General features: G+C 71.3%; 102 protein-coding genes, 1 tRNA gene and 1 riboswitch (1 of these 104 only partly in view). Of the genes, 67 read left to right on the top strand and 36 right to left on the bottom strand.

Features of this window, described 5'->3' with window-relative positions; translation table 11 throughout:
• Both MA875_RS13475 and MA875_RS13470 read right to left on the bottom strand, forming a co-directional pair.
• A protein-coding gene (locus tag MA875_RS13475; protein WP_248242770.1) for an HNH endonuclease signature motif containing protein crosses the window boundary here: on the bottom strand, nucleotides 1-949 show its 5' portion. It extends 440 nt beyond the left edge of the window; the window shows 949 of its 1389 coding nt (coding positions 1-949); the start codon lies at nucleotides 947-949; its stop codon lies off the left edge, out of view.
• Nucleotides 950-1051: 102 nt separating this feature from the next.
• Complete coding sequence (locus tag MA875_RS13470) at nucleotides 1052-1492, bottom strand: hypothetical protein (RefSeq protein ID WP_248242769.1); 441 nt, start codon at nucleotides 1490-1492, stop codon at nucleotides 1052-1054.
• Nucleotides 1493-1613: 121 nt separating this feature from the next.
• Here MA875_RS13470 and MA875_RS13465 point away from each other — a divergent pair, with 121 nt between their 5' ends.
• The 4 genes from MA875_RS13465 to MA875_RS13450 all read left to right on the top strand — a co-directional run bounded on the left by MA875_RS13465 (nucleotide 1614) and on the right by MA875_RS13450 (nucleotide 7313).
• Nucleotides 1614-2684 (top strand): spore photoproduct lyase family protein, encoded by a 1071-nt coding sequence (locus MA875_RS13465; RefSeq protein WP_248242768.1) that lies wholly within the window; start codon nucleotides 1614-1616, stop codon nucleotides 2682-2684.
• Nucleotides 2685-3216: 532 nt separating this feature from the next.
• The gene (locus MA875_RS13460; RefSeq protein WP_248242767.1) at nucleotides 3217-4098 is read left to right on the top strand and encodes an ABC transporter ATP-binding protein; all 882 of its coding nucleotides are present in this window, start codon (nucleotides 3217-3219) and stop codon (nucleotides 4096-4098) included.
• A 102-nt stretch (nucleotides 4099-4200) separates the two neighbouring features.
• Nucleotides 4201-5238 (top strand): iron-siderophore ABC transporter substrate-binding protein, encoded by a 1038-nt coding sequence (locus tag MA875_RS13455; RefSeq protein ID WP_248242766.1) that lies wholly within the window; start codon nucleotides 4201-4203, stop codon nucleotides 5236-5238.
• Nucleotides 5239-5240: 2 nt separating this feature from the next.
• Nucleotides 5241-7313: an iron ABC transporter permease gene (locus tag MA875_RS13450; RefSeq protein WP_248242765.1), complete on the top strand. Its 2073-nt coding sequence runs from the start codon at nucleotides 5241-5243 to the stop codon at nucleotides 7311-7313.
• Between the two features lie 212 nt (nucleotides 7314-7525).
• Here the strand turns inward: MA875_RS13450 and yczR are convergent, their stop codons facing one another.
• Complete coding sequence (yczR, locus tag MA875_RS13445) at nucleotides 7526-8986, bottom strand: MocR-like transcription factor YczR (protein WP_248242764.1); 1461 nt, start codon at nucleotides 8984-8986, stop codon at nucleotides 7526-7528.
• Between the two features lie 94 nt (nucleotides 8987-9080).
• On the opposite strand from yczR, the gene MA875_RS17610 reads away from it, so the two are divergent.
• From MA875_RS17610 to MA875_RS13415, 7 genes are all read left to right on the top strand, one after another.
• Complete coding sequence (locus tag MA875_RS17610) at nucleotides 9081-9215, top strand: hypothetical protein (RefSeq protein ID WP_282449055.1); 135 nt, start codon at nucleotides 9081-9083, stop codon at nucleotides 9213-9215.
• A complete protein-coding gene (locus MA875_RS13440) occupies nucleotides 9212-10078 on the top strand; it encodes an NAD(P)-dependent oxidoreductase (protein ID WP_248242763.1) in 867 nt (288 codons plus the stop codon). The genes MA875_RS17610 and MA875_RS13440 overlap by 4 nt, the downstream gene beginning before the upstream one ends.
• Nucleotides 10075-10599, top strand: coding sequence for a PaaI family thioesterase (locus MA875_RS13435; protein ID WP_248242762.1), 525 nt, complete (start codon nucleotides 10075-10077; stop codon nucleotides 10597-10599). Before MA875_RS13440 ends, MA875_RS13435 begins: the two co-directional genes overlap by 4 nt.
• On the top strand, nucleotides 10574-10900 hold the full coding sequence (locus MA875_RS13430) for a cupin domain-containing protein (RefSeq protein ID WP_248242761.1): 327 nt from the start codon (nucleotides 10574-10576) through the stop codon (nucleotides 10898-10900). The genes MA875_RS13435 and MA875_RS13430 overlap by 26 nt, the downstream gene beginning before the upstream one ends.
• A complete protein-coding gene (locus MA875_RS13425) occupies nucleotides 10897-11646 on the top strand; it encodes an SDR family NAD(P)-dependent oxidoreductase (protein WP_248242760.1) in 750 nt (249 codons plus the stop codon). The genes MA875_RS13430 and MA875_RS13425 overlap by 4 nt, the downstream gene beginning before the upstream one ends.
• The gene (locus MA875_RS13420; protein ID WP_248242759.1) at nucleotides 11643-12278 is read left to right on the top strand and encodes a hypothetical protein; all 636 of its coding nucleotides are present in this window, start codon (nucleotides 11643-11645) and stop codon (nucleotides 12276-12278) included. The genes MA875_RS13425 and MA875_RS13420 overlap by 4 nt, the downstream gene beginning before the upstream one ends.
• A gap of 136 nt (nucleotides 12279-12414) precedes the next feature.
• Nucleotides 12415-13224: a thermonuclease family protein gene (locus tag MA875_RS13415; RefSeq protein ID WP_248242758.1), complete on the top strand. Its 810-nt coding sequence runs from the start codon at nucleotides 12415-12417 to the stop codon at nucleotides 13222-13224.
• A gap of 40 nt (nucleotides 13225-13264) precedes the next feature.
• Here MA875_RS13415 and MA875_RS13410 read toward each other — a convergent pair whose 3' ends face one another.
• From MA875_RS13410 to MA875_RS13390, 5 genes are all read right to left on the bottom strand, one after another.
• Entirely contained in the window at nucleotides 13265-13819 is a 555-nt protein-coding gene (locus tag MA875_RS13410; RefSeq protein ID WP_248242757.1) for a DUF2510 domain-containing protein, read from the bottom strand.
• A 122-nt stretch (nucleotides 13820-13941) separates the two neighbouring features.
• Nucleotides 13942-14514, bottom strand: coding sequence for a YdeI/OmpD-associated family protein (locus tag MA875_RS13405; protein WP_248242756.1), 573 nt, complete (start codon nucleotides 14512-14514; stop codon nucleotides 13942-13944).
• Nucleotides 14515-14643: 129 nt separating this feature from the next.
• Nucleotides 14644-14880 (bottom strand): hypothetical protein, encoded by a 237-nt coding sequence (locus MA875_RS13400; RefSeq protein ID WP_248242755.1) that lies wholly within the window; start codon nucleotides 14878-14880, stop codon nucleotides 14644-14646.
• 42 nt (nucleotides 14881-14922) lie between these two features.
• Nucleotides 14923-14998, bottom strand: a tRNA-Met gene (locus tag MA875_RS13395).
• Nucleotides 14999-15054: 56 nt separating this feature from the next.
• Nucleotides 15055-16071 (bottom strand): helix-turn-helix transcriptional regulator, encoded by a 1017-nt coding sequence (locus tag MA875_RS13390; protein ID WP_248242754.1) that lies wholly within the window; start codon nucleotides 16069-16071, stop codon nucleotides 15055-15057.
• A 61-nt stretch (nucleotides 16072-16132) separates the two neighbouring features.
• Here MA875_RS13390 and MA875_RS13385 point away from each other — a divergent pair, with 61 nt between their 5' ends.
• Nucleotides 16133-17200, top strand: a complete 1068-nt coding sequence (locus MA875_RS13385) for an ATP-binding cassette domain-containing protein (protein WP_248242753.1) — start codon at nucleotides 16133-16135, stop codon at nucleotides 17198-17200.
• Nucleotides 17197-18006 carry an ABC transporter permease gene (locus MA875_RS13380; protein WP_248242752.1) on the top strand — a complete coding sequence of 270 codons (810 nt, stop codon included), beginning with the start codon at nucleotides 17197-17199 and terminating at the stop codon, nucleotides 18004-18006. The genes MA875_RS13385 and MA875_RS13380 overlap by 4 nt, the downstream gene beginning before the upstream one ends.
• 328 nt (nucleotides 18007-18334) lie before the next feature.
• Here the strand turns inward: MA875_RS13380 and MA875_RS13375 are convergent, their stop codons facing one another.
• On the bottom strand, nucleotides 18335-18829 hold the full coding sequence (locus tag MA875_RS13375; RefSeq protein ID WP_248242751.1) for a DUF6326 family protein: 495 nt from the start codon (nucleotides 18827-18829) through the stop codon (nucleotides 18335-18337).
• Nucleotides 18830-18905: 76 nt separating this feature from the next.
• Between MA875_RS13375 and MA875_RS13370 the strand changes: the two genes are divergently transcribed.
• Entirely contained in the window at nucleotides 18906-19604 is a 699-nt protein-coding gene (locus MA875_RS13370; RefSeq protein WP_372492583.1) for a TetR/AcrR family transcriptional regulator, read from the top strand.
• Nucleotides 19605-19700: 96 nt separating this feature from the next.
• Here the strand turns inward: MA875_RS13370 and MA875_RS13365 are convergent, their stop codons facing one another.
• On the bottom strand, nucleotides 19701-20264 hold the full coding sequence (locus MA875_RS13365; RefSeq protein ID WP_248242749.1) for a dihydrofolate reductase family protein: 564 nt from the start codon (nucleotides 20262-20264) through the stop codon (nucleotides 19701-19703).
• Nucleotides 20265-20370: 106 nt separating this feature from the next.
• On the opposite strand from MA875_RS13365, the gene MA875_RS13360 reads away from it, so the two are divergent.
• Nucleotides 20371-20544 carry a hypothetical protein gene (locus MA875_RS13360; protein ID WP_248242748.1) on the top strand — a complete coding sequence of 58 codons (174 nt, stop codon included), beginning with the start codon at nucleotides 20371-20373 and terminating at the stop codon, nucleotides 20542-20544.
• 13 nt (nucleotides 20545-20557) lie between these two features.
• Here MA875_RS13360 and MA875_RS13355 read toward each other — a convergent pair whose 3' ends face one another.
• Together MA875_RS13355 and MA875_RS13350 are read right to left on the bottom strand one after the other, a co-directional pair.
• Nucleotides 20558-21193: an alpha/beta hydrolase gene (locus MA875_RS13355; protein WP_248242747.1), complete on the bottom strand. Its 636-nt coding sequence runs from the start codon at nucleotides 21191-21193 to the stop codon at nucleotides 20558-20560.
• Complete coding sequence (locus tag MA875_RS13350; protein WP_248242746.1) at nucleotides 21190-22158, bottom strand: ring-cleaving dioxygenase; 969 nt, start codon at nucleotides 22156-22158, stop codon at nucleotides 21190-21192. Before MA875_RS13350 ends, MA875_RS13355 begins: the two co-directional genes overlap by 4 nt.
• 132 nt (nucleotides 22159-22290) lie before the next feature.
• Between MA875_RS13350 and MA875_RS13345 the strand changes: the two genes are divergently transcribed.
• The 3 genes from MA875_RS13345 to MA875_RS13335 all read left to right on the top strand — a co-directional run bounded on the left by MA875_RS13345 (nucleotide 22291) and on the right by MA875_RS13335 (nucleotide 25579).
• Nucleotides 22291-23304 carry a hypothetical protein gene (locus MA875_RS13345; protein WP_248242745.1) on the top strand — a complete coding sequence of 338 codons (1014 nt, stop codon included), beginning with the start codon at nucleotides 22291-22293 and terminating at the stop codon, nucleotides 23302-23304.
• 158 nt (nucleotides 23305-23462) lie between these two features.
• Entirely contained in the window at nucleotides 23463-24437 is a 975-nt protein-coding gene (locus MA875_RS13340; RefSeq protein ID WP_443677187.1) for an ABC transporter ATP-binding protein, read from the top strand.
• Nucleotides 24434-25579, top strand: a complete 1146-nt coding sequence (locus tag MA875_RS13335) for an ABC transporter permease (RefSeq protein ID WP_248242744.1) — start codon at nucleotides 24434-24436, stop codon at nucleotides 25577-25579. Before MA875_RS13340 ends, MA875_RS13335 begins: the two co-directional genes overlap by 4 nt.
• 24 nt (nucleotides 25580-25603) lie before the next feature.
• Here MA875_RS13335 and MA875_RS13330 read toward each other — a convergent pair whose 3' ends face one another.
• Nucleotides 25604-26590, bottom strand: coding sequence for an aldo/keto reductase (locus MA875_RS13330; protein ID WP_248242743.1), 987 nt, complete (start codon nucleotides 26588-26590; stop codon nucleotides 25604-25606).
• 415 nt (nucleotides 26591-27005) lie between these two features.
• The gene (locus MA875_RS13325) at nucleotides 27006-28046 is read right to left on the bottom strand and encodes a lactonase family protein (RefSeq protein ID WP_248242742.1); all 1041 of its coding nucleotides are present in this window, start codon (nucleotides 28044-28046) and stop codon (nucleotides 27006-27008) included.
• Between the two features lie 84 nt (nucleotides 28047-28130).
• Here MA875_RS13325 and MA875_RS13320 point away from each other — a divergent pair, with 84 nt between their 5' ends.
• From MA875_RS13320 to MA875_RS13285, 8 genes are all read left to right on the top strand, one after another.
• Nucleotides 28131-30593 (top strand): ATP-dependent helicase, encoded by a 2463-nt coding sequence (locus MA875_RS13320; RefSeq protein ID WP_248242741.1) that lies wholly within the window; start codon nucleotides 28131-28133, stop codon nucleotides 30591-30593.
• A gap of 234 nt (nucleotides 30594-30827) precedes the next feature.
• A complete protein-coding gene (locus MA875_RS13315) occupies nucleotides 30828-31928 on the top strand; it encodes an SseB family protein (protein ID WP_248242740.1) in 1101 nt (366 codons plus the stop codon).
• Between the two features lie 33 nt (nucleotides 31929-31961).
• Entirely contained in the window at nucleotides 31962-32996 is a 1035-nt protein-coding gene (gene ligD, locus MA875_RS13310) for a non-homologous end-joining DNA ligase (RefSeq protein ID WP_248242739.1), read from the top strand.
• Nucleotides 32997-33488: 492 nt separating this feature from the next.
• On the top strand, nucleotides 33489-34112 hold the full coding sequence (locus tag MA875_RS13305; protein WP_248242737.1) for a hypothetical protein: 624 nt from the start codon (nucleotides 33489-33491) through the stop codon (nucleotides 34110-34112).
• Nucleotides 34113-34276: 164 nt separating this feature from the next.
• Nucleotides 34277-35863: a S1C family serine protease gene (locus MA875_RS13300; RefSeq protein ID WP_248242736.1), complete on the top strand. Its 1587-nt coding sequence runs from the start codon at nucleotides 34277-34279 to the stop codon at nucleotides 35861-35863.
• A gap of 139 nt (nucleotides 35864-36002) precedes the next feature.
• Nucleotides 36003-38813 carry an ATP-binding protein gene (locus tag MA875_RS13295; protein ID WP_248242735.1) on the top strand — a complete coding sequence of 937 codons (2811 nt, stop codon included), beginning with the start codon at nucleotides 36003-36005 and terminating at the stop codon, nucleotides 38811-38813.
• The gene (locus MA875_RS13290; RefSeq protein ID WP_248242734.1) at nucleotides 38810-41644 is read left to right on the top strand and encodes an AfsR/SARP family transcriptional regulator; all 2835 of its coding nucleotides are present in this window, start codon (nucleotides 38810-38812) and stop codon (nucleotides 41642-41644) included. Before MA875_RS13295 ends, MA875_RS13290 begins: the two co-directional genes overlap by 4 nt.
• A 563-nt stretch (nucleotides 41645-42207) precedes the next feature.
• Nucleotides 42208-43269: an ATP-dependent DNA ligase gene (locus MA875_RS13285; protein ID WP_248242733.1), complete on the top strand. Its 1062-nt coding sequence runs from the start codon at nucleotides 42208-42210 to the stop codon at nucleotides 43267-43269.
• Between the two features lie 72 nt (nucleotides 43270-43341).
• On the opposite strand, the gene MA875_RS13280 is transcribed toward MA875_RS13285, so the two are convergent.
• Nucleotides 43342-44529 carry an AI-2E family transporter gene (locus MA875_RS13280; RefSeq protein WP_248242732.1) on the bottom strand — a complete coding sequence of 396 codons (1188 nt, stop codon included), beginning with the start codon at nucleotides 44527-44529 and terminating at the stop codon, nucleotides 43342-43344.
• Nucleotides 44530-44706: 177 nt separating this feature from the next.
• Between MA875_RS13280 and MA875_RS13275 the strand changes: the two genes are divergently transcribed.
• Nucleotides 44707-45993 (top strand): acyl-CoA dehydrogenase family protein, encoded by a 1287-nt coding sequence (locus MA875_RS13275; RefSeq protein ID WP_248242731.1) that lies wholly within the window; start codon nucleotides 44707-44709, stop codon nucleotides 45991-45993.
• Between the two features lie 12 nt (nucleotides 45994-46005).
• Here MA875_RS13275 and MA875_RS13270 read toward each other — a convergent pair whose 3' ends face one another.
• On the bottom strand, nucleotides 46006-46680 hold the full coding sequence (locus MA875_RS13270; RefSeq protein WP_248242730.1) for a TetR/AcrR family transcriptional regulator: 675 nt from the start codon (nucleotides 46678-46680) through the stop codon (nucleotides 46006-46008).
• A gap of 118 nt (nucleotides 46681-46798) precedes the next feature.
• Between MA875_RS13270 and MA875_RS13265 the strand changes: the two genes are divergently transcribed.
• Entirely contained in the window at nucleotides 46799-47569 is a 771-nt protein-coding gene (locus tag MA875_RS13265) for an FAD-dependent oxidoreductase (protein WP_248242729.1), read from the top strand.
• Between the two features lie 72 nt (nucleotides 47570-47641).
• On the opposite strand, the gene MA875_RS13260 is transcribed toward MA875_RS13265, so the two are convergent.
• Nucleotides 47642-48088, bottom strand: a complete 447-nt coding sequence (locus tag MA875_RS13260; RefSeq protein ID WP_248242813.1) for a small multidrug efflux protein — start codon at nucleotides 48086-48088, stop codon at nucleotides 47642-47644.
• Between the two features lie 188 nt (nucleotides 48089-48276).
• Between MA875_RS13260 and MA875_RS13255 the strand changes: the two genes are divergently transcribed.
• The 7 genes from MA875_RS13255 to MA875_RS17845 all read left to right on the top strand — a co-directional run bounded on the left by MA875_RS13255 (nucleotide 48277) and on the right by MA875_RS17845 (nucleotide 55085).
• Nucleotides 48277-49503, top strand: a complete 1227-nt coding sequence (locus MA875_RS13255; RefSeq protein ID WP_248242728.1) for a sensor histidine kinase — start codon at nucleotides 48277-48279, stop codon at nucleotides 49501-49503.
• Nucleotides 49500-50102, top strand: a complete 603-nt coding sequence (locus MA875_RS13250) for a response regulator transcription factor (RefSeq protein WP_248242727.1) — start codon at nucleotides 49500-49502, stop codon at nucleotides 50100-50102. Before MA875_RS13255 ends, MA875_RS13250 begins: the two co-directional genes overlap by 4 nt.
• Before the next feature lie 249 nt (nucleotides 50103-50351).
• Nucleotides 50352-51515, top strand: a complete 1164-nt coding sequence (gene sucC, locus MA875_RS13245; RefSeq protein ID WP_248242726.1) for an ADP-forming succinate--CoA ligase subunit beta — start codon at nucleotides 50352-50354, stop codon at nucleotides 51513-51515.
• A 28-nt stretch (nucleotides 51516-51543) separates the two neighbouring features.
• Nucleotides 51544-52446, top strand: a complete 903-nt coding sequence (sucD, locus tag MA875_RS13240) for a succinate--CoA ligase subunit alpha (RefSeq protein ID WP_248242725.1) — start codon at nucleotides 51544-51546, stop codon at nucleotides 52444-52446.
• A gap of 5 nt (nucleotides 52447-52451) precedes the next feature.
• Nucleotides 52452-52901, top strand: a complete 450-nt coding sequence (locus tag MA875_RS13235; protein WP_248242724.1) for a nitroreductase family deazaflavin-dependent oxidoreductase — start codon at nucleotides 52452-52454, stop codon at nucleotides 52899-52901.
• A gap of 70 nt (nucleotides 52902-52971) precedes the next feature.
• Nucleotides 52972-53508 carry a hypothetical protein gene (locus tag MA875_RS13230; RefSeq protein WP_248242723.1) on the top strand — a complete coding sequence of 179 codons (537 nt, stop codon included), beginning with the start codon at nucleotides 52972-52974 and terminating at the stop codon, nucleotides 53506-53508.
• A complete protein-coding gene (locus MA875_RS17845; RefSeq protein WP_248242722.1) occupies nucleotides 53505-55085 on the top strand; it encodes a polysaccharide deacetylase family protein in 1581 nt (526 codons plus the stop codon). Before MA875_RS13230 ends, MA875_RS17845 begins: the two co-directional genes overlap by 4 nt.
• 34 nt (nucleotides 55086-55119) lie before the next feature.
• On the opposite strand, the gene MA875_RS13220 is transcribed toward MA875_RS17845, so the two are convergent.
• Nucleotides 55120-56580, bottom strand: coding sequence for an NCS2 family permease (locus tag MA875_RS13220; protein WP_248242812.1), 1461 nt, complete (start codon nucleotides 56578-56580; stop codon nucleotides 55120-55122).
• A gap of 79 nt (nucleotides 56581-56659) precedes the next feature.
• Between MA875_RS13220 and MA875_RS13215 the strand changes: the two genes are divergently transcribed.
• Genes MA875_RS13215 through purH form a run of 3 tightly spaced genes read left to right on the top strand, consistent with a single transcriptional unit; the run spans nucleotide 56660 to nucleotide 60384 of the window.
• Nucleotides 56660-58099 carry a cell division protein PerM gene (locus tag MA875_RS13215; RefSeq protein WP_248242721.1) on the top strand — a complete coding sequence of 480 codons (1440 nt, stop codon included), beginning with the start codon at nucleotides 56660-56662 and terminating at the stop codon, nucleotides 58097-58099.
• A gap of 4 nt (nucleotides 58100-58103) precedes the next feature.
• The gene (gene purN, locus MA875_RS13210; RefSeq protein ID WP_248242720.1) at nucleotides 58104-58730 is read left to right on the top strand and encodes a phosphoribosylglycinamide formyltransferase; all 627 of its coding nucleotides are present in this window, start codon (nucleotides 58104-58106) and stop codon (nucleotides 58728-58730) included.
• Nucleotides 58731-58779: 49 nt separating this feature from the next.
• Complete coding sequence (purH, locus tag MA875_RS13205; protein ID WP_248242719.1) at nucleotides 58780-60384, top strand: bifunctional phosphoribosylaminoimidazolecarboxamide formyltransferase/IMP cyclohydrolase; 1605 nt, start codon at nucleotides 58780-58782, stop codon at nucleotides 60382-60384.
• Between the two features lie 87 nt (nucleotides 60385-60471).
• On the opposite strand, the gene MA875_RS13200 is transcribed toward purH, so the two are convergent.
• Nucleotides 60472-61905, bottom strand: coding sequence for a dihydrolipoyl dehydrogenase family protein (locus MA875_RS13200; protein WP_248242718.1), 1434 nt, complete (start codon nucleotides 61903-61905; stop codon nucleotides 60472-60474).
• Nucleotides 61906-62267: 362 nt separating this feature from the next.
• Here MA875_RS13200 and MA875_RS13195 point away from each other — a divergent pair, with 362 nt between their 5' ends.
• The 10 genes from MA875_RS13195 (at nucleotide 62268) to MA875_RS13150 (ending at nucleotide 75957) form a co-directional block, all read left to right on the top strand.
• Nucleotides 62268-63290 carry a LacI family DNA-binding transcriptional regulator gene (locus tag MA875_RS13195; protein ID WP_248242717.1) on the top strand — a complete coding sequence of 341 codons (1023 nt, stop codon included), beginning with the start codon at nucleotides 62268-62270 and terminating at the stop codon, nucleotides 63288-63290.
• Between the two features lie 41 nt (nucleotides 63291-63331).
• Nucleotides 63332-64618 (top strand): extracellular solute-binding protein, encoded by a 1287-nt coding sequence (locus MA875_RS13190; protein ID WP_248242716.1) that lies wholly within the window; start codon nucleotides 63332-63334, stop codon nucleotides 64616-64618.
• Nucleotides 64619-64721: 103 nt separating this feature from the next.
• Complete coding sequence (locus MA875_RS13185) at nucleotides 64722-65606, top strand: carbohydrate ABC transporter permease (RefSeq protein ID WP_248242811.1); 885 nt, start codon at nucleotides 64722-64724, stop codon at nucleotides 65604-65606.
• Nucleotides 65603-66442, top strand: a complete 840-nt coding sequence (locus tag MA875_RS13180) for a carbohydrate ABC transporter permease (protein WP_248242715.1) — start codon at nucleotides 65603-65605, stop codon at nucleotides 66440-66442. The genes MA875_RS13185 and MA875_RS13180 overlap by 4 nt, the downstream gene beginning before the upstream one ends.
• 2 nt (nucleotides 66443-66444) lie before the next feature.
• Nucleotides 66445-67527 carry a glycoside hydrolase family 130 protein gene (locus MA875_RS13175; RefSeq protein WP_372492582.1) on the top strand — a complete coding sequence of 361 codons (1083 nt, stop codon included), beginning with the start codon at nucleotides 66445-66447 and terminating at the stop codon, nucleotides 67525-67527.
• Between the two features lie 28 nt (nucleotides 67528-67555).
• A complete protein-coding gene (locus tag MA875_RS13170; RefSeq protein ID WP_248242713.1) occupies nucleotides 67556-69595 on the top strand; it encodes a hypothetical protein in 2040 nt (679 codons plus the stop codon).
• A 202-nt stretch (nucleotides 69596-69797) separates the two neighbouring features.
• Complete coding sequence (locus MA875_RS13165; protein WP_248242712.1) at nucleotides 69798-71480, top strand: Ada metal-binding domain-containing protein; 1683 nt, start codon at nucleotides 69798-69800, stop codon at nucleotides 71478-71480.
• A complete protein-coding gene (locus tag MA875_RS13160; RefSeq protein WP_248242711.1) occupies nucleotides 71477-71992 on the top strand; it encodes a methylated-DNA--[protein]-cysteine S-methyltransferase in 516 nt (171 codons plus the stop codon). Before MA875_RS13165 ends, MA875_RS13160 begins: the two co-directional genes overlap by 4 nt.
• A gap of 258 nt (nucleotides 71993-72250) precedes the next feature.
• Nucleotides 72251-74143 carry an ABC transporter ATP-binding protein gene (locus tag MA875_RS13155; RefSeq protein WP_248242710.1) on the top strand — a complete coding sequence of 631 codons (1893 nt, stop codon included), beginning with the start codon at nucleotides 72251-72253 and terminating at the stop codon, nucleotides 74141-74143.
• Nucleotides 74140-75957, top strand: coding sequence for an ABC transporter ATP-binding protein (locus MA875_RS13150; RefSeq protein WP_248242709.1), 1818 nt, complete (start codon nucleotides 74140-74142; stop codon nucleotides 75955-75957). Before MA875_RS13155 ends, MA875_RS13150 begins: the two co-directional genes overlap by 4 nt.
• Nucleotides 75958-76172: 215 nt before the next feature.
• On the opposite strand, the gene MA875_RS13145 is transcribed toward MA875_RS13150, so the two are convergent.
• Complete coding sequence (locus MA875_RS13145; RefSeq protein WP_248242708.1) at nucleotides 76173-76625, bottom strand: GNAT family N-acetyltransferase; 453 nt, start codon at nucleotides 76623-76625, stop codon at nucleotides 76173-76175.
• A 154-nt stretch (nucleotides 76626-76779) separates the two neighbouring features.
• Between MA875_RS13145 and MA875_RS13140 the strand changes: the two genes are divergently transcribed.
• Nucleotides 76780-78999 (top strand): NADP-dependent isocitrate dehydrogenase, encoded by a 2220-nt coding sequence (locus MA875_RS13140; RefSeq protein ID WP_248242707.1) that lies wholly within the window; start codon nucleotides 76780-76782, stop codon nucleotides 78997-78999.
• 36 nt (nucleotides 79000-79035) lie between these two features.
• Here MA875_RS13140 and MA875_RS13135 read toward each other — a convergent pair whose 3' ends face one another.
• From MA875_RS13135 to MA875_RS13125, 3 genes are all read right to left on the bottom strand, one after another.
• Nucleotides 79036-80004: an acetylxylan esterase gene (locus MA875_RS13135; protein WP_248242706.1), complete on the bottom strand. Its 969-nt coding sequence runs from the start codon at nucleotides 80002-80004 to the stop codon at nucleotides 79036-79038.
• Between the two features lie 39 nt (nucleotides 80005-80043).
• Nucleotides 80044-81564, bottom strand: a complete 1521-nt coding sequence (locus MA875_RS17840; RefSeq protein WP_248242705.1) for a L,D-transpeptidase family protein — start codon at nucleotides 81562-81564, stop codon at nucleotides 80044-80046.
• A gap of 97 nt (nucleotides 81565-81661) precedes the next feature.
• Complete coding sequence (locus MA875_RS13125) at nucleotides 81662-82141, bottom strand: hypothetical protein (RefSeq protein ID WP_248242704.1); 480 nt, start codon at nucleotides 82139-82141, stop codon at nucleotides 81662-81664.
• A gap of 120 nt (nucleotides 82142-82261) precedes the next feature.
• Between MA875_RS13125 and MA875_RS13120 the strand changes: the two genes are divergently transcribed.
• The 6 genes from MA875_RS13120 to MA875_RS13095 all read left to right on the top strand — a co-directional run bounded on the left by MA875_RS13120 (nucleotide 82262) and on the right by MA875_RS13095 (nucleotide 88446).
• Nucleotides 82262-83443: an ROK family transcriptional regulator gene (locus tag MA875_RS13120; RefSeq protein WP_248242703.1), complete on the top strand. Its 1182-nt coding sequence runs from the start codon at nucleotides 82262-82264 to the stop codon at nucleotides 83441-83443.
• Nucleotides 83444-83519: 76 nt separating this feature from the next.
• Nucleotides 83520-84758, top strand: a complete 1239-nt coding sequence (locus MA875_RS13115; protein WP_248242702.1) for an extracellular solute-binding protein — start codon at nucleotides 83520-83522, stop codon at nucleotides 84756-84758.
• Nucleotides 84759-84841: 83 nt separating this feature from the next.
• Entirely contained in the window at nucleotides 84842-85837 is a 996-nt protein-coding gene (locus tag MA875_RS13110; protein ID WP_248242701.1) for a carbohydrate ABC transporter permease, read from the top strand.
• 5 nt (nucleotides 85838-85842) lie between these two features.
• Nucleotides 85843-86715, top strand: coding sequence for a carbohydrate ABC transporter permease (locus MA875_RS13105; RefSeq protein ID WP_248242810.1), 873 nt, complete (start codon nucleotides 85843-85845; stop codon nucleotides 86713-86715).
• On the top strand, nucleotides 86715-87674 hold the full coding sequence (locus MA875_RS13100; protein ID WP_248242700.1) for an ROK family protein: 960 nt from the start codon (nucleotides 86715-86717) through the stop codon (nucleotides 87672-87674). Before MA875_RS13105 ends, MA875_RS13100 begins: the two co-directional genes overlap by 1 nt.
• The gene (locus tag MA875_RS13095; protein ID WP_248242699.1) at nucleotides 87667-88446 is read left to right on the top strand and encodes a glucosamine-6-phosphate deaminase; all 780 of its coding nucleotides are present in this window, start codon (nucleotides 87667-87669) and stop codon (nucleotides 88444-88446) included. The genes MA875_RS13100 and MA875_RS13095 overlap by 8 nt, the downstream gene beginning before the upstream one ends.
• Here the strand turns inward: MA875_RS13095 and MA875_RS13090 are convergent.
• From MA875_RS13090 to MA875_RS13075, 4 genes are all read right to left on the bottom strand, one after another.
• Nucleotides 88434-88847, bottom strand: coding sequence for an NUDIX hydrolase (locus tag MA875_RS13090; protein ID WP_248242698.1), 414 nt, complete (start codon nucleotides 88845-88847; stop codon nucleotides 88434-88436). The genes MA875_RS13095 and MA875_RS13090 overlap by 13 nt on opposite strands.
• Nucleotides 88844-90217, bottom strand: a complete 1374-nt coding sequence (locus MA875_RS13085; protein WP_248242697.1) for an FAD-binding oxidoreductase — start codon at nucleotides 90215-90217, stop codon at nucleotides 88844-88846. Before MA875_RS13085 ends, MA875_RS13090 begins: the two co-directional genes overlap by 4 nt.
• A complete protein-coding gene (locus MA875_RS13080; RefSeq protein WP_248242696.1) occupies nucleotides 90214-90681 on the bottom strand; it encodes a YrdB family protein in 468 nt (155 codons plus the stop codon). Before MA875_RS13080 ends, MA875_RS13085 begins: the two co-directional genes overlap by 4 nt.
• A gap of 68 nt (nucleotides 90682-90749) precedes the next feature.
• Nucleotides 90750-92279: a family 20 glycosylhydrolase gene (locus tag MA875_RS13075; RefSeq protein ID WP_248242695.1), complete on the bottom strand. Its 1530-nt coding sequence runs from the start codon at nucleotides 92277-92279 to the stop codon at nucleotides 90750-90752.
• A 58-nt stretch (nucleotides 92280-92337) separates the two neighbouring features.
• A riboswitch (ZMP/ZTP riboswitch) is annotated at nucleotides 92338-92440 on the top strand.
• A 28-nt stretch (nucleotides 92441-92468) separates the two neighbouring features.
• Between MA875_RS13075 and glyA the strand changes: the two genes are divergently transcribed.
• The 4 genes from glyA to MA875_RS17595 all read left to right on the top strand — a co-directional run bounded on the left by glyA (nucleotide 92469) and on the right by MA875_RS17595 (nucleotide 95691).
• Nucleotides 92469-93743 (top strand): serine hydroxymethyltransferase, encoded by a 1275-nt coding sequence (gene glyA, locus MA875_RS13070; protein WP_308221530.1) that lies wholly within the window; start codon nucleotides 92469-92471, stop codon nucleotides 93741-93743.
• A gap of 330 nt (nucleotides 93744-94073) precedes the next feature.
• On the top strand, nucleotides 94074-94958 hold the full coding sequence (locus MA875_RS13065) for a bifunctional methylenetetrahydrofolate dehydrogenase/methenyltetrahydrofolate cyclohydrolase (protein WP_248242693.1): 885 nt from the start codon (nucleotides 94074-94076) through the stop codon (nucleotides 94956-94958).
• Nucleotides 94959-95260: 302 nt separating this feature from the next.
• Entirely contained in the window at nucleotides 95261-95563 is a 303-nt protein-coding gene (locus MA875_RS13060; protein ID WP_248242692.1) for a hypothetical protein, read from the top strand.
• Nucleotides 95560-95691, top strand: coding sequence for a hypothetical protein (locus MA875_RS17595; RefSeq protein ID WP_282449047.1), 132 nt, complete (start codon nucleotides 95560-95562; stop codon nucleotides 95689-95691). The genes MA875_RS13060 and MA875_RS17595 overlap by 4 nt, the downstream gene beginning before the upstream one ends.
• A 15-nt stretch (nucleotides 95692-95706) precedes the next feature.
• On the opposite strand, the gene MA875_RS13055 is transcribed toward MA875_RS17595, so the two are convergent.
• From MA875_RS13055 to MA875_RS13035, 5 genes are all read right to left on the bottom strand, one after another.
• Entirely contained in the window at nucleotides 95707-96441 is a 735-nt protein-coding gene (locus MA875_RS13055; protein ID WP_248242691.1) for an amino acid ABC transporter ATP-binding protein, read from the bottom strand.
• Nucleotides 96438-97289 carry an amino acid ABC transporter permease gene (locus tag MA875_RS13050; protein ID WP_248242690.1) on the bottom strand — a complete coding sequence of 284 codons (852 nt, stop codon included), beginning with the start codon at nucleotides 97287-97289 and terminating at the stop codon, nucleotides 96438-96440. Before MA875_RS13050 ends, MA875_RS13055 begins: the two co-directional genes overlap by 4 nt.
• A 35-nt stretch (nucleotides 97290-97324) precedes the next feature.
• Nucleotides 97325-98197 carry an ABC transporter substrate-binding protein gene (locus MA875_RS13045; RefSeq protein ID WP_248242689.1) on the bottom strand — a complete coding sequence of 291 codons (873 nt, stop codon included), beginning with the start codon at nucleotides 98195-98197 and terminating at the stop codon, nucleotides 97325-97327.
• Between the two features lie 190 nt (nucleotides 98198-98387).
• Complete coding sequence (locus tag MA875_RS13040; protein ID WP_248242688.1) at nucleotides 98388-98939, bottom strand: hypothetical protein; 552 nt, start codon at nucleotides 98937-98939, stop codon at nucleotides 98388-98390.
• A gap of 53 nt (nucleotides 98940-98992) precedes the next feature.
• Complete coding sequence (locus MA875_RS13035) at nucleotides 98993-99790, bottom strand: transglutaminase-like domain-containing protein (RefSeq protein WP_248242687.1); 798 nt, start codon at nucleotides 99788-99790, stop codon at nucleotides 98993-98995.
• A 65-nt stretch (nucleotides 99791-99855) separates the two neighbouring features.
• Between MA875_RS13035 and MA875_RS13030 the strand changes: the two genes are divergently transcribed.
• Nucleotides 99856-100617 (top strand): enoyl-CoA hydratase/isomerase family protein, encoded by a 762-nt coding sequence (locus MA875_RS13030; protein ID WP_248242686.1) that lies wholly within the window; start codon nucleotides 99856-99858, stop codon nucleotides 100615-100617.
• Nucleotides 100618-100645: 28 nt separating this feature from the next.
• Here MA875_RS13030 and MA875_RS13025 read toward each other — a convergent pair whose 3' ends face one another.
• Nucleotides 100646-101356, bottom strand: a complete 711-nt coding sequence (locus MA875_RS13025; protein WP_248242685.1) for an IclR family transcriptional regulator — start codon at nucleotides 101354-101356, stop codon at nucleotides 100646-100648.
• A 157-nt stretch (nucleotides 101357-101513) separates the two neighbouring features.
• On the opposite strand from MA875_RS13025, the gene MA875_RS13020 reads away from it, so the two are divergent.
• From MA875_RS13020 to MA875_RS13010, 3 genes are all read left to right on the top strand, one after another.
• On the top strand, nucleotides 101514-103445 hold the full coding sequence (locus tag MA875_RS13020; protein ID WP_248242684.1) for an FAD-dependent monooxygenase: 1932 nt from the start codon (nucleotides 101514-101516) through the stop codon (nucleotides 103443-103445).
• Nucleotides 103446-103578: 133 nt separating this feature from the next.
• Nucleotides 103579-105051, top strand: coding sequence for an NAD-dependent succinate-semialdehyde dehydrogenase (locus MA875_RS13015; protein ID WP_248242683.1), 1473 nt, complete (start codon nucleotides 103579-103581; stop codon nucleotides 105049-105051).
• A 35-nt stretch (nucleotides 105052-105086) separates the two neighbouring features.
• Nucleotides 105087-105242 carry a hypothetical protein gene (locus tag MA875_RS13010; RefSeq protein ID WP_248242682.1) on the top strand — a complete coding sequence of 52 codons (156 nt, stop codon included), beginning with the start codon at nucleotides 105087-105089 and terminating at the stop codon, nucleotides 105240-105242.
• A 13-nt stretch (nucleotides 105243-105255) separates the two neighbouring features.
• Here the strand turns inward: MA875_RS13010 and MA875_RS13005 are convergent, their stop codons facing one another.
• Complete coding sequence (locus tag MA875_RS13005; RefSeq protein WP_248242681.1) at nucleotides 105256-106719, bottom strand: XRE family transcriptional regulator; 1464 nt, start codon at nucleotides 106717-106719, stop codon at nucleotides 105256-105258.
• Between the two features lie 117 nt (nucleotides 106720-106836).
• Here MA875_RS13005 and MA875_RS13000 point away from each other — a divergent pair, with 117 nt between their 5' ends.
• On the top strand, nucleotides 106837-108714 hold the full coding sequence (locus tag MA875_RS13000; protein WP_248242680.1) for a phosphoenolpyruvate carboxykinase (GTP): 1878 nt from the start codon (nucleotides 106837-106839) through the stop codon (nucleotides 108712-108714).
• Between the two features lie 7 nt (nucleotides 108715-108721).
• Here the strand turns inward: MA875_RS13000 and MA875_RS12995 are convergent, their stop codons facing one another.
• Both MA875_RS12995 and MA875_RS12990 read right to left on the bottom strand, forming a co-directional pair.
• The gene (locus tag MA875_RS12995) at nucleotides 108722-110671 is read right to left on the bottom strand and encodes an ABC transporter ATP-binding protein (RefSeq protein WP_248242679.1); all 1950 of its coding nucleotides are present in this window, start codon (nucleotides 110669-110671) and stop codon (nucleotides 108722-108724) included.
• Nucleotides 110672-110693: 22 nt separating this feature from the next.
• Nucleotides 110694-110909, bottom strand: a complete 216-nt coding sequence (locus MA875_RS12990) for an AsnC family protein (protein WP_372492580.1) — start codon at nucleotides 110907-110909, stop codon at nucleotides 110694-110696.
• Between the two features lie 850 nt (nucleotides 110910-111759).
• Between MA875_RS12990 and MA875_RS12985 the strand changes: the two genes are divergently transcribed.
• From MA875_RS12985 to MA875_RS12975, 3 genes are read left to right on the top strand one after another with little or no spacing between them, the layout of a single operon-like run.
• On the top strand, nucleotides 111760-112701 hold the full coding sequence (locus tag MA875_RS12985) for an ABC transporter ATP-binding protein (RefSeq protein ID WP_248242678.1): 942 nt from the start codon (nucleotides 111760-111762) through the stop codon (nucleotides 112699-112701).
• Nucleotides 112702-112727: 26 nt separating this feature from the next.
• Nucleotides 112728-113621, top strand: coding sequence for an ABC transporter permease (locus MA875_RS12980; protein WP_372492584.1), 894 nt, complete (start codon nucleotides 112728-112730; stop codon nucleotides 113619-113621).
• On the top strand, nucleotides 113618-114445 hold the full coding sequence (locus tag MA875_RS12975; RefSeq protein ID WP_248242677.1) for an ABC transporter permease: 828 nt from the start codon (nucleotides 113618-113620) through the stop codon (nucleotides 114443-114445). The genes MA875_RS12980 and MA875_RS12975 overlap by 4 nt, the downstream gene beginning before the upstream one ends.
• Nucleotides 114446-114564 lie beyond the last annotated feature (119 nt).

Raw genomic sequence — 114564 nt, 5'->3', positions numbered from 1 at the left:
CGAGGAGCCGCTCCCACGTGTCGTAACTGTTCCCCGCCAGCAGCCTCGCGGTTCCCGCATCGATCGGTCCCACCCCGGCAAGATCGCACGGGACATCGCTCTTACCCATGAGGGCCATGACGGGGATCACGACCTGCACCTTCGCTTTGATCGCGCCGAGCCCGCCCGGCCGTCCACCGGGACCGACGGGGTCACCGGTGGGGTCGTTTGTGGGGATGGCGGTGAGGAGCATATCGGCGAACAGGTCCGCACGCACCTCGTCCAGGGACCGGGTGTCACCCGAGCCCGGTTCCCGGGCGGCGATGACGGCGTTGGCCTGGTCGGTGACGCGTTGGAAGATCCCCTCGATCAACACCGAGGAATGCGCAGACCGCAGCTCCGACATCCCCTCCCCGATCGTGTACCGGACGATCTTCCGCCCCCGAAACGCCTCCTCGTGCCGCTCCGTCAACGTCCGCGGGTGCATCCGCTCCGCGAGGATCTCCAACTCCGCCCGGGCACGACCCGGCGTCTCATCGAGGCAGATCTCCGCGGCGAGCTGATCGAACTCACCCTTCAGCCCGGTGGGGATACGTCGGCCGATGTCCTCCACCACCGCCACATGCGCCCTAGTGAGCAACCCCTTCTCCAGACAGTGCACCGTCGCGGGGAAGTCGTTCACGAGCGTGTAGGCGGAGTCGATCTGGCGTTGCACCGCACGGTCGGACACCCGCACCGCCGCCGCGATCTCCGCCGCCACACCCCGGAGCGCCATGTCCCGGTCCCGCACCACCGCAGACGACCCCTCCGCAAGCCGCGCCGCGAACGCCCCCGCCTCAGCCAGCGCCCGCGCCTGCTCAGCTTCGGCAGCCGCGAGCGCCACCTGCGCGGCCTCCACCCGGGTGAGCACCCCGCTCAGCTCACCACGGTCCTCGTCGCTGAGGAGGGTGAGCCGCGGGTTCGAACGCATGTATGAAGCATCCCACCACCCTCCGACATCCACACCCGAAACCCTCAACCACAGGATGAACCCCGTTGGGTGAGCGGTAGCGGGCTTCCAGGGTGGAGGCTCTCAGGGGTGAATGCCTGGCAGGACACCTGATCTGTCGCCGTCAAGACGCTCGGTGTTGCCCTCCGTCATGACCGGGGACTGTTCGCGGGGCCACACCAGTCGGCCGTCGCGACGCTCTGGGTCGTAGACCTCTACGTGCACGGGCAGCGGTGTTCCTGGCTCGCCGAACGCGGCGCGGTGATCGTTCGGACAGCCCTCGGTCCCCATGCAGCGGAAGCCCTCCGGATAAACGATCCAGGGGGTGGACTCGAGAGCCCAATCCGGCAGTTCGGTCAGCGGCTCGGGTGCAGCGGATCCGGTGGGCGATGCGGCCTCTGCGGCACGCGTGGCAGGCGGAGCCGGGTCGGCCGCCGGAGAAGAAAGAATCGGAGCAATCGTGAGGGCGATGGCGCCCGCCACGGCGAGAACGCCGGCACCGGCCACGACCTTGGAAAGCTTCATGACGAGAAGCTTCGCATCCGTGGGGAAGCATTATCCAGTCGACTGCTCGCGGGGCCCGCGGATTCGTAGGCTAACCGTCCCATCCGAGCCCGGTGTCCGACCCCCCGAGTAGACAGGCAAGATGCCCAAGACCGCCGCGCCCCTGCTGCAGATCAGCCGCATCTACGCCGAGGATGCCGCGCTCGAACTGCCCCGTGGCCAGGAGATCGTCGCCCGCTGGCCCGACGCCGATATCGTGCCGGTCGCCTCTCATTGGCAGATCCCCGAGGTGCACGGCGATGAGACCAACGTCGCTCGCTGGGTACGGATCAAGACCGAAGCGCTCGTCCTCGGCGTGAAGAAGAGCGTCGTCACCCGTACGAACGGACGGTCGGCCGACTTCATCGCTCCGTCGACGGCCAATGGGTGCGCCATGGCCTGCGCGTACTGCTACGTCCCGCGCCGAAAGGGCTACAGCAACCCGGTCACCGTCTTCGCGAACATCGACCAGATCACCCGTCACCTCGCGCGACACATCGCCGCGCGGGGCGAGAAGACCACACCCAACCAGTGCGACCCCGACGCGTGGGTGTACGACATCGGCGAGAACAGCGACTGCTCGGTCGACGCGATGCTGAGCGAGAACGTCCGTGACCTCTGCGAGCTGTTCCGGATGACGCCGACGGCGAAAGCATCCTTCGCCACGAAGTTCGTCAACCGAGAACTGCTCGACTGGGATCCCGCAGGGCGGGTCCGCGTGCGTTTCTCGTTGATGCCGCACGCCGTGGCGAAGGTCACCGACATCCGCACCTCGCCGATGAGCGAGCGCATCGCCGCCATCAACGACTTCGTCGACGCCGGCTTCGAGGTGCACGTGAACTTCTCACCGGTCATCCTCACCCCCGGCTGGATCGAGGAATGGACGGCCCTCTTCGACGAGCTCGACGCCACGCTGCATCCTCGGGCGAAGGCGCAGCTCGCGTGCGAGGTCATCTTCCTCACCCACAACGAGCAGCTCCATGACGTGAACCTCGGATGGCACCCGAAGGCCGAAGAGCTGCTGTGGACGCCTCAGAACCAGGAGCCGAAGCTCTCGCAGAACGGCGCGGTGAACGTGCGCTACCGCTACGGCGTGAAGAGCGCCGCCGTCGCGCAGCTGGAGGCGCTCATCGGCGCGAAGCTCCCGTACTGCCGCGTGCGGTATGCGTTCTGAGTAGCACCTACGGCTAGCTGCGCCGCTCGCTCGTCCGGGGGTAGCAGGCGCGCGCGAATGACCCGACGGTCCGGATGCGACACCTCGCCGATCTGCGCACGCTGACCGCTCCCCGCGCGGGCCCGACGAACGAAGCCAGCGGCGCCGCGAGCCGGCTCGGCGCCGGGGCCCGGCGCCGGCGCGCGTGCAGCCGGTGTCACCGCGCTCGGCCCGAGTCACCCCACCCCCGAGCGTTCGTTCGTCGCAGACGTACGCCCTCGGGCCCCGACCGCGTACATCTGCGACGAACGAACCCTGAGGGATGGGCGTGCCGGGTCGGGGCCGCCGGGGGCGCCGTGCCGCTCGCCCTTCGTTCGTCGCAGATGTACGCCGTGACCCGGCCCGCGCGTACATCTGTGACGAACGAAAGGTGAAACGCGCGGCGCCGCCGGGCGCCCACGCCGCGCGCCACACCGCCCCATCTCTCGCGATCGAGAGACCCCGCCGCACCCCCGTTTGAACCCGCAGCGACCCTAGGTTAGGCTCACCTAACGTGAGGACCGACACCGAGACGACCACACCGACGAGCGCGCTGCGCGGCGATTCCCTCGCCCTCAGCTACGGTCGCACCCGCGTGGTGCACGACGTGTCGCTCCACCTCCGCCCCGGCGTGGTCACGGCTCTCATCGGCCCGAACGGCAGCGGCAAGTCCACCGCGCTCCGCGCGCTCGCGCGCCTCCACCGCATCGACGCCGGCGACGTCCACGTCGACACCCCCGCCGGTCCCCGCGACGCCGGCACCCTTTCAGCCAAGGAGTTCGCCAAGGCCGTCGCCATGCTGTCGCAGTCGCGCCCCCACCCCTCGGGCCTTGAGGTGCGCGACATCGTCGCCCACGGCCGCCACCCGCACCGCAGCCGCTTCGCCGGTCTCAGCGACGCCGATCGCGCGGCCATCGACCACGCCCTCCGCCTCACCGGGCTTCTCGCCATGGAGCACCGCCCCGTCGACGAGCTCTCCGGCGGCGAGCTCCAGCGCGTGTGGCTGGCCACCGCGCTCGCGCAGGGCACCGGCATCCTGCTCCTGGACGAGCCCACCAATCACCTCGACCTGCGCTACCAGGTCGAGACGCTCGACCTCATCTGCGACCTTGCCGACCACGGGACCGCCGTCGGCGTCGTGCTCCACGACCTCGACCACGCGGCCCTCATCGCCGACGAGGTCGTGCTGATGAGCCGCGGGCGCGTTCACGCCGCCGGCACCCCCGACGACGTGCTCACCGCGGCGAACCTCACCGAGGTCTACGAGTTCGCCATCGATACAGAAGTGGATGCCGCAACGGGGCGCGTCCGCGTGATTCCGCGTGGCCGCCACGACGCCCGGAACAGGGCCCGCGCCCAAGCCGTCACGCGCCACCTGCACGCCGTCTCCGCCTGACGCCGACGCCGACGCCTCACAGGCCCACCGCCCGCACGGCGCCGCGCCCCGGCATCCGCTCTTCTCTTCACCGCACCCCCCCACCCATCGATGGAGTCCGTCATGACCAAGAAGCCCCTCGCCGCCCTCGCCGGCGCCGCAGCCCTCGCCCTCGCGGTCACCGGCTGCGGTACCACGCAGAGCACCCCGGCCGCCGACGCCAGCGGCGCAGCCGCGACCTCCACGAGCGAGGGCTGCGCCGACGACACCACGACGACCTCCACCGGCCCGGTCGAGCTGACCGACGCCTTCGGCCGCACGGTCACCCTCGACCAGCCCGCTGAGCGGGTCGCGGTGCTCGAGTGGCAGCAGATCGAAGACGTGCTCACCCTCTGCCTCACCCCGGTCGCGGTGGCCGACGCCGACGGGTACCGCACGTGGAACTCCGCCGAAGAGCTTCCCGAGAGCGTCGAGAGCGTCGGCACCCGCCAGGAGCCGAACCTCGACGCCCTCTTCGCCACCGAGCCCGACCTGGTGATCGTCGAGGCGTATACCCGCGACGATGCGATCATCGACCAGCTCGAGGAGTACGGCATCCCCGTTCTCGCCACCATCGGCGCGAACGCCGAAGACCCGATCGCGCAGATGCTCGACACCTTCGACCTGATCGCGCAGGCGACCGGCCGCGAGGAGCGCGCCGAGGTCGTCACCGAGAAGTTCGAGCAGCACCTCGCCGACGCCAAGGCCGAGGTCGAGGGTGCCACGCCCGAGGTCTCCGACTTCGTCTACATCGACGGCTACGTCGACGGCGGCAACGTCTCGATCCGCCCCTTCGGGCAGGGCTCGCTCGTCGGCGAGCTGGGCGAGGAGCTCGGCCTCACCAACGCCTGGACCGGCGAGGTCGACCCCGCCTACGGCCTCGGCCAGACCGACATCGAGGGCATGACGACGGTCGGCGACGCCAACTTCTTCTACACCGGCACCGAAGACCCCGACTACGAGAGCTTCATCGACGCCGCCGAGTCGAACCCGGCGTGGGCATCGATCCCGGCCGTCGCCGAGGGCCGCGTCACCGCGTTCCCCGCCGGCATCTGGACCTTCGGCGGCCCCCGCTCGGCCGAGCAGATCATCGACGCGTACGTCGCCGCCATCACCCGGTGAACATGCGGTCGGTGAGCGAGGGGGCTCCAGGCTCCCGGGCCCAGGGTGCAGACCGGACGGATGCTGCGCCCCACGCCCCTCGCTCATCGACCGCCCTCGGGCTCGGCGTGCTCGCCGCGCTCTTCGTGGTGCTCGTCCTCTCCGCGGGCTGGCATCTGACGCAGGGGACGAGCGGCGCGGTCTTCGCCGACGCCGACGTGCTCTGGGGGTCGCGCATCCCGCGCCTGGCAGCCGGGGTCGCGGTCGGCGTCGCGGTCGGCGTCGCGGGCCTGCTCATGCAGTCGCTGTCGCGGAACGCCCTCGCCTCGCCCGACACCCTCGGGGTCACCGCCGGGTCGTACCTGGCGATCACCGCCGTGGCGGCGTTCGGCATCGCGGTGCCGTTCTGGGCGTCGGGGGTCGTCGCCTTCGTCGGCGGGCTCGCCGCCGCGGCGCTCGTGCTGGGCCTTGCCGGGGGAGCCGGCACCTCGACCACCCGGCTCGTCCTTGCCGGATCGGCCTTGGCGCTCGCGTTCCAGGCCGGCACCTCGGCGCTCCTGGTCCTGTTCTCCGAAGAGACCAAGGGCCTGCTGGCGTGGGGGAGCGGCAGCCTCTCGCAGCTCGGCCTCGAGGCGTTCCTGCGCGCGGCGCCGGTCGTCGTCCTCGCGCTCGTCCTCGCCCTCGTGCTCTCGCGCCGCCTCGACGTCCTCGCCCTCGGCGATGACACTGCCTCGTCGCTGGGGGTGCCGATCCGCGCGACGCGGGTCGCCGGCATCCTCATCTCGGTGCTGCTCACCGCCACCGCCGTCACCCTCGCCGGCCCCATCGGATTCGTCGGCCTCTGCGCCCCCGTGCTCGCGCGGCTGCTCGTGCGGGTGGTGCCGGCGCTCGGGCGGCACCTGCTGCTGATCCCGCTGTCGGGTGTGATCGGCGCGATCGTCGTCATCCTCGCCGACGCGCTGCTGCGCGCCCTCATCGGCGCCGAGGGCGCCATCGCGGTGCCGACCGGGGTCGCGACCACCGTGTTCGGGGCGATCGTGCTCGTCGTGATGGCGCGGCGCCTGCGCGACTCGGGCCCCACCCGCCGGCCCCCGTCGATGCGCATCGGCGTGCGCACCCCGCGCCGGTTCGTCATCGTCGTCGCCGCGTCGGCGCTCGTCCTCGGCGGGGTGGTGCTCGCCGGGATGCTGCTCGGCAGCACCCGCCTGCTCACCGGCGATATCGTGCTGTGGCTCACCGACTCCGCGCCCCCGCTCGTTGCGTTCGCGCTGGACGAGCGCGCTCCGCGCGTCGTCGCCGCCGTCGTCGCGGGCGCCGCGCTCGGGCTGTCGGGCAGCATCACGCAGGCGGTCAGCCGCAATCCGCTCGCAGAGCCCGGCCTTCTCGGCATCACGGGCGGTGCCGGCCTGGGTGCGGTGCTGGTCGTGACGAGTGCCACGGCGAGCAATCTCGGGATGCTGGTGGCCGCCGTCGGCGGAGGGCTCCTGGCGTTCGCACTGGTCTATGCCCTGGCGTGGCGGGGTGGTCTGAGCGCCGACCGGTTCATCCTCATCGGCATCGGCGTCTCGTACGGTGCGGTGGCGCTCACGACCTTCGTGCTGCTGCGCGCGAACCCGTGGGACACGCCGCGCATCTACACGTGGCTGTCGGGCACCACGTACGGGCGCGTCTGGGAGCAGGTGATTCCGCTCGCGATCGTGCTCGCCATCGCGCTGCCGTTCGCGCTCGTGCGCCGCCGCGACCTCGACATTCTCGCGATGGATGAGGACACCCCGAAGCTCGTCGGCATCCGCCTCGAGCGCACGCGCCTCGCGCTGCTCGTGACGGCGGCGGTGCTCGCTGCGCTCGGCGTCGTCGCGGTCGGCGTGATCGGGTTCGTGGGACTGGTGGCGCCGCACGCGGCCCGGGCGCTCGTCGGTGCGAAGCACGGCCGGTCGATCCCGGTCGCGGTGCTGCTCGGCGCGGTGCTCGTGGGCGTCGCCGACACCCTCGGGCGGACGATCATCGCTCCGGCGCAGCTGCCCGCGGGGCTGGTCGTCGCGCTGATCGGCGCGCCGTACTTCGTGTGGCTGCTCTGGCGGTCGCGCGACGCGTGAGCGGCGGACCGACGGCGCCCATACGCCGACGGCATGCGGAACCGCTTGGAGAGCTCACCTCTCCGCCTGCACCCGCATCCGTTCGTCACAGATGTACGCCCTCACCGCTTCTTGGCGTACATCTGCGACGAACGAACCCGTGGCCGCGGGGCTGGCGCGGGCGGGCGCGGCGCAGGATCAGTAGCCGGCCCGAGGGGTCAGGCGGACCGCCCTCATAGCGCCGACGCCGGCTGTCGCACTCCGGCCGCCGCCCCAGAACCCGCCGCCTTACCACCGCTCAGCGACTCCCACGCCTCCGCCAGCATCGCGATGCCGGCATCCAGGTCCTCCACCCGGGACGTGAACGGGATCCGCAGGAACCGCTCGAGCGACCCGTCGATGGAGAACTTGGGGCCTGCGATCAGCGACATCCCGCGCGCCTGGCAGATCGAGGTCAGCGCCGACGAACCCGGGCGATCCAGCTGCACCCACATCGACAGACCGCCGTCCGGCCAGGGCATCGTCCACTGCGGCAGCCGTCGCCGGAGCGCCTCGTGCAGCGCGAACCGGTGCTCCCGCAGCATCCGCTGGCGATCCAGAACCAGCTCGTCCAACTCGCGCACCACGCGTTCGGCGATTAATTGCTCGATCGGCGGTGTGCCCAGGTCGCCGGCCGGTCGGGCCTGCACCAGCCGGCGGATCACCGCTTCATCAGCCCGGATCCACCCGACCCGCAGCCCACTCCAGATCGACTTCGACAGCGAGCCCAGAGTGATGATCCCCGACCCGCCCGTGCCTGGGTGACCTGTCGCATGGCGGGCGAACGGTCCGTCATCCCACGCCCGGTCGATCGACAGGTCGACTGTCGCCTCGTCGATCACCAGAGTCGTCCCCGCCGCACGCGCGGCGGCTGCGACGCGTGCCCGATCGTCCGGACCCATCGATGCGCCCGTGGGGTTGTGGAAGTCAGGAATGAGATAGGCGACGACCGGCCGCGAGCGTTGGATGGTCGCGATGAGGTGAGGGATGTCCCACCCCGCCGTCGTCACGGGGGAGGCGACCATCCGCGCACCCGCCCGCTGGTACGCCTCGTAGGCGTGGGGATAGGTCGGCGACTCGACGAGCGCGACATCTGACCGGGCCACGAGCGTCTGCGCGGTGAGCGCGATGGCGTGCTGGCCGCCCGTGGTGACGATGATCTGATTGCGCACCGTCGGCAGACCCCGCGCCGTGTACCGGTCGGCGATCGCCTGGCGCAGCCCGTCGTTGCCGAGCAAGTCGAAACCCGGGAATGTCGTGATGTCGGGCAGCTCCGCCGTCGTCTCGGCGATGAGCTCGCGCAACCCCGCTACGGGTGGCGGGATCGAGCCGGCGAAGTTCACGGCGTGGTTTGGCCGTCGCGAGACATCTCGCAGGTGGGGGAGGATTGCGCGACTGCCCGACCCCTGCCGGCTGACGAGGTGCCCGCTGTCGCGGAGCGCCTGATAGGTCGCCGCGATCGTGGTGCGGCTGCGGCCCGACAGGACAGCGAGCTCACGCTCAGACGGCAGCTGGGTGTCGACCGGGATGCGCCCGTCGGCGATGAGAAGCCGAATGCGACCGGCGAGCTCGGTGTAGGCGACCCTCTCGGCTCCGAGGCCGCCGGTCATGGACAGCAACTGGCGTGCGGAGAGGCGGGTTGTGGGCGCGGACATGAATCCAGCATCGCCAACTGGACCGCGCGCGCCACCCCGTGAATGGAGTTGGCTCGGACATCGGCAGGAACTGGATGCGGGAAGGCGGTCCTGAATGCTCTGGGTGACTCTGTTCGCCATCGCGGCGTCGATCGCCGCGCTCATCGCGTGGACGATCCTCGTCGTCCAGCGTGACGGCCCGGGGCCACGGCCGACACGAGCCATCTACGAGACACGGAGACCCGAATGACCGACTCCCTGGGATTCATCGGCCTCGGCCTCATGGGGTCGGCGATCGCGTCTCGGCTGCAGTCGCGGCATCCGCTCGTCGTCTGGAACCGTACCCGCGCAGCCACCGCATCCCTCGCCCAGGCGGGCGCTGAGGTCGCCGACTCCGCCGCCGAGGTCTTCGACCGGTGCTCGACGGTGTTCGTCATGATCACCGACGAGTCGGCCGTCGATGAGGTCCTCGCGCCGGGCGACCTGCGGCAGAAGACGCTCGTGCAGATGAGCACGGTGCCGCCTGCGTACTCCGTTGCGCTCGCCGCACGCGTCACCGCGGCGGGTGGGCGCTACGTCGAAGCTCCGGTGTCGGGCTCACGGCAGCCGGCGCTGAACGGTGCGTTGATCGGGATGCTGGCGGGCCGCCCCGATGCGATCGATGACGTCGCGCCCCTGCTCGACCCGGTCTGCGCACTGATCGCGCTGTGCGGCGAGCCGCCGCGGGCGATGCAGATGAAGCTCGCCGTCAACACCTTTCTCATCACGCTGGTCACCGGGCTCGCCGAGTCGTTCCATTTCGCCGAGACGCACGAGCTCGACGTACAACTGCTCGAGCAGATCCTCGGCGCCGGCCCGATGGCCTCATTCGTGTCGCGTGCGAAGGCGGCCGCGATCGTGGCGGGAGACTTCGCGCCGCAGGCGGCTATTCCGGATGTCGCGAAGAACGCCCGCCTCGTCGTCGAGGCCGCCCGCGAAAACGGCAACACGGCGACGCTGATGGAGGCGTGCCTTTCGCTGTACGCCGAAGCGGAGGGTCTCGGCCACGGCGCCGACGACATGGCCGCCGTCATCACGGCCTTTCGCGCGCGCACCGGGCGGCGGCGATCGTGACCGGTCTCCCCGTCCTCACCTATCTGCAGCGTCATGTCTCCGGCGAGCTTCTGCCCGCCGACGCGACGGTGCTGCAGTACCCGACGCCCATCTCCCAGCTGCTCGGGATCGAGATCGTGGCCGTCGATGAACGTGCGGCAACGGTCCGCATGGCGGTCTCCACGCGGGTGCACGGCAATCAGCAGGGAACGCTCCACGGCGGCACGATCGCCGAGGTCGCCGACGCCGCCATCGGAACGGCGCATTCCACCGTCATCCGAGAAGGGGAGTCGTTCGCGACGATCGAGCTGAGCCTTCGTTTCCTGCGCCCGGTGTGGCACACGACGCTCGCGGCGGGGGCCTGGTGCGAGCACGCCGGACGCACCGTCTCGCACTACCGCTGCGAGATCCGCGACGACGAGAATCGCCTCGTCGCCATCGCCGACAGTGCGGTCATGACGGTACGGGGAGCGGACGCGGACCGCTCCGCGCCGCGACACGGAAAGGAGGCCACGAATGCGGGAGATCACATTCGAGGATGACGCTGCCGAAACCATCCGCTATGACGAGGTGCTGCGGGTTCCCGCCCTCAGTGTCGGCCGGTACGTCCTTCCCGCCGGATCGGTCGACCCGCAGCAACCTCACACCGAGGACGAGATCTACCTCGTGCGGTCGGGGCGTGGCATCCTCCGAACCCCCACCGGTGAGGCTGCCGCCGTGCCCGGCGCGGTGCTGTTCGTCCCCGCGGGCGAGGAGCACCGTTTCGTCGACATCGAGGAGCCGCTCGACGTGATCGTCGTGTTCGGTCCGGCCGAGTACACCAAGAAGGAGAAGCACGGATGACCCGGAGCGTCGCCCTCGTCACGGGGGGCAGCCGCGGGATCGGGCGCGCGATCGTCGCGCGGCTCGCACGTCGCGGGCATGCGGTCGTTTTCACTTACACGTCCGACGAGGTCGGCGCGGGCGAAAGCGCGGCAGAGACCTCGGTGCTGGGAGTCGAGGTGCGGGCGGTGCGGTGCGACCTCCGAGACACCGATGCGCCGGAGCGGATGATCGCCGCCACCAAGGAGCTCGGCGACCTCGTCATCGTTGTCAACAACGCCGGCGTCACGGGCCCGATCGGGCCCCTCTCCGCAGTGACGGATGAGACCGTCGCTCAGGTGGTCGACGTCAACCTCGTCGCGACGCTGCGCGTGTGTCGCGAGGTCGTCCGTCGCTGGGAGGCGCAAGCGGCTCAGGGTGACCGCAGCATCGTCAACGTCACCTCGATCGCCGCTCGCACGGGGGCACCGGGGGAGTACGTGTGGTACGCCGCCTCGAAGGCGGGCGTCGAAGCACTGACCGTCGGACTTGCGAAGGAGGTCGCCGGTGCCGGCATCCGCGTCAATGCCGTCAGCCCCGGGACGACGGACACGACGATCCATGCGCGCGCCGGACGCCCCGACCGGGCCCGAGAGGTCGGCGCTCGTACTCCGCTCGGCCGACCCGCAACGCCCGATGAGATCGCGGCGGCTGTGGAGTGGTTGACGACGACCGACGCCGGCTACGTCACGGGCACGGTGCTCGATGTGGCGGGAGGGGTGCGATGAAATCCGGCAGCGAGGTGGACTGGGCCGCTCCCGATGCGAGGGGCGATGCACTCTTGGGGGCGGGCGCGACGCGCGCCGAGAAGATGCTGACGTACGGGGTCGGCGTCGCGGGGGCGGCGATCATCGTGTTCGCCGCGTGGATCCACCGCGCCGACTGGAATGTCGTGCAGTACATTCTGGCGGCGATCATCGCGATGGATGTCGTCGGCGGCGTCGTCGCGAACGGGCTCAACGCCGCGAAACGCGATCACTTCGGTCCGCCGTCGGCGACCGAGCGATCGATCGGCGGGAGACTCGTGCGGCGGCCGGTGCTCTTCACGGCCCTGCACATTCATCCGGTCATCGTCGGCGTGGTCTACCCTCCGCACCTGTGGTGGTGGGGCGTCTTGTGGTACATCGCGATCCTCGCAGGCACCGCGCTCGTGCGTGCCGTACCTCTCTACCTCGAGCGGCCGGCCGGGCTCGGCTTCTGCGCGCTCGCCACGATGGTCGCGGTCTCCACGCCGTCGCCGGAGATGTGGGGCTGGCTGCCGGTCATGCTGTCCCTCAAGCTCGTGCTCGCACATGCCGTGCAGGAGGAACCGTATCGGCCGGTGCGTGGGGGCGAAGGCGGCAGCCGACGTTCGCGCTGATTGCGCGACGGCTGAACCTCCTTCCTGCGCGACACGAATACGGGCACGACCTCCATGTACGGCTTTGCTCTCGTGGGGAAGGTAGTCTCACCCCGGCATTCTGCTCTCGCCGGTCTTCGCCATCATCTTCCTCGTCGTGCTGACCACCGGAATCGTGGGCCTCGCCAGAAACCGGCCGACCTGGCTGCGATTCCGCAACCGGAAGGTTGCGACGTGGGTGACCGTTGCGTCCGCGGTCGGCTTCTTCGTCACGGGTGGCATGGCGAATGCCGTGATCTCCGGGGCCGGCGATCGAAACTCGGTGGCGGTGGCCGAGGAAGCGCCCTCGTCGACCCCCGCGCCGTTTGCGGCTCCGATTGAGTCGGAATCAAAGACATCGACGCCTACGCCCACGCATACGGATCAGGCCGCAGACCTCCTGGCGATCGTCGACGGGGACACCATTTCCACGAGTGTCGGCGACGTCAGGCTCATCGGAATCGACGCGCCTGAAGAAGGGACCTGGGGTTACGCCGAGGCGGGATCCGAGCTCGACTCGTTCCTTAGGGCCGGGTCACTGACGCTCGTTGCGGTCGAAGGCCGCGACGACGCCGATCAGTATGGCCGACTCTTGCGGTACGTGATCGTGAACGGGCGGGACGCCCGGACGCACATGATCAACACCGGGTGGGCGATCGCGAAGTACGACGGTCGCGACGGGTATGGCTTTCATCCGCGCGAGAAGGACTACGTCGCCGCTGACGCCGCTCATCAGATGCCGGCGGAACCCGCGCCTGAGCCGCCTCCCGCCCCAGAGCCTCCCCCCGCCGCGCCGGTGACCGACGCGCGCTTCGGCACGTGCGGCGAGGCGAACGACAACGGCTACGGGGACTATCAGCAGGGCGTCGATCCCGAATACCACTGGTACCAGGATCGTGACGGCGACGGGTGGGTCTGCGAGCGCTGAGTAGCGAGGGTGCGGAGCACTCGAGTCGAAACGCAGCGGCCTACTGCCCCATCGCCCGGATCGCATTCGCCCGGCGGACCATGCTCGGGAGAAGGAAGAGGTCCACGACCCACCAGATCGCCGCCGCGAGGATCATTGGGATCCCGATCAGCAGGATCGACAGCAGCCACCCTCCCCACCACAGGACGTTGAAGAGGATCGCCGAGGGGATGAGTCCGAGGTAGAAGCGGTGGGCCGCCACTCCGCCGAGAAGAAGGAGGAAGAGGTAGGCCATCCCGACCTCTTTCGCGGGTGTCCCGACAAGGGGAGCGGGTGGGGCGAACGGTCCCCACTGCACCCCGTCCCACCACCGCAGCGCTCCCGTGGGACCCGGATACCACCCGGCGGGCGCAGCCTCCACGAGGGGAGTCATCGGCACGGTTGCGACAGTGGCCGTCGCGCGCGGCGGCGGCAGGTAGGGATCGAGCGCCTCGTACTCGGCGGTCGCGCTCGGCGCGCCGACGACATCGGCCGACCAGCTCGTCCCGTCCCAGAATCGCTTGCCTCCCGCGGGAACGTCGTACCAGCCGGCGGGTGGCGTGGGGGGAGGGTTCATCGTCGGGATCCTTCGCTCGGCGTCGCCGGTGGCGCGCCCGCCCAGGGTAACTCTCGAAGCTCTCCGTGTCCGGGGGTGCAGAGCATCTTCCGGGCTGACGCGGGGGCTCTTGCGACTCGGGCCTAGTGGATCGTCTCGCCGCGCTCGAGCATGGCGACATACTGTGCGACGCGCGCAGCGCGCGACTCCGGCCGCTTGAGGTTGCTGATCCGGAACGACATCGCGAAGCGGTTCTGCGCTGACTGGGCGGCGAACGCGGCGGCGATGGCGGGGTCGGCGTCCAGAGCTGCCTGGAGTTCGGCCGGGACGTCGCCGTCGCTCTGGCGATACGCGGCGTCCCAGCGCCCGTCGGCTTTCGCGCGGTCGATCTCGCGCTGCCCGGCGGGGCGCATCCGTCCCTCGGCGATCAGACGCTCGGCATGCGCGATGTTGACCTTCGACCAGACTCCGCGCGGCCGACGCGGCGTGAACACCTGAAGGAAGTAGTCCGCGTCGAGCGACAGCTTCTGACCGTCGATCCATCCGAAGCACAGCGCGGCGTCGAGCGCCTCGGCATAGGAGATGCCGGGCTTCTTCGAGGCCGTCTTCCGCACGCGAAGCCGCACGCCCTCGGGGCCGGGATCGGACTCGAGCCAGCGCTCCCACTCCTCGACGGTGTCGACGTGGAGCTCGGGCTTGTCGGAGGTCGCGACCATGGTTGCAGGGTAGACGCGGGGTCGGACGTTGCGGGCGTTTCGACTCGCTGCGCTCGCTCAACGACCGGGGGTGGGCTGTGGTCGCTCGACGACCGGGGCGCTGCGCTCGCTCAACAGCCGGCGTGGGGGCTACTGCGCGTCGCGCTTGGCCTGACGGCGCGCGCCCTGCGCGATGCGGGAGGCGTCGCGCTTCTGCCCGCCGGTGGTCTTCTGATGTTCGCGGCCGCCGCCGGCGTCGGTGACCGACCCGACGGACGACGTCACGGACTCGGGCCCGGTCCAGCGTCCCTCGCGCGCCATCGCCAGCCGTTCCTGCTTGAGCTGCTCCGCCTGCTCGTGAGCCACCACGGCGAGGCGCTCCGACACCCGCGACAGCGCCTCTTCGAACGAATGGGAGCGGGGCGGGCGTGGACGCGACGGCGGGAGTCGAACCCGCAACGCTGCCGGATATGAGCCGGAGCCCGGGACCGCCCGGATCGCCGCGATGTCCTCGACGCTACGTGAGCCCCGCGACATCCGCCAGGAATGTGAAGGAGAGTGTCAGGGTGTGACGGTGTGTTGCGCGGTCATCGACCGGGCGGGCGGCGGAGGGGGAGCGTCGAGGGCGCGCAGCATCCGATCCAGAACCTCCCGCAGCTCGGAACGCGACGGCTCGGCGAGGTCGGTGGTGTAGTCGACGCCGGCGGGGATCCACGACAGGCCGTACATGGTCTCGCGGAAATCGGCGCCACCGACGGGCCAGCGCGTGTGCGTGGCATCCTCTTCTGTCGCCCCCTGCCCCCAGATGCCGAAATGCTCCTTCATGACGTCGAACGGCAGGTCGATGACGGCGTCGGCTTCGACCGGCTGGCGGGTCCATGAGCGAGCGACGAGGATGAAGCCCTCGATCTCCTCCGGCGTCAACGGCCGCGGCTCGAAGAGCACCCGGGTGTGCTCGACCCGCGCGAGCCGGTCGACGCGGAAGGTGCGCCAGTCGTCGCGCTCCAGATCCCAGCACAGCAGATACCAGTGCCGGTCGGCGGGGGCGAGGGCGTGCGGCTCGACGCGGCGTCGGGTCTCCGCCCCGGTCATCGAGGTGTAGTCGAATCGCACGCGCTCGTGATCGCGGATCGCCAGCGCCAGTTCGCCGAGCACCTCGCTCGACACCGCCGCTCCCGACTGGATGCCTGCCGGCTGCACCGCGTCGGCGAGGGCGTTCACGCGGCGTCGAAGGGGCGCCGGCAGCACCTGCTCCAGTTTGGCCAGTGCGGTGAGGGTCGTCTCGGGTCCGCTGACCAGACGCTGGGATGCCGCGACGCGCAGCCCGATCGCCATGGCGACGGCCTCCTCGTCGGTGAGGAGGAGAGGGGGCACGGCGCTCCCCGCTTCGAGGCGGTAGCCGCCCGCGATGCCGGGTGTGGACTCGATGCGGTAGCCGAGGTCGCGGAGGCGCTCGACGTCGCGTCGCACCGTGCGCTCGGTCACGCCCAGCCGGGCCGCGAGTTCGGTGCCCGGCCAGTGGCGATGCGTCTGCAGCAGATTCAACAAAGCGAGCGCGCGGGTCGTCGTGTCGGACATGCGTCGATTCTGCCGGCTCTCGCGGACAGGATCTGTCCGGGTTCCCTCCTACCGTCTTCCCATGGCGAACGAACCGATCATCGAAGCGCGGGGGCTCACCAAGCGCTTCACCGTGAAAAAGAAGACCGTGGCGGCGGTCACCGACCTCTCGTTCGAGGTGCAGCGCGGCGAACTCGTCGCATTCCTCGGGCCCAACGGCGCCGGCAAATCGACCAGCCTGCGCATGCTCACCACCCTCATCCCGCCGACGTCGGGCACCGCGCGCGTCGTCGGCCACGACATCCTCCGCGACCCCGCGGGCGTCCGCGCCCGTATCGGATACGTCGGTCAGCTCACCAGCGGCAGTTACTCCCAGCGCGCGCGCGACGAGCTGCTGAGCCAGGGTGCCTTCTACGGGATGGGCCGGGCCGCGGCATCCGCTCGGGCAGACGAACTGATCGAATCGCTTGATCTGTCGGGGTTCGCGGCCCGCTCCGTGCAGCAGCTCAGCGGCGGGCAGAAGCGGCGCCTCGACATCGCGCTCGGACTCATGCACGCGCCGCCGCTGATCTTCCTCGACGAACCGTCGACGGGCCTCGATCCGCAGAGTCGCGCGAACCTCTGGCAGCACATCCTCGACCTGCGCGAACGCTTCGGCACGACGATCTTCCTCACCACCCACTACCTCGAGGAGGCAGACCGCTACGCCGAGCGCGTCATGGTCATGGACAAGGGTCGCGTCATCGCCGACGACACCGCCGCACGCCTGAAGGCCGAGCTCGCGGGCGATGTGCTGACCTTCGGTTTCCGGACAGCGGATGCCGCGGAGCGCGCGCTTCCGGTCCTTGCGGCGCTCAGCGCGCGGGACGTGCGGCGCGTCGAGGGGAGCGATGCCGCGGATCTCGCCGTCACGGTGCCGGAGGGTGACCTGCTGCTACCGCGCGCGGTGCGCGAGCTCGACGCCGCGGGCATCGAGGTGGTGCGGGCGACCGGGGTACCCCCGACGCTCGACGACGTGTTCCTCAGTCTCACGGGGCGCACGCTCCGCGACGCCGACCAGCCGGCGGACCACGCTGAAGAGGAGGCGCCCGAGGGCGCCGCCGGTGACGACCAGGCCGCTCGGGCCGCAACCGAAGGAGTGGTGCGATGAGCACGCAGATCAGTCAGTCCCTGGCATCCGATCGTCCTGACACCGTGGTGCGACCGAACGTCGCCCGGGACACGTGGAATGTGCTGACGCGGGAGCTCCGGCCGACGCTCCGCGACCCGTTCACGGTGATCTTCAGCCTCGTGCAGCCGCTGGTGTTCCTGGGGCTCTTCGCGCCGCTGCTCGTGGGGCAGTCGGGCGAGCCGGTGAGCGAGACGCTTAGGTGGTTCGTGCCGGGCGTGCTGGTGATGATCGTGCTGTTCGGCACCGGGGCGACCGGGTCGAACCTCCAGTACGAGATGATGACCGGCTCGCACGAGCGGACGCTGGTGGCGCCGATCTCGCGGGCATCGCTGCTGGTCGGGCGGGCACTGAAGGAGACGGTGCCGATCGTGGTGCAGGCGATCATCATCGTGCTGATCGCGCTGCCGTTCGGGTTCCCGGTGAACGTCGCCGGGATGGTCGTGGGGATCCTGCTGCTCGCGGTCTTCGGCGTGGGGCTCGGGTCGCTGTCGTACACGCTCGCGATCAAGACGAAAGACCGCGAGTGGCTCTTCTGGGGCGTGCAGCAGACGCTGATCTTCCCGCTGCTGATCCTCTCGGGCGTGCTGCTGCCGCTCGACGACGGGCCGGCGTGGATGCGGGCGGTCGCGACGGTGAACCCGATCAACTGGGTCGTGCAGGCCGAGCGGGCGCTGTTCGCCGGTGACCTCGGGGCGCCGGTGGTGCTGTGGGGCTGGGTCGCGGCGGTGCTGCTGGCCGCGGTGGGTCTCGCGGTCGGTGTGCGCGCGATGCGCAGGAGCGACTGACGGGGTCGGGCTGGACCTAACTCCTGCAAAACCGGCCGGTGTCGGGCTGGGCGGGGCCGTTCGGGCCTCGCGGCGTCGATTCTGCAGGAGTTGGGGTCGGGGCGCGGGGGTGTGCGACAGGCAAGACGTCCGCCCGCACGCCCGCGCCCGTTCCCCCGTCACCTTCCGCCCCGGTGGTGGGCGTTTTGGGGGCGGAAGGTGACGGGGGAGCGGTGGGGCGGTGTCTTCCCCGTCGAGTCCTGCCCCTCGCCGGGGCGTTTTGGGGCGGAACGTGACGGGGGAGCGGTGGGGCGTCCGCCCGCGCGTGCGGTGAAGGGGCGCCCGGCGGTTAGCGGCGGGCGGAGTCGACCATCGAGGTTGCCGCACCGGGCGTCGTGACCGAGGCGGCCGCGCTGCGCGGCCAGGTCCACGCGGTGCGCAGGATGAACGCCAAGAGGAGCAGCTCGATGCCGATCGAGATGGCGTAGAACGCCGCCCACTCCCACGTCGAGCCGGCCGCGTTGAAGATCGAGTAGGGGATCAGGAGCGCGGCGACCACGAGGTTGACGGCGCGGTTGAGGCGGGCCGGCAGGGTCATGGAGAGGACGACCATCACCGCGGGGATCGAAACCGACACGAGGAAGATCGTCACAAGAGTCGAGCTGATGTCGAAGCGCCAGATGAATCCGTCGGTGATGCCGTCGATCACCCCCGGCTTGTAGAAGTTCAAGATGTCGACGTAGACGTACAGGAACACGAAGCTCGTCCAGGCGGCGGTGAGCTTCGCGCGGACGGACATCGGGACGCTGTCGAGCATCGGGCGGCGCGTGGCGGTGGCGGTCATCAGGTCATCCTTTGTGTGGTCGGAAACGATCGTACGCTGTACGTCGTACACCGTACTATGACTCGTACGCTGTACGGTGTCAAGCGAGGAGAGGAGATCCGTGCCCGAGAGCGACGACGCCGCGGCCGTGGCATCCGCAGGTCTGAACAAGCGACGGGTGGTGCTCGAGGCGATCCGGCTCGCCGATGCCGAAGGCGTGCACGGGCTGAGCATGCGGCGGCTCGCCACCGCCCTGGGTGCGGGCGCGATGTCGCTCTACCACTACGTCGCGAACAAGGACGAGCTGCTCGACGCCATGGTCGACGTCGTCTTCGAGGAGATCGAGCTGCCGCGCGAGGACGCCCCCTGGCAGGAGGCGATCCGGGAGCGGGCGCTCTCGGCCCGCGCGGCGCTCGCGCGCCACCGGTGGGCGATCGGTCTGCTCGACACGCGGACGGCACCAGGCCCCGCGAACCTCCGCCACCACGAAGCGGTCACCGCGTGCCTGCGGACGGCCGGGTTCTCGGTCGCAATGGCGACGCACGCCAACTGGGTGCTCGACAGCTACGTCTACGGCTACGCCCTGCAGGAGGGCGGGCTGTCTCTGAACACCCCGGATGACTTCGCCGAAGCGATCGACGGAACCTATCTGCCGCAGCTGCCCGCCGACGAGTTCCCCTACCTCAACGAGTCAGCCGCGACGCTGGCCGCCTCGGGCTACGACCCCGCCGAGGAGTTCCTCTTCGGCCTCGATCTCATCCTCACCGGGCTCGAGGCGCGGCGCGGGGAGGCGTAGCGCGGGCTTCCCCCGACAGCTTCGGCCGTCTCGCGCGGCGAATCGCGGCTGAAGGTGACGGGGGAGGCGAGGGGTTCGCCACGTGTGCGGGCGCGATCACGCGGCCCGCGGCCGATACCGCAGCAGCACCACACCGTTGCCGAAACACCGCTGGTCGAGCAGCTCGAGATCCAGTCGGATGCCGGTGGGCAGACCCGGCTTCCCGCCGCCGACCGAGACCGGCGCGGCGTAGAGCTGCACCTCGTCCACGACCCCGGCGCGCAGCGCATGACCCGCGAGATCGGCGCCGCCGATCAGGAGGTCGCGGTCGGCGGCATCCTTCATCCTCAGCACCGCATCCGCGTCGAAGGTGCGCTCGATGCGGGTGCGGGCCGTCGACGCCTGGGCCAGGGTGGTCGAGTGGACGACCTTGTCGGTGTCGGTGAACGCGGCCGCGAAGGCGGCGAGGGCGGGAGACCGCGCGGCAAAGGAGGGGTCGACCTCCCAGACCGACATCTTCTCGTAGAGACGCCGCCCGTAGACGAGGGTGCCGATGGACTCCATCAGTTCGGTGTGCGCGGCGAAGACGTCATCGCCCGGTGGGAGGAAGTCGAAGGCGCCATCCGGGTCTTCGATGAAGCCGTCCAGCGACACGTTCGTCGTGTAGATCAATCTCGCCATGAGCCACCTCCTCGCGCCGGCGCTCAGGCTACTCCTCGGCACCCTTACGGGCCGCGACCTCGGCGGCCTAAAGTGAGTCGCACCGACGCGAGGAGGCGCAAACGCGATGACCGATCGGAACGGGGACGTGACGAGAGAAGTCGACAGCGCGATCGAGCGCGCCCTTGACGGGGTCGGCCTCCGCGCGGGTGAGGGAGGCACGACCACAGGTCTGACGCACCTTCAGGAGGTGACGGCGGTCGAAGCCGGTGATGCGGGAGGCGGCGCGGACGGGGAGTGACCCGCGACGCGCGTCAGCGCCCCGCGAGCCACTCCCGCGCCGCGTCGACGTCGCTCTGCGCGAGGCCGTGACCGCCGGGGCGGACGTGCCGCTCGACCGTTGCCTCGTGCGCCTCGGCCACCTCGACCAATCGATCGACGCTCGTCGACGGCGCCATCGGGTCGGCGGCGCCGTTCAGCAGCACCAGTTCGACGGCCGACACGTCGCCGACAGGGTCGCGGTCGGCGAACGGATACATCCCGCTGAACGCCACGACCCGGTCGAGGGTCTCGGGATGCAGCAGCGAGGTCGCCAGGCCGATGTTCGCCCCGTTCGAGAACCCGGCCGCGATGATCCGCCGGTCGCCGAGCTCATAGCGCTCACGCGCCGCGTCGACGAATGCGACGAGCTCGCCCGCGCGCACGATCACGTCGTCCACGTCGAACACGCCCTCGCCCATGCGACGGAACCACCGTGTCATCCCCTGCTCGCTCACCCGTCCGCGCGGCGAGAGCACGCCGGCACCCGGCCACAGGTGCGGCACGAGCGCGGTGATCTCGCGCTCGCTGCCGCCGGTGCCGTGGAGGGTCAGCAGCACCGGGGCGTCGGGATCGCCCGGCTCGAAGACGTGCGGCCAGGCGTCGAGGTCGACCCCGTCGACCCCGCTCATGCGGCCACCTCGGGGTTGTTCTCGGTCGGCAGCGTCACCGGCTGCACGCGCGCCTCGATGGCCTCGCGCGAGGGCTCGAGCCACGGCGGCAGCTTCAGCGAGCGGCCGAGCTCGAGCAGCGGCTCGTCGATGTCGAACCCGGGGGTGTCGGTGGCGATCTCGAAGAGCACCCCGCCGGGCTCGCGGAAGTAGATGCTCGTGAAGTACTGCCGGTCGAGGATCTCGGTCACCTGGTGTCCGCGCGAGACGAGGTCGTTGCGCCACGCGAGCTGGGTCTCCTGGTCGGGCACCCGGAACGCGATGTGGTGCACGGTGCCGCCGGCGGTGAGGCCCTCGGGCGCGAGGCCCGACGCGTGCACGTCGACGAGGGCACCGGGCCCGCCGGGACCGGCGGCCAGGCGCGTGCGCCCGCCCTCCTGCTCGACGATGCGCATGCCGAGGTCGTTCACCATGAGCCCCACGGTGCCCTCCGCGTCGCGGACGGTCAGCACGCTGGAGTGCTGCCCGCGGATCGCGTACTCCGCCGGCACGCTCTGGGAGTCCCACGGGGCGCGCGGGTCGCTCTCGTTCGTGGCGACGAGCTCGATCTGCAGCCCGTCGGGGTCGCGGACGAGCAGACGCTCCTCGCTCGAGCTCGTCGAGGTGATCTTCGCCTCCGACCCGATCGACGCGAAGTGGTCGACCCACCAGCCGAGCGATCCGGCCGGCACGGAGAATGCCGTCGAGGTCGACTGCCCGGCGCCGATGCGCCCGGGCGCGATCCCGCGCCAGGGGAAGAACGTCATGAGGCTGCCGGGCCGGCCGGCCTCGTCGCCGTAGTAGAGGTGGTAGGTGCCGGGGGCGTCGAAGTTGACGGTCTTCTTGACCAGTCGAAGCCCGAGCCCGGTGATGTAGAAGTCGATGTTCTTCTGCGGGTCGCCCGCGAGTGCGGTGACGTGATGCAGACCCTGCGTGGCGGCGGTCATGATCTCTCCTGAAGTCCGATGCCGGATGATATCCATGCAAACGCATGAATCATCGATTTCATTCCAGGATGCCGCAGAGCGGCCGATCGCGACAGGTCCAGCGCGGTCCGCGGCATCCGTTAGCGTTATCGGATGGCGACGGTGACACGGCGGGGCATCCTCGCCGGTGTCGCGGCCGCCGTGGCCGGGGTGCTGGCGGTGGGCCTCGTCACCGCCGTGGTCCTCACGACCCTGCAGCTCCTTCCGGCCGGCCAGACCCCGGTGGTCGACGACACCACGATCGCGGTGCAGCTGACCGGGGCGGACGAAGCCGACGCCGGACGCGACACCCTCATGGCGTGGCTTGCCCGCGGCATCCTTGTTCTGGCGCTCGTCTGGGGCGTGATCGGCATGTTCGCCGCGCGCACCCGACTCGTGCGCAGGCCCGGGGCGGCCGCCGCTCGTGCCAGCTGGCTGGGCTCGACCCGGCCCTGGCGGGCCCGCGAGTCGACCCTCGGCCTGCTGCAGCTGGACAAATGGCTGCTGATCCTCGTGCCCGGGGCGCTGCTCGTCGGCACGCGGGCGGTGCAGACGTCGTTCCTGTCGTGGGTGCACCTCGTGATCGTGATGAGCGGATGGTGCGTGGCCGTCCTCGTGCTCCGGGCGCTCGTGGGCGCGCGGTCGCCGTGGCCGGTGCTGGCCGCCGCAGGTGGCGCGGTGGTGCTGCGCTGCGTGTGGGCGCTGATCCCGGTCGCGATCGGCGGACCCGCCGCGGCCTGGTCGGCCCTGTGGACCGAGCCGGTGCTGCGCTGGATCTACGCCCTGGTGGCGGCCCTGCTGCTGGTGTGGGTGTTCGTCGCGGCGGCCTGGGCGCTCGTGATGCAGGTGGGTGCGAAGGCCGCAACCGGATTCGTGCTGGCGGCGATCGGGGCGGGGCTCGCCCTGCCCGCCCTCGTCATCGCGCTCATCGGAGACGGGGCGGTCGCCGACGCGTGGGCGACATCGCTCGCGCCGCTCGGCGGTCTCGCGCCGGCGCCGTTCGTGTGGCTGGAGGTTCCGGTCGCAGGCGCGTGGTGGGCGGCGACGGCCGGCGGGCTGCTGTGCGTCGTCGGAGCCGTGCTGGCATTTCCGGGGCGTTCCTCCGACACGGGATCGCGTCGCGCCTGAGACTCTCGGAAAACGTACATCCGACGGTCCGCGGGATTGTCGGGGCTCCGGCCTAGGCTGAGCGCGTGACTTCGCCAGACGCCGCCGGACCCGAGCCCTCTGTTGCGCCGACGGGTGCTGATGCGCCGGCGGGGGCTTCGGTGCCGGCCGGTGCTCCGGTGCCGACGGGAGCGGACGACGGCATCGTCGCCACTCATGTGCGCCGGTCGTTCGGCGAGGTGCATGCCGTGCGCGATGTGAGCCTGCACGCCCGGCCGGGCAAGGTCACCGGCCTCGTCGGCCCGAACGGGTCGGGGAAGACCACGCTGCTGCTCATGCTGTCGTCGCTGCTCGCGCCCGATGCGGGCGAGATCCGCGTCGCGGGGATCGACCCGGTCGCCGAGCCGCAGCGCGCGCGGGCGGTCATCGGGTGGATGCCTGACGCGCTCGGCGCCTGGGGCTCGCTCACGGTGCGCGAGACGCTCGTGACCACGGGGAGGCTCTACGACCTGCCGCGCGACGAGGCGGCGGACCGGGCCGAGGCGCTCATCGACCTGCTCGACCTCCGCGCGCTCGCCGCGTCGCCGGCGCGGGTGCTCTCGCGGGGGCAGAAGCAGCGTCTCGGCCTGGCCCGCGCCCTCGTCCACAATCCGCGGGTGCTGCTGCTCGACGAGCCCGCGTCGGGCCTCGACCCCGAATCGCGGGTGCACCTGCGGGTGCTCCTGCGGCGCCTCGCCGATGACGGTCGCACCGTTCTGATCTCGAGCCACATCCTGTCCGAACTCGAGGAGCTCGTCGACGACGCGGCGTTCCTTATCGCCGGCGAGTCGGTCTCGGCCGACCGGGTCGCCGCCTCGGCGCAGCGTCAGCGGTACTGGCGTGTGCGGGTCGCCGGGGGTGATCCGGCGGCCGCGCAGGCCGCGATCGCGACGGCGCTCCAGCGGACGGATGTCACGGGCGACCGTGCCGGCGCGCTCGTCGGCTTCGCAAACGACACCGACGCCGCCGCGGGACTCGCGGCGATCGTCGCGGCGGGCGTCGCGGTGGTGGAGTTCGCCCCGTCGACGGGCCGGCTCGAGCAGACGCTCCTCGAGCTGAGAGAGGCGCCGGCGGCGCCGGGCGTCACATCGACCACGGGGGAGGGCGACCGATGAACGCTCAGCGCATCGCCACCATCATCCGTCTGGAATTGACCCAGCGCGTCCGCAGTGTCGCCTGGTATGTGCTGCTCGGCATCTTCGGTGTGCTGCTGCTGGGCGTCACGGCGCTGACCTTCATCTCGGTGCCGCGCGACGCGTTCCAGCAGGCGGGCAGCACCGCGTACTCGATCATCGTGTTCTTCGTGCTGCTGCTGGTGGTGCTCGTCTCGCCGACTCTGAGTGGAAATGCGATCAACGGCGACCGCGACGCGGCGACGCTCGCGCCCGTGCAGGTGACGCTCGCGACGACCACCGACATCATCGTCGGCAAGTTCCTGGCCGCGTGGGTCACCGGCCTGGCGTTCCTCGTCGTCTCGGCGCCGTTCCTCATCTTCGCCGCGGTGTTCGGCGAGGTGCGCGCCGATGTGCTGCTGGTCTCGCTGGTGATCCTCATCGTCGAGGTCGCGGTCGTCGCGGGATTGGGGGTCGCGCTCAGCGGCATCCTCGCTCGTCCCCTGTTCTCGGTGGCGGTCACCTACCTGACCGTCGCGGCGCTCGTGGTGGGAACGCCCATCGCCTTCGGCCTGGTGGGCACCGCCTTCCCGACCGAGATCGAGTCGCGTCAGCGTTATCTGCAGCCGGTGTGGAACGAGCCGATGCAGGTGCCCGAGGAATGCATGACGGCCGAGCCCGGCGCGACCACCCCGTCCCCGGAGTGCGTCGACCTCGGTTTCGGGCCCGGGGTGGAGGAGCCGGAGTACGAGTGCGGGCCGTGGATGACCTCGACCTACACATCGCCTCGCTTCGATCGGGTGTGGTGGCTGCTGGCGGCGAATCCATTCGTGATCCTCGCCGACGCGACGCCCACGGTGTGGCGCGACGGGTACCCGATCGATGCGTTCGGCGCGCTCAAGGTCGGGGTGCGGACGGCGCAGATCGCGCCCGACCCCGTGCAGGAATACGACGAGTGCGACAACGCGACGGGTGTACCCGGGGGCGATTACCCGACGTCGGAGGAGCAGGTCGCGGGCACCGTGCCCAGTTGGTTCGTGGGACTCGGCGTGCAGCTGGCGCTGCTGGCGCTGCTGATGTGGCGCGCCGCGGTGCGGACGCACACGCCGTCGCGGCGCCTGCCGCCCGGCACGCGCATCGCGTAGCGCCGCTCGCCGCGGGGGCGCCGATCAGCGGTCGACGAAACGGAAGTGCTGCGCGTTGTAACGATCGCCGTGCACGCCGATGCGCTGCGCGAGCCGATTGAGGTCGTCGCGCTCGTCCGCCGACAGCGCGACGGTCGTCGCGGCGTTGTTCTCGGCGATCCGCTCGACGCGGCGCGTGCCGGGGATTGGCACGATCCACGGCTGCTGCGCCAGCAGCCACGCCAGCGCGATCTGGCCCGGCGTCGCATCCTTGGCCGCAGCGAGCCGCGCGACCTCATCGATGAGCGCGCGGTTGGCGGTCAGGTTCTCCTTCTCGAACCGTGGGAGCGCGCGGCGCATGTCATCGTCGGCGAGCGTCGTCGACGCATCCATCGTCCCGGTGAGATACCCACGGCCGAGCGGGCTGAACGGCACGAATCCCATGCCGAGCTCGCCGACGACGGGCAGCACGTCGGTCTCGGGGTCGCGGGTCCACAGCGAGTACTCGCTCTGCAGCGCCGTCACGGGGAACACCGCGTGGGCACGGCGAATGGTCGACGCGGATGCCTCGGAGAGACCGAAGTGCCGCACTTTCCCCTCGGCGACGAGCTCGGCGACGGTTCCGGCGACGTCCTCGATGGGGACGTCGGGGTCGACGCGATGCTGGTAGAAGAGGTCGATGACGTCGGTGCGAAGCCGCCGCAGCGACTCCTCCGCGACGCGGCGGATGTGGTCGGGCCGACTGTTCACGCCGACGCTTCTGCCGTCCTGAATGTCCCACCCGAACTTCGTCGCGAGCACGACGCCGTCGCGCACCGGCGCGAGCGCCTCACCGACGAGTTCCTCGTTGACGTACGGGCCGTACACCTCGGCGGTGTCGAAGAACGTCACGCCGAGGTCGACGGCTGCACGCAGCACTCCGATCATGTCGTCACGGGTGCCGGGGTTCGGGCCGTAGCTCTGCGACATCCCCATGCATCCGAGTCCGATCGCCGAGACCTCCAGGCCCTGGCCGAGGGTGCGTGTGTGCATGGTGCTGCTCCTTCTGCGCATCCGGGCGCGCGTCCGGATTTCCTCGGACGACGCTACGCCGCAAGGCGCCGGCAGGGAAACGCGTCGACACATCGCGACGCGCGAAGAGCGTCGCGGCGCGGCATCCGCCCGTGCACCCACGCGGGTGTCGGTGACCGGTGGCAGGCTCGGCGCATGACGAGATTCGCGATCGACGCGCCGACGGCGCTGCGGCTCCTGGCCGACGAGAGGGATGTCGCGGGCGCGCACTCCCTCGTCGCGCCGGCGATCATGCGCTCCGACGCCCTGCGATTGGTCTACGGCGAGGTGCGGGCAGGACGCCTCGATGACCGCGCGGCGAAACGCACGCTCGAGGCGCTGGCATCGCAGAAGGTGCGGGTGAGCGCGGGGAGTGCACCCTCGCGGGCGGGAGGGCTCAGACGAAGCGGACCCAGTTCGCCCCGCGGCCCGTCTCGACCCGCTCGAGGAGGTCGAGGGCGTCGCCGTCGACGGCGTACAGCGACACGGTCGTCGAGCGCTCGCCCGCGGCGACGAGGAAGCGTCCGTCGGCGCTCAGCGCAAAGCCGCGCGGCTGCGGCTCGGTCTCGAAGAACCGGGTCGGCGCGGTGACCCCGCCATCGGCACCCACCGCGACCGCGGCGAGGGTGCTCTCGGTGCGCTCGGTCGCCCAGAGGTACCGCTCGTCGGCGCCGAAGTGCAGGTCGGCGCCCCAGGTGAGGTGCCCCGCCATCGGGTCGGCGCCGAAGGTGCTGTGCGTCAGATCCTTCGACGGATCGAACGCCGGCGCTGCGCCGGCGAGACGCAGTGTGCCGTCGGAGGTGTCACGGGCGTAGTGCAGCACCTCGCCCGAGAACTCCGTCAGCACGTACACCGCGTCCTGCGCGGCGTTCAGCACGAGGTGGCGCGGGCCGCTCCCCTCGGGGGCGGCGACCGTCTCGGGGGTGAGCGGAACGAGCGAGAGGTCGTCGTCGAGCGCGTACTGCGCGACGAGGTCGTCGCCGAGCGACACGAAGTACGCGAACCGCCCGTCGGTGCTCGGCAGCACCGCGTGGAGGTTCCGGAACTCCACGCGGCTCACCGGCTCGCCCACCACGCCGTCGTCGACGCGGCAGCTGATGCCGTAGCCGCCGCTGTAGGCGGCACCGAGCAGGCCCGTTCCGTCGCGGGTCAGCGCGAGGTAGTTCATGCCGCCGTCCGGGAGGTCGAGGCGCGAGCGCCGCTCCAGCCGACCGGTGTGCCTGTCGAGTGCGAGGGTGAGGATGCCGGCGGGCTCACCCTCGGTCGCCCCCTTCACTCCCGCGTAGACCAGGTCGCGTTCCGCATCGACGGCGAACGTCGAGCAGCCGGTGAGCCCCTCCGTGACGGCGAGCCGCGTCATCCGCTCGTCTTCGAACCGGAAGACGCTGATCGAGCCGTCACCGGCGTTTGCAACGAGGACGAGCGCAGAGTCGGTCATCCTCCGATCGTAGGCGCAGGGTCGCGGCGGCTCGAGGGGTGGTCCCTGCTGCATGTCCGAGCCCCGACCTAGACTTGACGGGCAATGACTGACGTCTCTCCGGCCGCGCGTCCCGCGGCATCCGTCCCCCTCATCGTCGACGGCGATCGCGGGCCCCGACCGGGCTCCGGCGCCCGTGTCGACGAAGACCTGCTCGCCGGCCTCAACCCCGAGCAGCGCGAGGCGGTGACCTACCGCGGTCAGGCGCTCCTCATCGTCGCCGGTGCCGGATCGGGCAAGACCAGCGTGCTGACGCGGCGCATCGCGTCGCTGCTGCGCAACAAGGAGGCGTGGCCGAGCCAGATCCTCGCGATCACCTTCACCAACAAGGCCGCCGGCGAGATGCGCGAGCGTGTGCATCAGCTGGTCGGCGACCGGTCGCAGGGCATGTGGATCTCGACGTTCCACTCGGCGTGCGTGCGGATCCTGCGGCGCGAGGCCGAGCAGTTCGGGTTCACCAGGTCGTTCACGATCTACGATTCCGGCGACTCGCGCGCGCTCGTCAAACGGCTGGTGAAGGAGCACGAAGCGGATGCGTACGGGCTGACCCCCTCGGCGGTGCAGAGCAAGATCTCCAAGCTCAAGAACGAGCTCGCCGACGCGGAGTCGTACGCCCGCTCGGCGAACATGAACGACCCGGCCGAGCGGGTCTTCTGCGCCGTGTTCGCCTCGTATCAGCGCGAGCTGCAGCAGGCGAATGCCTTCGACTTCGACGACCTCATCGCCCAGACGGTGTACCTGTTCCGGGCGTTCCCGCAGGTCGCGGATGTGTATCGCCGGCGGTTCCGGCACATCCTCGTCGACGAGTATCAGGACACCAACCACTCGCAGTACGCGCTGATCCACGAGCTGACCCGGGCGCCGGGGTCGGATGGCGGCCCCATCGCCGAGTCGGGCGGCATGATGATCTTCGACGCGCCGGCGACCGAAGAGGCGGCGTCGCTGACGGTCGTCGGTGACTCCGACCAGTCGATCTACGCGTTCCGCGGCGCGGACATCCGCAACATCAGCGAGTTCGAGCGCGACTTCCCGGGCGCGAAGGTGGTGCTGCTCGAGCAGAACTACCGGTCGACGCAGAACATCCTGTCGGCCGCGAATGCGGTGATCAGCCACAACTTCGACCGCAAAGACAAACGCCTGTGGACCGACGTCGGTGCCGGCGAGAAGATCGTCGGCTTCACCGGGTACTCGCAGCACGACGAGGCGCAGTTCGTCGCCGACGAGATCGAGGTGCTGCACAAGGGCGGGGTGCCGTACGACCAGATGGCGGTGTTCTACCGCACCAACTCGCAGTCGCGTGCGCTGGAGGAGATCTTCATCCGCGCGGCCGTGCCGTACAAGATCATGGGCGGTACGAAGTTCTACGAGCGCGCCGAGATCAAAGACGCCCTGGCGTACCTCGTCGCCGTGGCGAACCCCGCCGACGAGATGGCGATGCGGCGCATCATCAACCGTCCGCGCCGCGGCATCGGGGATGTCACGATCGAGACGATCAGCCGGTACGCCGCCGACGAGCAGATCACCTTCCGCGACGCGCTGGGCAATGCGTCGGCGCTCGGAGTGGGGCCGAAGATCCAGGCGGCGATCGCGCACCTGGATGCGGTTCTCGCCGAGGCATCCGATCTCATGCTGCCCGCATCGGGCGAGCTGCCCCCGCCGACGGCCGTTGCCGACGGCCTGCAGCTGCTGCTGACCAAGAGCGGGTACTACGACGCGCTGCGCGCGAGCCGCGACCCGCAGGACGAGGCGCGGGTGGAAAACCTCGACGAGCTCGTCGCGGTCGCCCGCGAGTTCGCGCGCAACAACCCCGAGGGGACGATCGTCGACTTCCTCACCGAGGTGGCGCTGGTCTCGGACGCCGATGATCTCGAGGATGCCTCGGGGTCGGTGTCGCTCATGACGATGCACACCGCGAAGGGCCTCGAGTACGACGCGGTCTTCGTCACCGGTGTGGAAGAGGACCTGATCCCGCACCGGATCTCGGCCGGCGAGCCGGGCGGTCCGCAGGAGGAACGGCGGCTGTTCTACGTCGGCGTCACCCGAGCGCGCAAACGGCTGTACCTGACGCTGGCGATGACGCGTGCGCAGTTCGGCGAGGTGTCGGTGGCGATGCCGAGCCGGTTCCTGCAGGAGATCCCGTCGGATCTGCTCGACTGGCGGCAGTCGCCGGGCGACGTCAACTCGCGCGGCGGCACCCAGTCGCGGGCGCTCAACGCGCGGCGCGGCGGGTCGGGGTCGGGATTCGGCGGGTCGGGCCGGCGGTACGGAGACGACCTGGTGCCGAAGTCGACGTCTCTGGAGAAGTTCGCCAATCGCATTCCGGCGAAGGTCCGCGACAACGGCGATATGGAGCTGGCGCCGGGCGATCGCATCCGTCACGACGATTTCGGCGAGGGCCGCATCGACGCGATCACCGGTGAGGGCGCGAAGCGCGTGGCGCACGTGCGCTTCGAGAAGGTCGGCATGAAGAAGCTGTTGGTGAAGATCGCGCCGATCGCGAAGCTGTAGGCGCGTGCCGCCCCCCCGCGGCGTCGTGAGCCGGACGCGCGCCCGCGCTTATGGCGCGACCCGTCAGATTCTGCGGCGCGGGCCGTTTGCGGGCCGCGTTTTCTGACGGGTCGCGTGGACGGGTCCGCGACCCGTCAGAATCTGCTGCTCGTCGCGGTCCTGGGCGACGTTTTGTGACGGGTCGCGGGGGAGAAGTCGGGCGCGGCCCGCAGGGCCGCCGCGTAGGCTGGCACGATGGCACTCTTCGGGCGACGTAAGAAGACCGACGACCACAGCGACGACGCGGACGCGCAGACGGGAACGCCCGACCCCAAGGCTCCCGAGACCGACGTCGACGTCGCGGAGGCACCCGGGCTGGCCCCGCGCGACGGCGAGGACGACGCGGCGGGCGGCGACGCGGCATCCGCTGCCTCACCCGGCGAGGAACCCGTTCCGCACGTGAACATCTCGGTCTCGACCTACGGTGCGCCCCGCGCCGCTGCCAGCCCGCCGACGGCGCAACCCGCCCCAGGTACCCCGGCCCCGGCCCCCCGCGCCCCCGGCCCGGCCGAGGCGCCCGCGCCGACGCAGACCGTCCCGGGGCTCCCCGACAACGGTCTGGTCATCCAGGCGCTGCGGGGTCTTCCCGAGAAGCCCGAATCGCTCGACCTGATCCACGTCGCCCGGCAGCTCCTGCAGGGCCAGCTGTTCCTGCGGATCAAGGGCGACGCCCGCCAGCTGCTGTCGGAGGGGGCGCAGCTTCCCCTCGCCATCGCGACCGTCGGCGACAAGCAGTACGTGCTGGCCTTCAGCGGCGGTGCTGCGCTGCAGGCAAGCGTCGCATCGGACGGTGACCAGGGCACGTCCGCGGTCGCGCAGCCTGCGGCGACCGTGCTCCGGCACGTGCTCTCCGGTTCCTACGCCGGCATCATCATCGACCCGTCGTCGGCGCCCGCGCGCGCGGTCATTCCGCGGGAACTCATTGAGCGGATGCTCGACCAGGCCGACCCCAACGCCCTGGTGAAGCACCTCCTCGCGGGACCGCGCACGGCGGCGACCGGCGCCGACGTCGTCGCGGCGCTGCCCGGCGCGCGGCTCTGGGTGGCGGTGAACGAGACGCCGGACGGCAAGGTGGGTGTCGCCGAGGCTCGGGCGAACGGTGAGCGGCTGCTGCAGGTGTTCACGCACCCGCTCGAGGTGGCGGCGATCGGCCGCGGTGACAAAGCCGCCCCGATCACGGTCGACCGGCTCGGCGCCGCGCTCGCCGCGGACGCCGCGCTCGCCGGCATCCTCGTCGATGCCGCCGGTCCCTGGATCCGGCTCGACCGCGAGGAGCTCGCGCTGATCCTCCCCTGACGCGCAGGGGGGTCACGCGCTAGCGTCGCATGCATGGCGAGCCCCTTCACGATGCTGACCGTTCCGGGGCCCGCGGGCGACCGCGAGGTGCGCCTGTCGAACCCCGACCGTGTGCTGTGGCCCGCGCTCGGGATCACCAAGCGCGAGCTCGCCGAGTACCTGATGACGGTGTCGGGTCCGTTCCTCGCCGCGAACGGCAACCGGCCGGTCTCGCTCGAGCGTTTCCCCGAGTCGGTCGAGGGGGAGCGGTTCTACTCCAAGAACCCGCCGAAGGGCACGCCCGATTACGTCGAGGCGGTGACCGTCCGGTACAACAGCGGGCGGCGCCATCCGCAGATCGTGCTCACCGAGCCGGCCGCGGTGGTGTGGGCGGCGCAGATGAACACGATCGTGTTCCACCCCTGGGCGTCGCTGACGACGAACACCGACAACCCCGTCGAGCTGCGGATCGACCTCGACCCGCAGCCGGGCACCGACTTCGCCGACGCCGCCGCGGTGGCGCCTGCCCTCCGCGAGGTGCTCGCCGAGGCGGGACTCACGGCCTACCTGAAGACCAGCGGCAATCGCGGCATCCATGTCTTCTGCCCCATCGAGCCGGAATGGGAGTTCCTCGATGTCCGCCATGCCGTGATCGCCGCCGGGCGGGAGCTCGAGCGCCGGATGCCCGACCGCGTGACCACGAACTGGTGGAAGGAGGAGCGCGGCGAGCGCATCTTCATCGACTTCAACCAGGCCAACCGCGACCGCACCATGGCGGGGGCGTACAGCCCGCGGGCGCTCGCCGGGGCAACCGTGTCGACGCCGATCACCTGGGACGAGCTGGCGGATGTCGACCCGGGCGCGTTCACGGTGCGTTCGGTGCCGGAGCGGCTGGCGAGAATGGGCGACCCGTGGGAGGGGATGCTCGAGGCACCGGGGCGCATCGACGTGCTGCTGGAGTGGTGGCAGCGCGACCTCGACGAGGGGCTCGGCGAGCTGCCCTTCCCGCCCGACTTCCCGAAGATGCCGGGCGAGCCGCCGCGGGTGCAGCCGAGCCGGAAGAACGAGGCGAACTGGCCGAAGGAGTAGCGGGCGCCGCTGCCGGGGCGCCTCCGCTTCGCCTGACGCGAAGTGTGGCGCGGGTTCGCGCTTCGCGACAGGCGGAGGCGTGGATGCGGGCGTGCTCACGCTTCGCTTGTCACGAATCGTCGGGCAGGGGCGCGCTTTGTGACGGGTGAAGCTCGGGTGGTCGGCGTACGGGAGCAGTGCGGGATGCCGCGGCCCGGCGTCGCGCAGCAGTCGCCCACACGCGCGTGCCTGGCTTCGCCCGTCACGTTCGGCCCCCGGAGCGAGCGAAATGGGGCGGATGTCGTCGGGAGAGCGGGAAGGGTCTCGCTTCGCCCGTCACATTCGGCCCTCGGAGCGGCGGAAAACGGGCGGATGTCGCCGGGGGAGCGGATGCCGGGGCGGAAGGTTGCACGAAGATTGCGCGGCGTGGAGCGACCCGGTGGGCGCGCAACGGTCCTCGTAGCGTCGGCGCGTGCCGGATGACCCGGCACCCCGAACCGCAAAGGACCACCCATGCACACTGCACCCGCACCCGCTCACACCGACGGCCACGCCGACGGCACTGAGGCGTCGACGCCGCTTCAGCGCCGCCTCGCCGCGGCCGCCGCAGCGGCGCTGCTCGCCGCCGTCACGCTCACCGGCTGCACCTTCTCGCTCGGCGCCTCGGGCGCCGAGCCGGCGCCCGCCACGACGACAGACCCCGCGCCGGCGCAGACGACCGACACCGGCACCGACACCGGAACCGGCACCGGCACCGCCGACCCCGGGGGAACCCGCCCGGCCGGCGGAGACGTAGGGTTCATCGAGACGGAGGCCGGCGCGATCGCGCTGTTCCAGGACCGCTGGTACGACAACTTCTGCGGCAGCGTGAACATCGCGATGGGCGACGAGAACTGCGTCGGCATCGCCATCGAGGCCCTCGAGATGATCGACGGCGCGGCCGATCGAGCAGCCGCCGCCGGGGCCGACGACGAGCTCCTCGCCGCGGCGACCGCCGCAGAAGACGCCGCCGCCGCCTTCCGCGCCGCGGCGTGCGACGTGTCGACCTCCGACACCTGCGTCGGTCCGACCGACGACTTCACCGACGCCGTCCGCGCCTACGGCGACGAACTCACTGAACGGCTGGCCGCACAATGAACGCCCGCCCCGCACCCACCGCCCGAACCGCACGCAACGCCCGTCCCGAACACACCGCACCAACCGCACACCCCGCACCCCCTCGTGCAACCTCGGATTGCACGAACATTGCACGGCCGGATCGGCTCGCTCCGGCATCCGATTCCGTCCGTAACTTCGGCGACATGAACACCACCGCACCTTCTCGTCGCACTCGCTCACGGCTTCTGCCGGCCGGTGCGGCCATGCTCACGACGACCGCTCTGGCCCTCACCGGGTGCATGAGCTTCGTCACTCCCGAAGCCGCCGAGCCCGCGGGCGTCGGCTTCGACGACATCCAGACGGCGACCATCCAGATCGAGGCCGTCGGCACCTTCGTCTCCCCCGAGATGGGCGGCTACGAAGCGGCCGGTCGCGGCTCGGGCTTCCTCATCAGCGAGGACGGCCTGGCCGTCACCAACAACCACGTCGTGGTCGGCGCCGGCACGCTGAAGGTCTGGCGCGGCGGCGACACGAGCGAGACGCTCAACGCCAAGGTGCTCGGCTCGTCGGAGTGTCTCGACCTCGCGGTCATCCAGCTGCAGGACGACGACTACCCGCACTTCACCTGGCGGGAGGGTGAGATCACCACCGCGACCGACGTGTACGCGGCGGGCTTCCCGCTCGGTGACCCGGAGTTCACCATGACCCGCGGCATCGTGTCGAAGGCCGACACGGCGGTCGACACCCCGTGGGCCTCGCTCGACCACGTGATCGAGCACGACGCGCGCATCCGCGGCGGCAACTCCGGGGGTCCGCTGATCGACGCCGAGGGGCGACTGGTCGGGGTGAACTACGCCGGCAACGACCAGTACGACCAGAACCTCGCCATCCACCGCGACGAGGTGCAGAAGGTCATCGAGCAGCTGAGCGAGGGTGAGAGCGTGCTGAGCCTCGGCATCAACGGCACCGCCCTCATGACCGAGGAGGGCGAGGGGCTCGGCATCTGGGTCAACTCCGTCGCCTCCGGGTCGGCGGCCGACACCGCCGGCGTCGCGCCCGGCGACCTCCTCACCAAGATGGAGGGCGTCTCGGTGGGCGTCGACGGCACCATGGCCGACTACTGCGACGTGCTGCGCACGCACGGCCATGACGCCACGCTGTCGGTGGAGCTGTACCGCCCCGCCGAGGGCGTCTACTACACCGGGCAGTTCAACGGCGAGCCCGTCGAAGCGGTCTCGGTGGCCACGCAGGCCGGCGCGAGCTCGGGCGGCGGGGGAACCGGCGGGTCGGGCGGTTCGGGAGCCGTTTCGGCCGAGGAGTACGTCTCGATCGTGGATGACACGGGGAGCGTCACGGTCGATGTGCCGGCCGCCTGGGGCGACCTCGACACCTCGGTCTACACCGATCCGCGCGGCGGTCAGTGGGCACGGATCGATGCCAGCACGGATGTCGCGGCGTTCGCGTCGGGCTGGTCGGTGCCGGGGGTTTCGGTGGTCGCCGCTCCGGCGGCGACGGCGACGATCCAGCCCGAGGAGTGGCTGGGCATGACCGCCGACTACCTCGAGCAGTCGGGCTGCACGCAGGGTGCCATCGACGAGTACACCGACGATCTGCACTCCGGCGTCTTCCAGTACTGGACCGGATGCGGCGAATCCGCGGCCGATTATCTGATGCTCGCCGCCTACTCCAACGACGGGCAGTACGTCATCGTGCTCGCGGTCACCGCTCTCACCGAGAGCGACCTCTACGCGATCGACCACGCCCTGGGCAGCTTCGCCGCCGCCTTCTGACACCGTGGGGCCCCGACCGGCAGGTCGGGGCCCCACCTCACGACGGGATTGCACCACAATGTCAACGGAAACATCACTGACAGTCCCCGCCCCGGTCACCGGCGCGGGGTCGACGCGCATCGCCGAGGGGGGAGTGAGCGTGACGGTGGACGTGCGCCTGCTGGGCCTGGTCGAGGTGCGCGTCGACGACGAGGTCGTCGCCCTGCGCGGCGACATCCCCAAAGCGCTCGTCTCGCGCCTGGCGCTGAGCGCCGGAGACATCGTCCCCGCCGAGGAGCTGATCGCGGATGTCTGGCCGCAGCCCCCCGCGAACGTGCTCTCCACTCTCCGGGCCCATCTGTCGCGGCTGCGGGCAGCCGGGCTCGGCGCGCACCTGGTCGGAGCCCGTGGAGGCTACTCCCTCGACGTGCCGGCCGATCGGGTCGACTTGCTGCGGCTGCGCGCGGAGCTCGCCGCGGCCGGCCGCCTGCCGGCGTCGGAGGAGCGGCTGTCCGCCCTCGGCGAGATCGCCGCGCGGGCGGCGCGAGACCCGCTCCCGGGCCTTGACGCCATCCCGTTCGTCTCCGCCGTGCGCGCGCGCCATCTCGCCGATCGGCGGCTGCTGGAGGAGGATCTCGGCGAGCAGGCCCTCGACCTCGGCGACGCGGCGCTCGCGACCTCGGTGCTCGCCGGCACCGCCCAGCGCCACCCCTTCGACGAGCGACCGGTGCGCCTGCTCGCCACCGCCCTCGCCCGCTCCGCGCGCATTCCCGACGCGCTCACCGCCATCGACGCGTTCACCACGCGCCTCCGCGACGACCGCGGCCTCGACCCCTCACCCCGGCTGCAGTCGCTGCGTGCCTCCATCGTGCGGATGGACCCCGAGGTGGTCACCCACCACACCGGTGCGGCCGTGCGACGGGTGGGCGTCGGCATCCCGCTCACCCGCTTCGTCGGGCGCGCCGACGATCTCGCACGCCTGCGCGAGCGTCGCCGCGACCGACGCCTCATCACGATCGTCGGGCCCGCCGGGGTGGGGAAGACCCGTACCGCGGTCGAGCTCGCCCGCGAGGCCACGACCGCCCTCGACGACGAGCAGTACATGGTCGACCTCGCCGATTTCCGCCAGCCCGACGAGGTGGTCGCGGCGATCGCGGCCGTCGTGCGCGCGCGTGAACTGACAATGGATGCCATCGTGCGGCGTCTTCGCTCCGGCCGCATCCTGCTGCTCCTCGACAACGCCGACCACGTGCTCGGCGCGCTCGCCGTCGCCGTCGATCGGCTGCTGCAGGGAACCGACGGGGTGCGCATCGTGGTGACCAGCCGCGAGCCGCTCCGGCTGTCGGGCGAGGAGGTCGTCGTGCTGCGCCCGCTCGTGGGCGAGGCGCACGCCGACGCGTGGCGACTGTTCGCCGAACGCGCGGCCGACGCCCGAGGCGGGTACGGCTTCGACGACGGCGAGCTCGACGACGCCCGCGCACTCTGCGCGGAGCTCGAGGGCATCCCGCTCGCGCTCGAGCTGGCCGCGGCGCGGCTCGACGTGCTCGACGCCGCCCAGGTGCGCGAGGGGATCGGTGCGCACGCCGCGACGCGGGGACGGCACGACAGCGTCCGCACCGCGATCGACTGGACCTTCGGCCAGCTGAGCGACGCGCAGCGCGAGCTGGTCCAGGAGACCTCCCGCTTCGCCGGTGCCTTCACCGTGGGGGCCGTCTCCGGAGCATCCGGTCGCCCCTGGGGCGACACCGTCGCCCTTCTCGACGAGCTCGTGGGCAAGTCGCTCCTCGCCGTCGAGCGCGGCAGCACCGGTCGGCGCCGGTTCCGCATGCTCGAGTCGACGCGGGAGTACCTCGCCGAGCGGGAAGACCCGGCGCGGGCGGCGATGTGGCGGCTGCGGTACCGGTGGTGGTTCGCCGACCTCACCACCTCGCTCGGTCCGACGCTGCGCACCTTCGAGGCGCGCGACAGCATGGCGGTGCTCGATGACTTCCGGGCCGATCTCACCGAGGCGTTCGAGACGGCGGTGGCGGCGGGTGACCGCGACGCGGCGGTGCGGCTGGCGGCGGGACAGGCGCAGTACTGGTTCCTCCGCGGCCTCATGGTCGAGGGGAGAAGCCGGCTCGAGCGGGCGCTCGAGCTGCCGGGCGATCCGACGCCGCTGGATGGGATCGCGTGGCTCGAGCTGGCGAATCTCGCCTATCAGACCGGCGACGCCGCGGCGGGGTTCGGCGCCATCGCGCGGGCACGCGCCGAGGGCGAGCGGCTCGCCGACCCGTCGGTGACCGCGGTGGCCCTCGCCCGCGAGGCCTACGGCCGGGCGATCTTCGGTCAGGCCGACGTGGGCGAGACCCTTCTCGCCCAGGCTCGTCACCTGACGGGCGAGGCCCAGGCGTGGGCGCGGGCGGAGGTCAGCATGTCGGAAGGCCAGATCCGGCGGGCGCAGGGGAGGACGGATGACGCGCTGCGTGCGCTGCGCGCCTCGTACCGGATCGCGGCGTCGATCGGCTACACCTGGATGATCACGACGTCGAAGTACGTCGCCGCCAAGACCCTCGTGGATGCGCGCCGGCCGAAGGAGGCCATCGATGTCGCGGTCGGCGCGGTGGACGAGGCCCGCGCGAACGAGGACGCCGCCGGCGCGCTCGCGGTGGTGTTCGTCATCGCCGGGGCCTGCGCCTTCGTCGAGCGCCACGAGACCGGGGCGCGCCTGCTCGGAGCTGTCGAGGAGATCGGGCGCCAGTACGACTACAGCACCGCCGTCGTCGAGGGGGAGGACGCGGAGCGCCTGCGGGACTCGCTCAGTGCGGGGATGACCCCGCCCGAGTTCGCGCACCAGTACGCGCAGGGCAGGCGATGCGGGTGGCCCGAGGTGCGCGACATGCTCGCGCGCCTCCCGCGCCGGGAGTTCTCGATGGCCGCCGACCCGTCGCCCGAAGGCGCATCGCCCGCCGACCCGGATGCCTCGCCGTGACCGACGTGCGGATCCACCTCTTCGGCGGCCTGCGTGTCACCGGCGACGGGGCGCCGCCGCCGGTGCGCGGCGCGATCCCCGAGGCGATCCTCTGCCGTCTCGCGCTCGACCCGGAGCGATCGTTCACGACCGGCGAGCTCGTCGAGGCACTCTGGCCCGCGGCATCCGACAGTGTCGTCTCGAGTCTTCGGGCGCACCTGTCCCGACTGCGCACACGCGGATGGGGCGACCTCCTGCCCGGCGGGCGCGGCGGATACCGGCTGGCCGTCGACCCCGCAGCGGTCGACGTCATCCGCTTCCGCCGATTGCTCGAGACCACCGGTGACGACCGCGCGGCGGCGCTCGCCGAGGCCGAGGCCCTCTGGACGGGGGCGCCGCTGGCCCGGGTGTCGGAGTTCCCCTTCGCCGCGCCGGTGCTCACCGAGCTCGGGATGCTGCGGCGCGCCGCCGCTGCCGAACGCGCCGATCGGGAGCTCGCCGCCGCCCGCCCCGCCAATGCCCTGGCAGCTCTCGCGCCGTGGGCCGACGACCTCGACGATGACGAGATGGGCCGTCGGCTGGCGCAGGCGCTCGCCGAGGGGGGACGCACCGCCGACGCCCTCGGCGAGATCGACCGGCGGGTCGCGCACCGGCGCGAGGTCGGGGGAGCGGTGCCCGAGACGTGGTCGCGGCTGCGCGACGGGATCCTGCGCGGCGAGTCGCACGGCGGTGCGGGGGGCGCCCCGGGCCCGGCGGCGGAGGCCGGTGCGGTGCGGGGCGGCGACGCATCGGGGGCCGTCGGCGCGGCGCGGGGCGTGCGCGTCGGGGAGCACGGGGGCCCGGTCGATCCCGCCGCGGGGGTGCAATCGCGGCGTTCGGCGCTGATCGGCAGGGCCGCCGAGCTCGATCGGATCGCCGATGCCCGGGCGCAGTCGCGGCTCGTGACGCTCACCGGCCCCGCCGGTGTCGGCAAGACGCGCCTGGCCGCCGAGGTGGCCCGCCGGGGTGCGGGCAGCGACGACGACGCCCAGTGGTTCGTCGATCTCACCGTCATCCGCTCGCCCGACCGCCTCATCGGCGCGGTCGCCGAGACCCTCGGATGCGTCAGCGAGATCGACGCGATCGCGGCGGCGCTCGGTGGACGGCGGACGCTCGTGGTGTTCGACAACGCCGAGCACGTGCTGGGGGCGACGGCCGCCCTGGCGTCCGCCCTGCTCGAGCGGTGCGCCGGGCTCAGCGTGCTCGTCACGAGCCGCGAGGCGATGCGCATGGCGGGCGAGCGGGTCGTGGCGGTCGAGCCGCTGCTCGGCGGGGCACTGGATGACGCGGTCGACCTGTTCCTCCAGCGCGCGTCCGAGAGCAGCGGGACCACGGCGTGGAGCGACGACGACCGCACTGCCGTGCGGCGACTGTGCGTCGCGCTCGACGGTCTGCCGCTCGCCATCGAGCTCGCCGCCGCCCGTCTGGACGTCCTGAGCCTCGGCGAGGTCGCCGGTTCGCTCGAGGCCCTCGCGCCGGGTCGCGGCACGGGCCGGCACGATTCGCTCGATGCCGCGATCGACTGGAGCGTCGGGATGATCTCCGACGACGAGCGCCGCACGCTCGGGCAGCTGGCCCGCTTCTCGGGCCCGTTCGGACTCGATGCCGTGGCAGGCATCTGCCGGATCGAGGGAGCCGACGCACGGGAGATGACCATCGCGCTCGTGCGCCGCTCGCTCGTCGTCCCCGCGGGTGCGGGAGGAGGCGAGAGGCGATTCCGGCTGCTGGACACCGTGCGCCGGTACGCCCGAGCGCACCTTCAGGCCGATGACGGCGGGGACTGGGAGGGGCGGCACGGACGCTGGATGGCCGCGTACGCCGAGCGCACGGCACCGCTGCTGCGCTCGACGGCGGCGCCGAAGGCGCGCGCGTCAATGCGCGGCTACGCCGCCGATCTGCAGGATGCCACGGCCCGCGCCATCCGCTCGGGGGATCGTCCGCTCGCGGTCGAGCTCGTCGGGTCGCTCGCGTGGTTCTGGTACGAGCGCGGGCAGGCCGACGAGGCGCTGAGCCTCATCGATCAGGCGCTGGCGGTGCCCGGTCCCCGCCTGCCGCGCGCCGAGGCGCGCGCCCTGTATGCCGCGACGTTCATGCAGGCTGTCGGCGGCGATCCGCTGAAGACGGTGCATGCGCTGCGCCGGTTCGCGGATGCCGCCGACGAGGCCGCCGATGCGCCGCACGCGATGATCGCGCACACCCTGCTGGGCTCGCTCGCCGCCGTGGAGGGAAACATCGATGGGCGGGAGGCCGAGCTGGCGATCGCCGCGCGCCTGCGCGCCGAGGTCGGTGACGACGACCGGTGGGCGATCGCCGATCACCTCTACATCCGCGGCGACGCGCTGCGGATCGCCGGTCACCCGGCTCAGGCGCTCGACAGCCTCGAGGAGGGGTACCGGCTGGCCGCGGAGATCGGCCACACCTGGACGCTCGCGGCGACCTGCTACATCACCGGCAAGGTGCTGACCGAGGTCGGGCGCGCGCGCGACGCGGTGGGGATCCTCCGCACCGGCGCGGGCCACTCGCTTGCGCGGGAGGACCGGATCAGCGCGCTGGCCGCCGTCAACGCGATCGCCGTCGCGCTGGTGGAGCTCGGCGCGCCGGTCGACGCCGCCGAGCTGTTCGGTCTGGTCGACGCGCTCGGGCCGCGCTTCGGATTCCACCCCGTCGCGTCGGACGGGTCGTACGCCGAGCCGTTCCGCGCGCGTGCGGCCGCCGGCCTGGGAGAGGAGTGGGATGTCGCGCGGGCGCGCGGCGCGGCGCGCGACTTCGGGTGGGCGCTGGACCGCGCCGCCGCGGCGGCCGCCCGGGCCTGACCCGCACCCGTCGCGGGCCGCTTCGCCTGTCACGTTCGGCGGTTGCGCGTCGCCCTTCGCGCCAAGCGAGCGGGTGATACCTGCCGCTGCCGGGCGCTTCGTCGCTTCGCCTGTCACGTTCGGCGGTCGCGGGCCGCGCTTTGCGCCAGGCGAGCGGGCGGTACCTGCCGCAACCGGGCGCTTCGTCGCTTCGCCTGTCACGTTCGGCGGTCGCGCTTCGCGCTTCGCGAGCGGGCGGTACACCCGGCGGGCCGGCACCCCCCGGCGGGCCCGGCCCCCCCAGCTCGCCTGTCACGTTCGGTGGTCGCGCATGGCGCCCGGAGGGTGACGCGCTTGCTTCCGCCGTCACGTTCGGCCCTTGCGGCGTCCGAAGTGGGGCGGATGTTGTCGGGGGAGGGTGACGCGCTTGCTTCCGCTGTCACGTTCGGCCCTTGCCGCGCGTGAAGTGGGGCGGATGTTGTCGGGGGAGCGTCGGACGCCCGACGACGTGCTCCCGAGCGGGGTGGTACCCGCCGCTGCCGAGAAGGATGGCGCGACACCACGCGGCACGCGAGACTGAGGCGATGCACCTTCCCGTCATGCCCCCGGTCGCGCCGATGCTCGCCAAGTCGGTCTCGACCATCCCCGACCTCGGGCACGTCGAACCCAAGTGGGACGGGTTCCGCACGATCGTGTTCCGCGACGGCGACGAGGTCGAGCTCGGCAGCCGCAACGAGCGTCCGATGACGCGCTACTTCCCGGAGCTCGTCGAGGCGCTGCGCGCACAGCTCCCCGAGCGCTGCGTCGTCGACGGCGAGATCGTCGTCGCCACCGACGGCGGCCTCGACTTCGAGGCGCTGCAGCAGCGGATCCACCCCGCCGCGAGCCGCGTGAACCTGCTCGCCGCGCAGACACCCGCGTCGTTCATCGCGTTCGACCTTCTCGCCCTGGGCGACGACGACCTCACCGGCCGCCCGTTCTCCGAGCGCCGCGCGCTGCTCGTCGACGCGCTGTCGGACGTCGAGCCGCCGGTCTACGTCACCCCGGCGACCGGCGACCCCGCCGTCGCGCAGGAGTGGTTCGAGACGTTCGAGGGCGCGGGCCTGGACGGGGTGATCGCCAAGCCCCTCGACGGCACCTACCAGCCGAACAAGCGCACCATGTTCAAGATCAAGCACGAGCGCACCGCCGACTGCGTGGTCGCCGGATTCCGCTGGCACAAGTCGGGCCCGATCGTCGGGTCGCTTCTCCTCGGCCTCTATGCCGATGACGGCACCCTGCACCACGTCGGTGTCACGGCATCCTTCCCCATGGCGCGGCGCAAGACCCTGCTCGACGACCTCGCCCCCTACCGCGATGTCGACCTCGCCGCGCACCCGTGGGGAGGCTGGGCCGAGCATGCCGCCGACGGCACGCAGCTCGCGGGGGCCGGCAGCCGCTGGAATGCGGGCAAGGACCTCTCGTTCGTGCCGCTGCGCCCCGAACTCGTCGTCGAGGTCGCGTACGACCACATGGAGGGAGAGCGGTTCCGCCACATCCCGTCGTTCCGGCGCTGGCGGCCCGACCGTGATCCGCGCTCGTGCACCTTCGCACAGCTCGAGGTGCCGGCGCGCTTCACGCTCTCCGACATCCTCCCCGGGCTCTGACGGCAGCGCGGCGCGGCGAGCGCCGTCGGCTGGTGTGAAGGCAGCGCGTCAGCGCGGCGCGACGCGTCCCGCTCACACCGCCGGTACGACCGCCTTCTTCCGCGCCCAGCGCGCGGGCTCGTTCGGCCCGTTCCAGACCTTGATGATCCCCCAGACGACCGCGGTGATCGGAACGGCGAGCACCGCGCCGAGGATGCCGCCGAGCACGGTGCCGACGGTCAGGGCGATCAGGATGACGAAGGCGTGCAGCTTCAGCGTCCGCCCCATGAGGACGGGCTGGAGGAAGTTGCCCTCCAGCTGGTTCACGAGCACGACCACACCGACCACGAAGAGGGCGTTGACCCAGTCGTTCGCGACGAGGGCGACGAGGGCCGCGAGGATGCCGGCCACCGTCGCGCCGACGATGGGGATGAACGCCAGCAGGAACACCAGCACCGCCAGGGGCAGGGCGAGGGGCACCTGCAGGATGACCAGGCCGATGCCGATCCCGACCGCGTCGACGAACGCGACGGCGGCGGTGCCCCGCACGTACGACCCCAGCGTCACCACCGTCTTGTCGCCGATGCGGCGCGCCCGCGCCTCGTTCTCGCCGCGGAAGGGGCGCAGCAGGAACTCCCAGAGCCACGGGCCGTCCTTCAGGAAGAAGAAGAGCACCACGATCATGAGGATCAGCCCGGTGATGAAATTCGCCAGCACGCTCACCCCTGCGAGGGCGCCGGTGCCGAACTGGGCGCTGGTGACGAAGTCGATGACCTGGTCGCTCCACTCCTGGATCTGGTTGTCCGTGGGGGCGAAGGGCAGCGTGTTGATCCACGCGACGAGCTCCTGGAAGCCCGCCTCGGCCTGCGAGTAGAGGTCGTCCCACTGGTTGCGGACCGCCCAGACGATGAGCCACCCCGCCAGGCCCAGCACGATCACGACGGCGAGCATTGTGATGAGCGTCGCGACCAGCGACGGCACGCCGTGCCGCCGCAGCCACGACATCAGCGGCGCGAAGGCGCAGGCGAAGATGAGCGCGATGATGACGGGGATCCACACCACGGTCACCTGTTGCAGGCCGATGACCGCCAACGCCGCGATGCCGATGACGATGGCGATCTGCAGCGACCGGGTCGCGAGCTTTCCGAACCCGTCGGCCCAAAGCCCCAGGGCGACGGGGGCTTTGGCGGCCTTGACGGCCGACGTGGCGGCCTTCTCGGCGGAATCGAAGGCGCGCGGGTCGAAGCCGTGCGGGCGCGGGGAGCGACGGAAGAGTCCCATGGCTGAACCATACGGCGGGGGATGCCGCGCGGACGGATGGTTGCGCGGCACGTCGCGGGGGCCTAGGGGCCCTGCGCTGCGCTCTCATGGTGCGGCGGCACGGTCCGAATCGACTCCCTGCTGCACCCGGCGGAGCGCCATTGATACCCAGTGTCATAACATGCGAAACTGGATGTCATGACGTCTGCGCCGACCACACCCGCGACCGACACCGCCGAAAACACCGACACCGCCGACACCGCCGCCTTGCCCGGCGACCGCGCCGGCACGTACCGGGTGACCGATCCGCTCGACACCGACTACTACGGCGTCTTCGCCGACATCGGCGGCGCCGAGCGCGACGCGTGGTCGCGCGCCCGGGTGCTGATCTCCGAATACGGCGACCGGTCGGCCGCGCAGTGGGATGCCGGTGAGTACGACGTCTCGATCGTGCGGCGCATGGGCGAGCTCGATCTCTTCGTTGACGGCATCGAGCACGAGGGACTCACCGCGCTCTCGCCGCTGGCTGCAGGCCTGGTCAACATGGAGATCTCGCGGGGCGACGGATCGCTCGGCACGGTTCTCGCCGTGCAGGGGGGCCTCGCGCTGCGCACGCTGGCGCTCTTCGGCAGCGACGCGCAGAAGGCGCAGTACCTGCAGCCGATCGCCCGGGGCGAAGTGCTCGGCTCGTTCGCCCTCACCGAGCCCGACCACGGCTCCGACTCGGTCTCGCTCGAGACGCGCGCGACCCGCATCGCGGACGGCGCCTGGGTGATCGACGGGGCGAAGAAGTGGATCGGCAACGGCGCCTCGGGTGGGGTCACCTTCGTCTGGGCGCGGGTGGAGTCTCCCGGCGCCGACGACCACGGCAAGGTGCGATGCTTCCTCGTGCCGCAGGAGGTGGAGGGCTACCACGGGGTGCCGATCACCGGCAAGGCGTCGCTCCGCGGCATCCATCAGGCCCACATCACCCTCCGGGGCGTTCGACTCCCCGCCGACGCGGTGCTGCCCGGCAGCCGCAGCTTCAAGGACGCCTCGACCGTGCTCTACGCCACGCGGTCGGGCGTCGCCTGGTCGGCGCTCGGGCACGCGACCGCCTGCTACGAGGCGGCGCTGCAGTACTCCCAGCAGCGCGAGCAGTTCGGTAAGCGCCTCGCGGGGTTCCAGATGGTGCAGGAGCGGCTCACCCAGATGCTCTCCGAGCTCACCGCGATGCAGCTGTACTGCCGGCACCTGGCCGACCTCGAGGCATCCGGGGGTCTGCGGCCGACGCAGGCGTCGCTGGCGAAGTATCACAACACTCGCACCGCCCGCCGGATCGCCGCCACCGCGCGCGACCTGCTGGGCGGCAACGGAATCCTGCTCGAGTACGGCGTGATGCAGCACATGGCCGACATCGAGGCCATCCACACCTACGAGGGCACCGAGTCGATCCAGGCGCTCCTCCTCGGCCGCGACATCACCGGCGTGAGCGCGTTCGCCTGAGCGGGCGGCGCCTCACTCCGATAGCGCGTCGCGCAGGCGCCGCGCGACCTCGGCGCTGGGCGTCCGGCGCGGGAATACCGCGACCACGAGGTCGTCCGGAGCCGGCGCCGACTCTTCGAGGTGCACACCGAAACGGCGTCGCGCGTCATCCAGCGCCCGTCGCAGCACCGAGACGGGCACGCGCTTCGGGCCGCGGATGAGCCGGCGCAGCACGTGGTTGTGCACGGCGGTCACGAGAGCGGAGAACCCCACCGCGTCGAGGGGGTCGAGGCCCGGGAGCGCCTGGCGCAGGTACTCGTCGAAGAGGCGCTCGTAGCGGAAGACCGTCACGATCTCGCGGTCGCGCAGCGCCGGGATCTGCCGCACCACGGCGTAGCGACGGCGGGCGAGCTCCGGGTCGGCGGCGAAGTGCTGGTACACCTGCACGGATGCCTCGCACACGGCCGCCCACGGATCGTCGTGCGGCTGCGCGAGGAAGGCGCGGAGTTCTTCAAGCAGGCCCTCGTGGTCGGCGAAGACCACGTCCTCCTTGCCGCCGTACTGGCGGAAGAACGTCGAACGCGACAGGCCCGCGGCCCGCGCGATCTGGTCGACCGAGGTCTGCTCGAACCCCTGCGTGTGAAACAGCTCGACCGCGGCCGCCACGACACCGGTGCGGCCGACGAACGCGGGATCGGCGTCGCTCACGGGTCGAGCTTAGCGGCGGGGCGTTCGGGAACGCGGTGCGGGCGTCGATCGCTGGCAGAGCGTGCCCGAGCTTGTCATGGCCATGGTCCGGTTCGGTTCATGGTCGTTCACTGTCCTCATGTCGCTTTTCGCCGCCGCCGTGAACACCTCCGGTCAGGCGCTTCCGCGCGGCGAGCACTACGACGTCGTCGTCGTCGGCGCGTCGCTCGCGGGTCTGGTCGCCACCCTTCTGCTCACCCAGTCCGGCCGTCGCGTCGCACTCGTCGAAGCCGGCGTGATCAGCCCCACCCGTCCCGGCGGCAGCCCCGACGCCAACGAGGAGACCGCGCTCGCCTCCGCGCTCGTCGCCGCCGGAGCGGCGCTGCACACCCGCACCGCCGTCCACGCTGTGACCTCGGCGAGCCCCTGCCGCCTCGACACCGAGCACGGACCGCTCTTCTCCGATCAGGTGATCCTCGCCACGGGCGCCCACGACGCGGAGTCGGTCTATCGACCGGGCCCCACTCCGTCGCGCTGGCGCGCGGCGTCGTACCTGCTGCCCGCACCGCCGGCGGCGACCTCGGGGACGGATGACGCGGCCCGCCGTCCCACCGAGAGCGCCGCCCCGGCGGGCACGCCGTCGATCGGGCCCGCCCCGACGGTGGGCAAAGTGCCGCGTTCGCTCGGTCGCATCCGCTTCGTCACGTCCTGCCACGGGCGGGGTCGCACCCGCGCGGCCCCGGCGGCTCTCGAGGTCGTCGCCGACATCCTGCAACTGGCCCGCGTCGACCGGCCGGGGTGGAAGGTGACGCTGCAGAAGGCCACGCGGACGTCCGAGACGCCGAATGCCGTGGGCGGCAAGGTCACCCGGAAACCCGACACCCCGCCCGCGGCCTCCTCCGTCGCCTGAGCGGGCAGCACTGCTGCCGCCGAGCGGCGGAGGGTTTCGCGGAACGGGGTGTCAGGGCCGGCGAGCCCCCACTCAGCCGACGACGGTGATCACACCCGTGATGATGAGCGTGATGAGGGTGGTCCACAGCGCGATCGCCACGGCCTGCCAGAACAGCACGCGACCGGGGGCGACGCCGGTGGACACCAGCGCGGCGGCCGTGAACTGCGTCGGCACCAGCAGCGGGCCGAGCAGGCTCACGCCCGGGGTGCCGTAGCGCTCGTAGGCGCGCATGACCTTCTGGCGGCGCGGTGACATCTCGGGCGCCGCGCGACCGCCGCGGGTCGTGACCGCGGTGCGCACCCGGGCGCCCGCGAAGACGATGATCGCGACGCAGAGGAAGTTGCCGGCGAACCCGGCGATGGCGGCGACGACCGGATGGATGCCGCCGATGATGCCGATCGCCGAGGCGCCCTCGCCCTCGATGAAGGGCACGGCGCCGGCGAGCGCCACGATGAGGGGGCGCAGCAGCTCGGGCATCTGGGCGACCAGGTTCTGGAAGCCGAGGACGAGGTCGGCGATGGGGTTCACGGTGTCTCCCTTGCGTGTCGGACGGTGATTCCATCCCACGCGGTCGGGGGCCGAAGCGGCAGTGTCGGCGCGTCACCGGCCGCCGGGAGGATGCCGCAGACGAGGGGTGACAAAAGTCATGGTCGTACTGTGGCGGTGTGAACGATGCCTCCCGTCCCGGCACCGCCGTGAATCCGGCGGGTCGGGCCCTCGCCCGCGGGGTGACCGCGACCTGGTGGTACACCGCCGGCTCGGTGCTGATGTTCCAGGCCGTCACGCTGTTCTTCTGGCTCGTCCCGACCATCACCGGGGGCGGGGCCCTGCAGGTCGCGGTCTACCTCGCCGCCGCCGCGGTGTCGCTGGCCTCGAGCGTGCCGCTGCTGGCCCGATACGGTCGGCGACGGATCGACGCCGACGAGGGGGAGCGGTTCTCGCCGACCGTCCTCTGGTCGCTCACCGCAGCGGCCGGCGCCGCGGCGGTGGCGGGGGTGATCGCGGGGTCGGTGCTCGCGGGCGCCGCGCTGGTGGCGTTGGCGGTGGTGCTGCTGCGCTGGCGGTCGGGGGTGCGGCTGCGGCTCGTCGTGGGGCTCACGCTCCTCCTCGTGGCGATCTGGATCGTCGAGGCCGCCCTCACGGGGCGGAACGTCGGTGACGAGGTCGACCTCGTCTACAACCTGTTCTCCGTGCTCCTGCCTCCCACGGCTGTGCTGTGCCTGTGGTGGTGGGACATCGTCCTCGCCCTCGACGAGGCCCGCGCTGCCGAGGGTCGCCTCGCCGCCGCCCAGGAACGTCTGCGGCTCGCCGGCGACCTGCACGACCTCCAGGGTCATCATCTGCAGGTCATCGCGCTGCAGCTCGAGCTGGCCGAGCGGATGCTGCCCCGCGACCCTCTCGCGGCTGCCGAGCAGGTCCGACTCGCCCGGGCGTCGGTCGACGAGGCCCGGACGGGCACGCGTGCCCTCGCTGCCCGGTTCCGCGGCGTTCCGCTCTCGGACGAACTGGCCAATGCCGCCGACCTGCTGCGCGCCGCAGGACTCACCGTCGAGCTCGACGTCGACGCCCGCGCCGATGCGGCGCCCGCCGACATCCTCGGTCCGGTCGTCCGCGAGTCGACGACGAACATCCTCAAGCACGGCGGAGGCGGCTGGGCGCGGCTGCACCTCTCGCTCGACGAGAGTGCGCGCCGCGGATCGTGGCGGCTCGAGGTCAGTAACGACGTCGCGGTCCGACCGGGGCCCGCGCACGCCCCATCGGCAGGGTCGGGACTCCCGGGCATCGCCGAGCGGGTCGGCGCGGTGGAGGGAGCGGCCCGGTGGGATGCCGCGCCCGAGCGCTTCACCGTCGAAGTCACCGTTCCCGCGGCATCCGTCGGAGGTTCCCCATGATCCGCATCCTCATCGCCGACGACGAGGACATGATCCGGTCGGCGCTCGCGGCCCTGCTGCGGCTGGAGGACGACTTCGACGTCGTCGCCGAGTGCCGCAACGGCGAGGAGGCGGTCGCCGAGGCGGTGCGGCTTCGCCCGACGGTGTGCCTGCTCGACCTCGAGATGCCGGGGCTCGACGGCGTCGACGCGGCCGCCCGCATCCGCCGGCAGGCGGGGTCGCGGTGCGTCGTGGTGACGCGGCACGCGCGGCCCGGGGTGCTGCGCCGGGCGCTCAGCGCCGGGGTCGACGGGTTCCTGCCGAAGTCCCGGCGGGCGCAGGACGTCGCCGCGGTGATCCGCGACGTCGCCGCCGGGAGGCGGTACGTCGACCCGGAGATCGCCGCCGATGCGCTCACCGACGAGCGCAGCCCGCTCACCGACCGCGAGCTCGATGTGCTGCGCGCGGGCGCGCGCGGCGAGACGATCGCCGAGATCGCGGCGACTCTCCACCTCTCGCCCGGCACCGTGCGCAACCACGTCTCGGCGGTGCTCGGCAAGCTCGGTCTCGCGACCCGCCAGCAGGCGGCGATACTCGCGCGCGAGCGCGGGTGGATCTGACGCGCGACGCTGCGCGTCCCGCTTCCGCTCGCGTCCCGCTTGCGCTCGCGCCCGCCGCTTACGCTGGCGCGATGTGCCGCTGCGGGCCGCACTTCGCGTCAGGTGAGCCGTGGTGCTCCGGGTTCGCCGTCGAGACATCCGGGATGAGGCGGTCCGCGGCCGGTAGTAGGGTAGGGGACTGGTCGATATCTCGACATCGAGATTTCTTTGACCCACACATCCCACCGTTCGCCCAGCGAAGGATTCTCTGTGGATCTCTACGAGTACCAGGCCCGCGATCTGTTCGAGAAGTACGAGGTGCCGGTTCTCGCCGGCATCGTCGCCGACACCCCCGAGGAGGCGAAGGCCGCGGCCGAGAAGCTCGGTGGCGTGGTCGTCGTCAAGGCGCAGGTCAAGACCGGCGGCCGCGGCAAGGCCGGCGGCGTCAAGGTCGCCAAGACCCCCGATGAGGCCTACGAGGCCGCGAAGGCCATCCTCGGCCTCGACATCAAGGGCCACATCGTCAAGCGCGTGATGATCGCCGCAGGCGCCCGCATCGCCCAGGAGTTCTACTTCTCGGTTCTGCTCGACCGCGCCAACCGCTCCTACCTCTCCCTGTGCAGCGTCGAGGGCGGCATGGAGATCGAGCAGCTCGCCGTCGAGAAGCCCGAGGCGCTCGCCCGTATCGAGGTCGACCCGCTGACCGGCATCGACCACGCCAAGGCCGTCGAGATCGCCCGCGCCGCGAACTTCCCCGAGAACCTCGTCGAGCAGGTCGCGAACGTGTTCGTCAAGCTCTACGACGTCTACAAGGGCGAGGACGCCACCCTCGTCGAGGTCAACCCGCTCGTGCTCACCGAGGAGGGCGACGTCATCGCCCTGGACGGCAAGGTCACGCTCGATGAGAACGCGGAGTTCCGTCACCCCGGCCACGCGCGCCTGGAGGACAAGGACGCCGCCGACCCGCTCGAGGCCAAGGCCAAGGAGAACGACCTCAACTACGTCAAGCTCGACGGCGAGGTCGGCGTGATCGGCAACGGTGCGGGCCTGGTCATGTCGACCCTCGACGTGGTCGCCTACGCCGGTGAGAAGCACGGCGGCGTGAAGCCGGCGAACTTCCTCGACATCGGCGGCGGCGCCTCGGCCGAGGTCATGGCCGCGGGCCTCGACGTCATCCTCGGCGACCCGCAGGTCAAGAGCGTCTTCGTCAACGTCTTCGGCGGCATCACCGCGTGCGATGCCGTCGCGAAGGGCATCGTGGGCGCGCTCGCCGAGCTCGGCTCCACCGCCACCAAGCCCCTGGTCGTCCGCATCGACGGCAACCGCGTCGAGGAGGGACGCCGCATCCTGCAGGAGGCGAACCACCCCCTGGTCACGCTCGCCTCGACCATGGACGAGGGCGCCGACAAGGCCGCCGAACTCGCGAACGCCTGACCCGCAGCATCCGGATAAGGAACAAGAAATGTCGATCTTCCTCACCAAGGACTCCAAGGTCATCGTCCAGGGCATCACCGGCGGCGAGGGCACCAAGCACACCGCGCTGATGCTGAAGGCGGGCACCAACGTCGTCGGCGGCGTGAACGCGCGCAAGGCCGGCACCACCGTGCTGCATAAGGACAAGGACGGCGCCGACGTCGAGCTCCCCGTCTTCGGGTCGGTGGCCGAGGCCATCGAGAAGACCGGTGCCGACGTCTCCATCGCGTTCGTCCCGGCCGCGTTCACCAAGGCCGCGATGATCGAGGCCATCGACGCCGAGATCCCGCTCCTCGTCGTCATCACCGAGGGCGTGCCCGTCGGCGACTCGGCCGAGGCCTGGGCCTACGCCACCTCGAAGGGCAACACCACCCGCATCATCGGGCCGAACTGCCCCGGCATCATCACCCCCGATGAGGCGCTCGTCGGCATCACCCCCGCCAACATCACCGGCAAGGGCCCGATCGGCCTGGTGTCGAAGTCGGGCACCCTGACCTACCAGATGATGTTCGAGCTGCGCGACATCGGGTTCTCCACCGCCATCGGCATCGGCGGCGACCCGATCATCGGCACCACCCACATCGACGCGCTCGCCGCGTTCGAAGCCGACCCCGAGACGAAGGCGATCGTCATGATCGGCGAGATCGGGGGCGACGCCGAAGAGCGCGCCGCCGACTTCATCAAGGCCAACGTCACCAAGCCCGTCGTCGGGTACGTCGCCGGCTTCACCGCCCCCGAGGGCAAGACCATGGGTCACGCCGGCGCGATCGTGTCGGGCTCGGCGGGCACCGCCCAGGCCAAGAAGGAAGCGCTCGAGGCCGCCGGCGTCAAGGTCGGGAAGACCCCCTCCGAGACCGCCGCCCTCATGCGCGAGATCATCGAAGGGCTCTGAGTCGGATGCCGCTGAAGGGCGAGTACATCCCCAGCACGTCCCAGTGGGCGCGTGAGCAGGCTGAGCAGTACGAGGCCTCGGGCGGCACCGAGGCCAACCTGCTGCGGGGCGTACCGATCATCGTGCTGACCACCGTCGGCGCGAAGAGCGGGGGTCTGCGCAAGACGGCCCTCATGCGGGTCGAGCACAAGGGCCGCTACGCCGTCGTGGCGTCCAAGGGCGGCGCCCCCGACGAGCCCGCGTGGGCGGCGAACATGCGCGCGCACGCGCACGTCGAACTGCAGGACGGGCCGGTCAAGCGCGACTACCTGGCGCGCGAGCTCTCGGGCGACGAGTACACCGAGTGGTGGAACCGTTCGGCCGAGGTGTGGCCGGACTACAACGAGTACCAGAAGAAGACCGATCGCACGATCGCCGTCTTCGTGCTCGAGCCGTTCGACCCGCCCTCGGAGTAACCCCGGAGAATACCCGGAGGATGCCGCGCCGCGGCGCGGTGGCAGAGCGCGGCCGGTCTACGATCGGGCCGTGAAGTCCGCGACCGCCCTCGTGCTGGCGTGCGTGGGTGCGCTCGGAGCGGCGGCGGGCATCGGTCTGGCCGCCGCGGTGGCCATTCCTCCGAGTCTGGCGAACCTCGGGGCGACGGTGTACGAGGCGCCGACCGAGGTGAGCATCGCCGATGCGTCGGTGAGCCTCACCGCGCCCGCCGGCTGGATCGTCCGCCGCCCCCCGTTCGACGACGATGAGCTGACGCTCACGAGCCCCGACGGGCGACTCGAGATCGCGGTCACCGAGCTGCGGGGCGGCTTCGACACCGCCTACGCCGACCTCGCCCGCGACGGCGGCGCGCAGGACGCCGCGCCCGTGACCGAAACCCTGTCCTCGGGCGCGCGAGCCCGGCACGCCGAGGTCTCAGACCCCGACGGCGGCGTCGTGCTGGCCGCCGTGGGCGATGAGCGAGGCCCCGTCAGCGCCGGCATCGTCGCACGCGTCACCGAGGCCGGCGTCGCCGATTACCGCTACGCGATCGCCGAGGTGCTCGACACCGTGCGAGTGGCGTCGTGAGCCGCTCTCGGTCGCGCCGGCGGGGCGTCCGGCGCGTCGCGCTGCCGGTCGTCCTCGTCGGTGCGCTCGCGCTGGTCGCGTGCGCACCGGCGACGGATGCCGCGTGGCAGCCGGCCGCGTTCCCGGCCGCCCGCGTGGCGGTCGTGGAGTTCCCCGCCGCCATCGACCCGGCGACGGTTCCGGCGCTTCGTCCGATGCGGATCCGCAACGACGACGTGGGGGTCCAGGCCCGGGTCGCCCTGCTCCCCGGTCAGGCGCCCCTCAACGACCGCCTCATCGGCGCTCTGCGCGAGGCGATCGCCGGGCGTGAGGCGGCCACCGGTATCAGCTACTCCCCACAGGTGCAGCCCCGCGGAGCCGGGCTCGGCGAGCGGATGTGCGTCGGGGGATCGACCCGCCTTCCGGCATCGGAGCTGCTCGCCGACCCGCGGCTGGGGCCCGTGAACGGCACGGGCACGGCGGTCGCGTGCGATATCGTCACCGCCGCTGGTCCGTACCTCGGCGTTCGGGTGCGGACGGTCTCGGGAGATGCCGCGGCGATCAGCGGTGACACCTCAGCCACCCTTTACACCGACCTCCGCACCGGCGAAACCGTCGCGGCCGACGCGCTCTGGGCGGCCGAGGCGGGTCCGGCACTGTGGGGCGACATCGTCGAAGCGCTCCGCCGTGACGCGGGAGCGCTGAGTCTCGCCCCGGTGCAGCCGCCGGACGAGGCCGGGCTCGCCGTCATCGGTGCCGCGCTCGCTCGCTCGGTCCCGGTCGCAGAAGCCGTCGTCATCGAGGTGCGGGCGGGGTTCAGCCCGCCCGAGCTCCAGGCGCTCGGCATCGCCGCGACGACCGAGCCGATGGCGGTCGCCGTTCCGCGCGAGGTCGCGGCGCCCTACCTCACGCCGTTCGGAGTGGGCCTGGTCGACGCCGTGGTATCCGCTCTTCCCTACGAGGCCCCCGCGGCCGTCCCCGCGGGCGCCGAAGCGATCGACTGCGAGCTGGTGCCCTGCGTGGCGCTGACCTACGACGACGGGCCCTCCGAGTACACCGCCGGGATCCTCGACGAGCTGCGCTCCCGCGGGGCCGCGGCGACGTTCTACGTCATGGGGGAGAAGGCCCGCGGGTGGGCCGACACGCTCCGCCGCATGCGCGACGAGGGGCACGAGATCGCCAACCACTCGTGGAATCACCCGAGCCTCCCCTCGCTCACCGACGAGCAGGTGGCCGCGCAGCTGCGCGACACCAGCACCGCGATCCAGAACGCGGTGGGCACCCGCCCGACGAGCTTCCGCCCGCCCTACGGCGAGTACAACCAGAACGTGCTGCGGATCGCGGGCCTTCCCGCGATCCTCTGGGACGTCGACACGTTCGACTATCAGCGTCCCGGGGTCGACACCCTCATCGCGCGGGCCGTCGACGCGCCGCGCCCCGGCTCGATCGTGCTGATGCACGACATCCACCCCGGAACCGGGGCCGCGGCCGCCGCCACCTACGACGGTCTGCTCGACCGCGGCTTCTCGCTGGTGACCGTGACGCAGATCTTCGAGGGCGACCTGCCGAGCGCCGGCGCGTGGACCTCGGGGCGCTGATCACGACAGCGACCTCGAACGGAGCGTCGGAAAGTCAGGCGCCGAGCAGGGCCTCGATCGGTCCGCGGGCGAAGTACACGACGAAGCCCGCCGAGACGATCCACAGCAGCGGGCTGATCTCCCGTGCCTTCCCGGCGAAGACCCGCACGACCACCCACGACACGAAGCCCGCGCCGATGCCGTTGGCGATCGAGTAGGTCAGGGGCATCACCGTCACGGCGAGGAAGACGGGGAGCAGCACCGAGAAATCGCTGAAGTCGATCGCCCGGATCTGCGACATCATCAGCGCGCCGACGATCACCAGCGCCGCCGCGGCCACCTCCGTCGGCACGATCGACACGAGCGGCGTGAAGAACATCGCCATGAGGAAGAGTCCACCAGTGACAAGATTCGCCAGCCCCGTGCGGGCTCCCTCACCGATGCCCGCACCGGATTCGATGAAGACGGTGTTGGACGACCCGGACGTGTACCCGCCGGCGACCGCCCCCACACCCTCGACGATGAGGGCCGAGCGCAGCCGCGGGAAGTTCCCCTGGGCGTCGGACAGCCCGGCCTCCTTCGCCAGGCCCGTGAGGGTGCCCATCGCGTCGAAGAAGTTCGTGAAGACCAGGGTGAAGACGAGCATGAGGGCGGCGAGGACGCCGATACGGGCGAAGGCGCCGAACAGATCGACCTGTCCGACGAGCGCGAGATCGGGAAGGCTCACCCACTGCGCGGGGAGCTCCGGCACCGACAGCCCCCAGCCGCCCGGAGCATCGACGGCCGAGCCGAGGTTCCACACCGCCTCGACGATGACCGCGACGACCGTGCCGCTGACCAGCCCGATGAGGATGCCGCCCCGCACCCGGCGCGCCATCAGGATGCCGGTGAGCAGGAGCGTGAACACGAACACCAGCGTCGGCACCGTGGCGATCGAACCCTCCACGCCGAGCCCGACCGGGGGCGAGCCGACGCCGGTCGAGGTGACGAAACCGGCGTTGACGAATCCGATGAAGGCGATGAACAGGCCGATGCCGACCGTGATGGCGAGCTTCAGCTGCAGGGGCACGGCGTCGAAGATCATGCGGCGGAGCCCCGTCGCTGCCAGCAGCACGATGATGAGGCCGTTGATGATCACGAGGCCCATCGCCTCTGGCCATGTCACCTCGCCGACGACCGACACGGCGAGGAAGGAATTGATGCCGAGGCCCGCTGCGAATCCGAACGGGAGGCGGGCGACGAGGCCGAACAGGATCGTCATCACGCCCGCCGTCAGTCCCGTCACCGCGGACAGCTGAGCGAAGTCGAGGCTGTTGCCGTCGACGTCGACGCCGCTGGAGAGGATGATCGGGTTCAGGATGACGATATAGGCCATCGTCACGAACGTGACCACCCCGCCGCGCACCTCGGCCGCGACCGACGAGCCCCGCGTGCTGATCTCGAAGAACCGCTCGAGCCGGCCCTTCGAGACGTCGTCGTCGCGCCGGTTCGATGTCCTGGCGCCGGTCGTCGGCATGTCGGATGTGTTGCTCACTAAGACCTCCCCCTCGACGTTAGCCGGTTCTGCCGTTGCCGATCGGTAGGGTCGTTGAGGCATGCAACGCTTTGTGGTCGCCCTTCTCGCCGCCGTCGACGCCGCCATCGCGGCGGCGGTCGGCCTTGCGCTGATCCTCGCGCCGGCCACGCTCCTGTGGGTCTTCGGGTTCGGCACCGCCGCGGACTGGTCGGCGCTCTGGCCGGCGACGGCGTCGGTCTGGCAGCTCGGTCACCTCGTGCCGCTCGAGATCACCCTTCCGCCGATCTACCTCACCGCGGCCGGCATCGACGAGTCCGCGGCATCCTTCTCCCTCTCGTTGGCGCCTCTCGCCCTCGCGACCCTCACCGCCGTGCTCGCCGCGCGGACGGGCGTGCGCGCCTCCCGGTCGGAGGCGTGGGAGAGCGGCCTCATCGGCGGCATCGTCGTCTTCACCGCCCTTGCCGCAGGTGTCGCCCTCACCGGTGCCAACGCGCTGGCGGCCACGCCGACGGGGCTCGCGATCGCTCTGCCGGCCCTCGTCTTCGCGGTGCCCGCCACCCTCGCCGCTGTCGTCACCGAGTGGCGGGAGGCCGATGTCGGACTCATCGCCCGCGCCCGCGACGCCCTCGAACAGCGCATCGGCGAGTCGGGTCTCGCGGCGGTGTCGGAGACCGCACGCGGCGTCGGAATCGTCGTCGCCGGGTTCATCGGCGCCGGCGCTGCCCTTCTCACCGTCGCCCTGGTCATCCGCGGCCCCCAGGTGGTCGCGCTGTCGCAGGCAGGCAATGCCGACGTGCTCGGCGCGAGCGTCATCGCCCTCGGCCAGCTCGCCTACCTGCCGACGCTCGTGGTGTGGGCGGCGTCGTTCCTCGCCGGACCGGGGTTCGCCGTCGGCGCGGCGACCACCGTCGCCCCGGCCGGCACGCAGGTCGGCGTGCTCCCGCCGGTGCCGCTCCTGGGCGTCATCCCCGAATCGACCACCTCGTGGCTTCTCCTCCTCGCGCTCGTGCCGGTCGCGCTCGGAGCGCTGGCCGGATGGATGGTGCGCTCCCGCCTGGTCGCCGACCACCCGCGGGCCATCGCCGAGGGGTGGGGGCTGCGTTCCACCGTCGCCGGCGCCGTCGCCCTGCTCTCGGGCGGCGCGGCCGCCCTCCTCGCCCTCGCCGCCGGCGGGTCGATCGGCCCCGGGGCGCTGGCACAGGTGGGCCCGGCGCCCGGAGCCGTCGGCCTCGCCGTCGGTGCCGAAGTGCTCGTGGGAGCGGGGATCCTCCTGGCTCTGCCGTCGGCGCGGACGCGCGGCGACGACACGGATGCCGGCGAGTGGCGGGTGTGGCAGCCCGAACCCGACACGGCCGAGGCGGATGGGGGAGGGGATGCCGCGGCCGAGACCGCGCCGGTCGGCGACACGCCGCGGCGCGAGACCCCGGACGACTCCGGTGGTGCGGTCGACCCCGATCAGACCGACACCCAGCCGCTCTTCCCGCACCCCCGGCGCGGCGGGGGCTCGCCGCTAGACTAGGCCGGTGCTCACCGTCGCGGTCCTCATCTCGGGCGCGGGGTCCAATCTCCGGGCGCTGCTGGAGGCGGCGGCCGACGCGCAGTATCCGGCGCGTGTCATCGCCGTCGGCGCCGACCGGGAAGCCGACGGCTTCGCCCACGCCGAGGCCTTCGGGATTCCGACCCTCCTCGTCCCGTGGCGGGGAGCGGCCGAGCGCGAAGCGTGGGGGGCCGAGCTCGACGCCCAACTGCGCGTGTGGCAGCCCGACCTCATCGTGCTGAGCGGGCTCATGCGCCTCCTGCCCGCCGGGTTCGTCGAGGCGTGGAGTCCGCGCATCATCAACACCCACCCCGCCTACCTCCCCGAGTTCCCCGGGGCGCATGCGGTCCGCGACGCCCTCGCGGCGGGGGCGACCGAGACCGGCGCGAGTGTCATCCTCGTCGACACCGGCGTCGACACCGGGCCCATCCTCGCCCAGGAGCGCGTGCCGATCCATCCGGATGACGACGAGCACCGTCTGCACGACCGCATCAAGCCCGTCGAGCGCCGCCTGATGATCGACGTGGTCCGCCGGATCGCGACCGGTGAGCTCGACCTCGCACGCGCTGCGGCCTCCGGGACGCCCGCGTCACCGACATCCGCTCCCGCCTGAAACCCTCGCACCCTCGCACCGAAACCCGCTCGCCTCGAGAAGGAGACCCATGGCCGGCCCGAGTCACGACCCGTCCCTGTACCGCGACCGCGATGTCGTGCCGATCCGCCGCGCGCTGGTGTCGGTGAGCGACAAGACCGACCTGCTGCCGCTCGCCGAGGCCCTCGCCGCAGCGGGTGTCGAGATCGTCTCCACCGGGTCGACGGCGGCGACGATCCGCGACGCCGGATTCCCCGTGACCGACGTCTCGGCCGTCACCGGCTTCCCCGAGTCGCTCGACGGACGGGTGAAGACCCTCCACCCCGCGGTGCACGCGGGGCTGCTGGCAGATCTTCGCCTGGAGGACCACGAGCGCCAGCTCGGCGAGCTCGGCATCGCCGCGTTCGAGCTCGTCGTGGTGAACCTGTACCCGTTCGTCCAGACCGTCGCCTCCGGCGCCGAGGGTGACGCCGTCGTCGAGCAGATCGACATCGGCGGCCCGGCGATGGTTCGGGCGTCGGCGAAGAACCACGCCAACGTCGCGATCGTCGTCTCGCCCGAGTCGTATCCCGCGATCATCGAGGCCGTCCGCGGCGGGGGCACCACCCTCACCCAGCGACGCGAACTCGCCGCCCGCGCCTTCGCGCACACCGCCTCGTACGACACCGCGGTCGCGGCCTGGTTCGCCGAGGGGACGCTCGCCGAGGAAGACCTCCCGGCGCACCTGACGATCAAGGCCGAGCGACTGGCGACCCTCCGCTACGGAGAGAACGCCCACCAGCGCGCGGCGATCTACACCCGCGTCGGCGGGCACGGCATCGCCCAGGCCACGCAGCTGCAGGGCAAGGAGATGTCGTACAACAACTACGTCGACGCCGATGCCGCGCTGCGTGCGGCGTTCGACATGGTCAAGCCCGCCGTGGCGATCATCAAGCACGCCAACCCCTGCGGCATCGCCGTCACCGCGCCGAACGCGCTCGACCCGATCGCCTCCGCGCACCTGCGCGCGCACGAGTGCGACCCGGTGTCGGCCTTCGGCGGTGTCATCGCGGCGAACCGCACGGTGACGCTGAAGATGGCCGAGAACCTGCGCGACATCTTCACCGAGGTCATCGTCGCGCCCGACTTCGAGCCGGAGGCGCTGGAGGTCTTCCGCCTGAAGAAGAACCTGCGCATCCTGCAGCTGCCCGCCGACTGGCGTCAGGAGCGCATGGACGTGCGCCTGGTCTCGGGGGGCCTGCTGCTGCAGGACGCCGACCGGTTCCCCGACGACATCGAGTCGGTCGCGAAGGACTGGCAGCTGGTGTCCGGCGAGCGTCCCGCCGATGACGAGATGACGAACCTCATCTTCGCCTGGAAGGCCTGCCGCGCGGTGAAGTCGAACGCCATCGTGCTGGCGAAGAACTCCGCCACGGTCGGCATCGGCATGGGACAGGTGAACCGGGTCGACTCCTGCCGCCTCGCCGTGGAGCGGGCGGGGGATCGCGTGACCGGCTCGGTCGCGGCATCCGATGCCTTCTTCCCCTTCGCCGACGGGCCGCGCGTGCTCATCGACGCCGGTGTCTCGGCGATCGTGCAGCCCGGCGGGTCGGTGCGCGACGACGAGGTCATCGCCGCCGCGCGCGACGCGGGCGTGACGATGTTCTTCACCGGGGAGCGGCACTTCTTCCACTGAGTCGCGCGCGGGTGGCTTTTCGGCGCGGCGCGCGGGCGCGTCGGCGTCGGCCGCGGGCGGCGTGCGGTCGGCACCGCCCGTCCGGCTTCAGCCGGCCGTCGGGCGGCCGTACTCCTCCAGGAACCGCAGCCACACCTCGCTCACCGTCGGATACGACGGGACCGCGTGCCAGAGGCGCGACAGGGGCACTTCGCCGACGACGGCGATCGTGGCGGAGTGGAGCAGCTCGGCGACATCGGGCCCGACGAACGTCGCGCCCACGAGCACCTCGCGCTCGGTGTCGATGATCGCGCGTGCGCGGCCGACGTAGTCGTCCGACACGGTCGACGCGCCCGCCACCCAGGAGAGGTCGTAGTCGATGACCCGCACCGGCAGACCCGCCTTCTCGGCGGCCGCGGCGGTGAGGCCGATGGAGGCGACCTCGGGGTCGGTGAAGGTCACCTGCGGCACCGCCGCGTGATCGGCGGTGGCGACGTGGACGCCCCAGGGCGCGTCGTCGACCGGCGCACCCTGCGCGCGTGCGGCCATCACGTCGCCCGCGGCACGCGCCTGGTACTTGCCCTGGTGGGTGAGGAGCGCGCGATGGTTCACGTCGCCGACCGCGTAGAGCCAGTCGGTGCCGCGCACGAGCATCGTGTCGTCGACGTCGAGCCATGAACCGGGTTCGAGGTCGACGCTCTCCAGGCCCAGGTCGGTGGTGCGCGGTACCCGCCCGGTCGCGACGAGCACGCGCTCGGCGGCGACCTCCGAGCCGTCGGACAGTTCGAGCACGGCCAGGCCGTCGTCGGCGGCGCGGGCCCGGACGACGTCGACGTTCGTCCGCACGTCGACCCCGAGCGCGCGCAGCGCTTCCTCAACCATCTCCCCGGCGAAGGGCTCGGTGCCTCCGAGGAGCCCCGACCGGGCCACGAGGGTGACCTCCGTGCCGAAACCGGCGTAGGCGGTGGCCATCTCGGCGCCCACGACCCCACCGCCGAGGACCGTCAGGGATGCCGGCGGATGCTGCACCGCGGTCGCATCACGGCTGGTCCACGGTTCGACCTCCCGAAGCCCCGGGATGTCGGGGAGCAGCGCCGCACTCCCGGTGCACACGGCCACCGCGTGGCGGGCGATGAGGATCGTGTCGATCCCGTCGTCGTCGGTGACGACGACCCGCTTCTCCCCGTCCAGGCGCGCGTGGCCGCGGACGAGGTCGATCTTCGCCTTCTGGAGCCACTGCACCTGCGAATCGTCGTTCCACTCGTGGGTGATGCCGTCGCGGCGGCGCAGCACCGCGGAGACGTCGAGTTCTCCGGTCACGGCCTGCTTCGCGCCATCCACCGCCTGCGCCGCCCGCAGCGCCGCGGCGCTGCGCAGCAGCGCCTTGGACGGCATGCACGCCCAGTACGAGCACTCGCCGCCGACCAGCTCCTTCTCGACGATGACCGCCGACAGGCCCCCCTGCACCGCGCGGTCGGCGACGTTCTCGCCCACCGCCCCGGCACCGATGACCACGACGTCGTACTCGCGGGTGATCTCCATGGTCCCGACCCTAACGCCGTGCGCCCGCCCGCGGGCAGGGTTGCGGCCGCTCCCGCGCGGCACGTGCTCCCACCCCGCGCGCGCCGCTTTCCCCTTCCGGCCCGCCGCGCTGCGCGCGCCGCTTTCCCCTTCCGGCCCGCCGCGCTGCGCCGCGCGGCGCACGTCCGTCGCAGAATCGCGCCTCCGTCGCAGAATTCCGGGCGAATCCTGCGACGAAGGCGTCATTCTGCGACGCAGGAGCAGCGCGGAGGGGGTGGGAGGGGGTTGACCGCGCGCCTAAACCGCTTTAGGGTGAGGTATTGAACCGGTTTAGGCGGGGCGGAGCCCGCACAGCGCCGCACGACGACACGAAGAGGTGACGGATGACGCAGCAGAGCCCTCCCACCATCGCCGACGTCGCGCGCCGCGCGGGCGTGAGCAAAGGCCTCGTGTCATTCGCCCTGAACGGCCGCACCGGCGTCGCCCCCGAGACGCGGGAGCGCATCCTCTCCGCAGCCGCCGAGCTCGGCTGGAGCCCGAACCTGCGCGCCCGGTCCCTCAGCGTCGGCCGCGCCTTCGCCTGCGGACTGGTCATCGGCCGCAGCCCCGACGTCATCGCCGCCGACCCCTTCTTCCCGTCGTTCATCGCGGGCGTCGAGGACGAGTTCTCGGTGTCGGGCCAGGTGCTCGTCCTCGCCGCGGCGACCCCCGGCCGCCAGGAGGCCGAGACTTACCGGGGACTTGCCGCCGACAAGCGGGTGGACGGGGTCATCCTCTCCGACCTCCGCGTCGCCGACGAGCGGATCGCCCTCATCGGCGAACTCGGCCTTGCCGCGGTGACCCTCGGCGTCCCCGACGTCGACGGCCCCTTCACCTCGATCTCCGTCGACGACGGCGCCGGGATCCGCCTCGCCGTCGACCACCTCGCCGACCTCGGTCACACCGACATCGCCCACGCGGCCGGCCCCTTCTCGATGCTCCACGGGCGGCACCGCGCCGCGGCGTTCGAAGACGCGGCGGCGGCCCGCGGCATCCGCGCCCGCGTCATCGAGACCGACTTCAGCGCCGCCGACGGCGCCCGCGCCACGGAAGAGCTGCTGGATGCCGCGACGCCGCCGACCGCGATCGTGTACTCCAACGACAACATGGCCATCGCCGGCCTCGGGGTCGCCCAGCGACGCGGTCTCGACGTGCCGCGCGACCTGTCGATCACCGGCTTCGACGACACCGAGATCGGCCGCCACCTCCACCCCGCCATCACGAGCGTCTCCACCGACGCGCGCGGCTGGGGCGCGGCGGCCGCGCGGGCGCTCCTCGAGGCCATCGCCGGCGCGGAGGCCGGCGCGATCGACCTTCCCGACCCCCGGCTCGTCGTGCGCGCCTCCACCGGCGCGCCGCGCGCCTGACACCACCCGCGGGCATCGCCCGCACGCACAAGGAGATGAACATGCGACGACGCATCATTCCCGTGGCGGGAGCCGCCGCGGCCATCCTCGCCCTGAGCGCCTGCAGCGGCGGAGGCGGCGGCGGCGCCGGCGGCATGGACAGCCGTGGTGACATCACGATCTGGTACTCCAACAACGAGGCCGAGATCGCCTGGGCCGAGCAGATGGTCGAGTCGTGGAACGCCGAGAACCCCGACGAGCAGATCACCGCTCAGGAGATCCCCGCGGGGTCCTCCAGCGAGGAGGTCATCAGCGCCGCCATCACCGCCGGCAACGCCCCCTGCCTGATCTTCAACACCTCGCCCGCGGCGGTGCCCGAGTTCCAGCGCCAGGGGGGCCTGGTCGACCTCACCGAGTTCGAGGACGGCGAGGACTACATCACCGAGCGCTCGGGCGACCTCGCCGAGCAGTACCGCTCGGAGGACGGCGGCTTCTACCAGATGCCGTGGAAGAGCAACCCCGTGATGATCTTCTACAACAAGGCCCTCTTCGCCGAGGCAGGCCTCGATCCCGAGAACCCGTCGCTGTCCACCTACGACGAGTTCCTCGAGACCGCGCGCACCCTGAGCGAGGCGGGCGTGGCCGAATACGCGATCAACCCCGCCCCGACGAGCGAGTTCTTCCAGTCGTGGTTCGACTTCTACCCGCTCTACGCCGCCGAGACCGGCGGCACGCAGCTGGTCGAAGACGGCGCCGCGACCTTCGACAGCCCCGAGGGCGAAGCGGTGGCCGACTTCTGGCGCACCCTCTACGCCGAGGGCCTGGCCGGCCAGGAGCAGTACCAGGGTGACGCCTTCGCCGACGGCTACGCCGCCATGGCGATCGTCGGCCCGTGGGCGATCTCGGTCTACGGCGACACGGTGGACTGGGGCTCGGTCCCCGTCCCGACCTCCGGCGGCACCGCGCCCGAGGACACCTGGACCTTCAGCGACGCCAAGAACGTCGGTCTCTTCACCGCCTGCGAGAACAAGGGCACCGCGTGGGACGTGCTGAAGTTCGCCACCAGCGAGGAGCAGGACGGGCTGTGGCTCGAGGCCACGGGCCAGATGCCGCTCCGACAGGACCTCACCGGCACCTACCCCGACTACTTCGCGGCGAACCCCGCCTACGAGCAGTTCGGCGACCAGGCCTCGCGCACCGTCGAGGTGCCGAACGTGCCGAACTCGGTCGAGATCTGGCAGGCGTTCCGCGACGGATACTCCGAGGCGGTGATCTTCGGCGAGGGAGAGATCCCCGCGTTCCTCTCCGACACCGCGACCGAGGTCGACGGTCTGGCGGCGGGAGACTGACATGACCGTCTCCACCGGCACCCCGGGTCAGGGCGCGGTGTCGCGCCCTGACCCGGGGGTGCCCGGGAGTGGCGGCGCGGCGGGGGCAGACCGCTCGAAGGGGATGCTGCGCCGCATCCTGGGTTCGCAACCGCTCGGCCTCATCTTCGCCGCGCCCTATCTGATCTTCATCGGCGTGGTCTTCGCCTACCCCATCGTGTTCGCGGTGTGGATGTCGTTCCACGACTACTTCTTCGCCGCGCCGGGGGCGGTCGTGGACCGGCCGTTCGTCGGGTTCGACAACTACATCGCGGTGCTGAGCGACCCCGACGTCTGGCGGTCGTTCGGCAACGTCGGCATCTTCCTGATCATCAACGTGCCGCTCACGGTGGCGCTGTCGATGCTGCTGGCGACGGCGCTGGATCGCGTCGCTCGCGCCAAGACCTTCTTCCGCGTCGCCTACTACGTCCCCTACGTCACCGCCTCGGTGGCCGTGGTGGCGGTGTGGCTGTTCCTCTTCTCGGGCAACGGCCTGGTCAACACCATCCTCGGGCCCCTGGCTCCCGAGCCGTCGTGGCTGATCAACTCCGCCCTGGCGATGCCGACCATCGCGCTGTTCGTCACCTGGAAGGGGCTGGGGTTCTACATCCTGCTCTACCTCGCGGCGCTGCAGAATGTGCCGCGCGAGCTCTACGAGTCGGTGTCGATGGACGGCGGTGGCCGCATCCGGCAGTTCTTCTCCGTCACGGTGCCGAGCGTACGCCCCGCCACCCTGCTCGTGGTGCTTCTGGCGACGATCACCGGGGCGAATCTCTTCACCGAGCCCTACCTGCTCACCGGTGGGGGCGGACCCAACGGCGCGTCCACCTCGCCGGTGCTCCTGATCTACCAGCGCGGCATCGAGCAGGGGAACCCCGACATCGCCGCGGCGATCGGGGTCATCCTCATCATCTTCGTGCTGATCATCGCGGCGCTCCAGCGCCGCTTCGTGGGAGGGGAGGACCGATGAAACGCGCCCTCGGCAGTTCCGCCGCAATGTACGTCGTGCTGAGCCTGGGTGCTCTGGCGTTCCTCTTCCCCTTCTACTACATGGTGATCGGGTCGCTGCAGACGACGGTGGACCCCTCGCCCGCGGGGGCCTTCCCCGACCCGGGCAACCTCACCCTCGACAACTACGGCGCCATCAACGCGCGGATCGACCTGCTGCAGGGCCTGGCGAACTCGGGCATCTTCACCGGCGGCGTGATCCTCGGCACGGTGGTGTTCGGCGTGCTCGCCGGCTACGCGCTGGCGGTGCTGCACTGGCGAGGACGCAGCGCCACCTTCTCGCTCGTGCTGCTGGTCCAGGTCATCCCGTTCCAGCTGCTGATGATCCCGCTGTACGTGATGATCGCGCGCGACTACGGACTCGCCGACTCCTACGCCGGCATGATCCTGCCGTTCTTCATCAACTCCACCGCGGTCATCATCTTCCGTCAGTACTTCCTGCAGCTTCCCAAGGAGCTGTTCGACGCCGCCCGCATCGACGGTGCCGGCGAGCTCCGGCTGCTGTGGAACGTCGCGCTGCCGCTCGTGCGGCCGGCCCTGCTGACCGTGGTGCTGCTGACCTTCATCGGCCCGTGGAACGAGTTCCTCTGGCCCTTCCTCATCACCAAGGACGCCTCGATGCAGCCTCTGGCGGTGTCGCTGGCGAACTTCCTGTCGAACGTCGCGGCATCCACCGCCAACCCGTTCGGCGCCACTCTCGCGGGCGCCGTCGTGCTCGCCGCCCCCGCCGTCGCGCTGTTCCTCATCTTCCAGCGCTACTTCACAAGCAACGACCTCGGATCCGGAGTGAAAGGATGACCATGACCACCTCCGTACAGACCGTTCCGTATCGGATGACCCGGGTCGGCGTCGTGATGACACCGACCCCGGATGACCCGCAGGAAGCCGAGGGGGTGCTGAACCCGGGCTCCGGTCGGGGGCCCGACGGCACCCTGTACCTCCTGCCCCGACTCGTCGCCGAAGGGAACGTGTCGCGGGTGGGCCTCGCGCGCGTCGTCATCGACGACGGGGTGCCCGTCGGGGTGGAGCGCGAGGGCGTCGTGCTCGAGCCCGACCGCGGGTGGGAGCGGGGCGCCGACAACGCCGGCGTCGAAGACCCCCGGGTCACGTGGATCGAGACCCTCGGGCTGCACGTGATGACCTATGTCGCCTACGGCCCGCTCGGGCCGCGGACGGCGCTCGCGGTCTCGCCCGACCTCCGCCAGTGGCGGCGCCTGGGCCCCGCGCTCTTCCGCTACGACGAGGCGCTAGACATGGACCTGAACCTCTTCCACAACAAGGACACGGTGTTCTTCCCCGAGCCGGTGACCGCGCCCGACGGCACCCTGGCCCTGGCGGTGCTGCACCGGCCCATGTGGGACCTCGGCGAGACCAAGCCCGGGCAGGGGGTGCGGGTGCCGGCCGGAGTCACCGACGAGCGCCAGTCGATCTGGATCAGCTACGTGCCCCTCGACGCCGTGCGCGAAGACATCGCGAACCTCGTGCTGTGGGAGCAGCACCGCTTCGTCGCCGGGCCGGAGTTCCCCTTCGAGGAGGTCAAGATCGGCGGCGGCCCGCCGCCGCTGCGGGTGCCCGAGGGGTGGCTGGTGCTCCACCACGGGGTCACCGGCGTCATCGACAACGCCTTCGCGCAGCAGCAGAAGGTCAACTACGCCGCCGGGGCGCTGCTCCTGGACGCCGACGACCCGAGCCGGGTCATCGCGCGCACCCCCGAGCCGCTGCTGAAGCCCGAGACCGACGACGAGCGCAGCGGCATCGTGCCGAACGTGGTCTTCCCCACCGCGATCGAGGAGATCGACGGGCGTCACTTCGTCTTCTACGGCATGGCCGACTCGAAGATCGGCGTCGCGCTCCTGGAGCGCACCGACGCCCCGACCGACTGACCCCCCGAGCGATCCAGAAGGAGAGAACATGAACACGCACGCACGACGGGGTGCGCGCTGGGCCGTCGCCGGCGCCGCCGTGATCGCCCTGACCGTGGGGCTCGTGAGCCCTGCGGCGGCGAGCACGCCGGCGCCGGCGGAGGCCGCGGCCGCGGCATCCGCCCCCTCCGCCCCGCTGACGAACCTCGACCATCTGGACTTCCTGCTCGACCAGGCGACCCCGCCTGCGGGTGTCGAGGGACACACCACCTACCGCCTCGCGGAGGAGCCGACCCTGACCTTCCCGTGGACGTACGCCGACGCCCGGGGCGGCGGCACGTTCGAGCGGGTCGGCGGCGGACCGCTCGACCCCGAGACCGGGTACTGGGGCCAGGGCGCGTACAACGCCGACGACATCTCCCGCGCCGCGGTGGTGTACCTCCGGCACTTCGAGCAGACCGGCGACCAGGCGAGCGCCGACAAGGCGTACGAGCTTCTGCGGGGCCTGACCTACATGCAGACCGTGACCGGCGAGAACGCCGGCAACGTGGTGCTGTGGATGCAGCCCGACGGCACCCTCAACCCCTCGGCCGAGCCGATCGAGCTGCCCGACCCGTCGGACTCGGGGGCCAGCTACTGGCTCGCCCGCACGATCTGGGCGCTGGGCGAGGGCTACGCCGCCTTCGCCGACGTCGACCCGGCGTTCGCGGAATTCCTCGACGAGCGGCTCGACCTCGCCATCGAGGCGCTCGACCGGCAGGTGCTCTCGCGCTACGGCGAATGGACCGAGTCCGACGGACTGCGCGTTCCGGCGTGGCTGATCGTCGACGGAGCGGATGCCTCGGCCGAAGCCGTGCTCGGACTCGCGGCGCGCCTGGCCGCCGGACCCGACGCGCCGGAGGCGCGCGACGCGCTGGCGAAGCTCGCCGAGGGGATCGCGGCGATGTCGGTCGGAGATGAGGGGGAGTGGCCGTACGGCGCCGTGCTGCCGTGGGCGCAGTCGCGCAGCATGTGGCATGCGTGGGCGTCGCAGATGCCGGCGGCGCTCGCCGCGGCATCCGAGGTCCTCGACGACCCGTCGCTGCTCGAGCCTGCCGTGACGGACACCGCCGTCTTCACCCCGACGCTGCTGACCGCCGGTGGGGCCGACAACGGGTGGTTCCCGAGCCCCACCGACCGGGTGCAGATCGCCTACGGGGTCGACTCGCGGGTGCAGTCGCTGCTGGCGGTCGCGGATGCCACGGCCTCGGCCGGTCTCGAGACGCTCGCGAGCGTGCAGGCGGCCTGGTACTTCGGTGCGAACCGGGCGGGGGAGCCGATGTACGACCCCGCGACCGGTGTCACCTACGACGGGCTCCAGCCCGACGGCACGATCAACCGCAACAGCGGTGCCGAGAGCGCGATCCACGGACTGCTGACGATGCTCGCGCTCGACGCGCATCCGGATGTCGCGGCACGCGCCACGGCGCTGACCTCCGTCACCGCCCAGGACGGGCTGCGGATGATCGAGGCCGAAGACGCCGTGGCCACCGACGGCACCGTCACCACCCCGGAGTCGTGGACGGGGGAGTCGAGCTGGTCGGGCGACGCGCTGACGCTTACTCCCGGCCAGGAGGCGACGTGGGACATCGGCACCGCCGACACGCGGCCCTGGTTGGAGCCGGTGGTCTGGTCCGATCCCGGTGAGACCTCGAGGTCGACCTGGCGGTCGGGTGGCCAGCTGAAGGTCAGCGGCCCCGCGCAGGGCATCTCGCCGTCGCCCGGCGTGCTCCTGCCCTACGCGCTCACCGCACCCCTCGCGGCCAATCGCGGCGAGGTCGCCGTGAAAGCGTTGAGCGGCGAGCTGATGCTCGACGGCATCCTCGTGCGGCCCTGGCTGTCGCGACTCGTGCTCGAAGGCGACGGCGCGCGCACCGAGCTCGTGCAGTCGACGGCGACCGGCACGCAGCGCGCGACGCTCGGTGCCGCCGGAGTGGCCTCGACCATCCGCGTCTTCGACCAGACGGGGGCGCTCGTGCGCACGACCTCGGTGACGGGCGAGGCGAGCGTGGTGGTGCCGCGCGGCGGCTTCGCGCTCGCCGAAGGCTGAGCGCGAAGCCGCCCGGTCGCGACCGGGTGCGGCACGCGGGAGGACATCGGCACACGGGAGGAGTCGGCGGGGGGCTCTGGTCCTCCCGTGTATCGATCCCCTCCCGTGTGCCGCCGGCCGAGGCACGGCGGTGACGCGACGCGTTCACCCCCGTGTCCGATTTCCGCCGGAACCTCCCGGCTGCCCGTGACAGGCTGGGGGCATGACGACGCCCGAGACCGTGCACGCGACGCCCCGCGAGATGGGCTTCGCCGAGCGCTACCGGGTCATCCAGTCGCGCGACCGGCGTTTCGACGGGCAGTTCGTCACCGCGGTGCGCTCGACCGGCATCTACTGCCGGCCGAGCTGCCCGGCCCGGACGCCCAAAGAGCAGAACGTCACCTTCTTCGCCACCTCGGCCGCCGCGCACGAGGCCGGCTACCGCGCGTGCAAACGGTGCCTCCCCGAGGCGGCTCCCGGTTCCCCCGAGTGGGACGTCCGCGGCGACGTCGCCGCCCGCGCGATGCGCCTCATCATCGACGGCGTCGTCGATCGTGAGGGGGTCCCCGGCCTCGCCCGCCGCCTCGGCTACTCCGCGCGCCACCTGACACGGGTCCTCACCGCCGAGCTCGGGGCCGGCCCCCTCGCGCTCGCCCGCGCACAGCGCGCACACACCGCCCGCGCTCTGCTGGTGGGCACCGACCTGTCGTCGGCCGATGTCGCCTTCGCCGCAGGGTTCTCCAGCGTCAGACAGTTCACCGACACGATCGGCGAGGTGTTCGGGATGCCGCCGCGCGACCTCCGCGCCCGGCGTCAGCGCTCGGCGGGGCCCGCCCGTCGTTCCGCAGCGACCACCCCCGCCCCGGGCACGATCGACCTCGCGCTCTCCGTTCGCGGCCCCATCGACACCGCGGGACTGTTCGGCTGGATGCGCGCGCACGCCGTTCCGGGCGTGGAGCGGGGCGACGCGGCATCCTTCTCCCGTGTCGTGCAGCTGCCGTCCGGGCCCGCATGGTTCGAGGTGCGGGAGGAGGTGGGCCACCTGCGTCTGCGGGCACGGCCCGCGTCGCTCCACGACCTCAGCACGCTCATCGCGCGCGTGCGGCGGCTGTTCGACCTCGACGCCGATCCGCTCGCCGTCGATGAGGCCCTCTCGGCGCATCCCGAGCTCAGACGGGCGGTCGCGGACATCCCGGGAGTGCGCGTGCCGGGCGCGATCGACGCCGACGAGATGCTGCTGCGCGCGATGATCGGGCAGCAGATCAGCGTCGCCGCCGCCCGCACGATGCAGGGCCGGCTCGCCGCGGCGCTCGGGACCGCCGTCGACACCCCCGACGGGCCGATGACGCTGTTCCCCGACGCCGCGACCATGGCCGAGCGTGGCCACGAGGTGCTGCGAGGCCCGGCGGCGCGCGTGCGTGCGGTGATCGCCGCTGCCGCGGCGCTCGCCGACGGCTCGCTGACGCTCGGGCCGGGCGACGACCGCGCCGAGCAGCGCCTGCGGCTCCTCGCCCTGCCGGGGGTCGGACCGTGGACGGCCGATTACGTCCGCATGCGCGTGCTGGGCGATCCCGACGTGCTGCTGCCGGGCGATGTGGCCGCGCGCGCCGGGGCCGCGGCCCTCGGCCTCCCCGCAGACCCCCGGGGCTTCACCGCCTGGGCCGAGCGCACCGCGCCCTGGCGCAGTTACGCGATGGCCCACTTCTGGTACGCCGCCCCCGTGACGCGCGCCTGGCGCGCGGACGCGGGCACCGGGGAGAGCCCCGAAAGCCCGGACCCACGCACGGTGAACCCCACGCCCGGTGCCGCACCCGCGCGACCCACGCCACCCGCGCCGCCCGTCGCCCTGCGCCCCACCGATCCTGCATCCGTCACCGCACCGACGCGCCGGAGGACCGCCTCATGAGCACCGCGACCATCCAGACCCTCGACACACCCGACGGCCCCTTCACGATCCTCGAGCGCGAGGGGCACGTCGAAGCCTCGGGATGGACCGCCGACCACGCTGCACTCCTCGCCCGCCTCGCCCCGGCCCACCGTCCCGACGTCGTCGCCGAGGGCGAGACCACCGCGGCCGCCGCGGTCACCGCCTACTACGCCGGCGACGCCGATGCGATCGACGCCGTGCCGGTCCGCCAGCACGGCACGGCGCTGCAGCGCGCCGGGTGGGACGCGCTCCGCGGCATCGCACCCGGGGAGCCGCTCACCTACACCGCGTTTGCCGCCCGCCTCGGCAACCCCCGTGCGGTCCGGGTGGCCGCCTCGATCTGCGCGCGCAACGCGCCCGCGCTGTTCGTGCCCTGCCACCGCGTGCTCCGCTCCGACGGCAGCCTCGGCGGGTTCGCCTGGGGGCTCGATGTCAAGCGGGCGCTGCTCGACCGCGAGAGCTCCTTCGCCCTGACGCGAACTGGCTCTTGATCACAGGAGGCTCCCAGGTTTAGTCTGGAGGGCTGTCGCGACCGCGGCGGCTTCGGATCACCCACACCTGGAGGATGCCATGTATCAGGTCGACCACGTCGCGAAGATCGCCGCCGTCCTCCCCGCGGCGCGGTAGCTCGCACCTTTCGGGTCCTCTTCCGGCATAACCGCCGCGCTCCGAACGTTCTCGTTCGAGCAGCGCTACTTTCCGCGCCTCGCCACGAGCGAGCGCTTCTCCGCCACGTCCCACCAAGGATCATGACCTCCTCCGCTCCGCCCGCGTCATCCGCGAAAGCCCATCTGTCCACCCCTCGCGCGCTCGCGCGACTGCTGCCGTTCGTCCGCCCGGTGCTTCCGCGCCTCGCCCTCGGTGCGGCCAGCGCCCTCGTCGCGAGTCTTCTCGCCCTCGGCATCCCGCTCGTGCTCGAGGCGATCATCCAGGGCCCGATCAACTCCGGGGACCTCGGCCTGATCGGCTGGGGCGCCGCCGCGATCCTCGGACTCGGACTCGCCGAAGCCGCGATGGTCTACCTCCGCCGCTGGTTCGTGCTCGCCCCCGCCACGATGGTGGAGTACGAGCTGCGGCAGACGTTCTACTCGCGTCTGCAACGCCTCCCCGTGGCGTTCCACGACCGCTGGCAGTCGGGTCAGCTGCTCAGCCGCATGATGCAGGACATCAGCACGCTCCGACGCTGGATGGCCTTCGGTCTCGTGCTGCTCGTGGTGAACGTCCTCACCATCCTCGTCGGCACCGCGCTGCTCTTCCGCTGGCACTGGCTCCTCGGCACGGTCTTCCTCGTCGTGTCGGCGCCGCTGTGGTACGCCGGCTACCGGTTCGAGAAGGCCTACGGCACCCTTGCCCGGCAGAGCCAGGACCAGGCGGGCGACCTCGCCACGTCCGTGGAGGAGAGCGTCCACGGCATCCGGGTTCTCAAGGCCTTCGGTCGCGGGAAGCACGCGCTCCAGAAGTTCGCCCGCCAGGCCGAGACCCTCCGTCAGACCGAGCTGCGGAAGGCCCGCGCGGTCGGGTGGATCTGGTTCTGGCTCGTGATCCTCCCCGACGTCGCCTTCGCCCTGTGCCTCGGGACCGGCATCTACCTCGCCGCGACCGGACAGCTCGCCGTCGACGCCCTCATCGCGTTCTTCGCCATGACCACGGTGCTGCGCTGGCCGATGGAGTCGATCGGGTTCCTCTTCTCCTTCACCCTCGACGCGCGCACCGCGACCGACCGCATCTTCGAGGTCTTCGACGAGCAGAACACCATCACCGACCCCGCTCGTCCCGTGCAGCTGTCGAACGTGCGCGGCCAGCTCGCCTTCGAGGGCGCCCACTTCCGCTACCAGGACGCCGGCGCCCACGAGGCCGACCTGCTGAACGGCATCGACCTCGTGCTCGAGCCGGGGGAGACGATGGCTCTGGTGGGTCTGACCGGAAGCGGCAAGACCACGCTCACCACCCTGCCGACGCGGCTCTACGACGTCACCGGCGGGCGGGTGACCCTGGATGGGACGGATGTCCGCGACCTCACGCTGAAGGATCTGCGGCGCCACATCGGCATGGCGTTCGAAGACGCGACGCTGTTCTCGCAGACCGTTCGGGAGAACATCCTCCTCGGGCGTGAGGACCTGGAGCCCGGTTCGGAGGAGGCCGAGCGCATCCTCCATGAGGCGCTCGGGGTCGCGCAGGCGAGCTTCGTGTACGACCTCCCCGACGGCGTGGACACCGTCATCGGCGAGGAGGGGCTGAGCCTCTCGGGCGGTCAGCGCCAGCGTCTCGCGCTCGCGCGCGCGGTGGCGGCGCGCCCGAGCGTCCTGGTACTGGATGACCCGTTGTCGGCCCTCGACGTCGACACCGAGGCCCTCGTAGAAGACGCGCTGCGCGTCGTGCTCAAAGACACCACTGCGCTCGTCGTCGCCCACCGCCCCTCGACGGTCATGCTCGCCGACCGCGTCGCGCTCCTCGAAGCGGGACGCATCACGGCGGTCGGCCGTCACTCCGACCTGCTGCGGGAGAGCGAGCACTACCGGCACGTCATCTCCAGCCTCGAGCTCGCCGAGCGTGAGGCGCGCGACCCGTCGGATGTGATGGACGCCCCGGCCGCAAGCCGCGAGGAACCCTTCGATGCCCTCGAGAAGGAGGTGACCCGATGAGCACGACCACCGTCACCGGAACCAGCGGCGAAGACCGCTCCGACTACACCCGGGAGGAGAGCCGCGCCATCCGGCGCCGGTCGCTCCGACTCCTCGGGTCGCTGATCGCACCCGTGCGCTGGCAGCTGGTGCTCGCCGCCGCCGTGCTCGTCGTCTCGACCGCGCTGCGGGTGGCAGGCCCCGCGCTGATCGGATTCGGCATCAACAACGCCCTCCCTGCCGTCGTCGAACGGGGCGACTGGATGCCCACCACCGTCGTGGTCGGCCTCTACCTCGTCAGCGGCATCGGCGGCGCCGCGCTCATCGGCTGGTACGTGGTGGTCGCCGCGCGCCTCACCCAGGCGGTCATGCTCGACCTCCGCAAGCGCATCTTCCTGCACACGCAGAAGCTGAGCCTGGAGTTCCACGAGTCCTACACCTCGGGGCGCATCATCTCGCGGCAGACTAGCGATCTCGACACGATCCGCGAGCTGCTGGACGGGGGGCTCAACGAGCTCGTGTCCGGCATCCTCTTCGGGTTGTTCACCCTCATCGCGCTGCTGCTCGTGGACTGGCAGTCCGGCGTCATCCTCATCATCATGGGGATCCCGCTGTTCCTTCTCATGCGCTGGTTCTACAAGCGTTCGCAGATGGTCTACCGCCAGTCGCGCGTGGTGAGCGCGTCGGTCATCGTGAAGTTCGTCGAATCGATGACCGGTATCCGCGCGGTGAAGGCCTTCCGGCGCGAGGAGCGCAACGACCAGGAATTCGGCGACCTCGCCCTCAGCTACCGCGACGTCAACATCCGCTCCATCCGCCTGTTCGGCACCTTCGAGCCGGGTCTCATGGCGGTGGCGTCGATCGCGATCGCGATGGTCGTGCTGTGGGGCGGTATCCGCGTGTCGACCGGAGCGCTCGGGCTCGGCTTCCTCCTGTCGGCGGTGCTGTACGTGCGGAACTTCTTCTCGCCGCTGCAGGAGGTGGCGTTCTTCCTGAACTCCTACCAGTCAGCGGTCGCCGCGCTGGAGAAGGTGTCGGGCGTGCTGGAGGAGGAGCCGACCGTTCCCGACCCGAAGCGACCGGTCGACCTCTGGCAGGCGCGCGGGCACGTCAGATTCGACGGCGTCACCTTCGGATACGGGGATGACCGCGTCATCCTGCCCGATTTCTCTTTGGACATCCCCGCGGGGCAGACCATCGCGCTCGTCGGGACGACCGGGGCCGGGAAGTCGACGCTGGCGAAGCTCGTCTCCCGGTTCTACGACCCGACGATCGGATCGGTCTCGCTCGACGGCGTCGACCTGCGGAACCTGCACCCGAAGGATCTGCGCCGCGCGATCGTGATGGTCACGCAGGAGGCGTATCTGTTCAGCGGAACCGTCGCCGACAACATCGCGCTCGGCAAGCCCGACGCGACGATGGACCAGATCCGCGCCGCGGCGCGGGCGGTCGGGGCCGATGCGTTCATCGAGAAGCTCCCCGACGGCTACGACACCGACGTGAACAAGCGCGGCGGCCGGGTCTCGGCGGGGCAGCGTCAGCTGATCTCGTTCGCCCGCGCCTTCCTCGCCGACCCCGCGGTGCTGATCCTCGACGAGGCGACGGCGTCGCTCGACATCCCGAGCGAGCGTGCGATCCAGGAGGCGCTGCAGACCCTGCTCGCCGACCGGACCGCGATCATCATCGCGCACCGCCTCTCGACCGTCGCGATCGCCGACCGGGTGCTCGTGATGGAGCATGGGCGCATCATCGAGGACGACACCCCCGAGGCGCTGATCAGCGGCGACGGGAAGTTCGCGCAGCTGCACCGCGCCTGGCGGCAGTCCCTGGTCTGACCCGCGCTGGTCTGACGCGCGCGTTGTGTCTGGCGGCCGTCCGGGTGCGGGGCCCGTCGCGGCGTCGCAGGATTGCACGAGCGTCGCAGGCATTCGCGAGAATTCTGCGACGCACGTGCGATTCTGCGACCGTGGAATGCGGAAGGCGGAGGTGCAGGATGTCCGGCGCGGCCCGCCGTGGCCCGGCGCGGCCCGCTGCGCGCGGCGCGGTGGGGCTAGAGGGACACCTCGGCGATGACCTCGCCGTACTCGGTCTCCCCGACGGGGGAGAAGCCCATCCGCCGGAAGAACGCCTCCGGTCCGCCCTCGCCCGCCTCGTAGATGACGTTGACCGACGACATGCCGCGCGAGCGCGCCTCGGCGAGCAGCTGCTCCACGGCGAACCGCCCGACACCGCGGCCCTGATCGTCGGCGTCGACGTTGATGCGCCACAGCACGGAGCGGAAGTACTCCTGCGGGAAGTCGGGGTCGAAGTTGGCGCTGACGAACCCGACCACCTCGTCGCCGTCGAGCACCACGCGCTGCCACGACGTCTGCGGGTTGACCACGGTCGCGGCGATGCCGTAGCTCACCGGGGAGAGGTACTCCTCCTGACCGGGCTTCAGCGACATGTTGTTGACCGCGACGATCGTGGACGCGGACAGTTCCTCGAGGCGAAGTTCGGCCATACCCGACAGGCTAGCGAGAAAGCCCTCGCCGTGCGCGCCCGCGACCCCGCATGTCACCGCCGCCCCGCCGCGGAAGTATCTCGACGTCAAGATAATTCGGCGCCGTGGGATAGGCTGGTCGACGACGCGAACGAGAGCCTAACGAGGGACGAACGTGACGGAATCCACCATCATCTACACCTACACCGACGAGGCGCCGGCGCTTGCGACGGCCTCCTTCCTGCCCATGGTGCAGGCGGTGACCCGAACCGCGGGTGTGGACATCGAGACCCGCGACATCTCGCTGGCAGGCCGCATCCTCGCCGCCTTCCCGCAGAACCTCACGCTCGAGCAGCAGGTCGGCGACGCGCTCGCCGAGCTCGGCGGCCTCGCCACGCTTCCCGAGGCCAACATCATCAAGCTCCCCAACATCTCCGCCTCGATCCCGCAGCTCAAGGCCGCCATCGCCGAACTGCAGAGCCAGGGCTACGACATCCCCGACTATCCCGACGAGCCGAACACGGTCGAGGAGAAGGACATCCGGGCCCGCTACGACCGCATCAAGGGTTCCGCGGTCAACCCGGTGCTGCGCGAGGGCAACAGCGACCGCCGCGCCCCGCTGTCGGTGAAGAACTACGCGCGCAAGCACCCGCACCGCAACAAGCCGTTCGCCGACGGATCCAAGACCCGGGTCGCCACCATGGGTCACGACGACTTCAAGTCGAACGAGAAGTCCTGGGTCGCGGCCCACGATGACGTCCTGACCGTCCGCCACATCGCCGAGGACGGCACCGTGACGGTGCTCAAGGACAACCTCAAGGTCCTGCCGCGCGAGATCATCGACGCGACGTTCCTCTCGGCATCCGCCCTCGACGCGTTCCTCGCCGACACCCTCGCCCAGGCCAAGGCCGACGACGTCCTCTACTCGGTGCACCTCAAGGCCACGATGATGAAGGTCAGCGACCCGATCATCTTCGGTCACGTGGTCAAGGCGTACTTCCCCGACGTTTTCGCCGCCTACGGCGAGCAGATCGCCGAGGCGGGGCTCACCCCCAACAACGGTCTCGGCTCGATCCTCTCGGGGCTCGGCGAACTCGCCGACGGCGACAAGATCGCCGCCGCGATCACGGCCGATCTCGAGCGCGGTCCGCGCCTGTCGTACACCAACTCGGACAAGGGCATCACGAACCTGCACGTGCCCTCGGACGTGATCGTCGACGCGTCGATGCCTGCGCTCGTCCGCAACGGCGGCAAGCTCTGGGGCGTCGACGGGGGTGAGGACGACACCCTCGCGGTGATCCCGGACTCGTCGTACGCGAGCGTCTACCAGGCCACGATCGACGACGTGATCGCGAACGGACCGCTCGACCCGACCACGATCGGCACCGTGCCCAACGTCGGTCTCATGGCGCAGGCGGCCGAGGAGTACGGCAGCCACGACAAGACCTTCGAGATCGCCGCGCCCGGCAAGGTCCAGATCATCGACTCCGAGGGCGAGGTGCTCATCGAGCACGACGTGCAGACCGGCGACATCTGGCGCGCGACGCAGACGAAGCACATCGCGGTCATGGACTGGGTCAAGCTCGCCGTGACGCGGGCCCGCGCGACCGGCGCCCCCGCGGTGTTCTGGCTCGACGTGAACCGCGCGCACGACGCGCAGCTCATCGCGAAGGTGCACCAGGGGCTCGCGCTGCTGGACACGTCCGGCATCCAGATCACGATCCTCGCCCCCGAAGAGGCGACCCGTTACACGCTCGCGCGCATGCGCCACGGCCTCGACACGATCTCGGTCACCGGCAACGTGCTGCGCGACTATCTGACCGACCTCTTCCCGATCCTCGAGGTCGGCACGAGCGCCAAGATGCTCAGCATCGTGCCACTGCTCGCGGGCGGTGGGCTGTTCGAGACCGGCGCCGGCGGCTCGGCGCCCAAGCACGTGCAGCAGCTCGTCGCCGAGAACTATCTCCGCTGGGATTCGCTGGGCGAGTTCTTCGCCCTCGCGGCGTCGCTCGAGCACCTCGCGCAGGTCACCGGGAACGTCAAGGCCCAGGTCCTCGCCGACACGCTGGATGCCGCGACGGGGACGTTCCTCGAGAACGACAAGTCTCCCGGCCGGGCGCTCGGCACGATCGACAACCGCGGCAGCCACTTCTACCTGGCGCTCTACTGGGCCCAGGAGCTGGCTCGCCAGAGTGCCGATCCCGAGCTCGCGGCCGCCTTCGCCCCCATTGCCGAGGCCCTGGCCGAGAACGAGCAGCGCATCGTCGACGAGCTCGTCGCCGTGCAGGGATCGCCCGTGGAGATCGGCGGCTACTACCGTCCCGACCCCGAGCGGGTCGAGAAGGTGATGCGCCCGTCCGCCACGCTGAACGGCATCATCGACGGCATCGCCTGACGCCGCCGGAGATCCGCCGCGACGAGGGCGGGCAGCCTACAGTCGCTCGCGCAGGAACGCCGCCTGCACGAGCCACTGGTAGGACTGCCCGCCCTCGTGCTCGTTGAACGGGTACACCTCGATGGCCTTGTCGGCGACTGGGACGCGGTTGTACGCGGCGAACACCGTCGACGGCGGACAGATCATGTCGTGCAGGGCCGCCGAGAACAGCGCCGGTGCCGAGATGCGACGGGCGAAGTTCACCCCGTCGACGTACGACAGCGTGCGGAAGACACGCTCTTCGGCGCCGCGATGCACCCGGAGGTAGCGCACGATCTCCTGGTAGGGGTCGGCGTCGGTGAGGCCGACGGCGCGCTCGAAGTGGCAGAGGAACGGGACGTCGGGCATCACCGCGCGAAGTCCCTCCACGAGTCCGCCGACGGCGATCGCGATCCCTCCGCCCTGGCTGCCGCCGGTGACGGCGACGCGGGTGGGGTCGACCTGGGGGAGTCCGCGCACCGCGTCGACGGCGCGGACGCCGTCGGTGAACAGGCGCCGGTAGTAGTACGTGGCGGGATCGTCGATGCCGCGGGTCATGAATCCGGATGCCGCAGGGCCCGACCCGTGCGGGTCGGGTGTCTCGCCGCCCGATCCCCATCCGCTGCCCTGCCCGCGGGTGTCCATGAACAGGTGCGCGTACCCGGCGTTCCCCCACGACAGGCGCTCGTGGGGGAGGCCGCGTCCGCCGCCGTAGCCGTTGAACTCGACGACGGTGGGAAGCGGGCCCGACGCTCCGCGCGGCACCCACAGCCACGCCTTGACGGGATCCCCGGCGAAGCCGGGGAAGGTCACGTCGTAGGTGTCGACGAGGGTCAGCGGCGTCGCGACCGGCGTGACGACGACCTCGCCGCCGGCGGCGCGGGCCGCGCCGATGGTGCCGGTCCAGAAGTCGTCGAAATCGGCCGGTTCGGCAACGGCCGGGCGGTACGTCGACAGGTCGGCGGGGCTCAGATCGAAGCGGGGCACCGGGTCAGCGTAGCGCTCTCGCGGAGCGGACGACGAGGCCTAGGAGTAGACGCTGACCTCGGTGCCGGTGGCGGTCCACTCGTAGATGAAGCGTGCGGCGTCGTCCCACATGTTGACGCAGCCGTGGCTCTGCGGGTAGCCGAGCGAGGAGCGGAAGTTCGACGCCCCGTGGAAGGCGATGTCGGGCGCGAACCAGGTGATGTAGGGCACGTCCTCGGTGCAGTAGCTGTTCACCGCATTCGGGTTGTAGCACAGCGCGCCCATGTCCTGGATGCGGGTGTAGGCGAAGACGGTGAAGTTGCCCGTGGGGGTGGGCGTCGCGGCGGTGCCTGAGGAGATGGTGAACGACTCCACCATGTTGCCGTTCTCGAAAAGGTAGGCGCGCTGCGCGCTGAGGTCGACCTCCACCGATCGGGCGAGTGCGACCGTGGTGAACGGGGTCTCGGTCACGCCGAGCTCGATGACGCCGTCGCCGGCGGCGAGCTGCGATGCCGCGTCGGCGGCGAGCCCGTCGGTGGACTCCAGGGCGCGGCCGTTGACACCTGCGACGTCTTCGCGCAGGACCGCACCGGCCTTGTTCGTGATGACGGTGGCGTTCACCGCCTCGCGGTTCACCAGGCCCGGCAGGGTGTCGACGACCGACTGGATGCCGGCCTGGTCGACATCGACGGAGATCGTGCCGCGCTCACCGTCGCCGAGGGTGATCCACGAGGCGACGACCGCGCGGTCCAGAGGCACGGTCCGCTCCTCGCCGATGTAGAACCCCGCGGTGTCGAGCATGGCGTTCAGGCGCGACGCGGTCGCCTCGGCGATCGTCGTGGTGGTCTCGGCGTCGACGGCGGCGATCGCCGGTTCGACCTCGACACGCTGCTGGCCGGCGAGGAAGGCGTCCTGCAGGCTCTGGCGCACCGCCTCGGCGTCGATCCCCTCGCCCGCAACGGCGGGGGTGACCTGGTAGCTCGCCGACGCGGCGTCGAAGGCGACGGCGGCGTCGACCGGCGCGACCGAGAGGTCGGGGGCCGCGGCGAGCAGCGCGTCGGCGGCGAGGGAGGGGTCGATCTGCACCTCGGCGTCGACGGGGGAGGGGAACCAACCGGTCGGGTTCCACATCGGGTGCTCCGCGAAGGCTGTCTCGGCGAGCGTCTGCGCGTCGACGGTGGCACCGAGGTCGGCGCCGGTCAGCTCGGCGTCGCCGCCGGGACCGGTGAGGACGACCGTCGTCTCGGCGAGTCGGTTCTCGATCGCCTCGGCGGCGGCACCCGGGGTCATGAAGCCCACCGGCACGCCGGCGATGGCCGTTCCCGGGGCGATGAGGAAGATGGATGCCGCGGCCATGCCGATGGCGGCGGCCGCCGCGGTCACGCCGATCCACAGACCCCAGCGGCGTTTCTTGGGAGCGGGCTCGACGGGCGCCCAGGCGTAGGTCGGGGCGTCACCTCCCGGCGTGTCGGACGTCGGTCCATCGGCGGCGTCGGTGGGCAGCGGCTGGGTGGCGTCGACCGTCGTCGGCTGCGGCTCAGCGGCCCCGTCGGCGTTCGGCCGTGTCACAAGGTCAGTCACGCGGTCCCCCCGACTGCGTCAGTGTCGTCGTTACATGCTAAACGACGCCACCGCGGGCGAGGGCAACGGTCTTATTACGACCCGGGAACGGGAGCGCTCAGGGCGCGCAGAGCTCCTGGAACTTCGTCACCGTCACCTGGAACGATTCGCCGATCTCGGCCGCATCCCCGATCTGCGACAGGTCGCCGCTGGCGACGGAATCCATCACCTCAGCGGTCTGGGTGAACATGTCCTGCAGTTCCGGCAGGAGCGCGGAGATCTCGTCGTTGGTGATCTGGGATGCCGCGGAGGCCAGGCTGTCCGCGGCTGCCCGGGCCGCCTCGGCGACGGCACCCGGGTCGTCGGCGGACGCCTCCTGGAACTCGGTGGTCGCCTCGGTGATGCTGTCCGAGATCAGCAGGCACGCGTCTTCGGTGGACTGACCGTCGTCGCCGGACGCATCGGTCGAGCCGCTGTCGGTGCTGCCCTGCGACGCGGCGGTGTCATCGCCGGGGGAGACGGTGGGTGCACCCGTGCACCCGGCCAGAGCGAGTACGGCGAGCAGGCTGAGGGTGCCGATGGCGGCTGTGGATCGCATCGCGACCTCCTTCGTCGACCTCCACCCTAGGTCAGTCGGTTCATCACGAATTCGTAAAGACTCCGAGCAAATCCTGCGCAGGTCTTGCGGGGACTTAGTTCGTAAGGTGTACTAACAAACATGATTCCGGCCGAAACACACGTCCACCCCTCGGGCGACACCGCCCCCTCCGCGGGGACTTTGCCGTCGCGCGGACGGCGCCAGTCCGCGAAGGTCTTGCCTGAGCAGGCGCGCCGGCACAATCGCTCTCTCGTGCTGCAGACGCTGTTCCACGGGGGCGCGATGAGCCGGGCCGACCTGGCTCGAGAGACCCGGCTCACCCGAGTGACCATCTCCGACCTCGTGGCCGAACTGATCTCCGACGGCATCCTCGCCGAGTTCGGAACCCGCGAGGCGTCCGGGCCCGGAAAGCCGGCGATCCTCGTCGACCTCGACCGCGCGGGTCACCGCATCGTCGGCCTCGACCTCTCGGGCAGCGACACGTTCATCGGCGCGGTCCTCACCCTCGACGGCGAGATCGTCGCGCGCCACGAGGTGGCCGCACCTGCGGCGGCCGCCGACGTCGTCGACACCGCGGTCGCTCTCGCACAGGCGCTCGTCGCCGACGCGCACGCCCCCGTCCTCGGCGTCGGGGTCGGCACGCCCGGCGTGGTCGACGAGCGCGGGGTGATCCTCGCCGCGCCGAACTTCGGGTGGGTGGGGTTCGACCTGGAACGCGCTCTCACCGACGCGCTGCAGCTGCCGGTGCTGGTGGCCAACGACGCCAACGCCGCCGTCCTCGCCGAATACACCCTGGGCGGTGCCGCCGACGACGTGATGCTCGTCAAAGTCGGCCGGGGTGTGGGCGCCGGGCTCCTCACGGGCGGAACGCCCCTGCGGGGCTCGCGTTTCGCGGCGGGGGAGATCGGCCATGTCACGGTCGGCACCGACGGTGGACCGCAGTGCGCGTGCGGGAAGATCGGGTGCCTGGAGGCGTGGCTGTCCGTGCCGTCGCTCGTAGCACGCCTCGCCGCGGCATCCGATGACGACGCCCGCCGGGGCGTCCTCCGCGACGCGGGGGAGCGGCTCGGCATCGCGCTCGCTCCGGTGGTCGCCACCCTCGATCTGTCCGAGATCGTGCTCTCCGGTCCCCCGGAGCTTCTCGACGGTCCCCTCGCCGCCGCCACGCTCGACACGCTCCGCGCCCGCACCCTCGCGCCCTTCCACGAGGGGGTGCGCATCCGCATGACCGCGCACGGTCAGGACATCGTGCTGCGCGGCGCCGCCGTCATGGTCCTGTCCGGCCAGCTCGGGGTCTCGTGATCGCCTCCTCCTCTCCTTTCCCGTCCCCACACACACCCGGTCGGGCTTCCCGACCCCACCCAGAAGAAGGAACGCTATGAAGAAGACGCTCGTGAGCGCCGCCCTGCTCGGGGCTGGCGCGATGGTGCTGGCCGGCTGCGCCGGCGGCACGGGCTCGGCAGGATCGGACGAGGGCGCGGAGATCCGCGTGTGGCTGGTCGGTGCCGACACGCCGCAGGAGGCCCGCGACTACCTGGTCGAGACGTTCGAGGAGGACAACCCCGGCTCCACGCTCGTCATCGAGGAGCAGAGCTGGGAAGGCCTGGTCGACAAGCTCACCACCAGCCTGTCCAGCTCCGACAGCCCCGACATCGTCGAGTTCGGAAACACCCAGGCACCGGCCTTCACCTCGGTCGGCGCCCTCCTCGACCTCAGCGACGAGTACGAGGCACTCGGCGGCGACGACCTGCTGCCCGGCTTCGTCGAGGCCGGGTCGTACGACGGCGCGTTCTACGCGCCGCCGCTGTACTCCGGCGCCCGGGTGGTGTTCGCCGATCCGGCCCTCGTGACCGAGGCCCCCGCGACGCTCGACGACTACATCGCCTCGGCCACCGCCCTCGCCGAGGCCAATCCGGGCAAATCGGGCATCTACTTCGCCGGGCAGGACTGGTACAACGCCCTCCCGTTCATCTGGGAGAACGGTGGGGAGATCGCCGTCGAGTCAGGCGGCGAGTGGGACGCGCAGCTGAGCTCCGACGAGTCCGTCGCCGGGCTGCTGCAGGTGCAGGAGCTGATGACGACCGCATCGGTGGCACCCAAGGACGGCGACAACGCCGAGCCCTGGACCCCGTACTGCGAGGGCGCGGCGATCCAGTTCTCCGCGCCGAACTGGGCGCTCGGGCTCGCGAGCGCCTGCGAGACCGAGAACCCGCCGGCCGCCCCTCTCGTGTATGCCCTTCCCGGCATGGACGGCGGGCCCGCACAGGTCTTCGCGGGCGGCTCGAACATCGGCATCTCGGCGAAGTCGGCCAACCCCGACCTCGCCAAGGAGGCGCTCGCAATCATCCTCAGCGACGAGTTCCAGACCATCTACGGCGAGAACGGCCTGATCCCGGCGAAGAAGTCGCTCGCCTCCACGCTCGGCGACACTCCCGAGGCCGCGGCCTTCGCCGAGGCCGCGAGCAACGCCAAGCTGACACCCGCATCGCCCAATTGGGCCGAGGTCGAGGCATCCCGGGTGCTGGAGGACTTCTTCGTGAAGATCGCCCAGGGCGGCGACGTCGCCGCGCTCGCTGCCGAGGTCGACACCGAGATCGAAGACATCCTCAACGGCTGATGCGCCCCGGCCGGGCCGGCGGTCCTCGTCCCGCCGGCCCGGCCACCCCGTGTCCTTCCCCCCCCATCCACGAAAGAGCCGCCATGTCGACGCTGCACAGCGACGTCAGTCCCGCCGTCAGCGCGGTCGACGGGGAACGCCTCGTCGCCCCCGCACCGCCGGCGAGCCCCGGCCGGCGCCGGGCGCTGCGCCCCGGCGCCCTCACGCCCTACGCGCTCCTCACACCGGCGCTGATCGTCCTGGCGGTCATCACCGGCTGGCCGCTGGTGCAGCTGATCGTCATGTCGTTCCAGGAGTTCGGCCGGGCGCAGGTCTTCGGGGCTCCGCCCGAGTTCATCGGGCTGGCCAACTACGTCGGCATCCTCACCGATCCGCAGTTCTGGCAGGTGCTCAGCCGGTCGCTGCTGTTCGCCGCGGTGTGCGTCGTCGTGACGATGGTCCTCGGCATCCTGATCGCCCTCCTGATGCGCCGCCTCGGGGTGGTGATCCGCACCCTCGTCTCGATCGGACTCCTGCTGGCCTGGGCCATGCCGCCCCTATCGGCCACCATCGTCTGGGGCTGGATCTTCGACACCCAGTACGGGGTGCTCAACCAGGTGCTCTCCCAGGTGCTCGGCCTCGAGCAGTTCACCGGCCATTCCTGGCTCATCGAGCCGCTGAGCTTCTTCTTCGTCGCGACGATCATCATCGTGTGGGGAGCGATCCCCTTCGTCGCCTTCACCGTCTACGCCGGCCTCACCCAGGTGCCCGACGAGGTGCTCGAGGCCGCCCAGCTCGACGGGGCGGGCGCGGCGCAGCGCTTCTTCCTCGTCATCGTGCCCTTCATCCGCCCCATCCTCGTCGTGGTGACGATCCTCCAGGTGATCTGGGACCTCCGTGTCTTCACCCAGATCTACGCGCTGCAATCGATCGGGGGCCTGGCCGAACAGACCAACACCCTCGGGGTGTACATCTACCGGGTCTCTCTCGGCGCGGGCGATTTCGGGGTGGGCGGGGCCATCTCGGTGATCGTCGTGCTGCTGCTGGTGGCGCTATCGATTTTCTACGTCCGCCGCAACCTCCGGGAGGAGTCGCTGTGACCGCCCTGGCCTCCCCCCGCACCCGCACCCCTGCGCGGACGCGCCGCCGCGTCGCATCCGTCCTCGCCGCCCTGGCGGGTCTGATCGTCTTCGCGTGCTCGGTGTTCCCGGTGTACTGGATGGTCAACACCTCGCTGCAGCCGAACGGCCAGGTGCGCGGCAGCACCCTGCGCCTCTGGCCCGAGAACGCCACCCTGGAGAACTATCTCGGCGTGATCTTCGACCACGACCGCGCACCGTTCCTCCCGGCCCTCGGCAACTCCCTCGCGGTGACCCTCCTCACCGTCGCCGTCTCGCTCGTCTTCGCCTTCCTCGCGGCGCTCGCGGTGACCCGCTTCCGGTTCCGCAGCCGCGCGGCGTTCATCGTGACGATCCTCATCATCCAGATGATCCCCGCCGAGGCGCTCATCATCTCGGTGTTCCGCCTCATCGACGGCTGGCAGCTCCTCAACACCATCATCGGCCTGACCGCCGTCTACCTCGCGACCGTCCTGCCCTTCACCATCTGGACCCTCCGCGGCTTCGTCAACGGCGTGCCGATCGAACTGGAGGAGGCGGCGATGATCGACGGGCTCAGCCGATCACAGGCGTTCTGGCGGGTGACCTTCCCGCTGCTCGCCCCCGGCCTCGTCGCCACCGGGGTCTTCGGGTTCATCCAGGCCTGGAACGAGTTCGTCTTCGCGCTCGTGCTGAACCCGCGCCCCGAGGCCATGACCCTGCCGGTGTGGCTGCGCACGTTCCTCGACCCCAACGGCGGGATCAACTGGGCGGAGCTCATGGCAGGATCGACGCTCGTGTCGATCCCGGTCGTGGTGTTCTTCCTCATCGTCCAGAGCCGGATGACCTCGGGCCTGGTGTCGGGGGCGGTGAAGGGCTGATGCGGGTCGGACTCGACGTCGGCGGCACCAAGACCGAGGCGGTGGCCCTCGATGACGCGGGGGTGGTCGTCGCCCGGGTACGTCGTGCGACGACCTTCGGTCCCGACGGCGTGATCGCCACCATCCTCGCCTCGGTCGAAGAGGTGGGTGCGCAGGCCGGCGGGATCGTCACCTCGGTGGGGATCGGGATGCCGGGGCAGATCGTCCCCGGGTCGGGAACCATCTCCCACGCGGTCAACCTGGGGGTGCGCTCGCTCGATGTCGCCGCGGTCGTGGGTGGTGCGCTGGGCGTTCCGGTCGACGTGGAGAACGACGTCAAGGCCGCGGCGCTCGGCGCGGCGGTGCTGCGCACCGCAGCGGACCCCGGGGCCTCCGGGGCTGCGGAGTCGGGTCTCGCGTACCTGAACCTCGGCACCGGGGTGGCCGCGGGGCTCGTCATCGGCGGGGCCCTCTGGCGGGGGGTGCGCGGAGCGGCCGGTGAGATCGGGCACCTCAGCGTCGACCCCGAGGGTCCGCGGTGCCGATGCGGACAGCGCGGCTGCATCGAGGCGCTCGCCGGTGGCCGTGCCATCGCGGAGCGCTGGGGGCGGCCCGGTGCGCTCCCCGTCGCCGACGTCTTCGACGTCGCCGAGGGTGCGGGACCGGGCGGTTCAGAACGCGAGCGGGCGCGCGCGCTCCGCGACGACCTGGTGCGCGGGGTGGCAGCGGCGGTGCGCGTGCTCGTCCTCACCGCCGACGTGGATGTCGTCGTGCTCGGCGGCGGGCTGACCGCGCTCGGCGACCGGCTCGTCGCGCCGGTCCGTGCGGCGCTGCGGCGAAGCGGCGAGACCTCGCCGTTCCTCAGGTCGCTTCACCTCGACGAGCGGATCGCCGTCCTCCCGCCCGGGTCGCCGGCTGCGGCCATGGGGGCCGCCCTGCTCGCCGCCGAGCGCGGTGAGGAGGTGCTGACCGTTGGCTGAGGTCGTGATCGTCGGCAGCCCCGAGGATGCCGGCACCCTCGTCGCAGCGGAGATCGTGCGCCTGGTCGGCCGTGATCCCCAGGCCGTGCTGGGGCTTGCCACCGGGTCGACGCCGCTCCCGGTCTACCGGGCGCTCCGGAAGCAGGCGGCGGGGGTCGACCTCTCCGGCGTCCGCGGGTTCGCCCTCGACGAGTACGTCGGGATCGCGCCCGAGCACCCCGAGAGCTACGCCTCGGTCATCCGCCGCGAGGTCGTCGAGCCGCTCGGGCTCGATCCGGAGCTCGTCCATGTGCCCGATGGCGACCCGGAGCGGATCGCCGTGTCGGGCGGGGAGTACGAGCGGGCGATCGAGGCCGCCGGGGGCGTCGACCTCCAGATCCTCGGGATCGGCACCGACGGCCATCTCGGCTTCAACGAGCCGGGGTCGTCGTTCGCGTCCCGGACGCGCGTGAAGACGCTCACGGCGCAGACCCGCCGCGACAACGCCCGGTTCTTCCCGAGCCTCGACGACGTGCCCCGGCACTGCATCACGCAGGGGCTCGGAACGATCCTGCGCGCCCGCCACCTCGTGCTCCTCGCGTTCGGCGCGGGGAAGGCCGCCGCCGTCGCGGGGGCCGTGGAGGGGCCGCTCACCGCGTCGCTTCCGGCATCGGCCATCCAGCTGCATCCGCACGCCACCGTCGTGGTCGACGAGGAGGCGGCGTCGCAGCTGCGGATGGCCGAGTACTACCGCTACGCCTGGGAGAACAAGCCCGCCGGTCAGGGTCTGTAGTCCGCGCCCCACACCAGCGGCAGCAGCACGACGCACAGGGGCGCGAGCGGCGTGTCCGCGGCATCCGCGGGCGTGATCCACCGGGCCTCGGCGATCTCGGCCCGGGGGGCCGCGTCGCGAGGCTCGATCTCGAGGCGGAAGGCGTCGGCGACGACGTCATGGCCCGGTTCGTTGGCGGCGGCGGTGCGGAAGACCCCGAGCGGATACAGCGACGCGGCCGCGACCGACAGACCCAGCTCCTCCTGCAGCTCGCGGACGAGGGTCTCGGCGGGGTTCTCGCCGGGCTCGGGCTTTCCGCCCGGGTTCATGAACAGTCGCGTGCCGGTCTTCCTCACCAGGAGCGCCCGCCGCGCGGCATCCGTCACCACCCCGGCGCTCACCCGGATCTCCCGGGGGCTCACGCGAACACTTTGCCGGGGTTGAGGATCCCCTTCGGGTCGAACACGCGGGCGATCTCGCGCTGCAGCCGCCACTGATCGTCGCCCAGCTCGTCGGCCAGCCACCGGCGCTTGAGCACGCCCACGCCGTGTTCGCCGGTGAGGGTGCCGCCCAGCCGCAGCGCGGCGCGGAACAGCTCGTCGGCGGCCGCCCACACCTCGGGGGGAACCTCGCCCGACCCCTCGTAGACGAAGTTGGGGTGCAGGTTCCCGTCACCCGCGTGGGCGACGGTGGGAATCGTCATGGCGTAGTCGCGCTCGATCCGGGCGATCTCGTCGAACATCGCCGGCAGCGCGCTGCGCGGCACCGAGACATCCTCGATCAGGGTGGTTCCGAGGCTCTCCATCGCCGGATGCATCGACCGGCGGATCGCCAGCAGCCGCTCGCCCTCGACGGGGTCGTGGGACAGTGCCACCGTTCCACCGGCCGCGGTCAGAATCGCGGCGATCTGGTCGGCTTCGGCGCGGGCAGCCGCTCCATCGGTCTGAATGGTCAGCTGCGCGGCACCGGGGGTGGGGTCGGGGAGGTGCAGCAGCGCGTGGACGGCGGCGAGGGAGGCGGCGTCCATCAGCTCCATGATCGCCGGCTGCAGGCCCGCGGCGGTCACCGCCGCGGAACCGCCGGCGGCCGCGCGCACCGTGGGGAAGGTCGCGGCGATCGTGCAGACCTCGCCGGCGGTGAGACGGCGGAGCTTCAGGGTGGCGCCGACGATGACGCCCAGGGTGCCCTCCGAGCCGATGAAGAGCGACGTGAGATCGAGGCCCGTCACGCCCTTGACGGTGCGGTGGCCGAGGGAGAGCAGGCGCCCGTCGGCGAGGACGACGTCGAGGCCGAGCACCGCGTCGCGGACGACGCCGTACTTCGCGCACAGGAGACCGCCGGCGCCGGTGGCGATGTTGCCGCCCACCGTGGAGATCGCCCGGCTCGCCGGGTCGGGGGCCCACCACAGCCCGTGCGGTGCCAGGGCGGCGTTGAGGTCGGCGTTGAGGATGCCGGGTTCGACGACCGCGATCAGGTCGTCGGGGCGCACCTCGACGATGCGGTCCATCTCGCGGACCGAGAGGGCGATCTCGCCCGCGCCCGCGTTGGCGCCGCCGGCGAGGCCGGTGCGCGCCCCCTGCGTGACGACGGGTGTCGAGGTCTCGTTCGCGATGCGAAGCGTGGCCTGCACATCGGCGACACTGCGGGCGTGGACGACAGCGAGGGGCAGGCCGGCCGCGGCATGGCCGGACTTGTCGGCGCGCGCGGCCTCGCGAACGGGGTCGGAGACGTCGACGCGATCGCCGAGAGCGACGCGGAGCGCGTCGAGCACCGCGCCGGCGTCGGGCGTCACGACGACAGCTGCCGCCGGCCGGCGAACACCCCGGCAGTGACGGCGATGACGCCGAAGACGATGCCGACCCAGACCGCGCCGAGGTCCCACCAGGCGAGGACGGCCGCGGCGTAGACGAGCAGTTCGACGAACGCCCGGACGAACGGGTGCACCGCGAACACCGCCCGGGGGGAGACGAACAGCGCCCAGATGAGGATCGCGACCACCGGGGCGCCGATGCCGGCGACGATGTTCCAGGGGAGGGGCCAGGCGACGAAGCCCCAGAAGGCGAGGGAGACGAAGGCGAACAGCTCGCAGACGAAGGCGAGGATGTCGATCCCCGAGAGCGGGGCGCGGGTGCCGGCGGGGCGCCCCTCCGCCGGAGCCTGCGGCTGCTGCGGCGTCACGTTCGGCGTCAGTGCGGGGCTCGATTCGGCGGTGCGCCCAGCATCCGTCCGCGGTGGCTGGGTGGGCTCTTCCGGCATCGCTCCAGTCTAGGCGCGGGCGCGTGTCCTCGACCCGGGATGCCGCGGGTCCGGCGGTGCGGCGGCGCTCACCCCTCCGCCCACGGGATCCGGCCGTCGGGGTGGAACGCGATCCCCTGCCGCCGCCAGAGCGGAGCGAGCCCACCCACACGCCGGCGGAACGACTCCCATGAGCGCTCGGGATCGGACCCGAGCGGCGCCGACCAGGCCGCCTCGGCCGCCGCGGCCAATCGCGGGAACATCATGGCGTCGAGACCGACGAGATCATCGATGGTCTCGGTCCACACGGCCGCTTCGACACCGACGATGTCGTCGTCGGTGATCCCGTCGACAAGCGACGCCGGTTCCCACTCGTACGCGCGCCGCACGCTCGTCGGGCCGTTCGCCCAGGTAAGGCCGCGCGCGGTGTCGTCGTCGTACTTCATGTCGAGGTAGACCGCGTCGGCGGGGGAGAGGATGACGCCGCCCGCGCGATGCACGAAGGCCCGCGCGGCCTCGGCCGCCTCGGAATCGGGGGTGGTGAGCGCCCAGTACTGCCCGATGGTCTCGGGGGCGACATCCGCCCGCCCGGCGTCGTGCCACGTGATCGGGACCTTGCCGAGGTCGGCGACCAGCTGCGTCACGCGGGAGAGGAAGGCGTCGTACTCCTCGGGGGCGGTGCCGAAAGCCTCGTCGCCGCCCAGGTGCAGATAGGGGCCGGGCGTCAGACGGGCCAGCTCTCCGAGGACGTCCGCGACGAAGTCGAACGTCGCCTCGTCATCGAGGCGGAGCGAGGAGAATCCCACGCCGAGCCCGGTGTAGGGCGTGCCGGCGGCAGGGAGGGCCTCACCGCGCGCGGCGGCTTCGGCGGCGAGTTCGGGGGTCACGACGGGGTCGGCGGCCAGACGCGGGTAGGCCAGGCCGACGGCGTGGGTATGCCCGGGCAGATCGATCTCGGGCACGACGGTGATGTGGCGGTCGGCGGCGTACACGACGATCCGCTCGTAGTCCTCCCGGGTGTAGAACCCGCCCGGATCGCCGCCGACCGCCGAGGCGGAGGCGGCGTCGGTGAGGGCCGGGTGCGCCCGCAGCTCCAGCCGCCAGCCCTGGTCGTCGGTGAGGTGAAGGTGCAGGTGGGTGAGCTTCAGGCTCGCGGCGCGGTCGATGACCGCGCAGACATCGTCCACCGGGAAGAAGTGGCGGGCGACGTCGAGCATGAGTCCGCGGTAGGCGAAGCGGGGCGCGTCGTCGATGAGGAGCGCGGGCACCACCCACCCGTCGGTGACGGGCTCGAGCAGCTGCGTGAGGGTGTGCAGGCCCGCGGCGAGGCCGGGGGCATCGGCAGCCGAGATCTCCAGGCCGGCGACGGCGGAGCGGAGGCGGTAGGCGCCGCTCGGTCCGATGTCGGAGGTGTGCGTCAGGGTGATCGCGGGGGAGGAGGGAAGGGGGTCCGTGGGGAGACCGAGGGTCTGCGCCGTCGCGGCGGAGAGGATGCGGCGGGCCGCCGCCGCGGCATCCGATTCCGCGATCAGCGGGGTGCGCGCGGTGAGGAGGAAAGGTGCGCCGTCGGACGGGCTGACTGATCGCGGCAGGGGCACGAGGGGGAGGGTCGCCGTCATGTAAGGATCCTTTACAAAAGGGTGGCTCGATCAGCCTACCGCCCGCGATCCACTATGCTCGGGGTGTCGCAACTGGCGTTGAGGTGGGCACCCACCGGGGAGCGACCGGGAGTCATCCGTCCGACCGCAGAAGCATTCGACCGCACGCCTGGGCCGATGTCCGATCCGCCGCTGTGGAAGGAGACCGCTGTGTCCGATCCGATCTTCAACGCCCCCCTCGCCGAGGTCGATCCTGAGATCGCCGACGTGCTGGAGCGCGAGCTGGAGCGCCAGCGCGGCTACCTCGAGATGATCGCGTCCGAGAACTTCGTTCCGGTCTCGGTGCTGCAGTCGCAGGGCTCGGTTCTCACCAACAAGTACGCCGAGGGATACCCCGGCCGTCGGTACTACGGCGGGTGCGAGGTCGTCGACGTCGCCGAGGAGCTCGCGATCGAGCGCGCCAAGGCGCTGTTCGGTGCCGGGTTCGCCAACGTCCAGCCGCACTCCGGTGCGACCGCGAACGCCGCCGTGCTGCACGCAATCGCGCGGCCCGGAGACACACTGCTCGGCCTCGCCCTCGACCAGGGCGGGCACCTGACACACGGCATGAAGATCAACTTCTCGGGCCGACTGTTCGACATCGTCGCCTACGGCGTCGACCCCGAGACCTCGCTCATCGACATGGACGAGGTGCGACGCCTCGCGGTGGAGCACAAGCCGAAGGTCATCATCGCCGGCTGGTCGGCCTACCCCCGTCAGCTCGATTTCGCCCGGTTCCGCGAGATCGCCGACGAGGTCGGTGCGTTCCTGTGGGTCGACATGGCCCACTTCGCGGGACTCGTGGCCGCCGGCGTGCACCCCTCGCCCTTCCCGCACGCGCACGTGGTGTCATCCACGGTCCACAAGACCATCGGCGGACCGCGCTCGGGCATCATCCTCACCAACGACGCCGACCTCGCCAAGAAGATCAACACCGCTGTCTTCCCGGGGCAGCAGGGCGGACCGCTGATGCACGTCATCGCCGCCAAGGCGACGGCGTTCAAGCTCGCCGCGACCCCGGAGTTCCGCGAGCGCCAGGAGCGGACCCTGCGCGGCGCGAAGATCCTCGCCGACCGGCTCATGCAGCCCGACGTCGCCGCCGCCGGCGTCTCGGTGCGTTCGGGCGGCACCGACGTGCACCTCGTGCTCGTCGACCTGCGCGAGGCCGAGATCGACGGCAAGCAGGCCGAGGACCTCCTTCACGAGATCCGCATCACCGTCAACCGCAACGCCGTCCCGAACGACCCCCGCCCGCCGATGGTGACCTCGGGCCTTCGGATCGGCACCCCCGCGCTCGCGACCCGCGGGTTCGGCGACGCCGAGTTCACCGAGGTGGCCGACATCATCGCCCTCGCGCTCCAGCCGGACGCGGATGTCGAGGCGCTCCGCGCGCGCGTCGCGGCCCTGGCCGACGCGTTCCCGCTGTACCCCGGACTGACCCAGTAACCCGCCGGCGCGGGGGCTGGCTCGCCGCGTCTGGCGCGCGCGCTCGTCCCGGCGTTCGGCAAGGCGCGCGCCTCCGCGCCTCGGGCACGTACCTGCTCGTCCACGCCTCCGGCCCCGGCCCTGGCGTCCACGCCTCGGCCCGGGCCCGCGTCCACGCGTCGGGCGAGGACCCGCCCCCCACCTGGCCCGAATCCCACTCACCGGGCACCCACCCCCCGCCACCCCACCCCTTCCCGCGAGAATGCATCTGGACGCCGAGGACGCGGGAACGCCCCGCACCCTCGGCGCGCAGATGCACTCTCGCCGCAGGGACGCAGAAGGAGAGACGACATGACGGCTCAGAAGCTCGACGGCAAGGCCGCCGCCGCGGCGATCCGCGCGGAGCTGACCGAACGGGTCGCGGCGCTGAAGGAGCGCGGCGTCACCCCGGGCATCGCGACGGTGCTCGTGGGCGCCGACCCCGCGTCGCAGCTGTACGTCGGGATGAAGCACAAGCAGTCGGTGGGGATCGGGATGAACTCGATCCAGCGCGAGCTGCCCGCGGATGCCACGCAGGAGGACGTCGAGGCTCTCATCGACGCATTGAACGCCGACCCGGAATGCCACGGCTACATCGTTCAGCTGCCGCTGCCGAAGCACCTCGACACCGATGCGATCCTCGAGCGGATCGACCCGGCCAAGGACGCCGACGGGCTCCACCCGACCAACCTCGGCCGACTGGTGCTGAACGTCAACGCGCCGATCACCACCCCGCTGCCGTGCACTCCGCGCGGGGTCATCGAGCTACTGCTGCGCAACGACTACGACCTGAGGGGCAAGCACGTCGTCGTGGTCGGCCGCGGCGTCACCATCGGCCGGTCGATCGGGCTGCTGCTGACCCGTCGCGAGATCAACGCGACGGTGACCCTCACCCACACCGGCACCCCCGACATCCCGGCGTTCCTCCGACAGGCCGATGTCATCGTCGCCGCGGCGGGGGTCAAGCACCTCGTCCGCGCCGAGGACGTCAAGCCCGGTGCCGCGGTGCTCGACGTCGGCGTGACCCGCGAGGACGATCCCGAGACGGGCGCGCAGCGCGTCTTCGGCGACGTGCACCCGGATGTCGCCGAGGTCGCCGGCTGGCTCTCGCCGAACCCCGGCGGCGTCGGACCGATGACCGTGGCGCTCCTCATGACCAACGTCGTCGAGGCGGCGGAGCGTTCGCTCGAGGCCTGAGCCGCGGCATCCGTCCCGCCCCACCCCCGTTCCCACAACACGTCGGTCGCAGAATCGCACCGGCGTCGCAGCCGATCGCCGGAATTCTGCGACATCGGCGTCATTCTGCGACGCACGTGCAGTGCAGCGCGGCGCGCCGCGGCGCGCGCGTGCCGGCCGCCCCGCGGCGCGCGCGTGCCGGCCGCCCCGCGGCGCGCACGTGCAGTCCGGCCGCCCCCCGGCGCGCAGGTGCAGTCCGGCGCGCCGCGGCGCGCGGTCCCCGCACCCGCCCCCAGCCGGACGAGCCGGATTAGCGTAGACGCATGGACGACAGCGCGCGCCAGGCGATCGACCGGGCGCTTCTGCCCCTCGTCGTCTCGACGGGGGCGTGGGGCGTCGTCGACGCGCACTGGCTTCCGGGTCCGGATGCCACGCCGGTGGTGTGGCTGCGGACGCGCACCGAGATCGAGCGGGTCGCCCTCGAAGCGCAGCCATGGGTCGAGGCGCAGGTGCGGGTGATCCTCACGAGGCTGAGCGTGGACTACCCGATCGTCGCGCGCACCCGCTTCGAGATCACCTCTCTCGAACGGCAGGGCTCCCTGTTCGGCGACGGGCTCCCGGCGTGACTCCCGATCCGCGGCGGTGCCCGACGTGCGGCGATGCGCTGCGCTACGAGATCCTCGACGACGAACGCTTCCTCGTGGCGTGGTCGTGTCTGCTCTGCGGGATCATCCGCACGACCGAGCCGGTGTGAGCCGCCGACCGCCCCTCAGGTGGTGAAGCGCGAAAGGAATCGTCGCGTCCGCTCCTCACGTGGCGCCACGAGCACCTCGCTCGGCGGCCCCTGCTCGACCACGCGTCCCTCGTCGAGGAATAGCACCCGGTGGGCGACATCGCGCGCGAAAGCCATCTCGTGGGTGGCCATGAGGATGGTCGCGCCCTCCTCGGCCAGCGACTTCACCAATTCGAGCACCTCGCCGACGAGCTCGGGATCGAGGGCCGAGGTGATCTCGTCGAGGAAGAGCACCTCGGGGTCGGTCACCACGGCCCGTACAATCGCGGCCCGCTGCTGCTGCCCACCGGAGAGGCGGTCGGGATGCTCGCGCGCCTTGTCGGCGAGCCCGATGCGCTCCAGCAGGGCCATCGCCTTCGCGTCGGCGTCGCGCCGCGGCATCCGGTGCACTTTCCGCGCCGCGAGCGTGACGTTGTCGAGCACCGACAGGTGGGGGAAGAGGTTGTAGTGCTGGAAGACGGCGCCGAAGCGCGCGCGCACGCGGTTGCCGTCGACGCGGGGATCGGAGATGTCGTCACCCCCGAGCAGGATGAGGCCATCGTCGATCGTCTCGAGGAGGTTCAGACATCGCAGCAGCGTCGATTTGCCCGAGCCGCTCGCCCCGATCACCGCCACCACCTCGTGAGCGGACAGATCGAGCGAGACGCCGCGGAGCACCGAGCGGTCGCCGAACGACTTCCAGATTCCGTCGGCGTGCAAAAGCGCGGTCACAGGATCGACCCCATCTGCTCGCGGCGCTGCAGGCGCGCGGTCCACCAGTCGGCCAGGCGGATCGTCGGGATCGCGAGCAGCACGAACAGCACCGCCGCGACGATGTAGGGCGTGAAGTTGTACGACAGCGAGGTCTCGATCTGTGCGGCACGGACGGCGTCGACCGCGCCGATGACCGAGACCAGCCCGACGTCCTTCTGCATCGCGACGAAGTCGTTCATCAGCGGTGGGGTCATCTTCCGCAGCGCCTGGGGCATCACGACCAGGCGCAGGGTCTGGGCGTAGCCGAGACCCATCGCCCGGGCGGCCAGCCGCTGCGAGGGGTGCACGGCCTCGATTCCCGCCCGGATGACCTCGCTGACGTATGCCGAGTAGGTGATGGTGATGGCCGCCGTACCGAGGATGACCGGCGGGATGCGCTCGTTCACGAGCCCCGGGATGCCGAAGCCCACGAGGTAGAGGACGATGATCAGCGGGATGCCGCGGAAGACGTCGGTGTACCCCGCTGCCAGCGCCCGGAGGGGGAAGAACACCGCGCCGCGGAGGGTACGGAGGAGGGCGATGACGGTCGCCCCGATCGCGACGGTGATGACCGACAGGCCCAGTACCTGCAGGTTCAGCAGGAAGCCTTCCCAGACGCGGGGGAGCGACTCCCATGCTGTCTCCGGGTTGAAGAACGACCGCTGCACCGACTCCCACCCGGGCGTGTTCACGACGGTCAGCCACACCACCGCCGCGAAGACGAGGGTGGACACGACGGCGATCAGCACCGACCGGGTCGATTGGCGCGCGCGGTAGGCGCGTCGCTCCTGCTCGAGCGCGCTCGGCTGGTGGATGTCGGCGCTCACTCTTCGACGCTAGCCGACCGTGCGGGGGCCGGACCTCACTCGAGGAGGGTGACGCCGGCGCCTTCGCCCAGCCACTCCTGGGTGATGGCCTCGAGCGTGCCGTTCTCACGGAGCGCATCGACTGCAGCGGTGACCCGCTCGGTCAGCGGCGAGTCCTTGGCCAGCACCAGACCCCACTCGTCGGGGATGCCGGCGGTCGGCAGCTCGCCGACGATGAACGAGTTGTCGATGTAGACCCCGGTGGCGTAGTAGGCCGTGGGCAGGTCGAGGACGAGGCCGTCGATCTGGCCGGCCTCGAGGGCGGCCTTGGCGTCCTCGTTGGTGTTGTAGAGCTGAGCGGGCGTATCGGGCTGCACGACCTCTTCGATCGTCTGCGCGCTCGTCGACCCGACCATGGCGCCGAGGAGGAGGCCCTGCGTGTCGGCGAGCGATGAGACGCCCTCGGCGGCCTCGTTGCCCTCGATCGCGACGATCGCCTGGCTCGCGGCGTAGTACGGCGAGGAGAAGTCGACGTTCTCGGCCCGCTCCGGGGTGATGGAGTACTGCTGGATGTTGACGTCGAAGTCCTTCGGGCCCGGGGCGATGGCCGCCTCGAAGGTCGTGCGCACCCACTCGACATCCTCGGGAGCGAAGCCCAGCTCCTCGGCCACGGCGTACGCGATCGCCGACTCGAACCCCTCACCCGATGCCGGGTCGTCGTCGATCACGTAGGGGTAGTACGCCGGCTCTCCGGTGGCGATCGTGAGCTTGCCGGGGGTGATGTACCCCTCGTCGGCGGGAGCCGAGGATGCGTCGGAGCCGGCGTCGGCGTCGGAATCGCCCGAGCCTGTGGCGCAGCCGGTGAGGGCGAGCGCGGCCAGGGCGATGCCGGCCAGGGTCAGGTGCAGGCGGGAACGGGTGCGGGACATGGCTGCCTCCAGGTACGGGATAGCGCGGCTTCGCGTGCTGTCGCGCAGCGGCGCCCTCCTATCATCCTGCGAGAGAGCGGATGCTGCGCCCCCGCGCGTCGCTTTGTTACACGCTCTTCACGCGCGGCCTCGCCGGCTCCGGTCCGCGAGAGCGCGGATCTCCGCGCGGGCGCCCGACGAAGGCTCGCGGTCAGAGCTCGTCGAGCATGCGGCGCTGCTCTTCGGTCAGGCCGTCGCGGATCTCCTTCCGACCCTGCGCGGTAGCGGGGGAGTCGGCGACCGCGGGGCGCGGGCCCGTGGCATCCGGTCCTTTCGCCCTCGTGCGGGTGGCGCGATCGTAGAGGGCACCGGCCCGCGCCTCGACGCGGTCGTCGATGACGTCGTAGATCGCCCAGCCGATCATGAGCAGCACGGGCGGGAGGATCCATCCCCAGAACCACCCGCCGATCGACACGCCGGTGAACAGGACCGTCGCGATCCAGACGATGAAGGCGACCGCGAAGGCGACGAAGAACTCCGCCACCTTCTCGCCCGCCCGGGTGCGCCGGTTCGCCGACCGTGCCGCCATCCCGCCGAACCACCGTGACAGCAGCGGCTTGATCCAGATGACGATCGCGGTGAGCACGATGCCGGCCCACAGCGCCGCCCACCCGACGCGTGCGGGGGTGAGGAACCCGATCACCAGCAGCACGGCGATGTTGAACACCAGCAGCGAGACGAACCGCACGACCCACGTCTTCATGGTTCCAGCGTGCCACGGCGGGTGCCGCGGGGCCATGGGGCTTCGGACGCCACTCAGCGCAGCGGCACGAGCTCGGTCACATCATCGTCGGGCAGCGCATCGGCGACGGCGGTGACCACCATGGTGTCGAGCGTGATGGCGCCCGAGATCGTGGTGAGGAAGGCCGTGTCGGCGGCGTCGCGGCCGGTGGCGATCCGTACGAGCGTGCGACGCGGGGCGAGGGTCGTGGCATCGACGACGTACCACGCGCCGTCGATGTGCGCTTCGGCGACGGCGTGGAAATCCATGGGGTCAAGCCCCGGCGCGTAGACCGACACGAGGCGGGCCGGCACATTCCGGGCGCGCAGCAGCGCGACGGTGAGGTGCGCGAAGTCGCGGCAGACGCCCTGGCGGGCAAGGAGCGTGCGCATCGCGCCGTCGGTCGGCAGGCTCGACCCGCTGACGTAGGCCAGGCGCGTGCCGACCCACGACGACACCGACGCGAGCAGCTCGGCGGGGTCGGTGATCCCGGCGAATTCGGCGGCCGCGGTGGGGACGAGCGCGTCCGACTCGGCGTAGCGGCTCGGGCGGCGGTAGCGGACGAGCTCCGCGGCGCTCGCCGTCGCGGGCTCGGCCTGACCGACGACCGTCGCGGAGTAATCCAGCGCGAGCGCGCCGGGCCGCGTGACGACCCGGTGCAGCCGGGTGCCGTGCTCGTCCGCCAGTTCGTCGGCGTCGACCGGTTCGCTGTCGAGGGTGACGCTCAGCTGCTCGCGCTCGCGCGGCACTCCGGCCGCCACCGCGACCGAGAAGACCAGCTCCGACGGCTCGGTGACCTCGAGCTCCAGCTTCGCGCCCACATTCCGCTCCATGTGCACCACTCTGGCGGTCGTGAGCGCGACCCACAACCGCGGGGGCGGTGTGGTACGGATGGGGGGTGATCACCCTCACCCTCGACGACGGCGTCGCGGAGATCGTCCTCGACGCTCCCGACCGGCGGAACGCACTCGCACTCGACGATCTGAACGACCTGGATGCCGCGTACCGACGCGCCGCGGAGGCGGGCGCCCGCGCGCTGGTGCTGCGCGGCGAGGGCCGCGTGTTCTGCGCCGGCCGCGACATCTCGGGTGTCGACCCCGAGACCGACGACATCGCCGGTTACCTGGGGGCCGTCGAGGGTCTGATGCGCCGCATGGCCGATCATCCCGCGCCCACGTTCGCCGCGGTGCAGGGCGCTGCCCTCGGTGTCGGACTCGGCCTCGCCATCGCCACCGACGTCGTCTACGTCGGCGAGACCGCGAAGATCGGCTCGCCCTTCGCGCAGCTGGGTGCGCTTCTCGATTCGGGGGGCCACGCGCTGCTCGTCGAACGGCTCGGCGCGCACCGCGCCCTCGATCTCATCTACACCGGCGACCTGATGAGCGGCGCCGAGGCCGTTGCGGCGGGACTCTTCAGCCGTGCGATACCCGACGCCGAGCTGCTGGCGTTCACGCGCGAGCAGGCGCGCCTCGCGGCATCCGGCCCGACGCAGGCGTTCCTCGCGTCCAAGCGACTCGTCGCCTCGCTCCGCGACGAGCGCCTCTGGTCGGTGGTCGCGGACGAGACGGCCGGCCAGGAGGCCCTGCGCGCCACCGCCGACTACCGCGAGGGCTTCGCCGCGTTCCAGCAGAAACGGCGCCCGGTCTTCCGCGGCACCTGATCCGCCCGCACCCCGCGCCCCCGCAGCCTCAGCCGCCGAGGGCGTCGCGAATCGCCTCCGCAGAACGCGCGAGACGCCCGGCGATGACCGAAGGATCCGCCCCGCTCGCGACGTACACCACGGCGATCGCGGACGGCGGCCGCCCGGGCAGCGCGAGCGGCACCGCCACCGCGTGCACGCTCGGCAGCACTTCGTCGTGGCTCTGGGCGTAGCCGCGCGCAGCGGCCGCGCGCACCTCCTCGGCGACCGACGCGCTCATTGCCGCCGGCCACGCGCGCTCGGGCACCTGGGCGAGGATCGCCTTCCCGGGCGCGCCCACGACGACCGGATGCCGCGTGCCCGGCCGCTGCGCGACGGCGGCGACGGCGTGACGGGGTTCGACGCTCACCAGCGTCACGCACTCGTCGTGGTCGAGGACGGCCAGGAAGCAGGTCATCCCGAGGTCTCCGGCGACCGCGGTGAGCTCGGGTAGTGCCTCGGCCTGCAGGTCGTGGGCGACACCGGCCGCGAGCGCCGCCATCCGCGGCCCGAGCGTCAGCCGCCCGCTGCGGTCCCTCACGACGAGGCCGTGCTGCTCGAGCGTGCGCACCAGCCGATAGGCGACCGAGCGATGAAGCCCCAGTCGCTCGGCGACCTCGTCGATCGTGAGCGACGCGCGGGCATCGGCCAGGGTCTCCAGGATCCGGATGCCACGACTCAGCGTCTGCGACGCGGGGGCGCCCTGCGCGGCATTCGTCATCTCTGTCCTCTTCCCGCCCGCGGCTCTCTTGCCGCCCTCATGACTGTCGTATACGATCTATTCAATAGTAGAACGACGTGTTCGAATATAGAACATCACTCGAGCTCCCATCAGCGCACCGCCGCGCCGCTTCCGACATCGGCGTCAAGGAGAATCCATGCAGTTCCACCACCACGGCTACGTCTCGGGTGACCCCCGCGTCCAGCCCGCCGCGGGCACCGGTCTGAACAGGCCCGATGACCTTCCGGGCGTCGTCGACGTGCTCATCGTCGGATCCGGTCCCGCCGGCATGCTGCTCGCGGCGCAGATGTCGCAGTTCCCCGGCCTCACGACGCGGCTGATCGAGCGCCGTGACGGCCGACTCCCGCTCGGCCAGGCCGACGGCATCCAGCCCCGGAGCGTCGAGACCTTCCAGGCGTTCGGGTTCGCCGAGCGGATCGTCGCCGAGGCCTACAACATCGGGTGGATGAACTTCTGGGGCCCCGATCCCGCCGACCCGACGCGGATCGTCCGCACGGCGCGCACGGAGGACTACGGCTACAAGATCAGCGAATTCCCGCACCTCATCGTCAACCAGGCGCGGGTGCTGGACTACTTCGCCGAGGCGGCGGCGCTCGGCCCCGCACGCATCGCCCCCGACTACGGCGTCGAGTTCCTCGGCCTCACCGTCGACGACTCCGACGACGACGCCGACCACCCCGTCGAGGTGCGCGTGCGCCACGTCGCCGGCCCCCGCGCGGGGGAGGAGCGCACGATCCGCGCCCGCTACGTCGTCGGATGCGACGGCGCCCGCAGCCGGGTCCGCGAGGCGATCGGACGCACGCACGTCGGAAGCGCCGCCCAGCACGCCTGGGGCGTCATGGACGTGCTCGTCGACACCGACTTCCCCGACTGGCGCATCAAGTGCGCCATCTCAGCCGAAGCGGGCGCGATCCTCCACATCCCGCGCGAGGGCGGCTACCTCAGCCGCATGTACATCGACCTCGGCGAAGTCGCCGCCGACGACAACCACCGCGTCCGCGAGACGCCGATCGACGAGATCATCCGTCGCGCCAACGCGATCCTCCACCCCTACTCGATCGACGTGAAGCAGGTCGCGTGGCACAGCGTCTACGAGGTCGGGCACCGGGTGACCGACGGGTTCGACGATGTCGCCCCCGGAGACGACCGCGACCCGCGCGTCTTCCTCACCGGCGACGCCTGTCATACCCACAGCGCGAAGGCGGGGCAGGGCATGAACGTGTCCATGCAGGACGGGTTCAACCTGGGCTGGAAGCTCGGTCACGTCCTCACGGGCCTCGCCCCGGCATCGCTCCTGCGCACCTATGACGCCGAACGCAAGCCCGTCGCCCAGCAGCTCATCGACTTCGACCGCGAGTGGTCCTCCCTCATGGCGCGCAAGCCCGCAGAGATCTCCGACCCGCAGGACCTCGCGACCTACTACCTCGGCACCGCCGAGTTCCCGTCGGGTTTCATGACGCACTACGCGCCGTCGCAGATCGTGGGGGATGCTGCGCACCAGCGACTCGCGGAGGGCTACCCGGTGGGGATGCGGTTCAAGAGCTCCGAGGTGGTGAAGGTCGCCGACGGCAACCCCGTTCACCTCGGACACCATGCCAAGGCCGACGGGCGCTGGCGCATCTACGCCTTTGCCGACCGACCCGCCGCCGGTGAGCCGTCGGCGCTGACCGAATGGGCCGCGTGGCTGAACGCCCCCGACGGGCCGGTGCGGCGCCACACCCCACCGGCTGCCGACCTCGACGCCGTGTTCGATGTCAAGGCGGTCTACCAGCAGCCGTTCGAGGAGGTCGAGCTCGCCGCGGTGCCTGCGATCTTCCGGCCGCGCTCGGGCCCCCTCGGCCTCGTCGATCAGGAGAAGGTCTTCGCCGCGGCCCCGAGCGCGTGGACCCGCACCGACATCTTCGACGAACGGGGTCTGTCGCGCGACGGCGTCGTCGTCGTCGTGCGCCCCGATCAATATGTCGCGGCGGTCCTGCCGCTGAGCGCCACCGCCGAGCTGAACCAGTTCCTCGCCGGTGCCTTCCTGCCGCAGCGCGAGCGTGCCGCCGCGGGTGCGACGGCGGGGTGAGGCATCCCTCCCCTTGGTGCTTTTTTCGCCACTGTGCACACCGCACGGATGGCGACCGTCCGTGATGTATATCGGAGCCCCCGCCGACACCCGGGCACAATGACCACGACCACCCCCGATCCCGAGGAGTCCCATGACCGCCGATCGTGAAGCCGCTCTGCTCGCCGAGGTGCCCGACGGGCTGTTCATCGGCGGGGTGTGGCGCCCCGCCTCGGAGGGTCGCACGCTCCGCGTCTTCGACCCCGCCACCGGCGAGGCGGTGAAGACCATCGCCGATGCCTCGGTCGACGACGGCAAGGCGGCTTTGGATGCCGCGGTCGCGGCGTTCCCGGAGTGGTCGCGCACCCCGGCGCGCGAGCGCGCCGAGCTGCTGCGTCGCACCTTCGACCTCCTCCAGGAGCGCAAGGAGGACATCGCGCTCCTCATGACGATCGAGATGGGCAAGCCTCTGGCCGAGGCCCGGGGAGAGGTCGTCTACGGCGGCGAGTTCATCCGGTGGTTCAGCGAAGAGGCGGCCCACGTGCAGGGGCGCTACGGGGCGAACCCCGAGGGTACCGGTCGCATGATCGTCTCGCAGCACCCGGTGGGTCCCTGCTACCTCATCACCCCGTGGAACTTCCCTCTCGCCATGGCCACCCGCAAGATCGCTCCGGCGCTCGCCGCCGGCTGCACCGTGGTCATCAAGCCCGCCGAGCTCACCCCGCTGACGACGCTGTTCTTCGTCAAGCTCCTCGAAGAGGCCGGCCTCCCGGCGGGTGTCGTCAACGTCCTCACCACCTCGAGCTCGGGCAAGGTCTCCGAACCGATCATCCGCGACCCCCGACTGCGGAAGCTCTCGTTCACCGGGTCGACGCCGGTGGGCCAGCGGCTGCTCGAGCAGGCCGCCGAGGGGGTCCTGCGCACCTCGATGGAACTCGGCGGCAACGCCCCGTTCGTCGTGTTCGACGACGCCGATCTCGACAAGGCGGTCGAGGGGGCGATGGCGGCGAAGTTCCGCAACATCGGCCAGGCCTGCACCGCCGCCAACCGCTTCATCGTGCACCGCTCCGTCGCCGACGAGTTCGCCCGGCGCGTGACCGAGCGGGTGCAGAATTTCCGGATCGGTCGCGGGACCGAGGATGGTGTGACGATCGGTCCGCTCATCGACGACCGGGCGGTGGCCAAGGCCGCGGCGCTCGTCGAGGACGCGGTCAGCCGCGGTGCCGAGCTGCGCACCGGCGGCAAGGCCGTCGACGGCCCGGGCACCTTCTACGAGCCGACGGTGGTCTCGGATGTGCGGCCGGGCAGCGACATCCTGCGTGAGGAGATCTTCGGACCGGTGCTCGCGATCATCCCGTTCGACGACGAAGACGATGCCGTGCGCATCGCCAACGACACAGAGTACGGCCTCGTCTCCTACGTCTACACCGAGAACCTCGCGCGTGGGCAGCGGATGATCGAGCGGCTCGAGACGGGGATGATGGGGCTCAACATGGGTGTCGTCTCCAACGCCGCCGCCCCCTTCGGCGGGTGGAAATTCTCCGGCCTCGGGCGCGAGGGCGGCGCCGAGGGCATCCACGAGTACCTGCAGACGAAGTACACGCTCACTCCGAACCCGTTCGCCTGAGCGCCGCGGGCGGCGCGCCGCCCCCGAAGAACGGCATGGTCCGCGCTGTGATCGTCGCCGACGGTCGGGTGGCGGGAATCTGGACGCCCGCGCAGGGGGCGGCGGGCATCGAGCTGTTCGGCGATCCCCGATTGACCGAAGACCAGGCGCGCGCCGCGGTCGCGCGATTCACCGCCTTCCGCTCCGGGTGACGCGGGCCGACGCCTACTCCGCCGGCGAATGGCGCTCGAGGAAGGCGTAGACCTCGGTGTCGTCGACGCCGGGGAAGGCGCCCCGGGGGAGGGGGGAGAACATGTGCTGATGCACGCGCGCGCTCGGCCAGGCCTTGCCGCTCCAGCGGGAGGCGACGTCGGCGGGCGGGCGCCGGCAGCACGACTCATCCGGACAGGTGGAGGTCGCCCGCGTCGCCGTCTCCCTGCCGCGGAACCATTTCGCGTCGTCGAAGGGGACGCCGACGGTGATCGAGAACTCCCCCTCTCCGGTCACGCCGGTCTGCGTCGAGCACCAGAAGGTGCCCGCGGGGGTGTCGGTGTACTGGTAGTGCTCGGTGGTGCGGTTCTGCTCCTCGAATGCGGAGCGCGCCGACCACTGCCGACACACGATCTGCCCCTCGACCGACCCCGTGACATCCATCGGCACCGGGAGGTCGTCGTTCTCGTACACCCGAGAGATTCCGCCGTTGCCGTCCACGCGAAGGAAGTGCAGGCGGATGCCCAGGTGATGGGTGAGCAGGTTCGTCAGACGCATCGCCGCAGCCTCGTGGGTCACCCCGAACGCGTCGCGGAAGTCTTCGACGGCGAGGTTGCGGTCCTTCTTCGCCTGCTGCAGGAAGGACACCGCGGCGGTCTGGGGCATCAGACAGCACGCGGCGTAGTAGTTGATCTCCAGACGCTGCTGCAGGAAGTCGGCGTAGTCGGTGGGGCGCTCGTGCCCCAGCAGGCGGTGGGCCATCGCCTGCAGGGCCATGGAGCGCAGACCGTGTCCGCCGGGAATCGAGGCGGGCGGAAGATAGATGCGGCCGTGCTCGAGGTCGGTGACCGACCGCGCGGAGTGCGGCAGGTCGTTGACGTAGATCAGCTCGAAGCCGAGCTGCTCGGCCATGATGCTCACCGTGCGGTGGGTGAGCGCGCCCGAGACGTGTCCGGCTGCCCGGAGCTGCTTCTCGGCGAGGCGTTCGATGTCGGGGAGGTAGTTGTCGACGTCGCGCATCCGCACCCGGAGTTCGGTGTTGGCGCGGCGGGCCTCCTCCGGGGTCGCGATCGCTTCGCGCTCGCGGCGCTGCAGCTCGCGATGCAGCGCAAGGATCGATTCGAGAGTCTCATCGGTCATCGATTTCGTGACCTTGACGGGGCTGACCCCGAGCTGGCGGAACACCGGGCTCGCCTGCGCCTGGGCGAGCTCGATCTCCAGCGCAGCGCGGCGGTTGGGGGGTTCGGTGGAGAGCAGATCGGTGACCTCGACGCCGGTGGCCGAGGCGATCGCCTGCAGCAGGGAGAGCTTCGGCTCGCGCTTGCCGTTCTCGATGAGGCTCAGCTGGCTTCCGGCGACACCGACCAGTTCGCCGAGCTCGTCCAGCGTGTAGCCGCGGGCCAGCCGATGGTGCCGGATGCGGTGGCCGAGCGTCGTGAGGTGAAGCGGAGCGGACGAGGTCGCGAGGGGAAGCGCCATGATTTGAGGATAGCGAAAGAATCAGGTTTCTTGCGTGGACCTTTTTGATAAACACGGGGGCGCAGCCCGGGATAGTGGAGGAACACCAGGTTTCATGCCGACATCGAGGGAGCTTTCATGGCCATCGCCGACATCTTCTCGCGCACCGCACCCACCGCGACTGTCGACCGGGACTCCCGCGCCTATGGTGCTCGCCCGACGATCGGCGGCGAAGGGATGGCCGAGCTCGAGGCCTGGGTCGAAGAGATCGCCACCCTCACCCAGCCCGACCGCATCCACTGGGTCGACGGATCGCGCGGCGAGAACGACGCGCTGCTTCGCCAGATGGTCGACGAGGGCAAGCTCATCAAGCTCAACCCCGAGTGGCGGCCGGGTTCGTACCTCGCCCGCTCGCACCCGAGCGATGTCGCCCGCACCGAGGCCCGCACCTTCATCGCGTCCGAGCTCGAAGAAGACGCCGGCCCGACGAACAACTGGGCTCCTCCGGCGGAGATCCGCGCCACGATCACCCCCCTGTTCGAGGGATCGATGCGTGGACGCACGATGTACGTCGTGCCCTTCTCGATGGGCCCGGTCGGCGGCCCGCTGTCGCACATCGGGGTTCAGGTGACCGACAGCGCCTACGCCGTGGCATCCATCGGGATCATGACCCGAGTGGGCACGCAGGTGCTGCGCGAGATCGCCGCGGGCAAGCCCTGGGTGAAGACTGTCCACTCGGTCGGTGCCCCCCTGGGGCCCGGCGAGCCCGACGTGGCGTGGCCGTGCAACGACGAGAAGTACATCGTCCACTTCCCCGACACGCTCGAGGTGTGGTCGTTCGGGTCGGGATACGGCGGCAACGCGATCCTGGCGAAGAAGTGCTTCGCGCTGCGGATCGCCTCGGTCATCGGCCGCGACGAGGGCTGGCTGGCCGAGCACATGCTGCTCATCCGCGTGATCGACCCGGCCGGTCGGGCCTACCACGTCGCCGCGGCGTTCCCCTCGGCGTGCGGCAAGACCAACCTCGCGATGCTGCGGCCGACCATTCCGGGATGGCGCGTGGAGACCCTCGGCGACGACATCGCGTGGCTTCGCCCCGGCGAGGACGGGCGCCTGTGGGCGATCAACCCCGAGGCGGGCTTCTTCGGCGTCGCCCCCGGCACCGGTGAGTCGACCAACGTCACCGCCGTCGAGACGCTGTGGGGCAACACGATCTTCACGAACGTCGCGCTCCGTCCCGACGGCGACGTCTGGTGGGAGGGGCTCACCGACACCCCGCCGGCGGAGCTCACCGACTGGGAGGGCAACCCCTGGACGCCCGAGAGCGGCCGACCCGCCGCGCACCCCAATTCGCGCTTCACCGTCGGCGCCGCTCAGTGCCCCCAGATCGCCGAGGACTGGGACGCCCCGCAGGGCGTGCCGCTGGATGCGATCCTCTTCGGGGGCCGCCGCGCCACCAACGTCCCGCTCGTGGTCGAGGCCACCGACTGGACCCACGGGGTGTTCATGGGCGCGACCATCTCGTCGGAGCGCACCGCGGCCGCCGAGGGAACCGTCGGAGAGCTTCGCCGCGACCCGTTCGCGATGCTGCCGTTCTGCGGCTACAACATGGCCGACTACTTCGGGCACTGGCTGAAGGTCGGCCAGAAGCTCCGCTTCGACCGCGCGCCCCGCATCTTCCAGGTCAACTGGTTCCGGAAGGGGCCTGACGGCCGGTTCCTCTGGCCCGGATTCGGCGACAACGCCCGGGTCATCGACTGGATCATCCGCCGTATCGAGGGCGAGGTCCCCGCGGTCGACAGCCCGGTCGGGCGCCTGCCGCGCATCGAAGACCTCGATGTCGACGGCATCGACGTCTCGACCGCCGACCTCGAGCGCCTCTTCGCCATCGACCCGCAGTCGTGGTTGAAGGAGGCCGACCTCACCGACGAGTTCTTCCGCACGTTCGAGGGACGCATCCCCGCGGCGTTGTACGCCGAGCTCGCGGCGCTGCGGTACCGCCTCCAGCGGGCCTGACCCCGCGTCACACCAGGAGCTGGTGGCGGGCGAGGTCGCGGTACAGCGGCGTCGTCTCCACCAGCTCCCCGTGTGTGCCCTGGCCGACCACGCGGCCGTGGTCGAGCACCACGATGAGGTCGCTGTCAACGACGGTCGACAGCCGGTGCGCGATCACGATGAGCGTGCGACCCGCCGCGACTGCGTCGATCGCATCGCGCATGCGCTGCTCGTTCAGGCCGTCGAGGGACGAGGTCGATTCGTCCAGCAGCAGAATCGGCGGCGCGGCGAGCAGGGCCCGCGCGATCGCGAGACGCTGACGCTCTCCGCCGGAGAGCATCACGCCGCTCTCACCGACGGGTGCCTCGAGCCCGAGCGGGCTCCGCTCCAGCACTTCGCCGAGGTTCACGGCCCGCAGCACCCGCTCGCACTCGGCGTCCGAAGCGTCGGGCGCCGCAAGTCGCAGATTCTCGGCGATCGTGCCGGCGAGGGTCGGCGCGTCCTGCTCCACGTACCCGAGCTGCGCGCGAAGCGCCGCCCGGTCCAGAGCCCGGACGTCCTGTCCGTCGAGCAGGATCGCCCCAGCGGTCGGGTCGTAGAAGCGCTCGATGAGGGCGAGGGTCGTGCTCTTCCCGGCTCCCGACGGTCCGACCAGGGCCACACGCGCGCCGCGCGGCACACGGAACGACACCCCGCGCAGCACCTCGCCGTCGGCCGCACCCGGCTCGGACGCCGCGCTCGCGGCATCCTGATCCTCATCGCGGACGACCTCGATGGCGGAGGTGCCGACGTGCGCTGCTTCGAGGAGGGCCTTCGCCTCCTGCTCGGCGCTCCGTCGTGCCGCGATGACGTTCTCCGGGTAGGAGAAGTGCACATCGACGAACTCGATCGCCGCCGGCTCTTCACCCGGTGCGGTCGCCGACCGGGGCGTCGCGGGCAGGCTCGCCGCGATGCGGGTGTCGTCCGACGTCTCGGTGGGGAGGTCGAGCACCTCCTGGATGCGCCCGAGCGCGCCGAGTGCCTGGTTCACCGAGGTGATGGCGCCGAAGAAGGTCGCCAGGGGACCGACGAGAAGGAACAGGAAGATGACGAAGGTCACGAGGCTCGCCACCGAGATGGCGCCCGAGGCCACGCGGAACCCGCCGAGCCCGAGGACGACGAGGAGCGACACCTGGAGGGCGATCCCCGCAACCGGGACGACGAGGGCCGAGACCTTCGCGATGCGCACGCCCACGTGGTACACCTCGGTCGCGACGCCGGTGATCGCCTCGGTCTCGCGCTCGGTTGCTCCGGCGGCGCGCACGGTGCGGATGGAGCCGACGGCACGCTCGACGCCCGAGGCCAGCTCGCCCACCTTCTCCTGCTGCGCCTGGGTGGCGCGGCGGATCCGCCCGCTGAGGATGACGACGGCCGCGACGGAGACCCCGAGCACCAGGACGATGGCCCCGAGCAGGGCGGGGTCGATGATCGCCATGCCGATCACCGCGCCGACGAAGATGAGCGAGTTGCCGACGGCGTCGGCGAGTCCCTGGGTGAGCACGGCGTACAACAGCGTGGTGTCGGTGCCCACCCGGGAGACGAGGTCGCCGGTGCGGCGCGAGTCGAACTCGCTGATGGGGAGACGGAGGATCCGCGCGACGAGCTTCCGGCGGCTGGAGTAGACCACCGCCGTGCCGGTGCGCTGCAGGAGGTAGTGCTGGTAGCCGCCGATGAGCGAGGCGGCGATGACGAGCGCCACGATGCCCCAGACCAGGAGGCCGAGGGTCTCACCTGCCTGCACCCGCTCGATCACCTGGCCGACGAGCACCGGCTGGCCGAGGGTCGCCACTGCGCCGATGATGCTGAGGATCGCGACGACCACGAGCACGCCCTTGTGCTCCAGGAGGAAGGGGATCAGCTGCGTGAGGCTCGCGCGGGGCCCCTCCTGGGTTGCTCCGCGGCGGCCGCGGCGGCGGGATGGACGGGTGCTGTCTGACATGGGGATGCTCCGGGGGTGAGGCTCAGCTACGACCGTACTTCTTGTGGGCTGCCTGTTTGCTCACACCGAGTGCCCCGGCGATGGCCTGCCAGGAGTATCCGAGCGTGCGCGCGCGGCGCACCTGCACCTCCTCGGCGCGCGACAGCTCGACGCGGACCCCCGCGAGTCGTCGCAGTTCGGCAATGGGCTCCGGATCGGGCGCCGACCCGATCAGGGTGCGCAGGTCGTCGCTGGACACGGTCTCTCTCCCTCTCGGCCGCGGCGCGGCATCCGTCGTCAACCGTAGGTGACGTTCTCCGCCTTGTCAACCGAGGTTGACGCGCGTCCGCGCCCGGCGCCGCGCCCGCCTCCGCCCTCGCGTCCGCCCCTCGCCGGGCTCCCTCTCCCGCTTCGTTCGTCGCAGATGTACGCGATCGAGCGGGAAAGGCGTGCATATGCGACGAACGAACGCGTGCCAGCGGCCCCGGGGGACGTGAGCCGCCGCTACTACCACCGGCTTGCCCCCCAGGTCACCGTCCCCTGCCTCGTTCGTCGCAGATGTACGCGATCGGGCGGGTGAGGCGTGCATATGCGACGAACGAACGGGTGCCAGGCGCCCGGGGGACGTGAGCCGCCGCCACAACCACCGGCTCGCTCCCCAGTCGCTGTCCCCTGCCTCGTTCGTCGCAGATGTACACGTTCGGGCGGGTGACGCGTGCATATGCGACGAGCGAGCGGGATAGGGCGGAGTCGACGCTCAAGCGCCCGCCATCGCACCCGCCGCGCCCCTGCGGCCGGCCCACGCGACTGCCCACCGCCGCCCCAGCCGACGGCCCCCGGCCGCCCCACGCGGCCGCCCACGGCCCCGCCCCGGGCCACCCCCACGCGACTTCGTTCGTCGCAGATGTACGCCGGAGGGCGCCCGTGGCGTGCATATGCGACGAACGAAGCGGGGAACGGAGGAAGAGGGCGACGAACGAAGCGGCGGAAGCGGAGAAAGAGACGGGCGATGGATGCGCGGGGCGGCGGGAAAGAAAGAGAACGGATGCCGCGGGGGCGGCCGGTCAGCCGCCGTCCACCGTGTCGGAGGTCGCGGGTAGGGTGGTCCGGTGCCTGAGCCCGTGATCCGCGCCGGGAACCTCGTGAAGACGTATTCGTCGAAGGGGAAGCCCGACTTCGTCGCCGTCGACGGGCTGTCGTTCGATGTCGCGCCCGGCGAGTCCTTCGGGCTCCTCGGGCCCAACGGCGCCGGCAAATCGACCACCATGAAGATGATCGGCGCCGTGTCGACGCGCACGCGCGGAGAGCTGAGCATCCTGGGGCTCGACCCCGACCGGTATGGCCCCGAGATCCGCTCCCGCCTGGGTGTCGTGCCGCAGCAGGACAACCTCGACGCCGAGCTCAACGCCCGCGAGAACCTCTACATCTACGGTCGCTACTTCGGTCTGCCGAGCAAGGTGTGCCACGAGAAGGCCGACGAGCTGCTGGCGTTCGCGCAGCTCGAAGACAAGGCCAAGAACAAGGTCGAGCAGCTGTCGGGCGGGATGAAGCGCCGCCTCACTATCGCGCGCGGCCTTATCAACGACCCGCGCATCCTGCTTCTCGACGAACCGACCACGGGCCTTGATCCCCAGGCCCGGCACGTGCTGTGGGACCGCCTGTTCCGCCTGAAGGAGCGCGGCACCACGCTGGTGCTCACGACCCACTACATGGACGAGGCCGAGCAACTCTGCGACCGCCTGATCGTCGTCGACAAGGGCCGCATCATGGCCGAGGGGACACCGGCATCGCTCATCCGCGAGCACTCCAGTCGTGAGGTCCTCGAGGTGCGCTTCGGCTCCGACCGCAACGAGCAGGTCGCACCGCAGCTGCAGGGCCTCGGCGACAGTGTCGAGGTGCTCCCGGATCGCATCCTCATCTACGCCGACAACGGCGAGCGGGCACTCGAGCGCGTCACGCAGCTCGGCTTCGAGCCCGTCACCTCGCTCGTGCGTCGCTCCAGCCTCGAAGACGTCTTCCTGCGCCTGACCGGAAGGTCGCTGATCGAATGAGCGCCGACCCGAACAGCGCCGGTGCGATGAGCGCCGGCCCGAACAGCGCCGGCCCGACGAGCGCCCAGGCGACCGCGAAGGTCGCCCAGCCGAGCCTCGACGAGCTGCGGGCCGAAGCGATGGCGTGGGGACGCAAGCCCCGCGCTTACGGCTCGTGGTACGTCACCGAGCACATGGTGCGCGCGATGCGCGCCTACGGCTGGACCATCGTGGTCGGTGCCCTCGGCCAGCCGATCGTGTACCTCCTGGGCCTCGGCCTAGGCTTGGCGGCGCTGATCGACGCGCCGGTCTCTGACGGCGGCGTCACCGTCGACTACGTCGTGTTCGTGGCGCCCGCGCTCCTCATGACCGCGACCATCGCCGTCGCGAGCGAGGAGTTCACCTACCCGGTGATGGCGGGGTTCAAGTGGCGACGCTACTTCTACGGGTTCAACGCGTCGGCGCTGTCCTCGCCGCAGATCGCCCACGGTGTGATCCTGGGCGCCACCGCCCGCATGGTCGTGGTGGGAGCGGCCTACTACGTCTTCCTCGTGCTCTTCCAGGCGATCCCGAACCCCGAGACGGGCTGGATCTCGATCTTCATCTCGATCCTCGCGGGGCTCGCCTTCGGGGTGCCGATCATGGCCTACGCCGGATCGATCGAAGACGACAAAGGGCAGTTCGCTCTCGTGCAGCGCTTCATCTTCATGCCGATGTTCCTCTTCTCCGGCACGTTCTACCCGCTGTCCACGCTCGGCTGGCTGCAGGTGATCGGCTGGATCTCGCCGCTCTGGCACGCCACCGAGCTCGGGCGACTCGTCACCTACGGCCGGCCCGAGAGCCTCCTGATGATCGGGGTGCACATCCTGTACCTCGTCGTCCTCACCGTCGGCGCCGCGTTCCTCGCGCGCCGGATCTTCGTGCGGAGGCTCGCGAAATGACCGCCACCGCCATCGCTGCAGAGCCCCGCGCCCGCGCCGGAGGAGTCCGGTCGCTCTGGGCCGGCAACCCGCAGGCCGTCGTGCAGCGCGGCCTCATCGCGGCGCGCTCGTCGAACTGGATCGTCGTGCTCTCGGGCTTCTTCGAGCCAGTCTTCTACCTCCTCTCGATGGGGGTCGGACTGGGCGCGCTCATCGGCGACGTCACGACCGCCTCGGGCCTGGAGGTGTCCTACGCCGCCTTCATCGCCCCCGCACTCCTGGCGGTCTCGGCCATGAACGGCGCCGTGTATGACTCGACCTGGAACGTCTTCTTCAAGCTCAACTACGGCAAGCTCTACGAGGGCATGCTGGCGACCTCGCTCGGACCACTCGACGTGGCGCTGGGAGAGATCCTCTACGCGCTGCTCCGCGGACTCGTCTACGCCAGCGGGTTCATGGTGATCATGCAGTTCGCGGGGCTGAACCTCGCCTGGACGGCCATTCTCGCCATCCCCGCGGTCCTCCTCATCGCGTTCGGGTTCGCAAGCCTCGGGATGGCGATCACGAGCTACATGAAGGCGTTCCAGCACATGGACTGGATCAACTTCGTGATGCTGCCGATGTTCCTGTTCTCGGCGACGTTCTATCCGCTGAGCGTCTACCCCGACTGGCTCGTTCCCGTCATCCAGGCTCTTCCGCTCTGGCACGGCGTCGAGCTCCTCCGCGGTCTCACCCTCGGCGATCTCAGCTGGGGGATGCTCTGGCACGTGCTCTACTTCGTCGTGATGATCGCGGTCGGCCTGATCTTCACCACGAAGCGCCTGCGCGCCCTCTTCCTCGACTGATATGTAGGGCTTTCTGTCAAGTGGGCAGGGTGAAGCGCCGCCGGGCTGGCTGCTCGGCGGCGCTTCTTCGTCCGGGTGGCGGGGGCCGGGGGTGCGGCGTGTCTTTCGACGCGTGGTCA

The organism is Microbacterium kunmingense (genome assembly GCF_023155745.1).
Classification (GTDB): Bacteria; Actinomycetota; Actinomycetes; order Actinomycetales; family Microbacteriaceae; genus Microbacterium; species Microbacterium kunmingense.
Note: the sequence above shows the minus strand (reverse complement) of the source record. Positions and strands in the feature narration are given on the sequence as shown.

Excerpts from the sequence above, each read along its gene's own strand:
- MA875_RS13470 (WP_248242769.1), bottom strand. The coding sequence starts at position 1,492 with ATGAAGCTTTCCAAGGTCGTGGCCGGTGCCGGCGTTCTCGCCGTGGCG.
- MA875_RS13465 (WP_248242768.1), top strand. The coding sequence starts at position 1,614 with ATGCCCAAGACCGCCGCGCCCCTGCTGCAGATCAGCCGCATCTACGCC.
- MA875_RS13455 (WP_248242766.1), top strand. The coding sequence starts at position 4,201 with ATGACCAAGAAGCCCCTCGCCGCCCTCGCCGGCGCCGCAGCCCTCGCC.
- MA875_RS13450 (WP_248242765.1), top strand. The coding sequence starts at position 5,241 with ATGCGGTCGGTGAGCGAGGGGGCTCCAGGCTCCCGGGCCCAGGGTGCA.
- yczR (WP_248242764.1), bottom strand. The coding sequence starts at position 8,986 with ATGTCCGCGCCCACAACCCGCCTCTCCGCACGCCAGTTGCTGTCCATG.
- MA875_RS17610 (WP_282449055.1), top strand. The coding sequence starts at position 9,081 with ATGCTCTGGGTGACTCTGTTCGCCATCGCGGCGTCGATCGCCGCGCTC.
- MA875_RS13440 (WP_248242763.1), top strand. The coding sequence starts at position 9,212 with ATGACCGACTCCCTGGGATTCATCGGCCTCGGCCTCATGGGGTCGGCG.
- MA875_RS13430 (WP_248242761.1), top strand. The coding sequence starts at position 10,574 with ATGCGGGAGATCACATTCGAGGATGACGCTGCCGAAACCATCCGCTAT.
- MA875_RS13425 (WP_248242760.1), top strand. The coding sequence starts at position 10,897 with ATGACCCGGAGCGTCGCCCTCGTCACGGGGGGCAGCCGCGGGATCGGG.
- MA875_RS13420 (WP_248242759.1), top strand. The coding sequence starts at position 11,643 with ATGAAATCCGGCAGCGAGGTGGACTGGGCCGCTCCCGATGCGAGGGGC.
- MA875_RS13410 (WP_248242757.1), bottom strand. The coding sequence starts at position 13,819 with ATGAACCCTCCCCCCACGCCACCCGCCGGCTGGTACGACGTTCCCGCG.
- MA875_RS13405 (WP_248242756.1), bottom strand. The coding sequence starts at position 14,514 with ATGGTCGCGACCTCCGACAAGCCCGAGCTCCACGTCGACACCGTCGAG.
- MA875_RS13390 (WP_248242754.1), bottom strand. The coding sequence starts at position 16,071 with ATGTCCGACACGACGACCCGCGCGCTCGCTTTGTTGAATCTGCTGCAG.
- MA875_RS13385 (WP_248242753.1), top strand. The coding sequence starts at position 16,133 with ATGGCGAACGAACCGATCATCGAAGCGCGGGGGCTCACCAAGCGCTTC.
- MA875_RS13380 (WP_248242752.1), top strand. The coding sequence starts at position 17,197 with ATGAGCACGCAGATCAGTCAGTCCCTGGCATCCGATCGTCCTGACACC.
- MA875_RS13375 (WP_248242751.1), bottom strand. The coding sequence starts at position 18,829 with ATGACCGCCACCGCCACGCGCCGCCCGATGCTCGACAGCGTCCCGATG.
- MA875_RS13365 (WP_248242749.1), bottom strand. The coding sequence starts at position 20,264 with ATGGCGAGATTGATCTACACGACGAACGTGTCGCTGGACGGCTTCATC.
- MA875_RS13360 (WP_248242748.1), top strand. The coding sequence starts at position 20,371 with ATGACCGATCGGAACGGGGACGTGACGAGAGAAGTCGACAGCGCGATC.
- MA875_RS13355 (WP_248242747.1), bottom strand. The coding sequence starts at position 21,193 with ATGAGCGGGGTCGACGGGGTCGACCTCGACGCCTGGCCGCACGTCTTC.
- MA875_RS13350 (WP_248242746.1), bottom strand. The coding sequence starts at position 22,158 with ATGACCGCCGCCACGCAGGGTCTGCATCACGTCACCGCACTCGCGGGC.
- MA875_RS13345 (WP_248242745.1), top strand. The coding sequence starts at position 22,291 with ATGGCGACGGTGACACGGCGGGGCATCCTCGCCGGTGTCGCGGCCGCC.
- MA875_RS13335 (WP_248242744.1), top strand. The coding sequence starts at position 24,434 with ATGAACGCTCAGCGCATCGCCACCATCATCCGTCTGGAATTGACCCAG.
- MA875_RS13330 (WP_248242743.1), bottom strand. The coding sequence starts at position 26,590 with ATGCACACACGCACCCTCGGCCAGGGCCTGGAGGTCTCGGCGATCGGA.
- MA875_RS13325 (WP_248242742.1), bottom strand. The coding sequence starts at position 28,046 with ATGACCGACTCTGCGCTCGTCCTCGTTGCAAACGCCGGTGACGGCTCG.
- MA875_RS13320 (WP_248242741.1), top strand. The coding sequence starts at position 28,131 with ATGACTGACGTCTCTCCGGCCGCGCGTCCCGCGGCATCCGTCCCCCTC.
- MA875_RS13315 (WP_248242740.1), top strand. The coding sequence starts at position 30,828 with ATGGCACTCTTCGGGCGACGTAAGAAGACCGACGACCACAGCGACGAC.
- ligD (WP_248242739.1), top strand. The coding sequence starts at position 31,962 with ATGGCGAGCCCCTTCACGATGCTGACCGTTCCGGGGCCCGCGGGCGAC.
- MA875_RS13305 (WP_248242737.1), top strand. The coding sequence starts at position 33,489 with ATGCACACTGCACCCGCACCCGCTCACACCGACGGCCACGCCGACGGC.
- MA875_RS13300 (WP_248242736.1), top strand. The coding sequence starts at position 34,277 with ATGAACACCACCGCACCTTCTCGTCGCACTCGCTCACGGCTTCTGCCG.
- MA875_RS13285 (WP_248242733.1), top strand. The coding sequence starts at position 42,208 with ATGCACCTTCCCGTCATGCCCCCGGTCGCGCCGATGCTCGCCAAGTCG.
- MA875_RS13280 (WP_248242732.1), bottom strand. The coding sequence starts at position 44,529 with ATGGGACTCTTCCGTCGCTCCCCGCGCCCGCACGGCTTCGACCCGCGC.
- MA875_RS13275 (WP_248242731.1), top strand. The coding sequence starts at position 44,707 with ATGACGTCTGCGCCGACCACACCCGCGACCGACACCGCCGAAAACACC.
- MA875_RS13265 (WP_248242729.1), top strand. The coding sequence starts at position 46,799 with ATGTCGCTTTTCGCCGCCGCCGTGAACACCTCCGGTCAGGCGCTTCCG.
- MA875_RS13260 (WP_248242813.1), bottom strand. The coding sequence starts at position 48,088 with ATGCCCGAGCTGCTGCGCCCCCTCATCGTGGCGCTCGCCGGCGCCGTG.
- MA875_RS13250 (WP_248242727.1), top strand. The coding sequence starts at position 49,500 with ATGATCCGCATCCTCATCGCCGACGACGAGGACATGATCCGGTCGGCG.
- sucD (WP_248242725.1), top strand. The coding sequence starts at position 51,544 with ATGTCGATCTTCCTCACCAAGGACTCCAAGGTCATCGTCCAGGGCATC.
- MA875_RS13235 (WP_248242724.1), top strand. The coding sequence starts at position 52,452 with ATGCCGCTGAAGGGCGAGTACATCCCCAGCACGTCCCAGTGGGCGCGT.
- MA875_RS13220 (WP_248242812.1), bottom strand. The coding sequence starts at position 56,580 with ATGCCGACGACCGGCGCCAGGACATCGAACCGGCGCGACGACGACGTC.
- MA875_RS13215 (WP_248242721.1), top strand. The coding sequence starts at position 56,660 with ATGCAACGCTTTGTGGTCGCCCTTCTCGCCGCCGTCGACGCCGCCATC.
- purH (WP_248242719.1), top strand. The coding sequence starts at position 58,780 with ATGGCCGGCCCGAGTCACGACCCGTCCCTGTACCGCGACCGCGATGTC.
- MA875_RS13200 (WP_248242718.1), bottom strand. The coding sequence starts at position 61,905 with ATGGAGATCACCCGCGAGTACGACGTCGTGGTCATCGGTGCCGGGGCG.
- MA875_RS13195 (WP_248242717.1), top strand. The coding sequence starts at position 62,268 with ATGACGCAGCAGAGCCCTCCCACCATCGCCGACGTCGCGCGCCGCGCG.
- MA875_RS13190 (WP_248242716.1), top strand. The coding sequence starts at position 63,332 with ATGCGACGACGCATCATTCCCGTGGCGGGAGCCGCCGCGGCCATCCTC.
- MA875_RS13185 (WP_248242811.1), top strand. The coding sequence starts at position 64,722 with ATGCTGCGCCGCATCCTGGGTTCGCAACCGCTCGGCCTCATCTTCGCC.
- MA875_RS13180 (WP_248242715.1), top strand. The coding sequence starts at position 65,603 with ATGAAACGCGCCCTCGGCAGTTCCGCCGCAATGTACGTCGTGCTGAGC.
- MA875_RS13175 (WP_372492582.1), top strand. The coding sequence starts at position 66,445 with ATGACCACCTCCGTACAGACCGTTCCGTATCGGATGACCCGGGTCGGC.
- MA875_RS13170 (WP_248242713.1), top strand. The coding sequence starts at position 67,556 with ATGAACACGCACGCACGACGGGGTGCGCGCTGGGCCGTCGCCGGCGCC.
- MA875_RS13165 (WP_248242712.1), top strand. The coding sequence starts at position 69,798 with ATGACGACGCCCGAGACCGTGCACGCGACGCCCCGCGAGATGGGCTTC.
- MA875_RS13160 (WP_248242711.1), top strand. The coding sequence starts at position 71,477 with ATGAGCACCGCGACCATCCAGACCCTCGACACACCCGACGGCCCCTTC.
- MA875_RS13155 (WP_248242710.1), top strand. The coding sequence starts at position 72,251 with ATGACCTCCTCCGCTCCGCCCGCGTCATCCGCGAAAGCCCATCTGTCC.
- MA875_RS13150 (WP_248242709.1), top strand. The coding sequence starts at position 74,140 with ATGAGCACGACCACCGTCACCGGAACCAGCGGCGAAGACCGCTCCGAC.
- MA875_RS13145 (WP_248242708.1), bottom strand. The coding sequence starts at position 76,625 with ATGGCCGAACTTCGCCTCGAGGAACTGTCCGCGTCCACGATCGTCGCG.
- MA875_RS13125 (WP_248242704.1), bottom strand. The coding sequence starts at position 82,141 with ATGCGATCCACAGCCGCCATCGGCACCCTCAGCCTGCTCGCCGTACTC.
- MA875_RS13120 (WP_248242703.1), top strand. The coding sequence starts at position 82,262 with ATGATTCCGGCCGAAACACACGTCCACCCCTCGGGCGACACCGCCCCC.
- MA875_RS13115 (WP_248242702.1), top strand. The coding sequence starts at position 83,520 with ATGAAGAAGACGCTCGTGAGCGCCGCCCTGCTCGGGGCTGGCGCGATG.
- MA875_RS13110 (WP_248242701.1), top strand. The coding sequence starts at position 84,842 with ATGTCGACGCTGCACAGCGACGTCAGTCCCGCCGTCAGCGCGGTCGAC.
- MA875_RS13100 (WP_248242700.1), top strand. The coding sequence starts at position 86,715 with ATGCGGGTCGGACTCGACGTCGGCGGCACCAAGACCGAGGCGGTGGCC.
- MA875_RS13080 (WP_248242696.1), bottom strand. The coding sequence starts at position 90,681 with ATGCCGGAAGAGCCCACCCAGCCACCGCGGACGGATGCTGGGCGCACC.
- MA875_RS13075 (WP_248242695.1), bottom strand. The coding sequence starts at position 92,279 with ATGACGGCGACCCTCCCCCTCGTGCCCCTGCCGCGATCAGTCAGCCCG.
- MA875_RS13065 (WP_248242693.1), top strand. The coding sequence starts at position 94,074 with ATGACGGCTCAGAAGCTCGACGGCAAGGCCGCCGCCGCGGCGATCCGC.
- MA875_RS13060 (WP_248242692.1), top strand. The coding sequence starts at position 95,261 with ATGGACGACAGCGCGCGCCAGGCGATCGACCGGGCGCTTCTGCCCCTC.
- MA875_RS13045 (WP_248242689.1), bottom strand. The coding sequence starts at position 98,197 with ATGTCCCGCACCCGTTCCCGCCTGCACCTGACCCTGGCCGGCATCGCC.
- MA875_RS13040 (WP_248242688.1), bottom strand. The coding sequence starts at position 98,939 with ATGAAGACGTGGGTCGTGCGGTTCGTCTCGCTGCTGGTGTTCAACATC.
- MA875_RS13035 (WP_248242687.1), bottom strand. The coding sequence starts at position 99,790 with ATGGAGCGGAATGTGGGCGCGAAGCTGGAGCTCGAGGTCACCGAGCCG.
- MA875_RS13025 (WP_248242685.1), bottom strand. The coding sequence starts at position 101,356 with ATGACGAATGCCGCGCAGGGCGCCCCCGCGTCGCAGACGCTGAGTCGT.
- MA875_RS13020 (WP_248242684.1), top strand. The coding sequence starts at position 101,514 with ATGCAGTTCCACCACCACGGCTACGTCTCGGGTGACCCCCGCGTCCAG.
- MA875_RS13015 (WP_248242683.1), top strand. The coding sequence starts at position 103,579 with ATGACCGCCGATCGTGAAGCCGCTCTGCTCGCCGAGGTGCCCGACGGG.
- MA875_RS13010 (WP_248242682.1), top strand. The coding sequence starts at position 105,087 with ATGGTCCGCGCTGTGATCGTCGCCGACGGTCGGGTGGCGGGAATCTGG.
- MA875_RS13005 (WP_248242681.1), bottom strand. The coding sequence starts at position 106,719 with ATGGCGCTTCCCCTCGCGACCTCGTCCGCTCCGCTTCACCTCACGACG.
- MA875_RS13000 (WP_248242680.1), top strand. The coding sequence starts at position 106,837 with ATGGCCATCGCCGACATCTTCTCGCGCACCGCACCCACCGCGACTGTC.
- MA875_RS12995 (WP_248242679.1), bottom strand. The coding sequence starts at position 110,671 with ATGTCAGACAGCACCCGTCCATCCCGCCGCCGCGGCCGCCGCGGAGCA.
- MA875_RS12980 (WP_372492584.1), top strand. The coding sequence starts at position 112,728 with ATGAGCGCCGGCCCGAACAGCGCCGGCCCGACGAGCGCCCAGGCGACC.
- MA875_RS12975 (WP_248242677.1), top strand. The coding sequence starts at position 113,618 with ATGACCGCCACCGCCATCGCTGCAGAGCCCCGCGCCCGCGCCGGAGGA.